This is a genomic window from Pseudomonas sp. B21_DOA, from assembly GCA_030544685.1.
Classification (GTDB): Bacteria; Pseudomonadota; Gammaproteobacteria; order Pseudomonadales; family Pseudomonadaceae; genus Aquipseudomonas; species Aquipseudomonas fluorescens_AO.
Genome location: CP086683.1, coordinates 403700 through 519042 on the forward strand (window position 1 = coordinate 403700; position 115343 = coordinate 519042).

At 60.8% G+C, this 115343-nt stretch carries 80 protein-coding genes and 18 pseudogenes (1 of these 98 cut by a window edge); 50 read left to right on the forward strand and 48 right to left on the reverse strand.

All coding sequences use genetic code 11. The features are described 5' to 3' along the window. Nucleotide 1 precedes the first annotated feature (1 nt). Nucleotides 2–1228 carry an aminotransferase class III-fold pyridoxal phosphate-dependent enzyme gene (locus LJU32_01970; protein WKV89257.1) on the reverse strand — a complete coding sequence of 409 codons (1227 nt, stop codon included), beginning with the start codon at nt 1226–1228 and terminating at the stop codon, nt 2–4. A 168-nt stretch (nt 1229–1396) separates the two neighbouring features. Between LJU32_01970 and LJU32_01975 the strand changes: the two are divergent. Next, nucleotides 1397–2310: pseudogene (locus LJU32_01975) on the forward strand (LysR family transcriptional regulator). Nucleotides 2311–2538: 228 nt separating this feature from the next. On the opposite strand, the gene LJU32_01980 reads toward LJU32_01975, so the two are convergent. The 10 genes and pseudogenes from LJU32_01980 to bioB form a co-directional block, all read right to left on the reverse strand. Next, nucleotides 2539–4317, reverse strand: a complete 1779-nt coding sequence (locus LJU32_01980) for an acyl-CoA dehydrogenase C-terminal domain-containing protein (protein ID WKV89258.1) — start codon at nt 4315–4317, stop codon at nt 2539–2541. 155 nt (nt 4318–4472) lie between these two features. Further along, nucleotides 4473–6269 carry an acyl-CoA dehydrogenase C-terminal domain-containing protein gene (locus LJU32_01985; GenBank protein WKV89259.1) on the reverse strand — a complete coding sequence of 599 codons (1797 nt, stop codon included), beginning with the start codon at nt 6267–6269 and terminating at the stop codon, nt 4473–4475. A 90-nt stretch (nt 6270–6359) separates the two neighbouring features. Next, complete coding sequence (locus tag LJU32_01990; protein WKV89260.1) at nt 6360–7649, reverse strand: GGDEF domain-containing protein; 1290 nt, start codon at nt 7647–7649, stop codon at nt 6360–6362. A gap of 190 nt (nt 7650–7839) precedes the next feature. Beyond that, nucleotides 7840–9644, reverse strand: a pseudogene (locus tag LJU32_01995) (phenylacyl-CoA dehydrogenase). A 275-nt stretch (nt 9645–9919) separates the two neighbouring features. After that, a complete protein-coding gene (locus tag LJU32_02000) occupies nt 9920–10216 on the reverse strand; it encodes a pyrroloquinoline quinone biosynthesis protein PqqE (protein ID WKV91020.1) in 297 nt (98 codons plus the stop codon). 108 nt (nt 10217–10324) lie between these two features. Continuing rightward, complete coding sequence (gene bioD / locus LJU32_02005; protein ID WKV89261.1) at nt 10325–11005, reverse strand: dethiobiotin synthase; 681 nt, start codon at nt 11003–11005, stop codon at nt 10325–10327. Beyond that, a pseudogene (gene bioC / locus LJU32_02010) lies at nt 11002–11777 on the reverse strand (malonyl-ACP O-methyltransferase BioC). The gene bioD and the pseudogene bioC overlap by 4 nt, the downstream one beginning before the upstream one ends. A gap of 24 nt (nt 11778–11801) precedes the next feature. Continuing rightward, nucleotides 11802–12533, reverse strand: a complete 732-nt coding sequence (locus LJU32_02015) for an alpha/beta fold hydrolase (GenBank protein WKV89262.1) — start codon at nt 12531–12533, stop codon at nt 11802–11804. Further along, the gene (bioF, locus tag LJU32_02020) at nt 12526–13704 is read right to left on the reverse strand and encodes an 8-amino-7-oxononanoate synthase (GenBank protein WKV89263.1); all 1179 of its coding nucleotides are present in this window, start codon (nt 13702–13704) and stop codon (nt 12526–12528) included. Before bioF ends, LJU32_02015 begins: the two co-directional genes overlap by 8 nt. A gap of 157 nt (nt 13705–13861) precedes the next feature. Beyond that, nucleotides 13862–14916 (reverse strand): annotated as a pseudogene (gene bioB / locus LJU32_02025) (biotin synthase BioB). Nucleotides 14917–15007: 91 nt separating this feature from the next. Here bioB and LJU32_02030 point away from each other — a divergent pair. The 5 genes from LJU32_02030 (at nt 15008) to rarD (ending at nt 20935) form a co-directional block, all read left to right on the forward strand. After that, on the forward strand, nt 15008–15742 hold the full coding sequence (locus tag LJU32_02030) for a ComF family protein (GenBank protein ID WKV89264.1): 735 nt from the start codon (nt 15008–15010) through the stop codon (nt 15740–15742). A 185-nt stretch (nt 15743–15927) separates the two neighbouring features. After that, entirely contained in the window at nt 15928–16692 is a 765-nt protein-coding gene (locus LJU32_02035; protein WKV89265.1) for a TOBE domain-containing protein, read from the forward strand. Between the two features lie 70 nt (nt 16693–16762). Then, complete coding sequence (locus LJU32_02040) at nt 16763–18664, forward strand: PhoX family phosphatase (protein WKV89266.1); 1902 nt, start codon at nt 16763–16765, stop codon at nt 18662–18664. Between the two features lie 208 nt (nt 18665–18872). Further along, complete coding sequence (locus LJU32_02045; GenBank protein WKV89267.1) at nt 18873–19847, forward strand: serine/threonine protein kinase; 975 nt, start codon at nt 18873–18875, stop codon at nt 19845–19847. Nucleotides 19848–20047: 200 nt separating this feature from the next. Then, the gene (rarD, locus tag LJU32_02050; protein WKV89268.1) at nt 20048–20935 is read left to right on the forward strand and encodes an EamA family transporter RarD; all 888 of its coding nucleotides are present in this window, start codon (nt 20048–20050) and stop codon (nt 20933–20935) included. Nucleotides 20936–21158: 223 nt separating this feature from the next. Here rarD and LJU32_02055 read toward each other — a convergent pair whose 3' ends face one another. Next, on the reverse strand, nt 21159–21677 hold the full coding sequence (locus tag LJU32_02055; GenBank protein WKV89269.1) for a glycine cleavage system protein R: 519 nt from the start codon (nt 21675–21677) through the stop codon (nt 21159–21161). 635 nt (nt 21678–22312) lie between these two features. Between LJU32_02055 and LJU32_02060 the strand changes: the two genes are divergently transcribed. After that, a complete protein-coding gene (locus LJU32_02060) occupies nt 22313–24490 on the forward strand; it encodes a malate synthase G (GenBank protein WKV89270.1) in 2178 nt (725 codons plus the stop codon). A 220-nt stretch (nt 24491–24710) separates the two neighbouring features. On the opposite strand, the gene LJU32_02065 is transcribed toward LJU32_02060, so the two are convergent. Next, complete coding sequence (locus LJU32_02065; GenBank protein WKV89271.1) at nt 24711–25157, reverse strand: response regulator; 447 nt, start codon at nt 25155–25157, stop codon at nt 24711–24713. A gap of 248 nt (nt 25158–25405) precedes the next feature. On the opposite strand from LJU32_02065, the gene LJU32_02070 reads away from it, so the two are divergent. The 8 genes and pseudogenes from LJU32_02070 (at nt 25406) to LJU32_02105 (ending at nt 34576) form a co-directional block, all read left to right on the forward strand. Next, nucleotides 25406–27346 (forward strand): DUF294 nucleotidyltransferase-like domain-containing protein, encoded by a 1941-nt coding sequence (locus LJU32_02070; GenBank protein WKV89272.1) that lies wholly within the window; start codon nt 25406–25408, stop codon nt 27344–27346. Then, nucleotides 27343–28050 (forward strand): 3'-5' exonuclease, encoded by a 708-nt coding sequence (locus tag LJU32_02075; protein ID WKV89273.1) that lies wholly within the window; start codon nt 27343–27345, stop codon nt 28048–28050. The genes LJU32_02070 and LJU32_02075 overlap by 4 nt, the downstream gene beginning before the upstream one ends. Nucleotides 28051–28212: 162 nt before the next feature. Further along, nucleotides 28213–28731, forward strand: coding sequence for an RNA polymerase sigma factor (locus LJU32_02080; protein WKV89274.1), 519 nt, complete (start codon nt 28213–28215; stop codon nt 28729–28731). Then, the gene (locus LJU32_02085) at nt 28728–29702 is read left to right on the forward strand and encodes a FecR family protein (GenBank protein WKV89275.1); all 975 of its coding nucleotides are present in this window, start codon (nt 28728–28730) and stop codon (nt 29700–29702) included. Before LJU32_02080 ends, LJU32_02085 begins: the two co-directional genes overlap by 4 nt. A 257-nt stretch (nt 29703–29959) precedes the next feature. Beyond that, a complete protein-coding gene (locus tag LJU32_02090) occupies nt 29960–32386 on the forward strand; it encodes a TonB-dependent siderophore receptor (protein WKV89276.1) in 2427 nt (808 codons plus the stop codon). A gap of 74 nt (nt 32387–32460) precedes the next feature. Next, on the forward strand, nt 32461–33591 hold the full coding sequence (locus tag LJU32_02095) for a PepSY domain-containing protein (GenBank protein ID WKV89277.1): 1131 nt from the start codon (nt 32461–32463) through the stop codon (nt 33589–33591). After that, nucleotides 33588–33767, forward strand: a complete 180-nt coding sequence (locus LJU32_02100) for a hypothetical protein (protein ID WKV89278.1) — start codon at nt 33588–33590, stop codon at nt 33765–33767. Before LJU32_02095 ends, LJU32_02100 begins: the two co-directional genes overlap by 4 nt. 180 nt (nt 33768–33947) lie before the next feature. Then, nucleotides 33948–34576 (forward strand): annotated as a pseudogene (locus tag LJU32_02105) (glutathione S-transferase). A 208-nt stretch (nt 34577–34784) separates the two neighbouring features. Here LJU32_02105 and creD read toward each other — a convergent pair. From creD to LJU32_02125, 4 genes are all read right to left on the reverse strand, one after another. Next, on the reverse strand, nt 34785–36152 hold the full coding sequence (gene creD / locus LJU32_02110) for a cell envelope integrity protein CreD (GenBank protein WKV89279.1): 1368 nt from the start codon (nt 36150–36152) through the stop codon (nt 34785–34787). 132 nt (nt 36153–36284) lie between these two features. Continuing rightward, complete coding sequence (gene creC, locus LJU32_02115; protein ID WKV89280.1) at nt 36285–37703, reverse strand: two-component system sensor histidine kinase CreC; 1419 nt, start codon at nt 37701–37703, stop codon at nt 36285–36287. Next, nucleotides 37703–38383: a two-component system response regulator CreB gene (gene creB / locus LJU32_02120; protein ID WKV89281.1), complete on the reverse strand. Its 681-nt coding sequence runs from the start codon at nt 38381–38383 to the stop codon at nt 37703–37705. The genes creC and creB overlap by 1 nt, the downstream gene beginning before the upstream one ends. Before the next feature lie 69 nt (nt 38384–38452). Then, the gene (locus LJU32_02125; GenBank protein WKV89282.1) at nt 38453–38959 is read right to left on the reverse strand and encodes an ATP-dependent zinc protease; all 507 of its coding nucleotides are present in this window, start codon (nt 38957–38959) and stop codon (nt 38453–38455) included. A gap of 284 nt (nt 38960–39243) precedes the next feature. Between LJU32_02125 and LJU32_02130 the strand changes: the two are divergent. Further along, nucleotides 39244–40130, forward strand: a pseudogene (locus LJU32_02130) (acyltransferase). Nucleotide 40131: 1 nt separating this feature from the next. Here the strand turns inward: LJU32_02130 and LJU32_02135 are convergent. Continuing rightward, nucleotides 40132–40695 carry a DUF2780 domain-containing protein gene (locus tag LJU32_02135; protein ID WKV89283.1) on the reverse strand — a complete coding sequence of 188 codons (564 nt, stop codon included), beginning with the start codon at nt 40693–40695 and terminating at the stop codon, nt 40132–40134. Between the two features lie 279 nt (nt 40696–40974). On the opposite strand from LJU32_02135, the gene LJU32_02140 reads away from it, so the two are divergent. Beyond that, nucleotides 40975–41286 (forward strand): hypothetical protein, encoded by a 312-nt coding sequence (locus tag LJU32_02140; GenBank protein WKV89284.1) that lies wholly within the window; start codon nt 40975–40977, stop codon nt 41284–41286. 61 nt (nt 41287–41347) lie between these two features. Here LJU32_02140 and fdhA read toward each other — a convergent pair whose 3' ends face one another. The 8 genes and pseudogenes from fdhA to LJU32_02180 form a co-directional block, all read right to left on the reverse strand. Beyond that, entirely contained in the window at nt 41348–42547 is a 1200-nt protein-coding gene (gene fdhA / locus LJU32_02145) for a formaldehyde dehydrogenase, glutathione-independent (protein WKV89285.1), read from the reverse strand. A 119-nt stretch (nt 42548–42666) separates the two neighbouring features. After that, nucleotides 42667–43524 carry a formyltetrahydrofolate deformylase gene (gene purU / locus LJU32_02150; GenBank protein ID WKV89286.1) on the reverse strand — a complete coding sequence of 286 codons (858 nt, stop codon included), beginning with the start codon at nt 43522–43524 and terminating at the stop codon, nt 42667–42669. Nucleotides 43525–43757: 233 nt separating this feature from the next. Beyond that, nucleotides 43758–44390, reverse strand: coding sequence for a sarcosine oxidase subunit gamma family protein (locus tag LJU32_02155; GenBank protein ID WKV89287.1), 633 nt, complete (start codon nt 44388–44390; stop codon nt 43758–43760). A 142-nt stretch (nt 44391–44532) separates the two neighbouring features. Continuing rightward, nucleotides 44533–47550, reverse strand: coding sequence for a sarcosine oxidase subunit alpha (locus LJU32_02160; protein WKV89288.1), 3018 nt, complete (start codon nt 47548–47550; stop codon nt 44533–44535). Beyond that, nucleotides 47547–47876 carry a sarcosine oxidase subunit delta gene (locus tag LJU32_02165; protein ID WKV89289.1) on the reverse strand — a complete coding sequence of 110 codons (330 nt, stop codon included), beginning with the start codon at nt 47874–47876 and terminating at the stop codon, nt 47547–47549. Before LJU32_02165 ends, LJU32_02160 begins: the two co-directional genes overlap by 4 nt. Before the next feature lie 14 nt (nt 47877–47890). Then, a pseudogene (locus tag LJU32_02170) lies at nt 47891–49140 on the reverse strand (sarcosine oxidase subunit beta family protein). 22 nt (nt 49141–49162) lie between these two features. Continuing rightward, on the reverse strand, nt 49163–50416 hold the full coding sequence (locus LJU32_02175) for a serine hydroxymethyltransferase (GenBank protein ID WKV89290.1): 1254 nt from the start codon (nt 50414–50416) through the stop codon (nt 49163–49165). Nucleotides 50417–50700: 284 nt separating this feature from the next. Continuing rightward, nucleotides 50701–51411, reverse strand: coding sequence for a conjugal transfer protein TraX (locus tag LJU32_02180; protein ID WKV89291.1), 711 nt, complete (start codon nt 51409–51411; stop codon nt 50701–50703). Between the two features lie 126 nt (nt 51412–51537). On the opposite strand from LJU32_02180, the gene LJU32_02185 reads away from it, so the two are divergent. The 4 genes and pseudogenes from LJU32_02185 to LJU32_02200 all read left to right on the forward strand — a co-directional run bounded on the left by LJU32_02185 (nt 51538) and on the right by LJU32_02200 (nt 54684). Further along, complete coding sequence (locus LJU32_02185; protein ID WKV89292.1) at nt 51538–52578, forward strand: low specificity L-threonine aldolase; 1041 nt, start codon at nt 51538–51540, stop codon at nt 52576–52578. 158 nt (nt 52579–52736) lie between these two features. Continuing rightward, a pseudogene (locus tag LJU32_02190) lies at nt 52737–53222 on the forward strand (Hcp family type VI secretion system effector). Beyond that, nucleotides 53219–53800, forward strand: coding sequence for a hypothetical protein (locus LJU32_02195; protein ID WKV89293.1), 582 nt, complete (start codon nt 53219–53221; stop codon nt 53798–53800). The pseudogene LJU32_02190 and the gene LJU32_02195 overlap by 4 nt, the downstream one beginning before the upstream one ends. 14 nt (nt 53801–53814) lie before the next feature. Next, entirely contained in the window at nt 53815–54684 is an 870-nt protein-coding gene (locus LJU32_02200; protein ID WKV89294.1) for a hypothetical protein, read from the forward strand. 618 nt (nt 54685–55302) lie between these two features. On the opposite strand, the gene gbcB is transcribed toward LJU32_02200, so the two are convergent. Next, nucleotides 55303–56415, reverse strand: coding sequence for a glycine-betaine demethylase subunit GbcB (gbcB, locus tag LJU32_02205; protein WKV89295.1), 1113 nt, complete (start codon nt 56413–56415; stop codon nt 55303–55305). Between the two features lie 297 nt (nt 56416–56712). Between gbcB and gbcA the strand changes: the two are divergent. After that, nucleotides 56713–58007 (forward strand): annotated as a pseudogene (gene gbcA, locus LJU32_02210) (glycine-betaine demethylase subunit GbcA). An 874-nt stretch (nt 58008–58881) separates the two neighbouring features. Here the strand turns inward: gbcA and LJU32_02215 are convergent. From LJU32_02215 to LJU32_02240, 6 genes and pseudogenes are all read right to left on the reverse strand, one after another. Further along, nucleotides 58882–59651 (reverse strand): annotated as a pseudogene (locus LJU32_02215) (electron transfer flavoprotein subunit beta). Between the two features lie 9 nt (nt 59652–59660). Beyond that, entirely contained in the window at nt 59661–60881 is a 1221-nt protein-coding gene (locus LJU32_02220; GenBank protein WKV89296.1) for an electron transfer flavoprotein subunit alpha/FixB family protein, read from the reverse strand. Continuing rightward, nucleotides 60881–62830, reverse strand: coding sequence for a dimethylglycine demethylation protein DgcB (dgcB, locus tag LJU32_02225; GenBank protein ID WKV89297.1), 1950 nt, complete (start codon nt 62828–62830; stop codon nt 60881–60883). Before dgcB ends, LJU32_02220 begins: the two co-directional genes overlap by 1 nt. Before the next feature lie 162 nt (nt 62831–62992). After that, nucleotides 62993–65052, reverse strand: a pseudogene (dgcA, locus tag LJU32_02230) (dimethylglycine demethylation protein DgcA). A 15-nt stretch (nt 65053–65067) separates the two neighbouring features. Further along, a complete protein-coding gene (locus LJU32_02235) occupies nt 65068–65598 on the reverse strand; it encodes a 4-vinyl reductase (GenBank protein WKV89298.1) in 531 nt (176 codons plus the stop codon). Between the two features lie 77 nt (nt 65599–65675). Next, on the reverse strand, nt 65676–66653 hold the full coding sequence (locus tag LJU32_02240; protein ID WKV89299.1) for a dipeptidase: 978 nt from the start codon (nt 66651–66653) through the stop codon (nt 65676–65678). Between the two features lie 231 nt (nt 66654–66884). On the opposite strand from LJU32_02240, the gene LJU32_02245 reads away from it, so the two are divergent. Further along, nucleotides 66885–67286: a DUF1311 domain-containing protein gene (locus LJU32_02245; GenBank protein WKV89300.1), complete on the forward strand. Its 402-nt coding sequence runs from the start codon at nt 66885–66887 to the stop codon at nt 67284–67286. 19 nt (nt 67287–67305) lie between these two features. Continuing rightward, nucleotides 67306–67524, forward strand: a pseudogene (locus LJU32_02250) (helix-turn-helix transcriptional regulator). A 62-nt stretch (nt 67525–67586) separates the two neighbouring features. On the opposite strand, the gene LJU32_02255 reads toward LJU32_02250, so the two are convergent. Next, nucleotides 67587–68597: a tyrosinase family protein gene (locus LJU32_02255; GenBank protein ID WKV89301.1), complete on the reverse strand. Its 1011-nt coding sequence runs from the start codon at nt 68595–68597 to the stop codon at nt 67587–67589. A gap of 185 nt (nt 68598–68782) precedes the next feature. On the opposite strand from LJU32_02255, the pseudogene LJU32_02260 reads away from it, so the two are divergent. Further along, a pseudogene (locus LJU32_02260) lies at nt 68783–69197 on the forward strand (DUF3010 family protein). 143 nt (nt 69198–69340) lie between these two features. Here LJU32_02260 and LJU32_02265 read toward each other — a convergent pair. Next, nucleotides 69341–70285, reverse strand: a complete 945-nt coding sequence (locus LJU32_02265) for a GlxA family transcriptional regulator (protein WKV89302.1) — start codon at nt 70283–70285, stop codon at nt 69341–69343. 191 nt (nt 70286–70476) lie between these two features. Between LJU32_02265 and LJU32_02270 the strand changes: the two genes are divergently transcribed. The 6 genes from LJU32_02270 to LJU32_02295 all read left to right on the forward strand — a co-directional run bounded on the left by LJU32_02270 (nt 70477) and on the right by LJU32_02295 (nt 75983). Continuing rightward, nucleotides 70477–71421: a choline ABC transporter substrate-binding protein gene (locus tag LJU32_02270; GenBank protein ID WKV89303.1), complete on the forward strand. Its 945-nt coding sequence runs from the start codon at nt 70477–70479 to the stop codon at nt 71419–71421. Between the two features lie 119 nt (nt 71422–71540). Next, nucleotides 71541–72413, forward strand: coding sequence for a 3-keto-5-aminohexanoate cleavage protein (locus LJU32_02275; protein ID WKV89304.1), 873 nt, complete (start codon nt 71541–71543; stop codon nt 72411–72413). Nucleotides 72414–72637: 224 nt separating this feature from the next. Continuing rightward, a complete protein-coding gene (locus tag LJU32_02280) occupies nt 72638–73603 on the forward strand; it encodes an L-carnitine dehydrogenase (GenBank protein WKV89305.1) in 966 nt (321 codons plus the stop codon). A 134-nt stretch (nt 73604–73737) separates the two neighbouring features. Continuing rightward, nucleotides 73738–74214, forward strand: coding sequence for a thioesterase family protein (locus tag LJU32_02285; GenBank protein ID WKV89306.1), 477 nt, complete (start codon nt 73738–73740; stop codon nt 74212–74214). A gap of 24 nt (nt 74215–74238) precedes the next feature. Continuing rightward, entirely contained in the window at nt 74239–75402 is a 1164-nt protein-coding gene (locus tag LJU32_02290) for a gamma-butyrobetaine dioxygenase (protein ID WKV89307.1), read from the forward strand. A gap of 317 nt (nt 75403–75719) precedes the next feature. Continuing rightward, a complete protein-coding gene (locus tag LJU32_02295) occupies nt 75720–75983 on the forward strand; it encodes a hypothetical protein (protein WKV89308.1) in 264 nt (87 codons plus the stop codon). A gap of 73 nt (nt 75984–76056) precedes the next feature. Here LJU32_02295 and LJU32_02300 read toward each other — a convergent pair whose 3' ends face one another. Together LJU32_02300 and LJU32_02305 are read right to left on the reverse strand one after the other, a co-directional pair. Next, a complete protein-coding gene (locus LJU32_02300; GenBank protein WKV89309.1) occupies nt 76057–77160 on the reverse strand; it encodes a GlxA family transcriptional regulator in 1104 nt (367 codons plus the stop codon). Nucleotides 77161–77752: 592 nt separating this feature from the next. Next, nucleotides 77753–79128: pseudogene (locus tag LJU32_02305) on the reverse strand (L-serine ammonia-lyase). A 433-nt stretch (nt 79129–79561) separates the two neighbouring features. Between LJU32_02305 and LJU32_02310 the strand changes: the two are divergent. From LJU32_02310 to choV, 3 genes are all read left to right on the forward strand, one after another. Further along, nucleotides 79562–80509: a choline ABC transporter substrate-binding protein gene (locus LJU32_02310; protein WKV89310.1), complete on the forward strand. Its 948-nt coding sequence runs from the start codon at nt 79562–79564 to the stop codon at nt 80507–80509. A gap of 77 nt (nt 80510–80586) precedes the next feature. Next, nucleotides 80587–81432 (forward strand): choline ABC transporter permease subunit, encoded by an 846-nt coding sequence (gene choW / locus LJU32_02315; protein ID WKV89311.1) that lies wholly within the window; start codon nt 80587–80589, stop codon nt 81430–81432. After that, entirely contained in the window at nt 81429–82607 is a 1179-nt protein-coding gene (choV, locus tag LJU32_02320; GenBank protein WKV89312.1) for a choline ABC transporter ATP-binding protein, read from the forward strand. The genes choW and choV overlap by 4 nt, the downstream gene beginning before the upstream one ends. Nucleotides 82608–82857: 250 nt before the next feature. On the opposite strand, the gene LJU32_02325 is transcribed toward choV, so the two are convergent. After that, complete coding sequence (locus LJU32_02325) at nt 82858–84798, reverse strand: BCCT family transporter (GenBank protein WKV91021.1); 1941 nt, start codon at nt 84796–84798, stop codon at nt 82858–82860. A 486-nt stretch (nt 84799–85284) separates the two neighbouring features. Here LJU32_02325 and betI point away from each other — a divergent pair. The 9 genes and pseudogenes from betI (at nt 85285) to yccS (ending at nt 99391) form a co-directional block, all read left to right on the forward strand. Beyond that, nucleotides 85285–85877 (forward strand): annotated as a pseudogene (betI, locus tag LJU32_02330) (transcriptional regulator BetI). 88 nt (nt 85878–85965) lie between these two features. Further along, on the forward strand, nt 85966–87438 hold the full coding sequence (betB, locus tag LJU32_02335; GenBank protein ID WKV89313.1) for a betaine-aldehyde dehydrogenase: 1473 nt from the start codon (nt 85966–85968) through the stop codon (nt 87436–87438). A 148-nt stretch (nt 87439–87586) separates the two neighbouring features. Further along, complete coding sequence (gene betA / locus LJU32_02340) at nt 87587–89290, forward strand: choline dehydrogenase (GenBank protein ID WKV89314.1); 1704 nt, start codon at nt 87587–87589, stop codon at nt 89288–89290. 245 nt (nt 89291–89535) lie between these two features. Beyond that, nucleotides 89536–90983, forward strand: a pseudogene (locus tag LJU32_02345) (TldD/PmbA family protein). A 10-nt stretch (nt 90984–90993) separates the two neighbouring features. Continuing rightward, the gene (locus tag LJU32_02350; protein ID WKV89315.1) at nt 90994–92331 is read left to right on the forward strand and encodes a TldD/PmbA family protein; all 1338 of its coding nucleotides are present in this window, start codon (nt 90994–90996) and stop codon (nt 92329–92331) included. Between the two features lie 186 nt (nt 92332–92517). After that, the gene (gene mdtD / locus LJU32_02355) at nt 92518–93945 is read left to right on the forward strand and encodes a multidrug transporter subunit MdtD (protein ID WKV89316.1); all 1428 of its coding nucleotides are present in this window, start codon (nt 92518–92520) and stop codon (nt 93943–93945) included. Nucleotides 93946–94233: 288 nt separating this feature from the next. After that, nucleotides 94234–95619, forward strand: coding sequence for an ATP-dependent RNA helicase DbpA (gene dbpA, locus LJU32_02360; protein WKV89317.1), 1386 nt, complete (start codon nt 94234–94236; stop codon nt 95617–95619). A 156-nt stretch (nt 95620–95775) separates the two neighbouring features. Next, nucleotides 95776–96954, forward strand: a complete 1179-nt coding sequence (locus tag LJU32_02365) for an NAD(P)/FAD-dependent oxidoreductase (GenBank protein WKV89318.1) — start codon at nt 95776–95778, stop codon at nt 96952–96954. A 262-nt stretch (nt 96955–97216) separates the two neighbouring features. Further along, nucleotides 97217–99391 carry a YccS family putative transporter gene (gene yccS / locus LJU32_02370; protein ID WKV89319.1) on the forward strand — a complete coding sequence of 725 codons (2175 nt, stop codon included), beginning with the start codon at nt 97217–97219 and terminating at the stop codon, nt 99389–99391. 78 nt (nt 99392–99469) lie between these two features. On the opposite strand, the gene LJU32_02375 is transcribed toward yccS, so the two are convergent. After that, entirely contained in the window at nt 99470–100207 is a 738-nt protein-coding gene (locus LJU32_02375) for a transporter substrate-binding domain-containing protein (protein WKV89320.1), read from the reverse strand. Nucleotides 100208–100462: 255 nt separating this feature from the next. On the opposite strand from LJU32_02375, the gene LJU32_02380 reads away from it, so the two are divergent. Beyond that, complete coding sequence (locus LJU32_02380) at nt 100463–100915, forward strand: GNAT family N-acetyltransferase (GenBank protein ID WKV89321.1); 453 nt, start codon at nt 100463–100465, stop codon at nt 100913–100915. A gap of 123 nt (nt 100916–101038) precedes the next feature. Here LJU32_02380 and LJU32_02385 read toward each other — a convergent pair whose 3' ends face one another. From LJU32_02385 to LJU32_02395, 3 genes and pseudogenes are all read right to left on the reverse strand, one after another. Beyond that, nucleotides 101039–101335, reverse strand: a complete 297-nt coding sequence (locus LJU32_02385; GenBank protein ID WKV91022.1) for a winged helix-turn-helix domain-containing protein — start codon at nt 101333–101335, stop codon at nt 101039–101041. Between the two features lie 17 nt (nt 101336–101352). After that, a complete protein-coding gene (locus tag LJU32_02390) occupies nt 101353–101847 on the reverse strand; it encodes a M48 family metallopeptidase (GenBank protein ID WKV89322.1) in 495 nt (164 codons plus the stop codon). A gap of 44 nt (nt 101848–101891) precedes the next feature. Beyond that, nucleotides 101892–104014 (reverse strand): annotated as a pseudogene (locus LJU32_02395) (EAL domain-containing protein). Between LJU32_02395 and LJU32_02400 the strand changes: the two are divergent. The 4 genes from LJU32_02400 to LJU32_02415 all read left to right on the forward strand — a co-directional run bounded on the left by LJU32_02400 (nt 103901) and on the right by LJU32_02415 (nt 106609). After that, nucleotides 103901–104230 carry a hypothetical protein gene (locus LJU32_02400; protein ID WKV91227.1) on the forward strand — a complete coding sequence of 110 codons (330 nt, stop codon included), beginning with the start codon at nt 103901–103903 and terminating at the stop codon, nt 104228–104230. The pseudogene LJU32_02395 and the gene LJU32_02400 overlap by 114 nt on opposite strands. A gap of 96 nt (nt 104231–104326) precedes the next feature. After that, a complete protein-coding gene (locus LJU32_02405) occupies nt 104327–104995 on the forward strand; it encodes a polysaccharide lyase family 7 protein (protein ID WKV89323.1) in 669 nt (222 codons plus the stop codon). Between the two features lie 166 nt (nt 104996–105161). Further along, nucleotides 105162–105413 (forward strand): helix-turn-helix domain-containing protein, encoded by a 252-nt coding sequence (locus tag LJU32_02410; protein ID WKV89324.1) that lies wholly within the window; start codon nt 105162–105164, stop codon nt 105411–105413. Continuing rightward, nucleotides 105410–106609 carry a type II toxin-antitoxin system HipA family toxin gene (locus tag LJU32_02415; protein ID WKV89325.1) on the forward strand — a complete coding sequence of 400 codons (1200 nt, stop codon included), beginning with the start codon at nt 105410–105412 and terminating at the stop codon, nt 106607–106609. Before LJU32_02410 ends, LJU32_02415 begins: the two co-directional genes overlap by 4 nt. A 77-nt stretch (nt 106610–106686) precedes the next feature. Here LJU32_02415 and fba read toward each other — a convergent pair. The 6 genes and pseudogenes from fba to tkt form a co-directional block, all read right to left on the reverse strand. Next, a pseudogene (fba, locus tag LJU32_02420) lies at nt 106687–107750 on the reverse strand (fructose-bisphosphate aldolase class II). A 262-nt stretch (nt 107751–108012) separates the two neighbouring features. Further along, nucleotides 108013–108345 (reverse strand): MliC family protein, encoded by a 333-nt coding sequence (locus LJU32_02425; protein WKV89326.1) that lies wholly within the window; start codon nt 108343–108345, stop codon nt 108013–108015. A gap of 57 nt (nt 108346–108402) precedes the next feature. Continuing rightward, nucleotides 108403–108624, reverse strand: coding sequence for a hypothetical protein (locus LJU32_02430; GenBank protein ID WKV89327.1), 222 nt, complete (start codon nt 108622–108624; stop codon nt 108403–108405). Between the two features lie 34 nt (nt 108625–108658). After that, complete coding sequence (locus LJU32_02435) at nt 108659–109822, reverse strand: phosphoglycerate kinase (protein ID WKV89328.1); 1164 nt, start codon at nt 109820–109822, stop codon at nt 108659–108661. Then, complete coding sequence (gene epd / locus LJU32_02440) at nt 109819–110886, reverse strand: erythrose-4-phosphate dehydrogenase (protein WKV89329.1); 1068 nt, start codon at nt 110884–110886, stop codon at nt 109819–109821. The genes LJU32_02435 and epd overlap by 4 nt, the downstream gene beginning before the upstream one ends. 150 nt (nt 110887–111036) lie before the next feature. Beyond that, nucleotides 111037–113034: a transketolase gene (gene tkt, locus LJU32_02445; GenBank protein ID WKV89330.1), complete on the reverse strand. Its 1998-nt coding sequence runs from the start codon at nt 113032–113034 to the stop codon at nt 111037–111039. 259 nt (nt 113035–113293) lie between these two features. On the opposite strand from tkt, the gene LJU32_02450 reads away from it, so the two are divergent. Both LJU32_02450 and metK read left to right on the forward strand, forming a co-directional pair. Further along, on the forward strand, nt 113294–114289 hold the full coding sequence (locus tag LJU32_02450; protein WKV89331.1) for a metalloregulator ArsR/SmtB family transcription factor: 996 nt from the start codon (nt 113294–113296) through the stop codon (nt 114287–114289). An 18-nt stretch (nt 114290–114307) separates the two neighbouring features. After that, a protein-coding gene (gene metK, locus LJU32_02455; protein WKV89332.1) for a methionine adenosyltransferase crosses the window boundary here: on the forward strand, nt 114308–115343 show its 5' portion. The gene runs 155 nt beyond the window's last position; the window shows 1036 of its 1191 coding nt (coding positions 1–1036); the start codon lies at nt 114308–114310; its stop codon lies beyond the right edge, outside the window.

Here is a 115343-nt window from a genome sequence, read left to right on the forward strand (position 1 = left end):
CTCAGACGGCAATGCCCTTGCGGCATTGCAATTGGGCGGTGCGCACTCGCGAGAAGGCGCGGCCCAGGCGCAGGAGCATTTCGTCGATGTTGGCTTTGCTGACAGTGAGGGCCGGGGTGAAGCGCAGGCAGTCAGGCTGCGCAGCGTTCAATATCAGGCCTTCGTGAAGTGCGGCGTGAACGACGGCGTCGGCGCATTCGGCGGACAGCGTCAGCCCATAAAACAGGCCTTGGCCGCGCAACTCGCCGTGCCCGTAGCGGTGCGCCAGTCGCGCCAGGCCTTCGCGCAGGTGCTGGCCGCTGTCGTTGACCTGCTGAAAGAAGCTGCGGTCATGGATGCTGTCGAGCACTACCAGACCGGCCGCCGTGATCAAGGCGTTGCCGTGATGGGTGCCGCTCAGCTCGCCGATGGCGAAACAGCAGGCCTTGCCTCGCGCCAGTAAGGCCGCCAGCGGCAAGCCGCCGCCGAGGCCTTTGCCGAGCACGACGATATCGGCGCGAATGCCGTAGGACTGTTCGGCGAGCAAGGTGCCGCAGCGGCCGATGCCGGTTTGCACTTCGTCGAGAATCAGCAGAATGCCCAGGTCACGACACAGTCGCTCGACCCCTTTGAGGTAATGCTCGGTCGCCGGAATGACCCCGGCATCGCTCTGGATCGGCTCCAGCATGATTGCTACGGTTTGCGCGTCGACCGCCGCATGCAGCGCTGGCATGTCATTGAATGGCACTCGATCGACCGTCGCCAGACTGCGGCCATGGCAACCCTGCTGCGACACGATGATCCGCGAGGCGCCGCTGCGATGCAGTTGCCCCCATTTGCGCGCCAGTTTGATCGCCGCGTCACAAGCCTCGCTGCCACTGTTGAGCAGGTACGCCTGATCGCTGGACGTGCTGGCGCACAAACATTCGGCGAGGCTGAGCATGCCGCGATTATGCAGATTGCAGCCGGGATTGATCAGCGCTTGGGCCTGATTGGCGATGGCTTTGACCAGCGCCGTGGGGCTGTGGCCAAGGCTGTTGGCGCCGCCAGCCTGGGAAAAGTCGAGGTAGGCGCGATCGTTGCTGTCCCACAGCCAGGAACCCTGGCCCCGAACGAACACTTGATGCGGTCGCTCGACACCGGGCATCAGGCGTTGGGCATTGAGGTGATCGGTCATAGTGGATGGCCCCGCCTCGAAGGTGAGGTCATCCAGACTTGGCGTCTGGCGCCGCAAACTGAACAGATTCATGCGAAAAAACCTCGCTTGAGGTTTTTGAACTGCCTATGTAAGCACTAACGAAGCAAATGGGATGCATCACGCTTTCTGGCCCTGTAAGCCTTGTGAATGCGGTTAGACTAGGCGCGCAACCGGCTTCAAGCCATTTCGATTTCCCAGCCATTTCGATAAGCGCTACTTATGGATTTCAAGCAACTGCGTTATTTCGTCGCGGTCTACGAAGAAGGCCATGTCGGCCGTGCGGCTGAGCGCTTGTCGATCTCGCAACCGGCGCTGTCGCAACAGATCCGACAGCTGGAGCAGAACCTCGACGTCACCCTGTTCGAACGCAGCAGTAAACGCCTGCTGCCGACTCTCGCTGCGCACACGCTGTACAACCACGCGTTGCCGCTGCTCGATGGCTTGCAGCGGGCGCGCGAGGCATTGGGTAATTTCAAGGGCAGGCGTTGCGCACCCTGGCGATCGGTGTGCTGCAAACGGTGCACACCAGCCTTGTGCCGCAAATGCTCGAGCGTGTGCGCAAGGCGCAGCCACATCTGGTGGTGCAGATCTATGAACTGACCGGACTGGAAATCGAGCGGCGTCTGCTCAATGGTTCGCTGGACATCGGTATCAGCTATCTGCCACCGCGCCAACCCGGTCTGCACGGGGTGTTGCTGTATGAAGACGAACTGACGCTGGTCATCCCGGCCGACCATCCATTGCGCGAGTTCAAGAAAGTCTCGATGCGCCAGGCTGCTGAGCTGCCCATGTTGCTGCTCGGCGAAGAGTTCCAGATCCGGCAGATCTGGCAGGCACAACTGACCAGCCTCGGACGACGCCCGCAAGTGCAGGCCGAGCTGAACAATATGTTGGGGATTCTCGATAGCCTGCCGCACACCAGGCTGGCAACGGTGCTACCGGGACGTTCGCAAAAGGAATACGACGATGAAGATCTGCTGTGGAAACCGCTGAGCGAGCCACGGGTGCCGTTGCAAGTTGGCCTGGTGTGCCGCGATGTACAACGCCAGCAGGCCTCGTTGGCATTGCTGCGGACATTGCTTGAAGAGGTGATCGATCGCGAAGTGAAGCCGCCCCTCGATCCGCTCGCCTGAAACTTTTCTTCAGGCAAAAGAAAACCCCGCCGAAGCGGGGCTTTGCAGACTGTTTCCCTGACATCCATTTCACTCCGCCACCCTGGCAGAATCCTACGTGTCCGTGTTGTTTACTTTGCGCTTCCTGCGCGACGTCCATGAAATGTAGATTAGCGGTGGATCCAATGTATGCATATGGGAGAACAGCAGCACGTCACGTAAGCAAATGCTTACATGACGTCTACAGGATCAGAACTGTGCGGCATCCAGCAGGAACAGCGACTCGCTACCGGCCTTGACCGACGCGCTCAACGAGTGAATACGTGGCAGCAGACGGGCGAAATAGAAGCGTGCGGTACCCAGCTTGCTCGCATAGAAATCATCTTGCGCTTCCTTGCCCAGCGAGGCTTTGGCCATCAACGCCCACATGTAGGCGTAAGCGGTGTATCCGAACGCTTGCAAATATTCGACCGAGGCCGCGCCGATTTCGTTCGGATTGTTTTTCGCCCGGTCCAGCAGCCACGCGGTCAGCTCGTCGAGGGTGTCGACGGCATCGTTCAACGGCTTGGTGAACTCGCTCAGATCGGCACTGGCGGTGGCGGTGAAATGACGGATCTCGTCAGCGAACAATTTGTAGAACGCACCGCCACTGCCAACGATCTTGCGACCCACCAGGTCCAGCGCCTGAATCCCGTTGGTGCCCTCGTAAATCTGGGTGATGCGCACGTCACGCACCAGTTGCTCCTGGCCCCACTCGCGGATGTAACCGTGGCCGCCGAAAATCTGCTGGCCATGAACGGTGGTTTCCAGACCCAGGTCGGTCAGGAAGGCTTTCGCTACCGGCGTCAGCAACGCCACCAGATCTTCCGCACGCTTGCGGGTGGTCGCGTCTTCGCTGAACTTGGCGGTGTCCAGTTGCATCGCCACATACGTGGAGAACGCACGGCCGCCTTCGTTCGAGGCTTTCATGGTCAGCAGCATGCGTCGCACGTCCGGGTGGACGATGATCGGGTCAGCAACTTTGTCCTTGTTCTGCGCGCCGGTCGGCGAACGGCTCTGCAGACGATCGCGCGCATATTCAACAGCGTTCTGATAAGAGCGCTCGCCGGTGGCCAGGCCTTGAATACCAACACCCAGGCGCTCGTAGTTCATCATGGTGAACATCGCGGCCAGGCCTTTGTTCGGTTCGCCGACCAGATAGCCCACCGCTTCGTCGAAGTTCATCACACAGGTTGCGGAAGCCTGAATGCCCATCTTGTGTTCGATCGATCCGCAGTTGGCCGGGTTACGCGCACCGAGGCTGCCGTCGGCATTGACCATGAACTTCGGCACCAGGAACAGCGAAATGCCTTTCGGACCGGCCGGGGCGTCCGGCAGCTTGGCTAGGACCAGATGAATGATGTTTTCGGTGAGGTCGTGCTCGCCGCCGGTGATGAAGATCTTGGTGCCGCTGACCTTGTAGGAACCGTCGGCCTGAGGTTCGGCTTTGGTGCGAATAATGCCCAGGTCAGTGCCAGCATGCGGCTCGGTCAGGCACATGGAGCCGGCCCAGATGCCGGCGTACATGTTCGGCAGGTACGCAGCTTTGAGTTCTTCACTGGCGTGAGCGTTGATCGACAGGCAGGCGCCGGCGGTCAGCATCGGATACAGACCGAACGCCAGGCTAGCGGAGTTGACCATTTCCTCGACCTGCGCCGACACGGCTTTGGGCATGCCCATGCCGCCATAGGCCGGATCACCGCCGACGCCGACCCAGCCGCCTTCGGCATAAGTCTGATAGGCCTGTGGGAAGCCGGCCGGCGTGGTGACGGCACCGTCCGCCCAATGGCAACCTTCCTCGTCAGCGGCACGGCTCAGCGGCGCGATGCTTTTGCTGGTGACCTTGCCGGCCTCTTCGAGAATCGCTTCAACGGTCTCGGCGTCGACGGTCTCGGCCAGCGCCGGCAGCTCGGCCCAGAGTTTGGCGACTTCGAACACTTCATTGAGGACGAAGCGCATATCGCGCAGCGGCGCTTTGTAGTCAGCCATGGCAAACCTCGCAAGATCTAAACAGGTGGTTCGTGGAATGATGTTCGTTGAGCCGGAGTGTACCTCAACAACTTTTGCGACACATAGGGTCAACCGGTGACTGATTTGTTATTTTTAGTCACAGGAAAAAGATCGCCGCGATCTTTCGATCTGCCCTACAAAGCAAACGCCTGCGCCGGCAAATTCATCAAACAATCACTGCCCGCCTCGATCGCTGCCTGATGCGCAGCCGTACGCGGCAACAAACGCTTGAAGTAGAACTCGCACGTCGCCAGTTTGCCCTTGAGAAAATCAGCCTCACCCTCGCCCGCCTCCAGCTGTGCCTGCGCAACCAACGCCATGCGCAGCCACAGGTAGCCAAGGATGATGTAGCCGCTGTACATCAGGTAATCCACCGATGCGGCGCCGACTTCGTCGGGGTTCTTCATGGCGGCCATGCCGACCTTCATGGTCAGGTCGCCCCACTGCTGATTGAGCCCGTTGAGTTGCGCGACGAAGCTGCCCAACTGCGGATGGTCGGCGTTCGCTGCGCAGAACTTGTGGACGATTTTGGTAAAGCCCCGCAGCAGCTTGCCCTGACTGCCCAGCACTTTGCGCCCGAGCAAATCCAGCGCCTGAATGCCGTTGGTGCCCTCGTAGATCGGCGCAATCCGGCAATCGCGCACCAGTTGCTCCATGCCCCACTCACGAATGAAACCGTGGCCGCCGAACACCTGCATGCCGTGATTGGTCACTTCCAGCCCGGTGTCGGTCATGAAGGCTTTGCAGATTGGCGTGAGGAACGCCAACAGGTCTTCGGCATCCCGACGCGCCTCGGCATCGCTGCTCAGGTGCGCGGCATCGAGCATCTGTGCGGTGAAGTAGGTCAGCGCCCGATTGCCTTCGTTGAAGGCTTTCATGGTCAGCAACATGCGCCGCACATCGGGGTGAACGATGATCGGATCGGCAGGTTTTTCCGGGGCCTTCGCGCCGGTCAGCGCGCGCATCTGCAGGCGGTCGTTGGCGTACTTGATCGCACCCTGAAAACTCGCCTCGCCCAGACACAGCCCCTGCATGCCGGTGCCGAGTCGCGCGTGGTTCATCATGGTGAACATGCAGTTGAGGCCCTTGTTCGGCTCGCCGATCAGGTAACCGGTGGCGGCATCGAAGTTCAGCACGCAGGTGGCCGAAGCCTTGATGCCCATCTTGTGCTCGATCGAACCACAGGAAACGCCATTGCGCTCTCCCGCTTCGCCTGTCGCGTCGGGGAGGAACTTGGGCACGATAAACAGGGAAATGCCCTTGGTTCCGGCCGGTGCGTCCGGCAGCTTGGCCAGGACCAGATGGATGATGTTGTCGCTCAGGTCATGCTCGCCGGCAGAAATGAAGATCTTGCTGCCGGTGATCGCGTAGCTGCCGTCGGCCCGTGGCACCGCGCGGGTCTTGATGATGCCCAGATCAGTGCCGCAGTGCGCTTCGGTCAGGCACATGGTGCCGGTCCACTGACCAGCGGTGAGTTTGCTCAGGTAAGTGTCTTTCTGCTCGGCGGTACCGTGGGCGTGGATCGCCGACATCGCGCCGTGAGTCAGGCCCGGGTACATACCCCAGGACGTGTTACTGGAACCGACCATCTCGCTGATCACCAGTCCCAGCGAGCTCGGCAGCCCTTGACCACCGTAAGCCGGATCAGCCGCCAAACCGTGCCAGCCGCCCTCGACATATTGTGCGAAGGCCTGCTTGAAGCCTGTAGGCGTTGTTACCACGCCGTTGTCGAAATGGCAGCCCTCTTCATCGCCGCTGCGATTGAGCGGGGCCAGCACGTTCTCGCAGAACTTCGCGCCTTCTTCGAGGATCGCGCTGATCATGTCCGGGCTGGCGTCATGCGCGCCGAGATTGGCGTAACTGGTGTGGAAGTCGAAGACGTGATCGATCAGAAAGCGCATGTCGCGCAGGGGAGCTTTGTACTCAGGCATGGTGGCTTCTCCGTCAGCAGATTTGTTCAACCTACTGCTGGCTACCACGCGCGACAATCAATGTGCGGGCGCTGAATGCGCCGTCATCACTCAACCCGCAGCGGTATCCATGCGCACCGCGCCACGGCGGTTCTGCCCGAACGCCATGACGCAGTTACGCCCGGCGCCCTTGGCGCTATACAACGCCTGGTCGGCGGACTTGAGCACTTCTTCCGGAGTGCGCTGCTCGACGCGTTCGGCGACGCCGATGCTCACCGTCACCGACACCGCCGAAGCCCCGGAACCGCTGCGGCGCTGGCGACCTTGCTGATCATCCTGCGGGCGGTTTTCCTGGTTGCGCAACTGAATGCTGTAGGAGGCGATCGATTCGCGGATCACTTCCAGGTGCGGCATGCATTCCTCAAGGGTTTTGCCTGCAAACACCAAGGCAAATTCCTCACCGCCGTAGCGATACGCCCTACCACCACCGCTGATTTTCGACAGTTTGCTGGCGACCAGCCGCAGGACCTGATCACCGACGTCGTGGCCGTGGGTGTCGTTGAATTTCTTGAAGTGATCGACGTCGCTCATCGCCAGCACATAGTTGCGCCCCAGTCGCTGCATGCGTTCGTTGAGCGCACGTCGTCCCGGCAGGCCGGTGAGCTCGTCGCGGAAGGCCATTTGATAGGCCTCATGCGCAACCGCCGCTGCGATCATGAGCATTACCTGACTGCACATGATGTTCAGGGTGAACGGCAGAATGAAAGTCTTCGGCAACATCCAGAAGACCCCGAGCAAGCCGACCAGTTGCGCCGCGTGCAGCGGGCGCGGGTTACGCCAGTATTGCCAGGCCAGGAGCAGGAAGGCCGAGATGAACACCGGATAGGACAACTGGATCAGACTCATCCACGCGCCGTGCAGCGCCGGCCAGCGGATCTCCGACAACCACAGCAGCAGCGCCTGTGGGTAACTTTGCTCCAGCCCCAGCGCCACGCTGCCAAACGCTAGCAGCACAGCGAACCGCGCGACCATGTCCTGAAACAGATGCGTACGCTCTTGCCACGCTGCGAACAGCCCGAACAACAATGGCAGCAACAGGCAGACCAGATGGAAAACCACCGCAGCGTCTTCTCGGACTTTGCCGTTGTCGCGGTAAAAGTCGGTCTGGGTATCGAGCAGAAAATAGGCGATGTAAACCGTGAGCATCAGAAACAGTTCGCGCTGTCGTCGGTACACCGCGCAGTACGCCCCGCCGAGCAACAGAACCAGGGTCGGCAAGACATTGAACAGGGACGTGAAAAACACGCTGAGGTCTTTGACGTACGCAGCCGCCAGCCCCGCAAGCAATAACAGCAGTGATGGCAGGAAATGGCTGAAACGTACAGCGGAAGAACGCGGCAAGGGTAAGCTCCGACCCGTCATAGCAAAGAGATGGCATTGTGCCTGCAAAGTGCGGCCAAGCCCACACAATGTGATCCAGATCACACACGGTCTCTATAACGGCCGGAAGCTCGACTATCTGAGCGATCCGCCAACAAAAAAACCGCTGCCCCTAACGGGAGCAGCGGTTTTCGTCAGACTGCGTCGAAGCTTAGTAGCCCAGCGCGAAGTCTTCTTCTTTCATGTCCATCAGGTTGCCAGCGCCCGACAGCATAGTGGCCACGTGTGTGCGGGTACGCGGCAGGATGCGCTGGAAGTAGAAGCGCGCGGTCTGCAGCTTGGCGGTGTAGAACGCCTCGTCGGTGGTGCCGGCAGCCAGTTTTTCCGCAGCCAGACGTGCCATGTCCGCCCAGAAGTAGGCCAGGCAGGCATAACCGGAGTACATCAGGTAGTCCACGGAGGCCGCGCCGACTTCTTCGCGATCTTTCATGGCAGCCATACCGACCTTCATGGTCAGCTCGCCCCATTCCTTGTTCAGTGCAGCCAGCGGCGCGACGAATTCCTGGACGGCTTCGTTGCCTTCGTTGTTCTGGCAGAACTTGTGGACGATCTTGGTGAAGCCTTTCAGAGCTTCGCCTTGAGTCATCAGCACTTTACGGCCGAGCAGGTCCAGAGCCTGGATGCCGGTGGTGCCTTCGTACAGCATCGAAATGCGGCTATCGCGAACGTTCTGCTCCATGCCCCACTCGGCGATGAAGCCGTGGCCGCCGTAGATCTGCACACCGTGGTTGGCGGCTTCGAAACCGACTTCGGTCATGAACGCTTTGGCGATCGGGGTCATGAACGCCAGCAGTGCGTCGGCCTTCTTCTTAGCTTCTTCATCGACGCCGTATTTGACGATGTCGACCTGTTTGGCGGTGAAGTAGACCATCGCGCGGTTGCCTTCGGCGAACGCCTTCATGGTCAACAGCATGCGGCGCACGTCAGGGTGAACGATGATCGGGTCAGCGGCTTTGTCCGGCGCTTTCGGGCCAGTCAGCGAACGCATTTGCAGGCGATCGCGAGCGTACTTCAGACCGCCCTGGAAGCCGATTTCGGCGTGAGCCAGACCTTGCAGCGCGGTACCGAGACGGGCGGTGTTCATAAAGGTGAACATGCAGTTCAGACCTTTGTTCGCCGGGCCGATCAGGTAACCGGTGGCGCCGTCGAAGTTCATCACGCAGGTGGCGTTGCCGTGGATGCCCATCTTGTGTTCCAGCGAACCGCAGCTCACTGCGTTGCGCGCGCCAATGGTGCCATCGGCGTTTGGCAGGAACTTTGGAACGATGAACAGCGAGATGCCTTTGGTGCCAGCCGGAGCATCCGGCAGGCGGGCCAGTACGATGTGGACGATGTTGTCGGCCATGTCGTGTTCACCGGCCGAGATGAAGATCTTGGTGCCGGAAACTTTGTAGGAACCGTCGGCCTGAGGCTCGGCCTTGGTGCGCAGCATGCCCAGGTCGGTGCCGCAGTGCGGTTCGGTCAGGCACATGGTGCCGGTCCATTCGCCGGAGACCAGTTTGGTCAGATAGGCTTCCTGCTGCTCAGGGGTGCCGTGCTCGGAGATCGTGTTCATCGCGCCGTGCGACAGGCCTGGGTACATGCCCCACGACCAGTTGGCTTCGCCGACCATTTCGCTGACCGCCAGACCCAGCGACTCAGGCAGGCCCTGACCGCCATGCTCAACGTCGTGCGCCAGACTTGGCCAGCCGCCTTCGACGAATTGCTTGTACGCCTCTTTGAAGCCAGTCGGGGTTTTCACGCCGGACTCGCTCCAGGTGCAACCTTCCAGATCGCCCACGCGGTTCAGCGGCGCCAGTACCTGCTCACAAAACTTGGCGCCTTCCTCGAGGATGGCGTCAACCATGTCCGGCGTGGCGTCTGCGCACGCTGGCAGGCTCTGATAGTGCGCTTCGTAGCCGAGCAGCTCGTCACGAACGAAGCGAATATCACGCAAGGGGCCTTGTAGTCAGGCATAGCGATAAACCTCTGCTGATGTAACCGGGAATGAACGACCGTGTTGAGTTGTTGTGACGGTCAAACAGTTGTTTGAAACATACGTTTACGCCGAAATCTTGTCAAGCGTCGTTCTTTTGCCGTTCGGCATCATCTTTCCCAAATGCCGAAAACGATAAAACGCCGAGACTTCACCAAGTCACGGGACGTTGAAGGAAAGATTAGTTGAGCAAGAAGGACTTAAACGAAAAACGCCGCGACAGGGCGCGGCGTTTCGGGATCTAGAACAAACTCATTCAGGCAAACGTATCGATGATCGTCCCGAGCACTTCGTCGGACGCCTTGGCCACTTTCACACCCAGCTCTGCCTGGATCTTGCCCTGCGACAGCTCGACGATATTGCTCGCCAGATCCGATTCCTGCGCGCGATCCACGCCGCGCAGGCGATTGACCTGCACTTCGGACGACTGGCTGGTCACCGAACGTTCGATGGTGTTATTGGCGATCTGACTGGCCGCCTGATCGACCCGGTTCTGCCCGGACTGAATCGAACTCAGGCCCGCATAAAAAGCTGTGTTGCCGGAGATTTCCATAGTCACTCTCATCCCTGCAAAGGATCAATGGTCGCCATTGAAGCAGACGCGCCAGCAAAACACCCGTCAAAAACACTAATAGCACAGTGCCTGCTCATAGTGAAAAACTTAGTCGAGCAGATCCAGTTGCAGATGCTCGGCCACCGCTTCGGCGCTCAACGCTTTGAGTTTCGGCACCCGGCCCAGGCACGGCGCCGGTATGCGTTCGGCGAGCGTCGCTAAGTTTTCCTCCAGCCGAGAGGTTTTCGGATCGATGATATTCGCCACCCAACCCGCCAACTGCAGACCGTCGCGAGCAATCGCCTCGGCGGTCAGCAACGCATGACTGATGCACCCCAGCCTCACGCCCACCACCAGAATCACCGGCAGCTTCAGCGCAATCGCCAGGTCCGAGAGATTGTCCTGATCGGCCAACGGCACCCGCCAGCCGCCCGCGCCTTCGATCAGGGTGAAATCGGCGTTCATCGCCAGAATCCCGCGCATCGGCGCCAGCAGCGATTGCACCGTCAGCGCCACACCTGCTTCGCGCGCCGCCAGATGGGGAGCGATCGCTGGCTCGAACGCCACCGGATTGACCTGTTGATAAGTCAGCGGCAATGAACACTCGGCCAACAGTGCCAACGCATCGGAGTTACGCAAGCCTTTGGGCGTGACGTCGCAACCGGATGCCACCGGTTTGCCCGCCGCCGTGCTCAAGCCTGCCGAGCGCGCTGCATGGAGCAATCCGGCTGCGACGGTGGTCTTGCCGACATCGGTGTCGGTACCGGTGATGAAATAGGCTGCGCTCATAGAGGTTTCTCCAACACGGCGTACACCACCTGATACGTTGCCGGCAGCCCCGACGTCTGACGGAAGCGCTCATACGCGTCGACCAGCCCGAGAATCCGCGCCCGCCCGGTCAAACCACCCGGCCGGCCAGGGTTCAGATTGTGTGCACCCAACGCTTTGAGCTCGTGAGTCAGGCTGCGCACATCCGGGTAATGCAACACGTGCGGCAGATTTTCCAGACTCACTGCGCGCATGCCACTTCCGCCACATAACTGTTCATAGCGGGCGAACTCGCGGAAGCGATTGACGTGCACCAGCCCGTCGACCTGCTGCCAACTCTCACGCAACTCGAACAGCGTCCCTGTACACAGACTAGCAAAGGCAAAAATCCCGCCCGGTTTAAGCACGCGAAAAGCTTCGCTGAGCACCGTTTCGAAGTCGGCGCACCACTGCACCGCCAGGCTGGAGAAAATCAAATCGAAGCTAGCGTCCTGCAACGGCAGCCTTTCGGCATCGCCGGCAATGAAATGCTCAGCGCCACCCAACGGCCGTGCGTGATTGAGCATGCCCTCGGCAATGTCCAGCGCGACACCGCTGCCCTGGGTGAAACGCGAGGCCAGCGCGCGGCTGAAATAGCCGGTGCCACAACCGAGATCGAGCCACCGCGACGGCATGAAACTCCCAGGCAAACGCTCAAGCAGCTGCGTGCCGACGTCACGCTGAAACTCGGCGACGCTGTCGTAACTGGCCGCAGCGCGAGAAAAGACGCCGCCACCTGACGCTTGTCGGGCAAGCCCCAGGCAGCACAAGGGACAGGTCAGTCATCAGCGCACTCATGTAGAAACGCCTGGATCGCGCCCGCGACTCCGTGCGGGTCCTCCAGCAGAAAAGCATGGCTGGCCTGTTCGATCAGACCAATTTCGATATCCGGCAACAGCGCGAACAATGCGCCGGCCGCTTCCGCCGGGACCAGCGCGTCCTGCCCGCCGAACAGATGAAACTGTGGGCCGCGAAACCCCTGCAGCGCCTGTCGCGTATCCAGCTGCGCGAGTAGCTCCAGACCTGCCATCAGCGCGGCCGGCGCGATGGCTGGCGCGCCACCGAGCAGCAAGCGCGACAAGCCACGCGGGTCTGGCGAACCTTGCGCACATAACAAAGCAAAACGCTTGAGCATCGTACGCGGATCGGCCTGGCAACCGGCAAGAAATGCATCAAAGGTCTCGGCAGGCATCGCATCCGGCCACTGCTCATGCGCAACAAACGCCGGATTGCTCGCCAGCGTCAGCACCCCGCAGCACGCCTCGCCGCGTCGTGCCGCCAACTCAGAGGCGAGCATGCCGCCCAGCGACCAGCCACCGAGCCAGACTTCCTGCGGAATGCGCGCATCGAGTTCGTCGAGCCAGTCTTCAAGGTCAGCGGAGTCCAGCTCCGGCAGCGGTTCAATCTCGACTTGCAGATGTTCGTCGAGGCCACGTAATGCTGCGGCCAGCGGTTCCAGCGGCGACACGCCGAGGCCCCAGCCGGGCAACAGGATCAGACGATTACGCATGGCTTGGCTCCAACGACAATCGGGCGAAACAATCCGCCAGCCCTTCCAGTAACTGTTGCACCTGCGCCTCGCTGTGGGCGGCGGTCAGCGTGACGCGCAGTCGCGCGCTGCCGGCCGGCACGGTCGGAGGGCGAATCGCAGTGACCATCAACCCGCGCTCGCGCAGCATCTGCGACAACCGCACGGCGCGCCCGGCAGCGCCGATCATGATCGGCTGGATCGGCGTGAAGCTGTCCAACAGTTCCAGCCCGATCTGCTCGGCGCCGTGGCGGAACTGGCGAATCAGCGTCTGCAAGTGTTCACGGCGCCAGTGTTCACTGCGCAGCAGTTCGAGGCTTTTCAGCGTCGCGCAGGCCAGCGCCGGCGGTTGGCTGGTGGTGTAGATGTACGGCCGGGCGAACTGGATCAAGCTTTCGATCAACTCTTCGCTGCCGGCGACAAAGGCCCCGGCGGTGCCGAAGGCTTTGCCGAGGGTGCCGACCAGCACCGGCACATCGTCCTGGCTCAGGCCGAAATGCTCGACGATGCCGCCACCGTTGGCGCCCAGCGGGCCGAAGCCGTGGGCATCGTCGACCATCAGCCACGCGCCTTTGGCCTTGGCCGCGCGGGCCAGCGCCGGCAGGTCGGCGATGTCGCCGTCCATACTGAATACGCCATCGGTCACCACCAGTGTGTTGCCAGTGGCTTTCTCCAGGCGCTTGGCCAGACTCTCGGCGTCGTTGTGCAGATAGCGATTGAAACGCGCACCGGACAACAGGCCTGCGTCCAGCAACGAAGCATGATTGAGCCGGTCTTCGAGCACCGTATCGCCCTGCCCGACCAGCGCCGTGACCACGCCGAGGTTGGCCATGTAGCCGGTGGTAAACAGCAGCGCACGCGGCCGGCCGGTCAGTTCGGCGAGGGCTTCTTCCAGCGCGTGATGCGGGCTGCTGTGGCCGATCACCAGATGCGACGCGCCACCGCCGACACCCCAACGCTCGGCACCGGTGCGCCAGGCTTCGATCACCTGCGGATGATTGGCCAGGCCCAGATAGTCGTTGTTGCAGAAAGCGAGCAGCGGTTGGCCGTCGACCACCACTTGCGGGCCTTGCGGCGATTCAAGCAGCGGACGCTGCCGGTAGAGGTTTTCGGCACGGCGGGCAGCAAGGCGTGCGGCGAGATCGAAAGACATGCAGGCCTCGATTTTCAAATGACACAGATCCCCTGTGGGAGCGGGCTTGCTCGCGAATGCGGTCTAACATTCAACGGTATGTTGACTGGCCTGACGCTTTCGCGAGCAAGCCCGCTCCCACAAGGTGTTGCATTCCTTCAGATACATTCGCGCAGGATTAAACCGCTGCGTTATAGAACTGCTCGCTGCTCTTCTGCTCCACCAGTGCCTGCTCGATCGCAGCCTGATGAACCTCATCGGAATGCTCTTCACGGGCCTCCGGCTGGATACCGAGGCGCGCAAACAGCTGCATGTCCTTGTCCGCCTGCGGGTTGGCGGTGGTGAGCAATTTGTCGCCGTAGAAAATCGAGTTGGCGCCGGCGAAAAAGCCAGGGCCTGCATCTGCTCGTTCATCGCTTCGCGACCGGCGGACAGACGTACGTGGGATTGCGGCATGAGGATGCGCGCGACGGCGAGCATGCGGATGAAGTCGAACGGGTCAATGTCTTCGGCGTTTTCCAGCGGCGTGCCGGCGACTTTCACCAGCATGTTGATCGGCACCGACTCCGGGTGCTCCGGCAGGTTGGCCAACTGGATCAGCAGATTGGCGCGATCGTCCAGCGATTCGCCCATGCCGAGAATGCCGCCGGAGCAGATTTTCATCCCCGACTCACGCACGTAGGCCAGCGTCTGCAGACGCTCGCTGTAAGTGCGGGTGGTGATGATGCTGCCGTAGAACTCCGGCGAGGTGTCGAGGTTGTGGTTGTAGTAATCGAGACCGGCCTTGGCCAGCGCTTCGGTCTGCTCCTGATCGAGACGACCGAGGGTCATGCAGGTTTCCAGGCCCAGGGCTTTCACCCCTTCAACCATCTTCAACACATACGGCATGTCCTTGGCCGACGGATGTTTCCACGCCGCGCCCATGCAGAACCGCGTCGAACCGATGGCTTTGGCGCGGGCCGCCTCTTCGAGGACTTTCTGCACTTCCATCAGCTTTTCTTTTTCCAGACCGGTGTTGTAGTGCCCGGACTGCGGGCAGTACTTGCAGTCTTCCGGGCAGGCGCCGGTCTTGATCGACAGCAGTGTCGAGACCTGCACGCGGTTGGCGTTGAAATGTGCGCGGTGCACCGTTTGCGCCTGGAACAGCAAGTCGTTGAATGGCTGTACGAAGAGTGCTTTGACTTCGGCCAGAGACCAATCGTGACGCAGGGTGGCAGTGGTGCTCGCGCTCATGGGCAATTCCTTGGTTATGCTTGGCGGGCGCCGGGGAAAATGGAATATCCACAGGCGCTACACGGATGTTCGGCATATTTAAGGAAGAGCGATGCGCTGTCAACCGCAATACCAGGGACAGGTTTACATCTGTTTAAAAAACGTACAGACCTGTTTGCTGTGCGATGAGCCCGCGGAAGCACAAATGCCAATGTGCGAGGCCTGCGAAACCGAGATGCCCTGGCTCGGCAGCCATTGTCAGAGCTGCGCTTTGCCGCTGGCGGCGGATGGCCTGACTTGCGGCGAGTGCCTGCTAGAGCCTCCGGCCTTCGAGCAGGTCGCGGTGCCCTGGGTGTATTGCTTCCCGGTGGACAGTCTGATCACGCGCTTTAAACACAACGCGAAATGGCCGTTTGGTCACCTGCTCGCCGACGTTCTCGGTCAATACCTGCAGCATCGCTTCGCCGAAGACTTGCCGCGACCCGATGTGTTGCTACCGGTGCCGTTGGCGAATAAACGCCTGCGTCGGCGCGGATTCAATCAAGCGGCGATGCTCGCGCGCTGGCTGAGTGTGTCGCTGGATTTGCCGTGTGAAGAACAGCTGCTGCGGCGAGTCATGGACACTGACGCCCAACAGGATCTCGACGCCAAGGCGCGCAAGCGCAATTTGCGCAATGCCTTTGCGCTGACGCCTGATGCAGAGCTAAGCGGCCGCCATTTCGCGCTGGTGGATGATGTTCTGACCACGGGCGCGACCGCTCAAGCGCTGGCGCGGTTGTTGATGAATGCAGGCGCGGCGCGGGTTGATGTGTACTGCCTGGCTCGTACGCCGAAGCCGGGTACCTGACGCGAATACAGATCTCACGTGGGAGCGAGCCTGCTCGCGAATGGGCCTCACATTCAACAAAGATGTTGTTGGTCAAACCGCTTTCGCGAGCAGGCTCGCTCCCACAGGGGCTCGGCGTCAGGCTTGACTCATGCGTTGCAAGTGGCCAACGTCCCTTTCATCGCCCGAGCCAGAAGCGTTCTGATATGTCCCTGCCCACCCTGCTCTCCCAGCACATCGTCCGCCGTCCGCAGCGCATTGCCCTGCTGCAACACATCGCCGAGCAGGGCTCGATCACCCGTGCGGCGAAGAGCGCGGGGCTCAGTTACAAAGCGGCGTGGGATGCGATCGATGAGCTGAACAACCTGGCGCAGAAACCTTTGGTCGAGCGCGTGGTGGGCGGCAAGGGTGGCGGCGGCGCCAGACTGTCCAGCGAGGGCGAGCGAGTGCTGCGCCTGTATCAGAAATTGCAGGCGCTGCAGGCACAGGTGCTGGAAGCGGCGGAAGACGCCAGCGATCTCGACCTGCTCGGTCGGCTGATGCTCAGGACCAGCGCGCGCAATCAACTGCATGGCACGGTGGCAGCGATTCAGGCGCAGGGACGCAACGATCTGATCCGCCTCGAACTCGCCGAGGGCATTGCTCTGGAGGCACAGATCACCCACGACAGCACCGTGCATCTGGAATTGCAGCCCGGTACCGAAGTGATGGCGCTGATCAAGGCCGGCTGGCTTGAACTGCTCGGCGCCGATCAGCCGGTCACGCCCGGACACAATGTCCTGCGCGGCACTATCGAAGCGATTCTCGATGCCGAAGACGGACCCAGCGAAGTGCGTATTTCACTGCCCAACGGCCAGACCCTTTGCGCCTTGGCCGAACCTATGCACTTGCGTCGCCAAAGCCTGGGCGTCGGCGATCCGGTGCAGGTGCAATGCGCGCCGTCCAACGTGCTGATCGGCACGCCGCTCTGATCGGCCCTTGCCACAAAAGCGTCATCGACCCGCATTAAGGTGTTGCCCATAACCAAGCAGGGAGCCTGATGTGAGCCTATTAGAAGAAAACCAATCCACTGATCTGGAAAAAATGGTCGGCCTCAGCCGTCGCGGTTTCATCAGCGCCGGTGCCTTGTGCGGCGCGGCGATGTTCCTCGGCGGCAACCTGCTGAGCCGCAGCGTCATGGCCGCCAGCGTCAGCGCCGGCAACAGCCGCCTGCTCGGTTTCGAGAGCATCCCGGCGGCGACCACCGACGCCATCACCCTGCCCAAGGGCTACAAGTCTTCGGTGCTGATCAGTTGGGGCCAGCCGCTGCACAAGAACGGCCCGGCCTTCGATCCGAGCGGTAACGGCACCGCTGCCGCACAGGAAGTGCAGTTCGGCGACAACAACGACGGCATGAGCCTGTTCGCCTTCCCGGACGACAAGAACCGCGCGCTGATGGCGATCAACAACGAATACACCAACTATCGCTATCTATATCCGCATGGCGGCATGCCGCAGTCGGCTGAGGATGTGCGCAAGGCATTGGCCTGCGAAGGCGTGTCGGTGATCGAAGTGCAGCGCAAGAACGGCCAGTGGCAATTCGTCCAGGGCTCGCGCTACAACCGTCGGATTCACGGTAACTCGCCGCTGCGCATCAGCGGTCCGGCCCGCGGCCACGACTTGATGAAAACCGCTGCCGACAAGCACGGTAAGAAAGTTCTCGGCACCTTCCAGAACTGCGCCAACGGCAAGACACCGTGGGGCACCTACCTGACCTGCGAAGAAAACTTCACCGACTGCTTCGGCAGCAGCAACGCCCAGCAGCAGTTCGATGCCGCGCAAAAGCGCTACGGCGTTGTCGCCAGCAGCAAGGACATCAACTGGCACCCGCACGACCCGCGCTTCGACATGGCCAAGAACCCCAACGAGCTCAACCGTCACGGCTGGGTGGTCGAGATCGATCCATTCGATCCGCAATCGACTCCGGTCAAACGCACCGCGCTGGGCCGCTTCAAACATGAAAACGCCGCGCTGGCCGAGACCGACGATGGTCGCGCTGTGGTGTACATGGGTGACGACGAGCGTGGCGAGTTCATTTACAAATTCGTCAGCCGCGACCGCATCAACCATCGCAATCAGAAAGCCAACCGCGACATCCTCGATCACGGCACGTTGTATGTGGCCAAATTCGATGCCGGCGACGGCAACCCTGATCACCCGAAAGGCCAGGGCCAGTGGATCGAACTGACCCACGGCAAGAACGGCATCGACGCCAGCAGCGGGTTTGCCGATCAGGCAGAAGTGCTGATCCACGCGCGCCTTGCCGCCAGCGTGGTTGGCGCAACACGCATGGACCGCCCGGAGTGGATCGTCGTCAGCCCCAAGGACGGCCAGGTTTATTGCACCCTGACCAACAACGCCAAGCGCGGTGAAGACGGGCAACCGGTGGGCGGTCCAAACCCGCGCGAGAAGAACGTCTACGGGCAGATTCTGCGCTGGCGTACCGACCGCAACGATCACGCCTCGAAGACGTTTGCCTGGGATCTGTTTGTGGTCGCCGGCAACCCGGGCGTGCATGCCGGGACGCCGAAGGGTGGGTCATCCAACATCACTCCGCAGAACATGTTCAACAGCCCCGACGGTCTGGGTTTCGACAAGGCCGGGCGCCTGTGGATTCTCACCGATGGTGACTCGAGCAACGCTGGCGACTTCGCCGGGATGGGCAACAACCAGATGCTCTGCGCCGATCCTGCGACCGGTGAGATTCGCCGTTTCATGGTCGGGCCGGTGGGTTGCGAAGTGACCGGGATCAGCTTCTCGCCGGATCAGAAAACCCTGTTTGTCGGGATTCAGCATCCGGGCGAGAACGGCGGTTCGACCTTCCCCGAGCACCTGCCCAACGGCAAGCCGCGGTCGTCGGTGATGGCGATTACTCGCGAGGATGGTGGGATCGTCGGCGCCTGATAATCCGCTTTCGCGAGCAGGCTCGCTCCCACATTTGATCGCCTGTGTGAATGAGATGATCAGCACACTGCAGATCCATTGTGGGAGGGGGCTTGCTCCCGAAGAGGCCCTTACAGGCAACCCGTTTCCAAGGCAAAACCCTCAACCGCTACAGTCTGCGCTACCATGCCGAGCCGGACGCAGCAGCCTGCTGCGCGCAGGAGTCAGCATGGCCCTCCCGTTTGAAACCCTCACCCCCGATCTCGTCCTGGATGCCGTTGAAAGCATCGGTTTCCTCAGCGACGCGCGCATTCTGGCGCTCAACAGTTACGAAAACCGCGTGTATCAGGTCGGTATCGAAGACTCCGAGCCGCTGATTGCCAAGTTCTATCGTCCGCAACGCTGGACCAACGAGGCGATCCTTGAGGAGCACCAGTTCACCTTCGAACTGGCCGACATCGACATCCCGGTGGTGGCGCCGCTGATCCACAACGGCGAAACCCTGCATGAGCACGCCGGTTTCCGCTTCACGCTTTTCCCGCGCCGTGGGGGCCGTGCGCCGGAGCCGGGCAACCTTGATCAGCTGTATCGCCTCGGCCAGTTGCTCGGGCGCATGCATGCGGTGGGCGGCACCAAGCCGTTCGAACACCGCGAAGCCCTCGCCGTGCAGAACTTCGGCCATGCTTCGCTGAACACCCTGCTTGAGGGCAATTTCATTCCCAAAAGCCTGCTGCCGGCTTACGAGTCGGTTGCCCGCGACCTGCTCAAACGCGTCGAAGATGTCTACGCTGCCACGCCGCACCAGAACATCCGCATGCACGGCGACTGCCACCCCGGCAACATGATGTGCCGCGACGAGATGTTCCACATCGTCGACCTCGACGACTGCCGCATGGGCCCGGCGGTGCAGGACATCTGGATGATGCTCGCCGGCGATCGCCAGGAGTGTCTGGGGCAGTTGTCAGAGTTGATGGACGGCTATAACGAATTCCACGATTTCGACCCGCGTGAGCTGGCGCTGATCGAACCGCTGCGCGCCCTGCGCCTGATGCATTACAGCGCCTGGCTGGCACGACGCTGGGACGACCCGGCGTTTCCGCACAGCTTTCCGTGGTTCGGCACCGAGCGTTACTGGGGCGATCAGGTGCTGGCGTTGCGTGAGCAACTGGCGGCACTGAATGAAGAGCCGCTGAAACTGTTCTGATTCAACGCTTGGCTAATGTGGGAGGGGCTTGCTCCCGAAAGCGGATTGGCATTCAACATTGATGTTGGCTGATACACCGCCTTCGGGAGCAAGCCCTCCCACATTCGGTGTTCACAATTCCATGAACATTGGTCTGCGACATTCGCAGACAAATCTCCTTACAATCCCTCCTTTGTCAGCTGCCTGAGCAAGGATTCTGCATGCAAGCCGCCAACCCGCGTCGCGGGTACATTCTGGGCCTGAGCGCCTACATCATCTGGGGCCTGTTCCCGATCTATTTCAAAGCCATCGCCGAAGTCCCGGCCGTCGAGATCATCATCCATCGGGTGCTGTGGTCGGCGCTGTTCGGTGCGTTGCTGCTGATGGTGTGGAAACACCCGGGCTGGCTGCGCGAGCTGCTCGACAATCCAAAACGCCTGGCGATTCTGGCCCTGAGCGGCACGCTGATCGCGGCCAACTGGCTGACCTACGTGTGGTCGGTGAACAACGGCCGCATGCTCGAGGCGAGTCTGGGTTACTACATCAATCCGCTGGTCAACGTGCTGTTGGGCATGGTGCTGCTCGGCGAGCGTCTGCGGCGCATGCAGTGGGTGGCGGTCGGGCTGGCTGCCATCGGCGTGGCGCAGCAGGTGTGGCAGGTGGGCAGCTTGCCGTGGGTGTCGCTGGCGCTGGCGCTGACCTTCGGTTTCTATGGCCTGATCCGCAAGCAGGCGCCGGTCAAGGCATTGCCGGGACTGGTGGTTGAAACCTGGATGCTGGTGCCGATCGCAATTGCGTGGTTGCTGTTCAATCAGACTGCGACGAGTGTGCAGCCGGCCTTCTGGACCACCTCCGAAGCCTGGTGGCTGGTGGCCGCCGGGCCGGTGACGCTGGTGCCGCTGGTGTGTTTCAACGCCGCCACCCGCCACTTGCCCTACACCACTATCGGCTTCCTGCAATACATCGCGCCGACGCTGGTGTTGCTGCAAGCCGTGCTGCTGTTTGGCGAGCATTTGTCGTCCAGCACGCTGGTCGCGTTCATGTTTATCTGGGCCGGCCTGGCGGTCTACAGCGTCGATGCGTGGATAAGTCTGCGCCGGCGCGCCTGATCAAAAAACGCACAAACCTCCACAGGCCACGGTTACCGTGGCCTGCATCGTTCCTTCCCAAGCTTATCCACAGCGTGATCCCCGCCGTTTGTGCGCAAGTCACTGAATGTTGGCGGTTTTTTGATCAACCTGCGCAAAGCCACGGCCGGCGTGGCGTGGCGATCTGTCTCTACAGGTTATCCACAGGCAGGTGCACGTTAAACCTGAATAACCCTGTCTGCGCTTAAACCTCTGTGCGTAACACCAGTTCGACCATCAGATCATCGGCCAGGGTTTCCAGGCGCGCCTGCAGAACATCGAGCGACAAGGTCAGTGGCACCGCGAGAATTGCCTCGGCGTGAAACAGCGGCTCGCTACTCATTGGCGCCGGGCGCACTTCAGTTACCAGTCGCTCCAGGTTTACGCCCTGCTCGCTCAAGAGCCGAGTGATATCGCGGACGATACCCGGTCGGTCATTGCCGACCAGTTCCATGGCGATCGGTTTCCACGTGCAGGACTGCTCCACTCCGCTTTCGGCAATCAGTACCCGAATGCCATGGGCCGACAGCGCTTGCAGGGCATCGACCAGTTCGTCGTAAGCCTCCGCCGGCACGCCCACGCGCAGAATCCCGGCGAACTGCCCGGCCATGCGTGACATGCGGCTTTCCAGCCAGTTGCCGCCGTGCTCGGCAATGCATTGGGCGATGCGCTCGACCTGCCCGGGCTTGTCCGGGGCGAAAACGGTGAGTACGAGATGGTCCATGGCGCAGCCCTCTTGTCATGACTTTGTTATCGAAGGGCAAGTATAGGCAAGCGGATTGATTCAGCCTGACCCAGTGCTGGCAGATGATGACCTGTGGCGAGGGATTTATCCCCGTCCGGCTGCGCAGCAGTCGTGAGTCCTGCCAATTGGGTCTGCCAGCCGGAGCGCAGGGGCGGCTTCGCCACCCAACGGGGATAAATCCCCTCGCCACAGATTCGCTCATCGCAAAGGTGGAGACGCCAAACTGCGCCATAGCAGCCAAACAGCATTTATGTGTACAACTTTCGATATTTAACTGGAACAATCCAATGCTTTTTGAGAACATCCCGTTCCGCGACGTGACCGCAATGCGTCATGAGGTCGCAGAACGACGTAATTAGTCTGATTTTCACAAGCGCAACTCATCATGTAGTATGCCGCAGCGCGCACTACATAACGCTGGATCGATGTCTGCCCAAGGCCCTTCGCAACCCTGAAAGCCCCGTCAGCAAGGCCTCCAAGCCGTTGATTGGTCCTAGCCCAGCCGCCAGCAATGGCATGTACTGGTCCGCAGGTTTGTGGTTTAAATGGCCGGAAGCTTCATTGTTAAATTGACGAGCTGAAAAGCGAAATAGCTGAGCAGAGTGAGGCAAGCAATGACTGAACACGTTCAAGTCGGTGGCCTGCAGGTCGCCAAAGTCCTGTTCGACTTCGTGAACAACGAAGCCATTCCCGGTACCGGCCTCACCGCCGAACAATTCTGGGAAGGTGCCGACAAGGTCATTCACGACCTGGCGCCGAAGAACAAAGCCCTACTCGCCAAACGCGATGACTTCCAGGCGCGCATCGATGCCTGGCATCAGCAGCATGCCGGCCAGGCCCACGATGCCGTGGCCTACAAAGCTTTCCTGCAAGAGATCGGTTATCTGCTGCCAGAAGCGGCTGATTTCCAGGCGACGACACAAAACGTCGACGATGAAATCGCCCGCACCGCCGGCCCGCAACTGGTCGTTCCGGTGATGAACGCGCGCTTCGCGCTCAATGCTTCGAACGCCCGCTGGGGTTCGCTGTACGACGCCCTCTACGGCACCGACGCGATCAGCGAAGAGGGCGGCGCGGAAAAAGGCAAAGGCTACAACAAGGTGCGTGGTGACAAAGTCATCGCCTTCGCCCGTGCTTTCCTCGACGAAGCCGCGCCACTGGCAGCGGGCTCCCACGTCGACTCGACCGGCTACAAGATCGCTGACGGCAAACTGGTCGTGACGCTCAAGGGCGGCAGCAACAGTGGCCTTCGCGATGACGCCCAGTTGATCGGCTTCCAGGGCGACGCCAACGCACCGATCGCGGTGCTGCTCAAGCACAACGGCCTGCACTTCGAAATCCAGATCGACGCCAGCACCCCGGTCGGCCAGACCGACGCCGCCGGCGTCAAAGACATCCTCATGGAAGCGGCGCTGACCACGATCATGGACTGCGAAGACTCCGTGGCCGCCGTCGATGCCGACGACAAAGTGGTGATCTACCGCAACTGGCTCGGCCTGATGAAGGGCGACCTGGCGGAATCCGTGTCCAAGGGCGGCCAGACCTTCACCCGCACCATGAACCCGGATCGCACCTACACCGCGCCCAATGGCGGTGAAGTGACTCTGCACGGCCGTTCGCTGTTGTTCGTGCGCAACGTCGGCCATCTGATGACCATCGATGCGATCCTCGACAGCCAAGGCAACGAAGTGCCGGAAGGCATCCTCGACGGTCTGGTCACGTGCCTGGCGGCGATGCACAACCTCAACGGCAATACGTCGCGCCGCAACACCCGCGCCGGTTCGGTCTACATCGTCAAACCGAAAATGCACGGCCCGGAAGAAGCGGCGTTCACCAACGAGCTGTTCGGGCGCATCGAAGACGTCCTGCGCCTGCCGCGCAACACCCTGAAAGTCGGGATCATGGACGAGGAGCGCCGCACCACGGTCAACCTCAAGGCCTGCATCAAGGCGGCCAGCGAGCGTGTGGTGTTCATCAACACCGGTTTCCTCGACCGCACCGGCGACGAAATCCACACATCCATGGAAGCCGGCCCGGTAGTGCGCAAGGCTGACATGAAGGCCGAGAAGTGGATCGGCGCCTACGAAAACTGGAACGTCGATATCGGTCTGAGCACCGGCCTGCAGGGTCGTGCGCAAATCGGCAAAGGCATGTGGGCGATGCCGGATCTGATGGCCGCGATGCTCGAGCAGAAAATCGCTCACCCACTGGCCGGCGCCAACACCGCGTGGGTACCGTCGCCAACCGCGGCTGCGCTGCACGCGTTGCACTACCACAAGGTTGATGTGTTTGCGCGTCAGGCTGAGCTGGCCAAACGTGCACGCGCCTCGGTGGACGACATCCTGACCATCCCGCTGGCGGTCAACCCGAGCTGGACACCAGAGCAGATCAAGAACGAACTGGACAACAACGCCCAGGGCATTCTCGGTTACGTGGTGCGCTGGATCGACCAGGGTGTCGGTTGCTCGAAAGTGCCGGACATCAATGACGTCGGCCTGATGGAAGACCGTGCGACGCTGCGTATCTCCAGCCAGCACATCGCCAACTGGCTGCGCCACGGGATCGTCACCGAGGAACAAGTGATGGAAAGCCTCAAGCGCATGGCGCCGGTGGTCGACCGCCAGAACGCCAACGACCCGCTGTATCGCCCGCTGGCACCGGACTTCGACAGCAACATTGCCTTCCAGGCGGCGGTCGAACTGGTGATCGAAGGCACCAAGCAACCGAACGGCTACACCGAGCCGGTGCTGCACCGCCGTCGTCGCGAGTTCAAGGCCAAGAATGGTCTGTGACTTGAGTTGATGGTTGGAATGAAAAAGGCCCTGATCGAGAGATCAGGGCCTTTTTTGTTTGTGAGGTGGATTGGATTGTTGTGGTTTTGATCGTTCCCACGCTCCGCGTGGGAATGCAGCCAGGACGCTCCGCGTCCCACAACTGCGGACGCGGAGCGTCCATTGATGCATTCCCACGCAGAGCGTGGGAACGATCATCTGCTGGGCGACGAAATATGTCTTAAGGTTCTATGCCCAATTCGTGTTTCACCAACTCAAGCAACTTGCCCGTATCAATCGGCTTGAGCAGAAAGTCCACCACGCTCAAATGCATCGCTTCGATCGCGTCTTTCACGTCGGCATCGCCGGAGACGATGATGATCGGCATCGCTGCCCGTACCGATTCACGCACCTGGCGAATCAGCTCGAGGCCGTCGACATTGCCCATGCGCAGGTCGGTAATCACCAGACCGATCGAAGGCTTTTCATCGAGCATTTTCAGCGCGGTTTCACCGCTGGCTGCGGTCATGCAGCGAATGCCGTCCAGCGCGAGAATCTCCGACAACAGCTCGCGGGCGTCCTTGTCGTCGTCGACGATCAGGACACGCTGCGGCGGCAGATCAGGTTCGAGCATTACTGCGCTGAGCGCTTCACGCTCGGCGTCGCTCAAAATATCGTGGTCGGACATGGCGTTCTCTAAATGTTCAAACAATCCCTGGCAAGTCGTCAGACATCGCCGGACAGCGCTTCAATGTGCACTTCGTCGGATTTTTTCCAAGTGGCTAGCGCAAGCTTTTCCGAGCTTTTGTGTAGGTTATTTCCGAAAATCGGCCAATGGTGGCTAAACCTAGACTTACGTCCAATGGGCACTCTGCCCGCCGGGGTCGACCATGGCCGCAACGATCCGACCACAACAATTCGAAAAAGACTGCGGTAATGGTTATGAGCAAAGCGGACGCCTTCACCCAGGCAGGGAAAACCGCGGTGTTGCAGAACATTCAGGGCACCCTGCAATTCCTCCAGCGCTTCCCGCCCTTCAATCAGATGGAACACGCCCACCTCGCCTATCTGGTGGAGCAATGTCAGCTGCGTTTTTTTGCCCAGGGCGAAAGCATCATCAAACCGGCCGACGGCCCGGTGGAACACTTTCACATCGTCAAACAGGGTCGTGTGGTCGGCGAACGCCAGCACATCACCAAACCCGGCACCGAGACCACCTTCGAAATCACCACCGGCGAATGCTTTCCGCTGGCGGCTCTGCTCGGGGAACGCGCCACACGCACCGAGCACCTGGCGGGCGAAGACACCTTCTGCCTGCAACTGAACAAACTGGCGTTCATCAAACTGTTCGCACTCTCCAGCGCCTTCCGCGATTTCGCCTTGCGTGGGGTGAGCAGCCTGCTCGATCAGGTCAACCAGCAAGTCCAGCAAAAAGCCGTGGAGACCCTCGGCACTCAATACTCGCTGAACACCCGTCTCGGTGAACTCGCGATGCGTCATCCGGTGACCTGCAGCGCCGAGACGCCGCTACGTGAAGCGGTGAAGCTGATGCACGAGCAACAGGTCGGCAGCATCGTCGCAGTGGATGAGCACAAGGCGCCGCTGGGGATTTTCACCCTGCGCGATTTGCGCCATGTGGTCGCCGAAGGTGTCGGTGATTTCAGCGACGCCATCGAACAGCACATGACTCGATCACCGTTTTATCTGTCGCCGGATCACAGTGCCTTCGATGCGGCGATCGCCATGACCGAGCGGCACATTGCTCACGTCTGCCTGGTCAAGGATCAGCGCTTGTGCGGCGTGGTGTCCGAGCGTGACCTGTTCTCCCTGCAACGGGTCGATCTGGTGCACCTGGCCCGGACCATCCGCAGCGCACAACGGGTCGAACAACTGGTGACCTTGCGCGGCGAGATCGGCCAACTGGTCGAGCGCATGCTCGCCCACGGCGCGTCGTCGACGCAGATCACTCACATCATCACCCTGCTCAACGATCACACGGTGTGTCGGGTGATCGAACTGACCCTCGCCGAAAAGGGCGACCCGGGCGTGCCGTTCAGCTGGCTGTGTTTCGGCAGCGAGGGTCGGCGCGAGCAGACGCTGCACACCGACCAGGACAACGGCATCCTGTTCGATGCCCGCGATGCCGCGCACGCAGCAGAGATTCGCGGCAAGCTGCTGCCGATTGCCCAGCAGATCAACCAGAGCCTGGCGCAGTGCGGTTTCACTCTGTGCAAGGGCAACATCATGGCCGGCAATCCCGAGCTGTGTCTGTCGCGGGCCGAATGGGCGCGGCGCTTCGCGGCGTTCATCCGCGAAGCCACGCCGGAGAACCTGCTGGGCTCGAGCATTTATTTCGACCTGCGCGTGGTCTGGGGCGATGAGCAAGGCTGCGAGCAATTGCGCCGGGGCATTCTCGATCAGGTCGCCGACAACCGTCTGTTCCAGCGCATGCTGGCCGAGAACGCGCTGCGCAATCGCCCTCCCGTTGGGCGCTTTCGTGAGTTCGTGCTGGCACGCAAGAACGGTGAGAAGGCCACGCTGGATCTGAAAATTCAGGGTCTGACGCCGTTCGTGGACGGCGCCCGTCTGCTGGCGCTGGCCAACGGCATTGACGCCAACAACACCCTCGAACGCTTTCGCCAACTGGTCGATAAAGAGGTCATCGAGCCGCTCGACGGCGCGGCGTATGAAGAGGCCTACCACTTCATCCAACAAACGCGGATGCAGCAGCATCAGTTGCAGACCCGGGAAAATCAGCCGTATTCCAACCGCGTCGATCCCGACAGCCTCAATCACCTCGACCGACGCATCCTGCGTGAATCCCTGCGCCAGGCGCAGCGCCTGCAAAGCAGCCTGACCTTGCGGTATCAGCTATGAGCCTGTTCTCCTGGCTGCGCCCGGCCAGCCCCGTGGTGTCGGCGGATTTGCAGCAGCGGCTGGCGAAGCTGCCGGCGCTTGCCGAGCTGAACGAATGCAGCCTGCGCGAGCAGCGCTGGGTGGTGCTGGACCTGGAAACCACCGGCCTGAATATGAGCAAGGATCGGGTCCTGTCGATCGGCGCGGTGGTGATCGAGGACGGCGCGATCGATTTCCGTCAGCAGTTCGAACGCACCTTGCAATGCCGCGAATTGAAGCTCAGCCCCAGCGTGCTGATTCATGGCTTGGGGCCGAATGCGATTGCCGCAGGCAGCGACCCGGCAGAAGCGTTGCTGGAGCTGCTGGAGTTCATCGGCGACAGCCCGGTGCTGGCGTTTCATGCGCCGTTCGATCAGCACATGCTCGGGCGCGCGCTGAAGGAACATCTGGGGCACAAGCTGCAGCATGTATTTCTGGATGTGGCGGACATTGCGCCGCTGTTATGTCCGCAGGCGCAGATTCGCGAGGCGGGGCTGGATGAGTGGATCGAGTGGTTCCGGCTTGAAGTGTTCGAACGGCATAACGCCAGTGCCGATGCGCTGGCCACGGCGGAACTCGCACTGATTCTGTTCAGCCGGGCGCGGGCGCAGCAGATTTACAGTCCGTTGAATCTGCAGCAGCGGTTGAGCCAGTGGAAGCGGCGGCAGCAGGCGCCGTCCTTCTAGATTTTCGGCACCTCCCCAGCCGCCTTCGCGAGCAGGCTCGCTCCCACAAGGCAACGCGTTGCTTCAGATCACCTGACCAGTGGCCAATTGCTAACCATTCCCACCTCTGCCAGAATCGCGAACTATTCTCGTTAGTTAACATTTCCCAATCGGTGATGTCCGGTGTCGTCAGTGCCCAACCCCCACAGTGAACTCGTCGGTGCGATGTATCGCGACCATCGCGGTTGGCTGCTGGCGTGGTTGCGGCGCAATGTGGCGTGTCCGCAACGCGCCGAGGACTTGAGCCAGGACACCTTCGTGCGCCTGCTCAACCGCGACGAACTGCTGACGCCGCGCGAACCCCGGGCGTTTCTGGTGGCGATCGCCAAGGGCCTGTTGTTCGACTACTTCCGCCGCGCGGCGCTGGAACAGGCCTACCTCACCGAACTGATGCTGATCCCCGAAGACGAGCAGCCGTCGGTGGAAGAACAGCAAATGATCCTCGACGACCTCAAAGCCATCGATCGCCTGCTCGGCAAACTGTCGACCAAGGCCCGCGCAGCCTTTCTATATAACCGCCTCGACGGCCTCAGCCACGCCGAGATCGCCGGTAAACTCGGCGTCTCGGTGCCGCGCGTGCGTCAGTATCTGGCGCAAGGTCTGCGTCAGTGCTACATCGCCCTTTACGGTGAACCGACATGACCGCGGCCAGTTCGCGCCCGGTGCCGGCGCACGTGCTGGACGCGGCGATTGCCTGGCAATTGACTCTCGATTCGAGCACCGCGCTGGAACGCGAGGAGTTCGCCAAGTGGCATGCGGCGCATGAAGAACACGCCCGCGCCTGGCGCCAGCTGGGCATGCTCGATCAGCGTTTCAGCGTCGCCAAGGGCCCGGCGCGCAATGCGTTGCTGCAATCACGCGAAGGTATTCGCCGGCGCGTGCGCAAACTCGGCAGCGGGCTGGCCAGTGTAGTGATGGTCGTCGGGCTGGGGCTGTTTGTCAGTGAGCGCTATCTGCCGCTGGATTACTGGCTTGCCGATCAGCGTACCGCCACCGGTGAACAGCGCACCCTGCGCCTGTCCGACGGCACTCTGCTCAACCTCAACACCCACAGCGCGGTCGACGTACGCTTCGATGACAAGCGCCGCTTGATCGTGCTGCAGGAAGGCGAAATCCTCATCGAGACCGGGCATGGCGATGCGCGGCCGTTTATCGTCGAAACCCGCGAAGGCAGCATGCGTGCGCTGGGCACGCGGTTTCTGGTCAAGCGCGAGGACGACGGCACGCGCCTGAGCGTGTTGCAGTCAGCGGTGGCGGCGCATGCCCAGGCGAACCCGCAAGAACAGATTCTGCGCGAAGGCCAGCAGGTGTTGCTGCGCAGTGACGGGCTGGGCTCGATTGCCGCCCTCGCCCCCGGCGCCGATGCATGGACGCGCGGCATGCTGGTGGTGGACAACGCGCGGCTCGGCGATCTGGTGCATGAGCTGGGGCGCTATCGTCGTGGCCATCTGGGTGTGGCGCCCGAGGTGGCCGACCTGCGCATTACCGGCAGTTTTCCGTTGCATGACACCGACAAGGCCCTGAGCGCATTGCTGCCGACCTTGCCGGTGCAGATCGAGCGGCATACGCCGTATTGGGTCACCGTGGCGAAGGCGGAGCCCTCCGCCCCTTGACATGATCGTTCCCACGCTCTGCGTGGGAATGCAGCCCGGGACGCTCTGCGTCCCTGCCGAAGCGGACGCAGAGCGTCCAATGAGGCATTCCCACGCGGAGCATGGGAACGATCAATGTGGGAGCGAGCCTGCTCGCGAAGGCGCCATCAGCCGCACAACCATTTCCTGCAAAAAGAATTTCCACCCAGCCCTATCACTTTTCCAATCTCGTCCGGCACACAGGCAATTGAGAAATATTTCCATTCAGGAGCCGCCGTATGTCCCGTTCGCCAGACACCTTGTTGCGCCCCAGTCTGTTGGCTTTTGCCATCGCTTTCGGCACGCCGCTGATCAGCAGTCCGTTGCTCGCCGCCGAGCTAGCGTCCAGCGTGCGCGCCTACAACCTGCCGGCGGCGCCGCTGTCGACCACCCTGAACCAGATCGCCAGTCAGGGCGGCCTCGCCCTGTCGCTCAATCCTGCGCTGGCCGCCGGCAAGACCTCGGCACCGGTCAATGGCCAATACGATGCCGCCGGTGCCCTGCGCGCGGCCTTGCGCGGTACCGGTCTGCAACTGGAACAGAGCAGCGCCGGCACCTACACCCTGGTGGCCGTGCCGGAAGGCACGCTGGCCCTGCCGGAAACTTCGGTCATCGGTGTGGAAAACTTCGAAAGCGCCTGGGGCCCGGTCGAAGGCTACACCGCGACCCGCACCGCCGCCGGCACCAAGACCGACACCGCCCTGGTCGAAGCACCGCGTTCGATCTCGGTGGCGACCCGCCAGCAAATGGACGACCGCAGCGTGCACAGCCTCGATGACGCCGTGCGCTACATGCCGGGCATCACCGCCAGCAGTTACGGCAGCGACACCCGCGCCGACTGGCTGCGCGTGCGCGGTTTCGAGCCGACCCAGTTTCTCGATGGCCTGCCGCTGCCCAAAGGCGTGTATGCCAACCCGAAACAGGAAACCTGGAACCTCGACCGCCTCGCCCTGCTGCGTGGCCCGGCCTCGTCGGTGTACGGCCAGACCCCGCCGGGCGGTTTGCTCGACATGGTCAGCCGCCGCCCGAGCGCTGAAGCCAGCAGCGAAATCCAGCTGCAATACGGCAGCGACAATCACCGCCAGATCAACTTCGCCAGCACCGGCAAGATCGATGACGCCGGGCAGTTTCTCTATGGCCTCAGCGGCGTGGTGCGCGACAGCGGCACCCAGGTCGACCACGTCGACAACAAGCGCTACAACATCGCGCCGAGCCTGACTTGGAACATCGATGACGACACCAAACTCACTCTGCTGAGCCAGTTCACCCGCGACGACACCGGCATCACCAGCCAGTTTCTGCCTATCCAGGGCACCAAAATCAAATCGCCGCTCGGTGATATTTCCCATCACAAGAATCTCGGCGATCCGGATTGGGAATACTACGACCGCACCTACTACGCGTTGGGTTATGCCTTCGAACATCGGTTGAACGATGTCTGGCAGTTCAAACAGAACCTGCGCTACACCAAGTCGGACCTGTCGTTCCAGTCGCTGACACCCGGTTCCTACCCGTTCACCACCGTGGATGCAGAGGGCAACGTCGGCCGCACCAGCACCAGCGTCGACGAAGACATCAGCCAGTTTGCCGTGGACAACAACTTCCAGGCCGACTTCGCCACGGGTGAGATTCGCCACACCTTGCTGCTGGGTCTGGATCACCAGCGCAGCAACACCAACTACACCTCGATTTTTGGCGATGGTCTGCAAACCAACGTCATCAACCCGATCTACGGCCAGCCGATCGTACGTCCAGCACGCTCCACCGCGTTTTACGACTACAACCAGAAGACCTACCAGACCGGTCTCTACGTGCAGGATCAGATGGCTCTCGACCAGTGGCGCCTGACCCTCGGCGGCCGTGAAGACTGGGTGCACACCAGCACTGAATTCTTCAACAAGGGCGATGCCACCAATACCCAGCGCGACAAGAAATTCAGCGGCAACGCGGCGCTCAGCTACGTCTTCGATAACGGCTTCGTGCCGTATCTGTCCTACGCCGAGTCGTTCCAGCCGACCACTGGCGCCGATGTCACCTCGACCGGTTCGCTCAAGCCAACCGAAGGCAAGCAGTGGGAGCTGGGTATCAAATACCAGCCGCCGGGCAGCAAGACCCTGCTGACCGCCGCCGTGTATGACCTGACCCAGAAGAACGTCGCAGTGAACACCTTCGTCAACAACGTCTCGGTGACCAGCCAGACCGGTGAAGTGAAGGTCAAAGGTCTCGAGCTGGAAGCGGTGTCGGATGTGACCGACAACCTCAAAGTCATCGCCGCCTACACCCTGGCCAAGTCCGAAGTGCAGAAAGGCGTCGACAAGGGCAACCGTCTGCAACTGATGCCCAACCAGCAGGCCTCGTTGTGGACCGACTACACCTGGCACGCCGGCGTGCTCGACGGTTTCGGTATCGGTGCCGGCGTGCGCTACACCGGCAACACCTACGGCGACAAGGCCAACACCTGGCTGGGCAAGGCCGATGCCTATACCGTGTTCGACGCCAGCGTGCATTATGATCTGGGCCGTCTGGACAACAGTTTGAAAGGTGCGTCGCTGGCGGTGAATGCGACCAACCTGTTCGACAAGGACTACATTTCCACCTGCGACAGCTTCTATTGCTACTACGGCGACCAGCGCAGTGTCGTCGCCAGCGCCACTTACAAGTGGTAAGCCAGTGAGCTGAAACAGGCCCTGTTCCCAGGCCGTCCGTACCGGGCGGCCTTGGTGTTTTTGAAGGTCATGCAATGAAAAGTAAAACCATCCGCCGCTGGTCGTTCATCCACACCTGGACCAGCCTGATCTGCACGGTGTTTCTGCTGATGCTGGCGCTGACCGGTCTGCCGCTGATTTTCAGCCACGAGATCGATCACGCGCTGGGCAACGCCCCGGAACTGCGCGAGATGCCGGCCGACACGCCGCAACTCGACCTGCAGCAACTGGTCGATGCCGCGCAAAAACACCGCCCGGGCGAAGTCATGCAGTACTTCGGTTATGACGACGAAGAGCCGAACGCCGCGTTCGCGATCATGGCCAGGACGGCCGACACCGAGCCGAATTCTTCGCACACCTTCATGCTCGATGCGCGTACTGGCGAAGCGCTGGAAACCCCTTCGGCCAACGGTGGCTTGATGCTGTTCATCCTGCGCCTGCACGTCGACATGTTCGCCGGGCTGCCGGGCAAGCTGCTGCTGGCGTTCATGGGTCTGTTGTTTGTCGTGGCGATCGTGTCCGGCACGGTGCTGTACCTGCCGTTCATGCGCCGCTTGAAATTCGGCACCGTGCGCCAGGACAAATCGACAAGACTGCGCTGGCTCGACCTGCACAATTTGATCGGCGTCGTCACTTTGACCTGGTGCCTGGTGGTGGGCGTGACCGGAGTGATCAGCGCCTGCGCCGACCTGCTCATCGCCGCCTGGCGCAACGACGCGTTGACCACGCTGATCGCGCCGTATCGCGATGCGCCGCCGTTGACCCAACTGGCCCCGGCTACGCGGCTGCTCGACATCGCCGAGGAAGTCGCACCGGGGATGAAGCCGGATTTCATCGCCTTCCCCGGCACGCGCTTTTCCAGCGAGCACCATTATTCGGTGTTCATGAAGGGCGGCACGCACCTGACCTCGCACCTGCTGACGCCGGTGTTGATCGACGCCACGTCCTTGCAGGTCACCGCCGTGGCCGAACGGCCCTGGTACATGGACGCCATGGGCATGTCGCAGCCGCTGCATTTTGGTGACTACGGCGGCATGCCGATGAAGATTCTCTGGGCGACGCTGGATGTGCTGACGATCATCGTGTTGGCCAGTGGCGTTTATCTGTGGGTGGTGCGGCGCAAGGCGGCCAAGCCTGTTCTGGAAACGGCGGAGGCCTCGGCATGAAGCCGCGTCAGTCGAGTTTCTGGAAGGTCTTCAGCACACCGATCGTAATCGCCCTGCTCAGCGCGGCGGGGCTGTTTGCGGCGTTGCTGGGGGATGGAATCTGGGATGCGTTGAGCTGGGTCGGGCTTGGCGTGCCGGCAGTTTTGGCCATGAAGGGATTGCTGCAGCGCGGGTGATTACTGTTGCCTGACATGGCGCCTTCGCGAGCAAGCTCGCTCCCACAGGGGAACGCATTTCAAATGTGGGAGCGAGCTTGCTCGCGAAGGCGTCAGTCAGCACACCATCGAATCCTCGCCAGCCAAGCGTGATGTGATTAGGCTAATCTCCTGCTCTTCGCCGACCACCGAGGTTCCTCCATGTCCGCCCCCAGCATGACCCTGTACCACAACACCCTGTCGCCCTTCGTCCGCAAGGTCATGGTGCTGCTGCACGAAACCGGTCAGCAGGATCGTGTCGCGCTGCAGGACTGTGCGCTCAGCCCGGTCAGCCCGAACCCGGCGCTGATCGCCGACAACCCGTTGAGCAAGATCCCCGCCCTGCGCCTGGCCGACGGCAATGTCATCCATGACAGCCGCGTCATCCTCGATTACCTCGACCAGCAGCACGTCGGCAATCCATTGATCCCCGCGAAGGTGCGGCGCGCTGGCGGCGCCTGACCCTGGCGTCGATGGCCGACGGGATCATGGATGCTTCAGTGATGGTGCGGTATGAAACCGTGCTGCGCCCGGTGGAAAAACACTGGGACGAATGGCTCGACGCCCAGCGCGACAAGATCCGCCGCGCCCTCGCCGTGCTCGAGAGCGAGGCAATTGCCGAGCTGACCAGCCACTTCGATGTCGCGGCGATCAGCGTGGCCTGCGCGCTGGGCTATCTGGATCTGCGCTTCCCGGACATGGACTGGCGTGCAGCCAATCCGCAACTGGCCAACTGGTATTTCGAGGTGAGTCAGCGACCGTCCATGATCGCTACGATGCCCAAGCCTTAAGCCGGCGGCGCCTGTTCCGGCCTTTTCGCGAGCAAGCCCGCTCCCACAGTTGATTTGTGTTGTTCATGCCATGGTTGCAGCAACAAAAATCCAATGTGGGAGCGGGCTTGCTCGCGAATGCACCACCTCGGTTCCGATGGCAGCGCTGCAAAAATCAGCGTCACCAAAACCTCCAGCTCCCGCTGATCTTCACGCAATCCCACCCGGCTCATTGCATCGCCTCCACGTCAAACTCCAGCGGCCTGGCCGGCTTCAAACCAATCCCGTACCAGTCCAGTTTGCGCGTCAGCACCATGAACACCCCGAGCAGACCGAACAGCATCAGCGAGCCCATCAACAGCGCGTAATCCTCGGCGCTGAGCAAGCCGTACAGCAAGCCATACAGCGCCGCCAGCCCGGCCGAGAAACTCAAGCCATGCCGCGCGCTGCGCAGGACGTGGCTGACATAGAAGCCGATCAGCAACACACAGCCACTGGCCGACAACAGATACGCCAGCGCAAAACCGATGTGTTCCGACAGCGACAGCAGCAGCAGGTAAAAGAACGCCAGCGCAACACCGACCAGGGCATATTGCACCGGGTGCACCGCCAGGCTTTTCAGCACTTCGAAGAGGAAGAAACCGGCGAAGGTCAGGACGATGAACAGCAGCGCATATTTGATCGCCCGATCGCTCTTCAGGTACTGATCCACCGGATCGATGAAGCTGACGCCGAAGCTGCGGCCGTTGAGTGCATCACAGTCGCCAGCGACGCAGCGCTCCATCGCCTCTTGCAGGTTGGTGGAGAAAAACGAGGTCTGCCAGTCGGCGCTGAAACCCTGATCGTTGATCTCGCGCTTGGCCGGCAGGAAGTTGCCGACGAAGCTGGGGTGCGGCCAGTTGGCGGCGAGGCTGACACTGCTGGTCTTGCCCACCGGCACCACCCGCAGCGAGCCGGTGCCTTGCAGGCGCAGGTCGAAACCGAAGGTCAATTGCGTGGCTTTGCTGGCGTCGAGCGCCGGCAGGGTCACGTGTACGCCCTCGCCGATCCAGGCCACTTCGCTGCCGGGCACGAAGTCCAGTTGCTGGCCGCCGAGCTCGAGTTTCAGCGCGTTTTCGATGCCGCGAATGTCGCTGATACCCACGGCGAGGTACGGCGCGTCGAATCGGTAATCGGCAAAATTTTCCTTGATGCCCAACTGTGCCGGCAGGGAAAAATGCCCGTCGATACGGTTATCGGCGTGGAACAGCCGCGCCTCGTAAATGCCGCGTTTGCGCAGTTCGGTCTGCACCTGGCCGTCGAGTTCAAAACGCTCCGGCAGAAAGTACAGACGCCCGCGCGCCTCGCTGACTTCTTCGTAGCGCTTGTTGGTTTTCTCGTTGGTCTTCCAGGTGCGCACCACCTTGCGATACGGCACCACCATCACCGGCCCGGTCAGCTGCTGGCTGTAACTGGAACTGCGCGCGATGTCTTCGAGCACACCGTCGCGCAGTAGCTGACGCTCATCGATGATGCCGTCGATCATCAGCAACGGGATCAATAACAGCATGATCAGCAAGGCAATCGCGCCGAGCTTGATGGTCAGATTCTTGTTCATGGGACTCTCCCTGTTTGGATAGGAAAAGTCTGCTGATGCGGTGTGGTGGGAATTTGTTCGAATTATGGAGATTGTGTGGAAAATGCATTCCCCTGTGGGAGCGAGCCTGCTCGCGAAGGCAGCGACTCGGTCTCAAGGCAGGCGCAATACCACCTCAACCCCGCCCTCGACATTGCCAATGCGCATCACCCCGCCATGCAACTTGACCACTTCTTCAACGAAGTTCAGCCCCAGCCCGGTGCTTTTGCGTCCGCTGTCCGGGCGCGGCAACGAGTAGAAGCGTTCGGTCAGACGCGGCAAGGCGTAATCGGGAATCGGCGTGGCCTGGTTGAACAGGCGGAACTCGACCTGCTCGCCAACACGCTCGGCACGCAAGCGCAACAAGCCCTGCGCCGGAGTGAAATCCAGCGCGTTTTCCAGCAGATTGCCCAACGCCTGGCGCAGCAGAAACGGCTCGCCAATCAACAGCAGATCCTCGCCGATCGCTTGCTCGACGCGCAGTTGTTTGCCCTCGATCCGCGCGGCTTGCGCCTTGAGCAGTTCTGCGACCAACAGCACCAGCGGCACGGCCACGCGCTCTTCCAGCCCTTGGCGCTGTTCGACTTGCGCCAGGTTGAGCAGGCGCTCGATCAACTGCTGCATCCGCGCGCTCTCGCTGTCGATGTTGCTGACAAAGCGCAAACGCTGGACGGCCGGCATATCACTTTGCAGCAATTCCGCTGCGCCTCGAATGGCCGCCAGCGGACTTTTCAATTCATGGGTCAGGGTGTGCACGTAGCGCTCGACGTAGGCCTTGCCTTCGAGCTGCGTGCGCATCTGCTCGACCGCTGTGGCCAGTTGCTCCAGTTCGCCGCCGCGATAGTGCGGCACTTCCACGCGCCGGCCTTCGCTCACCGCCTGGGCATAACCGGTCAATCGGTGCAGCGCGCGGCTGAGCCACCATGAGAGCAAGGCGCCGAAGAGCAGGCCGAGGCCGATCAGTCCGGCGCCGTAAAACAGTAAACGCCGCTCGGTGCGATCGACGTAGGGTTGCAGCGAACTGTTGGGCTTGGCCACAGTGACCACGCCGATGATCTTGCCGTTGTCGCGAATCGGCGCGCCGACGTGCATCACAGACGAGCTCGGATCGGCAGGATCACTGCGGCTGGAGCGCGCGCCGTACTCGCCGCGCAGGGTCAGGTAAACATCGTTCCAGCGCGAATAATCCTGGCCGACTGCGACGCCGCTGGAGTCGAGCACGACGATGCCCTTGGCGTCGGTGACATAGATGCGGTGGTTGACCTGGTTTTTCGGCAAGCCCCAGATGGTCGCTTGCGGCTGACGCTCGCCATACGCACGGAGCAATTGCGGCCAGCGGTTCTCGCTGAGGGTGCCGGCCTTGAAATCGTCGCGCAGGATTTCTGCCATCAGGTTGGCGGTGTCCACCAGCGTCTCTTCGGTGGACTGACGCACGCCGGGGCGGATTTCTTCCATCACCGTGTTGAGGACGAAATAGCCGGTCAGGCCGACAAACAGCACGTACACCAGAAAAATCCGCAGCCCCAGCGACATCAGCTGTGCCCCGGGCTGTAGCTGTAACCGAGGCCGCGATGGGTCTGGATCGGCTCGGCCTCGGCGCGCACCAGGCGCAACTTGGCGCGCAGGCTTTTGATGTGGCTGTCGATGCTGCGCTCGTAACCGGCATCGGCCGCTACGCCCAGCGCATCGAGCAATTGCTCGCGGCTGAACACCCGCTCAGGTTGTTCGAGCAAGCATTGCAACAAGCGGAATTCATGGCGGGTCAGGCTCAGCGGCTGGCCGCGATAGCTGATCTGTACGCGTTCGGCATCGATGCGAAACAGCGTTGAGCCTGCTTCCAGGGTTGCGCGCGGCGCCATGCGTTTGAGGATGGCTTTGACCCGCGCTGCCACTTCACGCGGGCTGAACGGCTTGACCACGTAATCGTCGGCACCGATCTCCAGACCCACGACGCGGTCGATCTCGGCGTCGCGGGCGCTGAGAAACAGCACCGGCACTTCCGTGAAGCGCCGCAATTGCTTGCAGGTTTCGAAGCCACTGATGTCCGGCAGACCGATATCGAGAATGATCAGGTCGGCCGGGGTTTGCCGCTGATGCTCCAGCGCCGCCGCGCCGAGGTTCAGCCACGTGGTGCTGAACCCCTCGCCCTGCAAGGCAAAAATCAATGTGTCGGCAATCGCCGCTTCGTCTTCGACAATCAGGATGTGCGGCATGGCGTCCGAGCCCGTGGCAGTGAGTGCGCGAACGGTGCCCCAAGCCCGGGGTTACGTCAATCAGACCACTTAGCAGTCAGGCTTGTCGGCGGTGTAACGCCGCGCCGGATTGACCGCCGCGCCGAACTCGCGCAAGGCCTTGGCGCCGATCAGCAGCGGATAGTTGAAGTGGCTGCGGTCGGTCAGGTTGACCTCGACGGTGCGCTTGACGTTGCCCAGGCACAGTTCCAGATCGACCACCGGACGCTTGGCGACATCGCTGCTGTCGCGCTCTTCATCGTCCTCGTCGGAACGGCTTTTGATCTTGCTGATGCGCGCGACCTTGTGCTCGAAAACCTTGTTGCTGGCGTCCTTGGTGGCGAGGCGGAAACGCACCCAGTCTTCGCCATCGCGGGTGAAGGTCTCGATGTCCTTGGCCGACAGCGAGGCGGTAAGCGCGCCGGTGTCCATTTTGGCCTTGAGCACTTCGCCACCGATTTCCGGCAGCGCGATGTATTCGTAGCGACCGTACAGCGTCGGCTCGGCGGCCATGACCGGCAGCGCGACGAGGGCAAACAGAGCAAGGAGGGATTTCACGTAAGAGGCTTCCTTGGAAAAATTTAAGGGCGGCAGGCGCGGGATTTTAGACACCAGCGAAGTCATTCGTTCGCCATAGGCCGCCTTCGCGGGCAAGCCCGCTCCCACAGGGGGAACGCATTTCAAAATGTGGGAGCGGGCTTGCTCGCGAAGGGGCCAGCTCAGGCAACGCAACACTTGAGCGAAGCATACCCGGCGAAAAGTGAAACATTCGTCAGCACCGATTTGGCCTGTCGCGCGAAGCTGCTTATCATGGCTCGCCCTGCCACTTCATAGAGTTGCTTATGCGCCGCCTGCTCACCGGCTGTTTCGTCACCCTGCTGCTGTTGCTCAACACCCTGATCCTGATCGGGCCGTTGATGGTGTTTGCCCTGCTCAAACTGGTCGCACCCGGGCGCTGGCGGGATTACGCATCGGGGGCGGTGATGTGGATTGCCGAGACCTGGGCCGAGATCGACAAGCTGATCTTCCAGCTGTGCATTCCGACGCAATGGGACATTCGCGGCGGCGACGATCTGCGCCGCGACACGTCCTATCTGGTGGTCAGCAACCATCAATCGTGGGTCGATATTCCGGCGCTGATCCAGACCCTCAACCGGCGCACGCCGTTCTTCAAATTCTTTCTGAAAAAGAGCTGATCTGGGTGCCGTTCCTTGGCCTGGCGTGGTGGGCGCTGGATTACCCGTTCATGAAGCGCTACACCAAAGCCTTTCTGGCGAAGAACCCGGAACTGGCGGGCAAGGATCTGGAAATCACCAAGGCCGCCTGTGAGCTGTTCAAGCGCCAGCCGGTGACGGTGGTGAATTATCTGGAAGGCACGCGCTACACCCTGGCGAAAAGCACCCAGCAGGAATCACCGTTCAGCCACCTGCTCAAACCCAAGGCCGGCGGCGTGGCGTTCGTGCTGGCGGCGATGGGTGAACAACTCGACGCGATGCTCGATGTGACGGTGGTGTATCCGCAGGAGAAGATCCCGGGCTTCTGGGATTTGATCAGCGGCAACGTGCCGCGAGTGATCATCGACATCAGGACCCGCGAACTCGACCCGACGCTGTGGCAGGGCGATTACGAGAAAGATCCGGCGTTTCGCCTGCATGTCCAGAACTGGGTCAACCAGCTCTGGACCGAGAAGGATCAGCGCATCGCCGAGCTGCGCAGCGAGCGCCGCTGACTCAAGTGCCGGTGCCGGTGCCGGTGCCCCAGATGCTGCCCAGGCTGCTCAACAGCGAACCACCGACGCCCTGCTGACCGAGATATTGCAGCAACACCGGGGCAAACTGGCCGATCATGCCGCTGTCCATGCCCAGCGCGCTGAACGCGTTGTTCAGGTCGTTGGTGTCTTTGACATTGCCCAACGCATTCTCAAGGCCAGCGGACTTGCCGGACGAACCGAGCAACGCGCCCAGCGCCGCCAGATTGCCGCTGCCACCGGACAGCTTATCGATGCCCGGCACTTCCTTGGCCAGTTGCGAATAGTCGGTGCTGCTCAACTGATTCTTCGCCAGCCCAAGCATCGCGCTGGTACCGCCAACAGCCTGCTCCGGCGTGACGTCCAGCGCACTCAGAGCACTCAACAAACCAGCGGTCTCCGAGGTCGGCGCCGCAGCGGCCGCCTTGTCACCACCCTGCATCCCCGCTACCGCACCGGCCACGTCGTTCAAACTGAAACCGGCAAACACCGGCCCGGCGGCCAGAGTCAGGAGCGATGCCAGGGCAAAACCGCGTGAAATCTTCATTCAGACATCCTCTTGAGGAAAAGCTGCCACCGGACAACGGCGACGAAACTGCCGGTTTGACCGGGGATCTGGCGGCATGTTCCTCGCGGCGCATCCCCTTCTCTACGCACTCACCTAAATGAATTGTTCAATCGTTGAATAGCCCCTTCACTATTCGACTTCAAACTGAAAACCCGACTATTTATTTCAATTAGAACTAACCAACTGTCAGATCTGACAGTTGGCAGTCATAACGACGCAAGTGAATATCTCCACTCCGATTACGTAACGGAGTACGAAATGATGAAGTTGAAAATTGTCACTGGCGCCCTGCTTGGTCTGACCATGATGAGTACTGCCTATGCTGCAACCTGCCCAACGATATCAGTGACCCATGCGCAAGGCGCCGAAGATGTCACCTTCACTTCTGCCCGACTTAAAGATAAAGACACTGCTAATTCAGTTGTCATCTGCCGATACGAAGGTGAGGCAGACCTTGGCGTCTCGGCCGGCTACAGAAACGACACTCCAGTTCAAGCCACCGGTAGCAATTGGAACGGTGATGAGTGTGCAACCAAGGATGGTGACGCCCGCAAATGCGCCTTTAAATAACTGGTCGTGTTCAGAACAAAAAGGGCAGCCCGATCGGCTGCCCTTCTTATATGGGTAGAACTCACGCCGCACTGAACAACTTGTGCGGATCAATCACAAACTTCTTCGGCACGCCGGCATCGAACTCGCCGTAACCTTCCGGCGCCTGATCGAGGCTGATCACTTGCACGCCGACCACTTCGGCGATGTTGATGCGGTCCCACATGATCGCCTGCATCAGCTGGCGGTTGTATTTCATCACTGGAGTCTGGCCGGTGTGGAAGCTGTGGGATTTTGCCCAGCCCAGGCCGAAGCGGATGCTCAGGCTGCCCATTTTCGCGGCGGCGTCCACAGCACCCGGGTCTTCGGTGACGTACAGGCCCGGGATACCTATCTTGCCGGCTACCCGCACCACGCCCATCAGTGAGTTGAGCACCGTGGCCGGGGCTTCGGCCTTGACGCCGTCGTGGCCGTGGCCGCGGGCTTCGAAACCGACGCAGTCCACCGCACAGTCGACTTCCGGCTCGCCCAGCAGCGCGGCGATCTGTTCGTGCAGCGGGGTGTCCTTGGACAGGTCGACGACCTCAAAACCCTGGGCCTTGGCGTGGGCCAGGCGGATGGTGTTGACGTCGCCGACAATCACCACCGCCGCACCGAGCAAACGTGCGGAAGCGGCAGCGGCCAGACCGACCGGGCCGGCGCCGGCAATGTACACGGAGCTGCCCGGGCCAACGCCGGCAGTAACCGCGCCGTGGTAACCGGTCGGGAGGATGTCGGAGAGGCAGGTCAGGTCGCGGATTTTCTCCATGGCCTTGTCGCGATCCGGCAGTTTCAGCAGGTTGAAGTCGGCGTACGGCACCAGCACGTATTCGGCCTGGCCACCGGTCCAGTCACCCATGTCGACGTAACCGTATGCGCCGCCGGCACGGGCCGGGTTGACGGTCAGGCAGACGCCGGTGTGTTGCTCCTTGCAGGAACGGCAGCGCCCGCAAGCCACGTTGAACGGAACAGAGACCAGATCGCCGATCTTCAGGTTTTCGACGTCGGAGCCCTTTTCGATCACCTCGCCGGTAATTTCGTGACCCAGCACCAGACCGGTCTGCGCCGTGGTCCGGCCGCGCACCATGTGCTGGTCGGAGCCGCAGATGTTGGTGGATACCACTTTGAGAATGACCCCGTGCTCGATCTTGCGACCACGCGGGTCCTGCATTTTCGGATAGTCGATTTTCTGTACTTCGACCTTGCCAGCGCCGAGATACACCACACCACGATTGCCAGACATGCCATCACCTCTATATTTGTTGTTGGGTAGAGAGTTGATTGAGCTTCAAGCGGCAAGCTACAAGCCGCAAGAAGTGTGCTGACCGCTTGTTCTTGCGGCTTGGAGCTTGGAGCTTGAAGCTAAAGAACGACAGTTCTGTTGGCGTTCAGGAACACCCTTCTTTCGATGTGATACCCAACCGCCCGCGCCAAGGTCAGGCCTTCGATATCCCGGCCCTTGGCAATCAGGTCCTCGGGGTAATGACTGTGATCCACCGCCTCGACGCCCTGGGCGATGATCGGCCCTTCATCGAGATCGTTGTTGATGTAATGCGCCGTCGCGCCCACCAGTTTCACGCCCTTGTTGTAGGCCTGGTGATACGGCTTGGCGCCCTTGAAGCCCGGCAGCAGGGAGTGATGAATGTTGATCGCCTTGCCGTCGAGCTTGCGGCACAGCTCCGGCGACAGCACCTGCATGTAGCGGGCGAGGATCACCAGTTCGGCACCGGCCTCTTCGATCACCTGCCAGACCTGACGCTCCTGCGCCGGTTTGTCGTTGGGGTCGAGAGGGAAATGGTAGTAGGGAATCTGGTGCCAGTCGGCCAACGGCTTGAGATCCGGATGGTTGGACACCACCGCCGCGACGTCCATCGACAACTGGCCGATGCGCTGGCGATAGAGCAAGTCGTTGAGGCAGTGATCGGCCTTGGAGACCATGATCACCACTTTCGGCCGGTAGTTGGGCGCGGTCAGCTCGAAGAGCATGCCGAACGCCTGTCCGCGCTCGGCCAGCCCGGCGCGGAAGGATTGCTCGTCGAAGCCGTCGGGCTGACGGAATTCCACGCGAATGAAGAAGCGCCCCGAGAGGCGGTCATCGAACGAGTGGTGCTCGGTGACATAACAGCCCTGCTCGAACAGAAAACGCGTGACCGCGTCCACCGTGCCGAGGACGCTGGGGCAGTCGGCGGTCAGAATCCATGTGTCTGGGGCGCGGCTCATGGTGCGGTGACTCCTGTTACAACAACGGTGAGCAAAGTGAACTCTGAACCAGACTGACCTGCGCTGAACTGCTTTTGTGGTGAGGGATTTATCCCCGTTGGGTGGCGAAGCCACCCCAAAACCAATCACCGCGGTTTATCAGGTAGATCGAATTCACAGGTATTGCGACTGCTTCGCAGCCGAACGGGGATAAATCCCCTCGCCACAGAAGCAGGCACGATAGCCATTCAGTCTCAGGCCTGAACGCTAAGGCCGTACTCGGCCGAAGCATCCTGCAACCACAACCACCAGTAATCCGAGAAGCTGCGACGGATCAGCAGTTCCCAAGTGTCTTCGGCGGTATGGCGAATCATCAGCTGCGATTTGGCGAACACCGTACCCACCGCTTTACCGACCGGGAAGTTGTTCGGGTGCACGTCATAGCTGGTGGATTTCATTAGCACCTGGCGCACGTTCGGCCCGCTCAGTTCGAGGATCTGCTGGCCGCCGCTGACGTTGACGATGGCAATGTGCAGATCGCCCAGCGCTTCACGCAGTTTCTGCTCGGCGGCGAATTCTTCGCCGCTTGGCACGACCAGCAGCCACTCGTCCGGGCCCATCCATTGCAGGCTGGTTTCGCCTTTGACGATCACGCTCAGCGCGCCGGGCAATTCAATGCCAAGCGCCTTGTGCACACCGGCCGCGAACGGGGCATCGTGGCCATCGCCACGAAGGGTCAGGTGGCCGAGGAGTTTCTTTTCCCGCACGATCACGCCGGCGTTCTTGCGGCCCTTGCCGACCAGGCTGGCGAGGTCGGCATGGTGCAGCGACGACTCGGCACGGGCACCGGTGGTCGGGCGTTGCTGGTAAACATTGGCTTTGGTCATAAAGCACCTTCTGAATTCTGTTGGTTCCTGTGGTGGCTGTGCCGCCGCCTTCGCGAGCAGGCTCGCTCCCACAGGGGAACGCGATCGAATGTGGGAGCGAGCCTGCTCGCGAATAGCCGCCCGCCCACCGCTCCCGAGGTTGTCAGATGTTCTGCCGCTCACCCTTCGGATCGAAGAACACCGAAGACACGATTTCCGCCTCGATCACGCTGCCATCGGCCAGCGGTGCGAACACCCGCTCGCCCATGCGCTTGAGACCGCCCTTGACCACACCCATGGCAAACGAATAACCGAGGGAGTTGTGCGCGTAGCTCGAGGTGACGTGGCCGACCATGGTCATCGGGATCGCCTGCTTGGTGTTGAACACCAGCTGCGCACCTTCCGGCAGCCATTTGGTCGGATCGATCGGCTTGAGGCCTACCAGTTGTTTGCGCTGGTCTTTCACGCAATCTTCGCGGTTCATGCCGCGCTGGCCGATCCACGAGAACGGTTTGGTGCGACCCACACACCAGCCCATGTTCAGGTCGTCCGGGGTCATCGAGCCGTCGGTGTCCTGGCCGACGATGATGAAGCCCTTCTCGGCCCGCAGCACGTGCATGGTTTCGGTGCCGTACGGCGTCAGGTTGTACTGCTTGCCGGCCTCGACGATTTTCTCCAGCACGCCCATCGCATAATCGGCCTGCACGTTGACTTCGTACGACAGCTCACCGGTGAACGAGATACGGAACACCCGCGCCGGCACATCGCCGACCAGACCTTCTTTCCAGGTCATGAACGGGAACGCTTCGTTGCTCAGATCGATGTCGGTCACGGCGCTGAGCAGCTTGCGGCTGTTCGGCCCGGACAGGGTCATGGTCGCCCAGTGGTCGGTGACCGACGTGAAGTACACCTTCAGCTCCGGCCATTCGGTCTGGTGGTACAGCTCCAGCCACTGCAGTACGCGCGCGGCGCCGCCGGTGGTGGTGGTCATGACGAAATGGTTGTCGGCCAGACACGCGGTCACACCGTCGTCGAAGACCATGCCGTCTTCCTTGCACATCAGACCGTAGCGCGCCTTGCCCACGTCGAGCTTGGTCCAGGCGTTGGTGTACACGCGGTTGAGGAACTCGCGGGCATCCGGGCCTTGGATGTCGATCTTGCCGAGGGTCGAAGCATCGAGCAGGCCAACGCTGTCGCGCACGGCTTTGCATTCGCGCTTGACCGCCGCGTGCAGGTCTTCACCGTTTTTCGGGAAGTACCATGGACGCTTCCACTGACCGACATCTTCAAACTCGGCGCCGTTCTTCACGTGCCAGGCATGCAGCGCGGTGTAGCGCACCGGTTCGAAGATGTGCCCACAGTGCCGACCGGCCACGGCGCCGAAGGTCACCGGCGTGTAGTTCGGACGGAACATGGTGGTGCCCATCTGCGGGATGGTCACGTTCAGCGAACGGGCGGCAATGGCCAGACCGTTGACGTTGCCGAGCTTGCCCTGATCGGTGCCGAAGCCCAGCGCGGTATAGCGTTTGACGTGCTCGACCGACTCGAAACCTTCGCGGGTCGCCAGTTCGATGCCACCGGCGGTGACGTCGTTCTGGAAGTCGACGAATTGCTTTGGTGCACGCGCCGAGTTTTTCTCGTGCGGCACCTGGAACAGCGCCAGGGTCGGCTCTTCGAGTCGGCTCAGGGCTTTCGGCAACACGCCTTCGACAGTCTGGAAACCGGCTTCGGCGGCAGCGCGCACGCCACCTTCAAAACCGTCGGCCAGCGAATCGCCGAGCGCGTAGACGCCATTGATGCCACCGACGCACACACGTTTCTGCGGAGCTTCGCCCGGTACGAAACCGAGAATATCTTCGCGCCAGACTGGTTTGCCGCCGAGGTGCGAAGCCAGATGAACCACCGGGCTGTAACCGCCGGAGCTGGCGACCAGATCGCAATCGAGCCATTCGCCCGGACTGGTCACGGCGTGAGCCTTTACGTCAATCGCGGCGACGCGGGCAGCGGTCACCCGCTTGCTGCCACGCACTTCGATGACGGCGCTGCCGGTGAGGATGCGAATGCCTTTGGCACGCGCTTCTTCGACCAATGCACCGCGCGGATTGCTGCGAGCATCAGCGATGGCGACCACTTGCAGACTGGCATCGAGCCAATCCAGAGCGACGCGATAGGCGTGATCGTTGTTGGTCGACAGCACCAGTTTTTTGCCCGGCGCTACGCCATAACGACGCACGTAAGTCGACACCGCGCCAGCGAGCATGTTGCCCGGCACGTCGTTGTTGCCGTAGACCAGCGGACGCTCGTGGGCGCCGGTCGCCAGCACCACACGTTTGGCGCGGACACGGTGGATGCGCTGCCGCACCTGACCGATCGGCGCGCGGTCGCCGAGGTGATCGGTGAGGCGTTCGTGAATGGTCAGGAAATTGTGGTCGTGGTAACCGTTGACCGTGGCGCGCGGCAACAGCAGCACGTCCGGGGTGTTCTTCAATTCCGCGATGACACTGGCGACCCATTCCATCGCCGGTTTGCCGTCGAGGCTTTCGCGCGAGTCGAGCAGGCTGCCGCCGAACTCTTCCTGCTCATCGGCCAGAATCACTCGGGCACCGCTGCGCGCAGCGGCCAGGGCAGCGGCGAGACCGGCCGGGCCGGCACCGACGATCAGCACGTCGCAGTGCTGATTCATGTAGTCGTAGGTGTCCGGATCGTTCTCGGTCGGCGAACGGCCGAGGCCGGCAGCCTTGCGAATGTACTTCTCGTAAGTCATCCAGAACGATTGCGGGTACATGAAGGTTTTGTAGTAGAAACCCGGCGGCATCAGCTTGCCGCCGACCTTGCCGAGAATCCCCATCATGTCGTTGTTGACGCTCGGCCAGCCGTTGGTGCTGGTGGCGACCAGACCCTGATACAACGCCTGTTGCGTGGCGCGCACGTTGGGAATCTGCGTGGCTTCGGTGGCACCGATCTGCAGCACGGCGTTCGGCTCCTCGGAACCGGCGGCGAAGATGCCGCGAGGGCGCGAATATTTGAAGCTGCGGCCGATGATATCGACGCCGTTGGCAATCAGTGCAGCGGCCAGCGAGTCGCCTTCATAGCCTTTGTAGGTCTGGCCGTTGAAGGTGAAGCTCAGCACTTTGTTGCGGTCGATCCGTCCACCGTTGGACAGGCGATTGGTCTGGCTCATACCTTCTCTCCCAGCGCCGTCGTGGCTGTTTTCGCAGTGCCAGCCTTGTCGGTGAATTGCGGCTTCTCGCCGATCTTGTAGCTCTCGAGAATCTCGTAGGTCACGGTATCGCGAGTGACGTTGAAGTACTGGCGGCAACCGGCAACGTGGTCCCACAACTCGTGGTGCAGACCGCGCGGGTTATCGCGGAAGAACATGTAGTCACCCCACTCCTCATCGGTGCAGGCGTTCGGATCCAGCGGGCGCGGAATGTGCGCCTGGCCGGATGCATGGAATTCCTCTTCGGAGCGCAGTTCGCCGCAGTGAGGACAGAAGATGTGCAACATAGGGATTTCTCCTGTTAGTGGGCGACGGCAGCAGCGCCGTGTTCGTCGATCAGAGCGCCGTTGTGGAAACGGTCGATGGAAAACGGTGCGGCCAGCGGGTGCATTTCACCCTTGGCCAGACTCGCGGCAAACACGTTGCCCGAACCCGGTGTGGCCTTGAAGCCGCCGGTACCCCAACCGCAGTTGAAGAACATGTTCGGTACCGGCGTTTTCGAAATGATCGGGCAAGCGTCCGGCGTGGTATCGACGATGCCGCCCCACTGGCGGTTCATGCGTACCCGCGAGAGCACCGGGAACATCTCGACGATGGCCTGGATGGTGTGCTCGATCACCGGGTACGAACCACGCTGGCCGTAGCCGTTGTAGCCGTCGATACCGGCGCCGATCACCAGGTCGCCCTTGTCGGACTGGCTGATGTAACCGTGCACGGCGTTGGACATGATCACGCTGTCGATAATCGGTTTGATCGGCTCGGACACCAGCGCTTGCAGCGGGTGGGATTCGATCGGCAGGCGGAAACCGGCCAGCTTGGCCATGTGCCCGGAGTTACCGGCCGTCACCACGCCGACGCGCTTGGCGCCGATGAAACCCTTGTTGGTTTCGACGCCGATGCACACGCCGTTTTCCTTGCGGAAACCGATGACTTCGGTCTGCTGGATCAGGTCCACGCCCAAGGCATCGGCGGCACGCGCGAAGCCCCAGGCCACGGCATCGTGACGGGCGACGCCGCCGCGACGCTGCACGGTCGCGCCCATGATCGGGTAGCGGGTGTTTTTCGAGCAGTCCAGGTACGGAATCTCGTCCGCAACCTGCTTGGCGTCGAGCAATTCGCCGTCGACGCCGTTGAGGCGGTTGGCACTGACCCGACGTTCCGAATCACGGATGTCCTGCAGGGTGTGGCACAGGTTGTAGACGCCGCGCTGGGAGAACATCACGTTGTAGTTGAGATCCTGCGACAAGCCTTCCCACAATTTCATCGCGTGTTCGTAGAGGTGCGCCGACTCGTCCCACAGGTAGTTGGAACGCACGATGGTGGTGTTGCGCGCGGTGTTACCGCCGCCCAGCCAGCCTTTCTCGACCACGGCGACATTGGTGATGCCGTGCTCCTTGGCCAGATAGTAGGCCGTCGCCAGGCCGTGCCCGCCGCCGCCGACGATGACCACGTCGTAGACTTTTTCGGGGTGGGCGTACGCCACATGCGCTGCCAGTTTTCGTGGTGGCTGAGCGAGTGTTTGAACAGGCCGAAGCCGGAATAGCGTTGCATAGTCATTTACTCCAGAACCGACTCAGCGATAAACCGGGAAGTCTGCGCACAGGGCTGAGACCTGCTGGGCGACATTGGCCTCGACATCGGCGTCGCCGAGGTTGTCGAGGATGTCGCAGATCCAGCCGGCGAGGGTTTCGCACTGGCTGACCTTGAAGCCGCGCGTGGTCACCGCCGGGGTGCCGATGCGCAGGCCCGAGGTCACGAACGGCGACTGCGGGTCGTTCGGCACGGCGTTCTTGTTCACCGTGATGTGCGCGCGGCCCAGCGCGGCGTCCGCGTCCTTGCCAGTCAGGCCCTGACGGATCAGGCTGACCAGGAACAGATGGTTGTCGGTGCCGCCGGACACAACATCGTAGCCACGCTTGATGAACACGCTCGCCATCGCCTGGGCGTTGTCGATCACTTGCTGCTGATAGGCCTTGAAGCCAGGCTCCAGCGCTTCCTTGAAGCACACCGCTTTACCAGCGATGACGTGCATCAGCGGGCCGCCCTGGGCGCCGGGGAAAACGGCGGCGTTGAGCTTCTTCTCGATCTCTTCGTTGGACTTGGCTAGGATCAGCCCGCCACGCGGGCCGCGCAGGGTCTTGTGCGTGGTGGTGGTGACCACGTCGGCGTACGGCAGCGGATTCGGGTACAGGCCAGCAGCGACCAGACCGGCGACGTGGGCCATGTCGACGAACAGCAGCGCACCGACCTTGTCGGCGATCTGACGGAAACGCGGGAAGTCCAGAGTCTTCGAGTAAGCGGAGAAACCGGCAACGATCATTTTCGGTTTGCACTCGACGGCCAGACGCTCGACTTCGTCGTAGTCGATCAGCCCGGTGTCGGTGTTGATGCCGTACTGCACGGCGTTGTAGAGCTTGCCCGAAGACGACACTTTGGCGCCGTGGGTCAGGTGACCGCCGTGGGCCAGGCTCATGCCGAGAATGGTGTCGCCCGGCTGGATCAGCGCCAGATACACGGCGCTGTTGGCCGAGGAGCCGGAGTGCGGCTGGACGTTGGCATAGTCGGCACCGAACAGTTGCTTGGCGCGTTCGATGGCCAGCGCTTCGACTTTGTCCACATGTTCGCAGCCACCGTAGTAGCGCTTGCCCGGATAGCCTTCGGCGTATTTGTTGGTCAGGCCGCTGCCTTGCGCCTGCATGACGCGCTTGCTGGTGTAGTTCTCCGACGCGATCAGCTCGATGTGATCTTCCTGACGTTGCTCCTCGGCATTCATCGCCGCCAGCAGTGCATCGTCGTAACCCTGGATCTGGTCTTGCTTGCTGAACATCGCGTCTCTCCCAGCGGCATCTGTGCGCCATTCGTCTCGGTAAGGCACCGGCAATCGCAGCGGTGCCCTTTGATGCGATGGTATGACCGGCACAGACAGCTCAAATGCCTGCGGACGCCACGCAAAGGTGCGTTTACGACATGGCTGGAAAAGGCTGGTCGGACACATCATTCAAAAGCGTGGAGATCCCCAGTGGGAGCGGGCTTGCTCGCGAAGAGGCCGTGTCAGTCGACATCTATGCCGCCTGACACACCGCTTTCGCGAGCAAGCCCGCTCCCACAGGGTCAGGTGTATGCCGCGCGGACGGCGAGCAATAGAAGGAAATGCGCGGGATACACCGCATACGCCCAGCGCCGCATCGGTGGTGGCTGCAGATGTCGCCCATGTCGCAACAGGAACATTCCCAGCATTGGCGCAAGCAGACATGTCGCCAGGCCGAGAATCGCCACGCTGTTGCCGAAGCGCGCCGATTCGAGCAGCACTTGCCATTGGTTCGCCGCCAGACACACCAGCCCCGGCAACAGGCTGAAATACCAGGGTCGGCGGAACACCAGCAGCATCGCCAGCGGCAACAATACGCCGAAGAAACCGAACATCAGTCGTTCTGAAAAAACCGCCGCAACCACCAACGCGGCCAATGCGAGCAACCGCGCCACCGACGCTGGGTCCTGCCAGCCGCGCGCCACCAGCAAGCCCAGCGCCAGCGTCGGCATCACGTTGAACGTGTCAGGGTCGGTGATATAAAAGCGATAAGGGATTTCGCTGATGGCGCTGAACAGCAACAGCCAGCCCAGATAGCGCCATTCCATTTTGCGCGAACCGTCTCGTGCCAGATTCGCCGCCATCGCCAGGCAGAACCATGGAAACGCCAATCGCCCGGGCACATACAACCAATCGGCGGAGAAGCCGACATATCGCAGGTGATCGAGCAACATGCTCAGCAACGCCAGCCACTTGAGCAGATCCAGGGCACCGTCGCGTTGGCTCAGGTGCATAATCGGCCCATAAACTGGTAATTTTCCCCACCCGACATCGCATGTGCTCCCCGGAAGATCTTCGGTAAAGTGCGCATCCTCATTGACCACGAGCCTTCACAAGAGTCTCGATTACGGAAGCCGGCCATGACCGACAAGAGCCAACAATTCGCCAGCGACAACTATTCCGGGATCTGCCCTGAAGCCTGGGCTGCCATGGAACAGGCCAACCACGGCCACCAGCGCGCTTACGGCGACGATGAATGGACCGCCCGCGCGGCCGATCATTTCCGCAAACTGTTCGAAACCGACTGCGAAGTGTTCTTCGCCTTCAACGGCACCGCCGCCAACTCCCTGGCCCTGTCGTCGCTGTGCCAGAGTTACCACAGCGTGATCTGCTCGGAAACCGCCCACGTCGAAACCGACGAATGCGGCGCTCCGGAATTTTTCTCCAACGGCTCGAAGCTGCTGATCGCCGGCACTGAAAACGGCAAGATCACTCCGCTATCGATCCGCGAAGTCGCCCTCAAGCGCCAGGACATCCACTACCCGAAACCGCGGGTGGTGACCCTGACCCAGGCCACCGAAGTCGGCAGCGTCTACACCCCGGAAGAAGTCCGCGCCATCAGCGCAACCTGCAAGGAACTGGGTCTGCACCTGCACATGGACGGCGCGCGGTTCTCCAACGCCTGCGCATTCCTCGGCTGCTCGCCCGCCGACCTCACCTGGAAAGCCGGCGTTGATGTGCTGTGCTTCGGCGGCACGAAAAACGGCATGGCGGTGGGTGAAGCGATCCTGTTCTTCAACCACAAACTGGCCGAAGACTTTGATTACCGCTGCAAGCAGGCCGGGCAACTGGCGTCGAAGATGCGCTTTTTGTCGGCACCGTGGGTCGGCATTCTGGAAAACGACGCCTGGCTCAAATACGCCCGCCACGCCAACCACTGCGCGCAACTGCTGGCAGAACTGGTCAGCGACATTCCCGGCGTTGAGCTGATGTTCCCGGTGCAGGCCAACGGCGTGTTCCTGCAACTGTCCGAGCCGGCGATCGCCGCCCTGACCGCGAAGAACTGGCGCTTCTACACCTTCATCGGCAAGGGCGGCGCCCGCTTCATGTGCTCTTGGGACACCGAAGAAGAACGCGTGCGCGAACTGGCGCACGATATTCGCGAGGTCATGTCGGCCTGATTACCCTCCTAGTTGCATTCCCATGCTCAGCACGGGAATGCAACCCAGAGGCTGCGCGTCGCAGACCTGCATTTTCAGAATCGGACTACACCAAGGCCTACAGAAAGCACGAAAATCCCGCCATAGACTGCCCGCTCCCGATTCAAGGAGCGCACGCGATGGCAATTCCCGGCTACATGACGATCATGGGCAAGACCCAAGGGCTGATTTCGGCAGGCTGCTCAACGCCTGATTCGGTCGGCAACAGATATCAGGCGGCACACACCGATCAAATCATGGTGCTGTCGTACAGCCACAACCTCGCCAACCTCGACAACTCTCACCGAGCCACCCACGCGCCGGTCATTGTCACCAAAGTCGTCGACAAATCTTCACCGCTGCTGGCCCAGGCACTGGCCAACCGTGAAGAGATCGACTGCAAGATCAACTTCTACCGAACCTCCCCTCAGGGTCAGCAGGAAAAATAATTTTCTGTCTCGATCGACGGTGCGGTGCTCACCGAACTGAACCTGGATATGCCCCACGTCATTCTGCACAACGACGCGGAACCTCAGGAGCAGGTCGCCATTCGTTATCGTGGCATCAGCTGGGTGCATCACCTCGCCGGGACCAGCGGTCATGCCTCGTGGGGCGAAGAAGGTTGAGCGATCAGCGCCATGGTCTCAGCGACGTTCGACACGTTGCCGGCAAGCTGCTCGCACAGGCACAGACAGTCGGCTCACGTCATCTGGCATTCGGCAGTGCGCGCGTGCAGTTCAATCAGGAGGTCGCGCGCTTCGCCAAGGGCATTGTCGATGATGTCGCCAGCGGCCGCCTTTCAGCGGACATGGGCCTTGACGCCCTCGCACAGGAACAGCGTCATCTTCTGAACCAATCCAGAGTTCTGGTAAGCGGCACCAAAGGTGCCGTTCCTGAAGCGGTGAAAAAACGCCCGTTATCGATGCTCAGGCAGCCTGCCTCGCGCTCCGATCCAGACAGGTTGCTGCGCGCGATTCATCAGCAGAACCTCAGGGTGGCGCGCGTTAATAACAGCAGCACCGCGCGCAGCCCTCACCCCGTCAACGACTTGAAGTTCTTCCCCAGCGAGCACTGGCCGCAAGATCGTCCGGCCCCATCGGAGCCGGGTTTTTACATCGTGCCGAAAAGCATTGTCGCCGAGAAGCTTGAGGCACAACTGCTCCCTCCGCCAACCCGAATGTCATCGCCAGATTCAGAAGTTTGAATCCGACCCCGGACATGATTAAAGCCGGTTCGATGATCGTGCTGAGCGACCCTGACAATCAGCAATGCACATACGAGGAAGCATTGCTGATGCAGACCGCGCGTTTCGTCAGTGCGACGCTGGAACCGCTGACCGTGGAAGAAGCGGATTTCATGGCGCAGCACTATGGCGTGATCCAGACCGCACTCGCCTATGAATCAAAAGTGATCGGGGTCGTCACGGCCATGGCAGCCAATCATCTGTATGGCATAAAAAATGTTCTCGCAGATCTTGAGACGTTGCATGTTCATACGCTGGACGTAAAAGGCAGCCTGAACTCGAAGCAGTTCAAAAAACAACGTGCGCAGTTGCTGAAAAAACTGGACGTCAATCTCAACCAGTTCACGCGGCAAAGCATTGGTCTCCCGGATCACCCGAGCCTCAAGACCGCTCTCGGCATCGATCATCCTCACCTAGTGCACCGTTGGAGAAAGGCTGGCGGCGTCGGCCAGAACCCGGGGTATGCCACGCATATTCGGGCTATCAGCCAAGCGTCACAGTACGTCAAATATGGTGGCTGGATCGGCACAGCAGTAGGCGGTGGCGCCTCGGCCTTGAAGGTGCAGGATGTGTGCCTGCATGGGAATACCGAGGCGTGTGAAAAGGTGAAATTCACGGAAACCGGAAGCTTTATGGGTGGCATGGTTGGAGGAGCAATTAGCAGTCGCCTCTTGACTGCGCCACTAGCAGCGAAAATTTGTCTGGGAATAGGCGTTCCGACAGGAGGAGTTGGCACCTTGGTCTGCGGTGCAGTAGCGGTGGGCGTCGGATCTCTTGCAGCGGTAATAATAGGTGAAACGTTGGGCGAAGATGCTGCTGAGATAATTTATCAAGATACTCGCTGAGTCGCCTGACCAAACATTGCCCAGGACAAAACCAGCGAACACTCCAAGCAGAACTAAATAGCGTTTTTCTTTATGAAACCACGAACAAAAATATGCAAAACATGCAGCGCCAAAAATAAAAAGACACTTTCCAAATGTCATGTTTGTGGCAGCAGGTTTGAAAAACGCCTGCCGCAGCCAAGAAAATGGTTTGCCCTTACACCGAGAAGGCGTGGACTTCTGATATGCGACCTGACGACCCTATGCTTGTTTATCGTTGCTGCTCGCGCAATTTACAAACAGAGCATTCAATTACCTTACAGAATTCAGAGAAAAACCCAGTGGTACGAATTTAACGGATTGGAAATAGCAGCCCCCTTGTCAGCAATGTTTATGCTTGCGGTTTTGATGATGACTTTTTCAATCATCATTGGAGACCAAGGCAAACATTTCAATTCAAAGCCATTTGATCGCGTCTTGATTTTCAGCTTCGTCACAACTCCACTGCTTTATTTCAGCGCGTCGTTTTTTGGACACCCCGTCCGGTAGCTCTGGCGCGTAAAAGCGGTAGAACTTCACACAGATACAACATCGATAAACAACTGCCATGACTTGTCCGTCATGGCAATTAGGAAGCCTTTACTTTTCTTCATTAAAACTCAATCCGCACATCCCCTTCGGCACGCTGCAGCACGACAAGATAAACCCTTCAGCCTCGTCATCTTCGGTAATCCCGCCGTTGTGCTCCATCTCCACTTCGCCGCCCAGTTTCATCACCTTGCACGTTCCACAGATACCCATGCCGCAGGCTTTCGGGATCATCAGGCCGAGTTTGGCGGCGGCTGCGTGGACGGTTTCGCCCGGGCCGACGCGAATGCTTTTGCCGGAGGCGGTGAATTCCACCTGATGCAGATCCGCGGCGTCGATTTCCGGCGCATCGGCGGCTTGTTCGGCCTGTTCCACCGCGTCGGCGCGGGCCTCGGGTGGCGTGGCGCCGAAGGATTCTTCGTGGTAGCGCGACATGTCGTAGCCGGCCGCTTCCAGCAGGCGTTTGACCGCGGTCATGTACGGCGTCGGGCCGCAGCAGAACACTTCGCGTTCGAGGAAGTCCGGAACCATCAGTTCGAGCATCTTGTGGTTCAGGTAACCGCGATAACCGGCCCATGGCTCACCGAGGCCGTGCTTTTCGCAGATCAGGTGCAGGCTGAAGTTGTCGATCCGCGACGCCATGTGCTCAAGCTCGCGGTGGTAAATAATGTCTTTCGGCGAGCGCGCGCTGTGCACGAACGTCATGTCGACATTGGCGTTGGTGTCGTAGAACCAGCGCGCCATCGACATGCACGGCGTGATGCCGACGCCGCCGCTCAAATACAGAACCTTCGGGCTCGGGAAGTCGATCGCGTTGAACAGACCGACCGGCCCGTGCACCGCCAGCTCTTGCCCTTCATGCAGCGTGTCATGCAGCCAGTTCGACACTTTGCCGCCCGGCACGCGCTTGATCGTCACCGAAAAGCTGTACGGCACCGACGGCGAGCTGGAAATCGTGTACGAGCGCATGATCGGCTGGCCTTCGATTTCAAGCTCCAGGGTGACGAACTGCCCCGGTTTGAAGAAGAACAGGATCGGCTGGTCGGCCATAAAGCAGAAGGTGCGCACATCCCAGGTTTCCTGGATGACTTTGACGCAACGGACAATGTGTCGGCCATTGGCCCAGGTCTGGGTGGTGACCGGATTCAGGAAGCTGTTGGACATGCTGTTCTCCACGGCCGACTGTCGGCCTCTTGTCGGCGATTCTGCGTATAGCGCAGACCGTGCGTTTACCTATCCGCGACATTGACATACTTATCGCGACCAGCCCTTGAACACCGGGCCTTGCGCGTCGGGAACAGATTGCGCCATGTCGCGCATGGATAAGGTTCGCCCCAGCGCCGGCCCCACACTCGCCCCAACACAAGACGACTTCTTTACACCTTGCGTAGCAACTCGTTTTGCAGCACACCTGATCAGCCACTTTCGCCGGCCACGCAGAGGGCCATGAGGATTACATCGATGGACGTCACCGCAAAAATCAGCCTGGGCGATCCGCTGGAACCCGCACGCAAGGCCACCGCGCAAATGCTTCAGGAGCGCGAGCGCACCTTTCCCTGCCGCAACCGTTCTACAGCGATGAGCGCCTGTTCGATATCGATATGCAGGAGATCTTCCAGAAGGAATGGTTGATCGCCGGCATGACCTGTGAGATCCCGGCCAAAGGCAACTACCTGACTCTGCAGATCGGCAAGAACCCGATCATCGTCATCCGTGGCGCCGAGGGCGTGGTGCATGCGTTCCACAACGTCTGCCGCCACCGTGGCTCGCGCCTGTGCACCAGTGAAAAAGGCAAAGTCGCCAAACTCGTCTGCCACTACCACCAGTGGACTTACGAACTGGACGGTCGCCTGCTGTTCGCCGGCACCGAGATGGGCGCCGACTTCGACATGAAGCAGTACGGCCTGAAACCGGTGAACGTGAAAACCGCTGGCGGCTACATCTTCATCAGCCTGGCAGAGAACCCGCCGGCCATCGATGACTTCCTGTCGACGCTCAACCATTACATGGAACCGTACGACATGGAGAACACCAAGGTGGCGATCACCACCACCTTGATGGAAAAGGCCAACTGGAAACTGGTGCTGGAAAACAACCGTGAGTGCTACCACTGCAACGCCTCGCACCCGGAACTGTTGAAAACCCTGCTGGAGTGGGACGACGTCACAGACCCGCGCGCCGATCAGGCGTTCAAGGATCACGTTGCTGCGTCCGCCGCTGCCTGGGAAGCGGAAAAGATTCCTTACGCCCACGCCAGTTTCGGCCTGCGCAACCGCATCGTGCGCATGCCGCTGCTCAAGGGCACCGTGTCGATGACCCTCGACGGCAAACAGGGCTGCGCGAAACTGATGGGCCGGATCAAGAACCCGGACCTGGGCTCGATGCGCATCCTGCACCTGCCGCATTCGTGGAACCACTGCATGGGCGATCACATCATCGTCTTCACCGTGTGGCCGATCAGCGCTCAGGAAACCATGGTCACCACCAAGTGGCTGGTGCACAAGGATGCGGTGGAAGGTGTCGATTACGACGTCGAGCGCATGCGCCAGGTGTGGGACGCGACCAACGATCAGGACCGGCGTCTGGCGGAGGAAAACCAGCGCGGGATCAACTCCACCGCTTACCAGCCGGGGCCTTACTCGAAGACCTATGAATTCGGCGTGGTCAACTTCGTCGACTGGTACAGCGAGCGGATGTTGAACAACCTCGGGGCCGAGCCTGCGCCTTACCTCAAAGGTGTACCGGTTCAGGGCTGATCAGGAGCAAAAGATCGCAGCCTGCGGCGGCTCCTACAGGTGGAATGCATTCCCCTGTGGGAGCGAGCCTGCTCGCGAAGGCGTCCTGACCCACGCTACATCTTTCAGTTGATCAATTTCCGACCAATCACCCCCGCCCCCATACCCATCAAGCCCTCCAGCCTTCCGCAAACAAGTTATCCACATACCCGCCCACAGCAAATGGGGGTAACTGTGGATGAGTCAAAAAATATCCTGCTGATTTGCAAAGAAAAACCGTGACTTATTCTGAATCACGGTTTCTCAAAACAATTGATCATTTTTTGATCGCTCCCGTACAACGCACGGATTCAAAGGCCTATAGCGGGTAGCAAACACGTTATCCACAGAAGCGCCAACAGAGATCGGGGACAACTTTCAATCTTCTGTGGAAAACACCTACGGCTGGGGAAAACACCTTCGTCTTAACAGCTCTCGGCGCCCGGGAAGCCCATTTGATCAATAATTAATCAAACCCATGTAAGCCTTGCTCCATATGGCCTACAGCTGAGAGCGAACATCTTATCCACAGAAGCGCCAACAGAGATTGGGGGCAACTTGTCGATTTATACCGAGGGAAAAGCCCGAGAAATCCGTGAGTTACGCTGATCGTTTTTTGATCTTATGGCTGGAAGGCTTGAATGGCGTGGGGTACGAGCAAGGGCGAACACGTTATCCACAGCTTCGCCAACAGGGATTGGGGGTAAACAGTAAAGATTGGCTGTGAATGAATAACAATGTGGCAGCGAGCCTGCTCGCGAATGCGTCAGGTGAGTCGATGCATGTGTCGGCTGACAGCCCGCCTTCGCGAGCAGGCTCGCTCCCACAGTGGTTATTCCATGCCAGGAAGAAGTGACTAGCGGACAACGCCCTCTTCAATCAGCAGCTTCAGAATCGCCTCCGCCCCAGCCTGTGCGGTGACGCCTTTGAGCACCTGCCCCCGCCGCCACTGGCCTTGGCCGTCGCAGCCTTCATCCGGTCCGCCCCACTCTTGGCCTTGATCACCTTCAAGCGCTTGGGTCGTGGCTTGGCCGGTTGCAGCGTGGCGACGGCCAACAACTCGTCCTCCATCACCTCAACGTCATCGGCGGCCAATTCGCCCCGTCGCGCCGGGCCATAAGCACTCTGCCGAGGCTTCGGCGCGGCGTTATCCACAGTCGCAAGAAACGGCAGTTTCACCTTCAACCGACGCCGCTGGCCGCGCGGCAATGCTTGCAAGACCAGCGCCGATCCGTCGTTGATCGACTCGACCTGCGCCAGGCCCACCACCAGCGGCCAGCCCAGACCTTCCGCCAGCAGGAACGGCAACATCCCAGAACCCTCCCCGGTTTCCGCCTGGCTGCCGGTCAGCACCACTTGCGCCCCGGCATCGCGCAGGTACGCGGTCAGCGCCGGCAAGGCATCGGCGCCAGCGGGTTGTTCCAGCACATGCAGTTGTTCCAGGCCCATGCCCAGATAGGCACGCAGGGCCGGTTCGGCAACATCACCGGCGTGAAGCACTTGCAGGTTATCCCCAGCCAGTTGCAGGCCCAGTTCCACCGCGCGCGCATCCTGATCGGCGCGCCGTGGCCGACCCGAGGTCGGGTGAGCGCCGATGGAAACCAGACTGATAACGTTCGTGTTCATAGCGTTTCCTTAAGCCGCATCGCGTTTGGCTTCGTTGCGGTAAGCCGCGACCGCTTCGATCAACGCTTGCAGAATCTCTGCGCTTTCGCCGATTACCGACAGATCGGCACGCTTGATCATGTCGCACCCCGGATCGAGGTTGATCGCCACCACCTTGTCGCAGGCGCCAATGCCTTGCAGGTGCTGGATCGCTCCCGAGATACCCACAGCCACATAAACCCGCGCGGTGACCCAGGTGCCGGACGCGCCGACCTGGCGGTCGCGGGCCATGAAGCCGTCGTCCACCGCAACGCGCGAAGCACCCTCGGTGGCGCCGAGTGCTGCGGCGGTTTCGTGAAACAGCTGCCAGTCCTTGACCCCGTTGCCGCCAGAGAAAATGAACTCGGCTTCGGCCATCGGGATAGCAGCCGGATCCACCGCCACGGCACCAAGATCCTCGATTCGCGAAAGACTGCGCGCAACGCTTGTGGATAACTCAACCGGCAACGCTTCGTGACGAGTTTCGCTGACCGGTTCTGCGCATTCGGCAGCGGCGAGAATCAACCGCGCCACTGGACGCGCCAGGTCCTGCAATCCGGCCCCGGCGCGGCCGATGCACTCCTGATCCTTGACCTGCCAGACCCGCGTGGCCGGGCGCTCGCCCAGTGCAGCAGCAAAGCGCCGACCGAGTTCGCCGCCACCGCTGCGACTGTCCGGCAGCAACCAGTGACGCGGGTTGAACTGGTTATCCACAGCGCGCAAACCCTGCACCCGTTGTTCCGGTGCATAACCGCTGAATTCCTCACCTTCAAGCACCAGCAAGCGATCAACGCCGGCGGTTTCGAAAGCGCTTTCCTTGTGCTCGCCGAACACCACGGCGAGTACCGCACCATCGCTGCCGGCCAGTTGGTGAGCGAGGCCGAGCAGATCGCGGTCGTGGCTGCTCAAGCGGCCGCCGACCATATCCGGCACCACGCTGATGTAGAACGCCGGAGCCGGTACCTGATGCAGCGGCAACTGCACTTCAACAGCAGCCGAGCGCTTGACCGCCCCACCCTGCTGCGCGCCGCTGCGGTCAATGCGTTTGATGCCGTTGGGGCCGATAAAACCCATGCCGTGCAGATTCTTGCGGATAACGCCGTTGGGCCCCATCCAGCTGTGCTGCGCCGGTTGCATCGCCGCGTGCAGCGGATGCAGGCGGTTGCGCGCAATCCATTCGGCGCGCGGGTCGCGGCGGATAATGTCGCTCATCAGTGCGCCTCCGCAGGTTCACGTTTGGCCGGGGTGGCAGGCTTGCTTGGCGCGGCGTCCTCGAGCAACGCGTCGGCCACCAGTTCGGCGATGTCCTTGATCAGCGGACGCGGTTCGACCACACCTTCGAGCATCGCCGTGCACTGTGGACAACCCACCGCCACCAGTTCGGCGCCAGTTTCGCGGATGTCTTCCATGCGCATGTCGGGGATGCGCTGCTTGCCCGGAATGTCGGTGATCGGCGCGCCGCCACCACCGCCGCAGCAGCGCGAACGGAAGCCGGAACGTTGCATCTCTTTGACTTCGATGCCGAGGGCACGCAGCACTTCGCGCGGCGCTTCGTACTCGCCGTTGTAGCGGCCCAGATAGCACGGATCGTGATAGGTCACGCTGCTGCCTTTGTGCTGACCGAGATTGAGCGCGCCGGCCTGAATGATCTCGGCCATGTAGGTGCTGTGGTGCTGCACCAGGTAATTGCCGTCGAAGGCGCCGTATTCGTTTTTCAGCACATGGAAACTGTGCGGATCGCAGGTGACGATGCGGTTGAAGCTGTATTTGGCCAGAGTCTGGATGTTGCGCTTGGCCAGCAACTGGAACGTCGCCTCGTCGCCGAGACGCCGCGCCACATCACCACTGTCGCGCTCTTCGAGGCCGAGCACGGCGAAGTCGATGTTTGCCGCTTTCAGCACTTTGACGAACGCGCGCAGGGTGCGCTGGTTGCGCATGTCGAAGGCGCCGTCGCCGACCCAGAACAGCACGTCGGTGGATTTCTTTTCGCTGAGCAGATTGAGGTTCAGATCCGCCGCCCAGTTCATCCGCCCGCCCGGGGCAAAACCGCCGGGGTTGTCGGTGGCGATCAGGTTTTCGAGGACTTCGGCACCCTTGTTCGGGGTCGCGCCTTTTTCCAGGGTCAGGTGACGGCGCATGTCGACGATCGCATCGACGTGCTCGATCATCATCGGGCATTCCTCGACGCAGGCGCGGCAGGTGGTGCACGACCACAGGGTTTCGGCATCGACCAGACCGTTGACGATCGGTTGGTGCGGATTGCCGCCATGCTCGCCGATTGGTTTGCCCGGATACGGGCTGCCGGCGAACTTCGCGTCAGTGCCGCCGGCGAGGCCGACGACCATGTCCTGAATCAGTTTTTTCGGGTTCAGCGGCTGGCCGGCGGCGAAGGCCGGGCACGCTGCTTCGCACTTGCCGCACTGCACGCAGGCGTCGAAACCGAGCAATTGGTTCCAGGTGAAATCCTTGGGTTTTTCCACGCCCAGCGGCGCATCGGGATTGTTCAGGTCCAGCGGCTTCAAACCGGTCGAGCGCCCGCCGCCAAAGCGTTCCGGGCGACGGTGCCAGGCCAGGTGCAGCGCACCGGCAAAGGCGTGTTTCATCGGCCCGCCCCAGGTCATGCCGAAGAACAGTTCCGACACGCCCCACAGCACGCCAACACCGAGAATGGCGGCGAGCACCCAGCCGCCGAAGTTTTCCGGCAGGATCCCGGCCACCGGCAGGGTCACCAGGAAAAACGACGCGGAGAAGGCCAGCAGGCTTTTCGGCAGGCGCATCCACGGGCCTTTCGACAGACGCGCAGGCGGATTGACCCGGCGCAGATACATGAAGATCGCGCCGACAAACATCACCGCCGACATCAGCAGCAAGGCGTAGCCGAGGATGCGGTTATGCAGGCCGAAGCCGTGCACCAGAATGGCCAGCACAATCGACGCCACCGCACCGCCCGCTGTGGCGACGTGGGTATTGGCAATGTATTTGTCCCGCGCGACGACGTGGTGCAGGTCGACCATGTAGCGCTTGGGCATGGCCAGCAGACCGCCGAGCAGATCGACCTTCGCCGCCCGCCCTCGGCGCCACATGTTCATCCGCCGCAACGCACCGAGGACAGCAAGGCCCAGGGCTGCGAACAACAGGATTGGAAGAAGGGTGTTCAACATAGGTGTTGCTCCCAAAGACCGCAGGGTCTTGCAGGTCGAGTTGCCTACTCGGTCACTGTGGGAGCGAGCTTGCTCGCGAAGGCGGACTGACATTCAACATCGATGTCGACTGATCCACCGCTTTCGCGAGCAAGCTCGCTCCCACAGGGTTATGTGCAAGCCTTAAAAGTCTTTACACAGTCTGAGTGCGTCATAGATCGCGGCGTGGGTATTACGCTGCGCCACGCAGTCGCCGATGCGGAACAGCAAGTAGCCGTCGCCTGCTTCGCTCAGCGAAGGTTGCGGCTGGATCGCGAACAGCGCTTCGACATCGATCTGGCCCTTGTTGCGCGAGCCGTCCTTGAGGGCGTAGTAGATTTCCTCGTCCGGGCGCACGCCGTTTTCGACGACCACCTGATCGACCACCCGTTCCTCTTTCGCGCCGGTGTATTCGTTCTCCAGCACTGCGATCAGCTTGTCGCCCTCGCGGTAGACCTTCTCCAGCATCATGTCGCCGGTCATGATCACTTCTTTCGGGTACATGCTGCGGTAGTAGGTCGGGAACGACGTGCCGCCGATGGCCACGCCCGGTTTGATGTCGTCGGTGACGATCTCGACCTGGCTGCCCTTGTCGGCGAGGAAGTCGGCGACCGACATGCCGGTGAATTCGCAAATGGTGTCGTAGACCAGCACGTTCTTGCCCGGCGCGACTTTGCCGTCGAGCACGTCCCAGCTGCTCACCACCAGTCCTTCGGCCGCGCCCCAGTGTTCGTTCTGCTCCAGGTACGGATGACCACCAACCGCCAGCACCACGACATCCGGACGCAGGTCCATGATGGTGTCGGCATCCGCCGCCGTGCCCAGGCGCAGATCGACTTTCAACCGCGCCAGTTCCAGCTGGAACCAGCGGGTAATGCCGGCGATCTGGTCACGCTGCGGTGCTTTCGATGCGGTGGTGATCTGCCCGCCGATGAAGTCTTTTTCTCGAACAGGGTTACGTCGTGGCCACGCTCGGCGGCCACGCGCGCGGCTTCCATCCCGGCCGGGCCGGCACCTACGATCACCACTTTGCGTTTTGGCCCGGTGGATTTCTCGATGATGTGCGGCACGCCCATGTATTCACGGGAGGTTGCGGCGTTCTGGATGCACAGCACGTCCAGCCCCTGATACTGGCGGTCGATGCAATAGTTGGCGCCGACGCACTGCTTGATCTGGTCGATCTGGCCCATCTTGATCTTGGCGATCAGGTGCGGGTCGGCGATGTGCGCGCGGGTCATGCCGACCATGTCAACGTAACCGCCCTCAAGGATGCGCGTCGCCTGGTTCGGGTCCTTGATGTTCTGCGCGTGCAGCACCGGCACCTTGACCACTTCCTTGATCCCGGCAGCCAGATGCAGGAATGGCTCCGGTGGATAACTCATGTTCGGAATGACGTTGGCCAGGGTGTTGTGAGTATCGCAACCCGAGCCGACCACGCCGATGAAATCGAGCATGCCGGTGTCGTCGTAATACTTGGCGATCTGCTTCATGTCCTCGTGGGACAAGCCGTCCGGGTGGAACTCGTCACCGCACAGACGCATGCCCACGCAGAAGTCGTCACCGACCTCGGCGCGCACGGCTTTCAGGACTTCCAGGCCGAACTTCATCCGCCCTTCGAAGGTGCCGCCCCATTCATCGGTACGCTTGTTGACGCGCGGGCTCCAGAACTGGTCGATCATGTGCTGGTGCACGGCCGACAGTTCGACGCCATCGAGGCCACCAGCCTTGGCCCGGCGCGCAGCCTGGGCGTAGTTGCCGATCACTCGCCAGATCTCTTCCGGCTCGATGGTTTTGCAAGTGGCGCGGTGCACCGGTTCACGGATGCCCGAGGGCGACATCAAGGTCGGCCAGTTGAAACCGTCCCAGCGCGAGCGACGACCCATGTGGGTAATCTGGATCATGATCTTGGCGCCATGCTTGTGCATGGCGTCGGCCAGATTCTGGAAGTGCGGAATGATCCGGTCGGTGGACAGATTGACCGAACTCCACCATTCCTGCGGGCTGTCGATCGCCACGACAGACGAACCGCCGCAAATCGCCAGGCCGATGCCGCCCTTGGCCTTCTCTTCGTAATACTTGACGTAGCGGTCGGTGGTCATGCCACCGTCAGTCGCGTAGACCTCAGCGTGCGCGGTGCTGAGCACGCGGTTGCGGATGGTCAGTTTGCCGATCTGGATCGGCTGGAACATTGCTTCGAAAGCCATGGCACGGTCCTCGGCTTACAACGGCTTGACGATGAACAAGCCGTCATCGTGGCCCTCTTCGGAGCCTCCGTAGACTTGTTCGGCGACAGTGCGGATCTTGCTGCCACGGGCTTCGAGAATCTGGTCCATGGCGCCGGCGAACCAGCCGGTGAACATGTAATCGACCTTGCGCCCGACCTTGCCGTAGACATAGACGAATGCCGAGTGCTCGAGCTTGACGCTGGCGGTGCCTTTATCGAGGTCGATGTCCTGAATCTTGAACAGCCCCCAACCGCGCTGCGACAGGCGCTTCATGTAGTGCTCGAACACCGCGACGCCTTCCAGGCCGTGGCATTCGGCTTCCTTTTCACACCAGTGCCAGGCGGATTTGTAGCCGGCCTTATAGAGGATCTCGGCATAGGCTTCGGCGCCGAGCACTTCCTCGATGCCCATGTGGTTATTGACGAAAAAGTGACGCGGCACATACAGCATTGGCAGGGCGTCGGAGGTCCAGACACCGGTCTCGCTGTCGACTTCGATAGGCAATTGCGGGGCGATCTTGGCCATGGAAACTTAACTCCAGAAAATTTTGTGTGTTGCCCCCGGCGCGGATGGCCGGGGAAAGGATTCAGAAGTGCGGCGGCTTATTCGCCCCAGACATCTTTCAGAACGTTCACCCAGTTCTCTCCCATGATCTTGCGCACCACGCGCTCGGAATGGCCGCGCTTGAGCAGGGTTTCGGTGAGGTTGGGGAATTCGCCGACGGTGCGGATGCCCAGCGGGTTGATGATCTTGCCGAAGCTGGTCAGGCGGCGGGCGTAGCCCTTGTCGTGGGTCAGGTATTCGAAGAAGTCCTGGCCGTGACCCTGAGTGAAATCGGTGCCGATACCGATGGCGTCTTCGCCGACGATGTTCATGGTGTATTCGATGGCTTCGGCGTAATCGTCGATGGTCGAATCAATGCCCTTGGCGAGGAACGGCGCGAACATGGTCACGCCGACGAAACCGCCGTGGTCGGCAATGAACTTCAGCTCTGCATCGGATTTGTTGCGCGGGTGCTCTTTGAGACCCGACGGCAGGCAGTGCGAATAGCAGACCGGTTTTTTCGATTCGAGAATGACTTCTTCGGAGGTCTTGGAACCGACGTGGGACAGGTCGCACATGACGCCAACACGGTTCATTTCAGCCACAATTTCGCGACCGAAACCCGACAGGCCGCCGTCGCGTTCGTAGCAACCGGTGCCGACCAGATTCTGGGTGTTGTAGCACATCTGCACGATACCGACGCCGAGCTGCTTGAACACCTCGACATAGCCGATCTGGTCTTCGAAAGCGTGGGCATTCTGGAAGCCGAAGAGGATGCCGGTCTTGCCCTGCTCCTTGGCCCGACGGATGTCCGCGGTAGTACGCACCGGCATCACCAGGTCGCTGTTTTCGCGGATCAGTTTCTGGCTGGCAGCAATGTTGTTCACGGTCGCCTGAAAGCCTTCCCACACCGACACAGTGCAGTTGGCTGCCGTCAGACCGCCCTTGCGCATGTCTTCGAACAGCTCGCGGTTCCATTTGGCAATGATCAGACCGTCGATAACGATGCTGTCGGCGTGTAGTTCGGCTGGGCTCATCAGGCGTCCCCTTATTGGCAATTCATGCGCCGAATCGTCTGCCGGCGCTTTGGGGCCAGCATATGCCTCGGTGCCGGGGCGACCGGGTGCAAAAACGACAGGGGAATTGCCGAAAGCGTCAATCCGCGACAAAGGGTCGTCGGCCGCCCTCCTCGGCTGGCTGTTCAAGCCCGCGCGCTTACGCCAGAATCTGCCGCAGCCTGCACCTACCAACGGATTAGAGCGACCCCAATGAAATCGATCTTCCTCGCCCTGGCACTGATTGCGACCGGCGCCCACGCCGCCGAAGAATCCGAGAACAACCCTTGCGACGCGGTGGAAAACGACATCCAGACCCTGGAATGCTCCGCCTACAGCCGCAGCACCGCCGAAGACCTGCTCAAAGACAACTACGCCAGCCTCAACGAACGCATGCAGACCGCGTACGGCAAGAACCCGACGCAACTGGCCGACATCACCGCCAAACTGAAAACCGCCCAGCAGCAGTGGTTGAAGACGCGGGATGCGGATTGCGCGGTGGAAGCGTTCCCGGCCACGGCGGGGAGCAAGGCGTTCACCATGGCGCAGAATGATTGTGTCGCGCGGATGAGTGATGAACGGTCGGAGTTTTTGGAGTCGATCGGGCAGGAATAAACATACAAAGGATAAATCAATGATTCCTCATGAAGTGGTCAGCCATATGGTTGACGGCGCAACACCGATCCGCGCCTGGCGCGAACATCTCAACCTGACGCAGGAAGAAGTGGCCAAGCGCATGGGCATATCGCAACCGGCGTTTGCCCAGCAGGAAACAGTCGCCAAACCCCGCAAGGCCACCCGCGAGAAAATTGCGGCGGCCTTTGGAATCACTTCAGAGCAGCTTGAGCTCTAGTCGGTTACGGCGTGATTGCCTGCTGTAATAGCCAGGCATTCAGACCGCCACCCCTGCCCGCGTCAGTCGTGAAAAGGAGAGCGAGATTTCGCATGGTCGAGGATCAGACGTGGCCCCTCATATTCGTACCCCAAGTCAGCGATATCGCTGACGTACCGAGCAGTCTGAGCAAACGGCTCGAGCACGTCATCGTAGTTATGCCCTTTCGGACCATTGATCAGCGGCGCGTAATGCGGCGCCCAATGTTCGTTGCTCTGTAGCATCAGCGACTGCCAGTCTGCCCAGACTTTGTCGACAAAGCAGTGATGCAGAAAGAACACCGGATCATCGGGAGAGGTCATCGGCAGCATATTGCCGCCCACCCAGAGGTGGACGCGGTTATGCAGTTGCGAACCCGGAGTGGTTACCTGCGGATCACCGCGCTGGGTGATCCAGCCTTCCAGACGGTTGCGGAAGCCGCGCACAGTCGGGCCGGAATCATAAGGCGGGGTGTCGTAAAGGCTTTCACGTAACGCCATTTGCAGATCTTGCGGTGTCGGCAAAGAGTTCACGACCAGCCCGAACTGGCGCTTCAGACCAAGACCTGGCAAATCATCATCCGGATAGGAGGGAACCGGCCACTTGCCATTTTCATAAGCAAACGGCCCCGTTGCTACACGCCAGTCTTCGCGCTCTACACCATTACCCCCCATAAAATCCTCAGCCCATACCGGAGAATTGAGCGGATCGGCAGCATCTTCAGTCCAGTTCCAGTACGGAATCGTGATGGAAGGGTTAATCGCCTGAAGGTCATTTTCGAACTTCAGCAAAAATGCCCGATGCCAGGGCAGGAACGAAGGCCCCCTATGAGCGCCATTACGGTAGTTTGGATCGTTTGGTTCATGTGGCAAAACCGTGGGCTTCATGACTTGGTGATGCAGGTGCACATACTCATCGTATTGACCTGACTGTTTGAGCTGGAGGCAGGCATCGACGAAGTTGTCTTTTTCGATTGGGGTCAGCGAACGAATATTCTTGCGCAGCTTCATGTCTTCAATCCCTTGAGCGAGGTTAGGTGTGGAAAAGGTCGACATTCGTCCCAATCCTCCGACAACCAAGCTAGGCGCCAGTCGGAAGCGCGTCTACTGTCAGAAATTACAGGTCAATAACGATTTCAGACCAGCGGTACTGCTCCGCTGCGGCACCGACACGAGGTGACTTGACCGCCCGACTGCGTCAACATGACCGCCATCCAACTCGCTCATAAGGTCACTCGCCCATGAACATCTGCGGCATTGAAATCAAAGGCAGCGAAGCGATCATCGCCGTGGCGGCGCTCGACGGTTCGACGTTGAGCCACGTCCCTCTCGCCACAAAAAGATTGCTCTGGATGACGATGAAGAGGCGGCGAACGTGCGGCGGTTTGCGGCGCAGGTGGCGTCGTTTGTGCGGGAAAACTCGGTGGACCGGATTGCGATCAAGAAGCGCAGCAAAAGGGCGAGTTTGCCGGTGGGCCGACGACGTTCAAGATCGAGGGTGTGTTTCAGTTGCTGGATGGTTGCGAGGTGACGCTGCTGTCGCCGCAGACGATCAACGCGCAGGCCAAGAAGCACAACTTTGAACTGCCGGGGACGTTGAACAAATATCAGCATGAGGCTTACAAGGCTGCGTGCTCGGCGTTGGTGAAGAAATAGCCCGATTCCCGAAATCACCTTGAAACCTGTGGGAGCGGGCTTGCCCGCGATGGCGGTGTGTCCGGCAATAACAATGTTGGATGTGCTGGCCTCATCGCGGGCAAGCCCGCTCCCACAGGGTTCTAGGGTGTTGCTGAAACCATTCACGCCTGCGCGGTACGCCGGTCTTCGCGCGGGCAGCGGGCGAAACGCGCGCGGTAACTGCGGGTGAAATACGACGGTGATTCAAAACCGCAGGCAATGCTGACTTCGAGCACGCTCATGTCGGTCTGGCGCAGCAATTGCCGCGCCTTCTCAAGCCTTAACCGCAGATAGAAGTTGCTCGGCGTATCGTTCAGGTGCAGCCGGAATAACCTCTCCAGTTGCCGCCGGGTCACCTTGATCGACTCGGCCAGTTGCAGCGTGGTCAGCGGCGGTTCGCTGTGCTGCTCCATCTCGCCGATCACCTGCACCAGCTTCTTGTTATTGATCCCGTAGCGTGTGGCGACTTCCATGCGCTGGTGATCTTTGCGCGGGCGGATGCGCCCAAGCACAAACTGCTCGCTGACCTGAATCGCCAGTTGAGGACCGTGGGCCTGGGCGATCAGGTCGAGCATCAGATCAATCGAGGCCGTACCTCCCGCCGACGTGATCCGCCGCCGATCGATCTCGAACAGTTCCTGGGTCACGCTGAGCTGTGGATAAGACTCCTTGAACGCATCGATCGCTTCCCAGTGCAGGGTCAGCCGATGGCCATCGAGCAGGCCCGCTTCGGCGAGGACGAAGCTGCCGGTGTCGATGGCGCCGAGGGTTACGCCGTCCTTGTCCAGCCTGCGCAACCAGTGCTCCAGCGTCGGCGTGACGAATTTCAGCGGTTCGAAGCCGGCCACCACCAGCAAGGTCGCGCCTTTCTTCAGCGGCTCCAGCGCCGCATCGGCATTGACCGACATGCCGTTGCTTGCCAGTACCGCGCCGCCGTCAGCGCTGAGCACATGCCAGCGGTACAACTCGCCACGAAAGCGGTTGGCCACGCGCAACGGTTCGATCGCGGAAATAAAGCCGATGGCGGAGAACCCCGGCATCAGCAAAAAGTAGAAATCCTGGGACATGGGCGCACTCGGTTGGCGGGTCGCGTGGCTCGTTGATACGCCGATTATCGGCGCCGTTCAAGCGTGCAGGTCGCTACAGTGCAAATGCCCGTCGCCGCAGTGCGCTTTCACGGGTGCATAGCTGCGTAACTTGGCCTCACCGGCGCGCAGATGCCGGGAACCACAATAATCGAACTGCCGAGGAACCCGACATGAAACGACTGATCAGCAGCTGCGTTCTTGCACTCAGCGGTACCGCTTTCTTCAGCACCGGCGTGATGGCGGCCGAACCGGCCTCCTGCAAGAACGTACGCATGGGCGTGGTCAACTGGACTGACGTGATCGCCACCAGTGCCATGACCCAGGTCCTGCTCGACGGCCTCGGCTACAGCACCAAACAGACCAGCGCCTCGCAGCAGATCATCTTTGCCGGGATTCGCGATCAGCGCCTGGACCTGTTCCTCGGCTACTGGAACCCGCTGATGACCCAGACCATCACGCCATTCGTCGAGGCCAATCAGGTCAAAGTGCTCGAAGCACCGAGCCTGAAAGACGCCCGCGCCACCCTTGCCGTGCCGACCTATCTGGCTGACAAGGGCCTGAAAACCTTCGCTGACATCGCTAAATTCGAGAAGGAATTGGGCGGCAAGATCTACGGCATCGAGCCAGGCTCGGGCGCCAACACGCAGATCAAAGCGATGATCGCCAAGAACCAGTTTGGTCTGGGCAAATTCCAGCTGGTCGAATCGAGCGAGGCCGGCATGCTCGCCGCCGTCGATCGCGCCGTGCGCCGCAAGGAAGCCGTAGTGTTCTTCGGCTGGGCGCCGCACCCGATGAACGTCAATATCCAGATGACCTATCTGACTGGTAGCGAAGACGCCCTCGGCCCGAACGAAGGCATGGCCACGGTGTGGACGGTCACGTCACCGAAGTACGCTGAGCAATGCCCAAACATCGGCCGCCTGCTGGCCAACCTGACCTTCACCGCCGAATCCGAGAGCCGGATGATGCAGCCGCTGCTCGATCACAAGGATGCCTTCGAGTCGGCGAAGCAGTGGCTCAAGGATCACCCCGAAGACAAGCAGCGCTGGCTCGAAGGTGTGACCACTTTCGATGGCAAACCGGCTGCTGAACATCTGCAACTGACCAGCAAATAACCCCTCGATTGAAGAGCCCCTCACCCTGACCCTCTCCCCAAGGGAGAGGGAATTTAACGACGCTTCGCAGCTCCGCCACGGGCTGCGAACAGACCCATCACGCCTGAAGGAAACGCACCATGAACCACGACGTCATCATCACCTGCGCACTTACCGGTGCTGGCGACACGACCGCCAAGAGCCCACACGTGCCGGTCACCCCGAAACAGATTGCTGCTGCCGCGGTGGAAGCGGCCAAGGCTGGCGCCACCGTCGTGCACTGCCATGTGCGCGACCCGCAGACCGGCAAGTTCAGCCGTGACGTGGCGCTGTACCGCGAAGTGATGGAGCGCATCCGCGAGGCAGACGTCGACATCATCGTCAACCTCACCGCCGGCATGGGCGGCGACCTCGAAATCGGCGCCGGCGAGAACCCGATGGAGTTCGGCCCGAACACCGATCTGGTCGGCCCGCTGACCCGTCTCGCCCATGTTGAAGAACTGCTACCGGAAATCTGCACCCTCGATTGCGGCACGCTGAACTTCGGCGATGGCGACACCATTTACGTCTCCACCCCGGCGCAACTGCGCGCCGGCGCCAAGCGCATCACCGAACTGGGGGTGAAGGCCGAACTGGAAATTTTCGACACCGGGCATCTGTGGTTCGCCAAGCAGATGATCAAGGAAGGCTTGCTCGACAATCCGCTGTTCCAGCTGTGCCTGGGTATCCCGTGGGGCGCGCCGGCCGACACCACCACAATGAAGGCCATGGTCGACAACCTGCCCGCCGACGCGGTGTGGGCCGGCTTCGGCATTGGCCGCATGCAGATGCCGATGGCGGCGCAAGCGGTGCTGCTCGGCGGCAACGTGCGGGTCGGGCTGGAGGACAACCTTTGGCTGGACAAAGGCGTGCTCGCGACCAATGGCCAATTGGTTGAACGCGCCACGGAAATCCTCAGCCGCCTCGGTGCCCGCGTGCTCACACCGGCAGAAGGTCGCAAAAAATGGGCCTGACCCAGCGCGGCTGAACCTCACCCTTTCTCCCTGTGAACATAAATTTTGTGGTGAGGGATTTATCCCCGATGGGTGGCGAAGCCGCCCCAAAACCTGACAACCCGGGGCATCAGATAGACCGAGAGCACAGGTTTTACGACTGCTTCGGAGCCGATCGGGGATAAATCCCTCGCCACGAGAACAGAGTTTCCACAGGGATCACCGAACTCTCTCAGGAAATCACCATGCGCTTTATCACCGAAATCAAAACCTTCGCCGCTCTCGGCAGCGGTGTCATCGGCAGTGGCTGGGTTGCCCGCGCCCTCGCCCATGGCCTCGACGTGGTGGCCTGGGACCCGGCGCCCGGCGCCGAAGCGGCATTGCGCCAACGCGTGGCCAATGCCTGGGGCGCGCTGGAGAAGAACGGCCTGGCGCCTGGCGCTTCGCAGGATCGTCTGCGCTTTGTCGCGACCATCGAGGAATGCGTGCGTGACGCCGACTTCATCCAGGAAAGCGCCCCGGAGCGGCTGGAACTGAAGCTTGATCTGCACAGCAAGATCAGCGCTGCGGCCAAGCCCGATGCGCTGATCGGCTCCAGCACGTCAGGCCTTTTGCCCAGCGAGTTCTATGAGCGTTCGACGCACCCTGAACGCTGCGTGGTCGGGCATCCGTTCAACCCGGTTTATCTGTTGCCGCTGGTCGAAGTCGTCGGCGGCAGAAACACCGCGCCGGAGGCGGTGCAAGCGGCGATGCAAGTCTACGAATCCCTCGGCATGCGCCCGTTGCATGTGCGCAAGGAAGTGCCTGGATTCATCGCCGATCGCTTGCTTGAAGCGCTGTGGCGTGAGGCGTTGCACCTGGTCAACGACGGTGTGGCGACGACCGGCGAAATCGACGATGCGATTCGCTTTGGCGCCGGTCTGCGCTGGTCGTTCATGGGCACGTTCCTGACTTACACCCTGGCCGGCGGCGATGCCGGCATGCGCCACTTCATGTCGCAGTTCGGCCCGGCGTTGCAATTGCCGTGGACATATCTGCCAGCACCGGAGCTGACCGACAAGTTGATCGATGATGTGGTCGATGGCACCACCGATCAGCTCGGTCGGCACAGCATTTCCGCGCTGGAGCGCTATCGTGATGATTGTTTGCTGGCGGTGCTCGAGGCAGTGAAGACCACCAAGGAAAAGCATGGAATGAGTTTCAGCGAGTAATCCGCCACCTGATCGTTCCCACGCTCTGCGTGGGAATGCAGCCCGGAACGCTCCGCGTCCCAGACGCGTGACGCACAGAGTCACAAGAGGCGTTACCACGCAGAGCGTGGGAACGATCGCCGCCAGGAGAAATCATGCCCCACCTCACCACCTACCAGACCACCATCACCCCCGACTGGGTCGACTACAACGGCCACCTGCGCGACGCCTTCTACCTGCTGATCTTCAGCTACGCCACCGATGCGCTGATGGACCGCCTCGGCATGGACAGCAGCAACCGCGAGGCCAGCGGCCACTCGCTGTTCACCCTTGAGCTGCACCTCAATTATCTGCACGAAGTGAAGCTCAACACTGAGGTCGAAGTGCGCACGCAAATTATCGGCCACGACAGCAAGCGCCTGCACCTCTACCACAGCCTGCACAAGGTCGGCGATGAGCAAGCGCTGGCCGGCAATGAACAGATGCTTTTGCACGTCGACCTCGCCGGCCCGCGCTCGGCGCCGTTCAGCCCCGATACGTTGCATCGCCTGCAAGCCATCGTCGCCGATCAGACCGACCTGCCCGCTCCCGCTTACCTCGGCCGCGTGATTGCGCTGCCACCCGCCCGGTAAATCCCCCACTGCCAAGGAGCCGCCATGCACACCGCCGTCGCTGTTGCCGATTTTCGTACTTATCCGTTGATCAGCGCGCTGCGAGGCGTGCAGGGTCTGGCGGATCGCGTTGTCATTGAGTGGGCTGACGGTCGTATCAGCCCGTTTCACCACGTATGGCTGCGCGACAATTGCCCGTGTGATCGCTGCGTCTATAGCGTCACCCGCGAACAGGTCTTCGAGAGCGTCGATGCCGCCGAGGACTTGCAACCGCACGCCACGCGCATCGACACCGACGGCTGCCTGCGCATCGACTGGCAGGATGGTCACCTCAGCCGCTTCGACCCGGACTGGTTGCGCGCTCATGCCTATGACGACGAATCCCGCGCCGAACGCCTGGTCGGCAAACCGCAGCCCCGTTTGTGGTCCAGCGATCTGCAGTTGCCGGTGTTCGACTACACCGCACTGATGAACGACAACGCCGCGCTGCTGCAATGGTTGCTCGCCGTGCGCGACATCGGCCTGACCCAAGTGCGCGGCGCGCCCACCGAGCCGGGCTCGCTGAAACTCATCGCGCAACGGATTTCCTTCATCCGCGAAAGCAATTTTGGCGTGCTGTTCAATGTGCAATCCAAAGCCGACGCCGACAGCAACGCCTACACCGCCTTCAACCTGCCATTGCACACGGATTTGCCGACTCGCGAGCTGCAACCGGGGCTGCAATTTCTGCATTGCCTGGTGAATGAGGCCGAGGGCGGCGAGAGTATTTTCGTCGATGGTTTTGCGATCGCCGACGCCTTGCGTCAGGAGGAGCCGCAGCTGTTTGAGGCCCTGTGTGAAATACCCGTGGAATTTCGCAACAAGGACCGGCACAGCGACTATCGCTGCCTGGCGCCGATCATTGCTGTGGATGCGCCGGGCCGGGTGGCGGAGATTCGCATGGCCAACTTTCTGCGCGGGGCGTTCGATACGTCGGTGGCGCAGATGCCGTTGCTGTATCGAGCCTATCGGCGCTTCATTGCGATGACCCGCGAGCCGCGGTTTCGGCTGGTGCAGCGGCTCAACCCGGGCGAATTGTGGTGCTTTGACAACCGCCGCACGCTGCATGCGCGCAATGCCTTTGATCCAGCCACCGGGGCGCGGCATTTCCAGGGCTGCTATGTCGACCGGGATGAGCTGTTGTCGCGGATTCTGGTGTTGCAGAGGTAGATCTGTGGGAGCTGGCTTGCCAGCGATGGCGTCAGCTCGATCAACATCCCAACCCAGATTCACAGGCAAAAAAACTCCGATCAAGCCGTGACAGGATCGGAGCTGAGGAGGGTACTGTTGAGGAGCTGCCAGGCGAGGGTGACCAAACCTTCGTGAAGCGAGCTGGCGCCAGTGTGCCTAGTCGACAATCCAGTCGGTTAGCCGAAAACGACCTGTTCATAGTCGTCCCGGCCACTGCGACAAAACGCCCTTGCCGGGTCCGGTCGGGGCCACCAGAATCGAGCCAAGACCTCCGTTGCCACAGAAGGATTTGCGTGATGATGTACGCCGATTTGATCGACCAGGAAGATCTGTTGGGCCAGCTCAAGGCCTTGGGTATTCAGGTGCCGAGCGGTACCACCGCCGAGCAGGCCTGCGAGTGTGCGGTGCGTGGCCTGGATAACGTTCGCGCGTTTGAACTGCGCAAGATGGTCAAGGACATGTACACCAGCGGCGCCAGCATTCAGCCGGCGGTGCGCCAGGCGATCGATAAACAGTTGTTGCCGGCCCTTTCGGATTACCAGCAGTCCCACAGCGCCTGAGAAACCCCTTCGCGAGCAGGCTCGCGCCTACCTGATCGTTCCCACGCTCTGCGTGGGAACGATCGAACTCGGTCTACAGCCTTACGCTGGCAAATGTCGACTCATTGCGCGCCTGACTCAGCGCTGACATCGGCCCCGAGAGCGGCGACATCACGATCGCCTGCGGCAGCGGCAACATCGCTACCTGCTGGGTGGTGTTGGAGCCGACGCGCTCGTCACGCGGCGGGATGCCGAAGTACTCGCGGTAGCACTTGGAGAAGTGCGGCGTGGAGACGAAACCACACACCGACGCCACTTCGATGATCGACATCGGCGTCTGCTTGAGCAGTTGCCGGGCGCGGATCAGCCGCAGCTTCAGGTAGTAGCGTGACGGCGAGCAGTGCAGGTATTTCTGGAACAACCGCTCCAGCTGTCGACGCGACACCGCGACATACACCGCCAGTTCATCCAGATCGATCGGCTCTTCCAGATTGGCTTCCATCAGCGCGACGATTTCCTGCAACTTCGGCTGGTTGGTGCCGAGCATGTGCTTGAGCGGCACGCGCTGGTGATCCTGTTCGTTGCGGATGCGCTCGTAGACGAACATTTCCGAGATCGCTGCCGACAGTTCCCGACCGTGGTCGCGGCTGATCAGGTGCAGCATCATGTCCAGCGGCGCGGTGCCGCCAGAGCTGGTGAAGCGGTTACGGTCGAGGGTGAACAAGCGTGTGCTCATGGCCACCCGCGGGAAGGCTTCCTGCATCGCCGCCAGACATTCCCAGTGCACGCTGCAATCGAAGCCATCGAGCAGACCGGCGCAGGCCAACGCCCAACTGCCGGTGCACACCGCGCCAAGACGCTTGGACTGGCGCGCCTGGCTTTGCAGCCACGAGACGTGTTCACGGGTCACGGTGCGTTGAATGCCGATCCCGCCGCAGACAATAACGGTGTCCAGTTGCGGGGCTTTGTGCATGGAGGCGTCGGGAGTGATCTGCAGACCGTCACTGGCCCAGACCTGGCCACCATCGACGGTGAGGGTGCTCCAGCGATACAGCTCGCGACCGGACAACTGGTTGGCCATGCGCAGTGGCTCAACGGCGGACGCCAGGGAAATCAGCGTGAAATTGTCCAGCAGCAGAAAGCCGATGGATTGAGGCGCACGGTTCTGGGGTTGGGCCCCGGAGTTGAACGACGTCATCGCGGTATCTCCTCACACAAAGCGGGTGATGGCCTCAGGCGGAGGCTCTTGTTATTGCCGGCGTTCACACGAGGGAAGCAGGCGTTGTTATGACAGAGCAATTGCCGTGCCTGAAATTGGACGGCCATTCAATAACTCCTGAAAACGACCTCGCGACGCGTCTATACGAGACCTCGGAACATGCCATTTCGCATTGCCATCAGGCGCCGCCAGAGCCCTGCCGCGCAGCCTGTGAGCAGATCGGTAGCACTTGTGGGAACTGGCCTGCAGAGGATTTGCACAGAGTGTCACCGCAAGCGCGAGCGACGGACGGTCAGGTAACGACTGACGAGTCACGACTGACAGTGAGGCTTGTCTGATTGCGACGCGCCAAAAGGTGGCGTGGCTGGATCGGGATGTTCGTTTGTTGAGCAGTTTTGACTGGTCTGGCACTCCACTCTGCCAGATCAACCTGTGGCGAGGGATTTATCCCCGATCGGCTGCGCAGCAGTCGTAAATCCATTCACCAAAGTGTGTCAGGCAAAACTCGATTGCAGGATTTGGGACTGCTTCGCAGCCCAGCGGGGATAAATCCCTCGCCACGGGTTAACGGTCAGCACTCAACCGCACTGACCGCCAATCCACCGCGCGAAGTTTCCTTATATTTGTCATGCATATCGGCGCCGGTATCACGCATGGTGCGGATCACCCGGTCCAGCGAGATGAAGTGCTGACCGTCGCCACGCAGAGCCATTTGCGCCGCGTTGATGGCTTTCACTGCCGCGATTGCATTGCGCTCGATGCACGGCACCTGCACCAGGCCACCGACCGGGTCGCAGGTCAGGCCCAGGTTGTGCTCCAGGCCGATTTCCGCTGCGTTGCACAATTGTTCAGGGTGGCGCCGAGAATCTCCGCCAGCCCTGCCGCCGCCATGGCGCAGGCCGAACCGACCTCGCCCTGACAACCGACCTCCGCACCAGAGATCGAAGCGTTCTTCTTGCACAGAATGCCGACTGCCGCCGCGCCGAGGAAATAGTCAACGACATTGGCGTCGGTGACCGCTTCGCTGAACTTCATGAAATAGTGCAGCACCGCCGGGATGATCCCCGCCGCGCCGTTGGTCGGCGCGGTAACCATGCGCCCGCCGGCGGCATTCTCTTCATTGACGGCCAGGGCGAACAGGTTGACCCACTCCATCGCGCTCAGGGTCGAGCCGATGACGTTCGGTTTGTTCAGCTCTTGCAGGCTGCGGTGCAACTTCGCCGCACGACGCCGCACGTTCAAGCCGCCGGGCAGAATGCCTTCGTGCTTGAGGCCCTGCTCGACGCAATCCTGCATCGCCCGCCACAGTTTCATCAGTCCGGCACGGATCTCTTCTTCGCTGCGCCAGACCCTTTCGTTGGCCATCATCAGTTCGGCAACGCGCAGGTTGTGCGTTTTGCACAACTGCAGCAGCTCGACCGCACTGGAGAAGTCGTAAGGCAATTCGGTGCGATCCAGATCGACCACACCACTGGACGCTTGCGCCTCATCAACAACGAATCCGCCGCCGACCGAATAGTAGGTGTCACGGTGCAGCTCAGCGAACTCACCTTCGGCCACCAGCGTCATGGCGTTGGGATGGAATGGCAGGTTTTCATCGATCAGGCGCATGTCCCGCGCCCACACAAACGGCACCGACAGGCGACCATCCAATAAAAGCGTATGGGTTTCACGCAGCGCCTGAATGCGCGGGCCGATCTGCGCCGGGTCGATTGCGTCCGGCCACTCGCCCATCAGGCCCATGATCACCGCGTTGTCGCTGCCGTGACCGATGCCGGTGGCGGAAAGCGATCCGAACAACTGCACCTCGATGCGCCGCACCTGTTCCAGCTGGTGCTTGCCGCGCAGCGACTCGACGAACAATGCGGCGGCGCGCATCGGCCCGACGGTGTGGGAACTGGAAGGGCCGATGCCGATTTTGAACAGGTCGAAAACGCTGATAGCCATTGCTGCGAAGCTCCTGAGAATACCGGTCCGGGCGGCAAAAGCGCCCGCTGGCGGAGCTGCTACGCTCAAGCTGCGATCCGCCGAATGCCGGCATCATCGGGCTTTTGTCGGCGCGCTCGGCGTCTGACACCGACGCAGTCATGTCCAGCAGCGTCGTTACGTTTTCGCCCCGCAAATACGCCGTTTTTGTGCCGTTGAGCAGGTCATCGGGGGCGGAAAAAGCTGTAAGCGACGTCACCGACACTGGAAGCGACCATCCCTGTACTGGATACGACCCTCCCTGTAGGCGTCAGATTTTCACTGGTACATGATCGGGATGACTCGATTGCAAGGCGCTGCGGTAGAGCTGTCGTCAGAACGCCACCAACCGCAACCCATAAGTGCGGTGGTCCACAGTCGGAACACTGCCAAAAAAACACCAAGGAGTCCATCCATGAAAGGTTCCCCGTCGTTGTTGTTGGCCGCCCTGCTGAGTCTGCCGTTACTGGCGCAAGCCGCAGAACCGGCACAGTGCAGCCTCGTTAACTTCTCCGATGTCGGCTGGACCGACATCACCGCGACCACCGCCACCACTTCTGTTGTTCTCAACGCCCTCGGCTACAAAACCAAAACCACCATGATCTCCGTGCCCGTGACCTACAAGTCGCTGGCCGACGGCAAGAACATGGACGTGTTTCTCGGTAACTGGATGCCGACCATGGAGAACGACATCAAGCCGTATCGCGATGCCGGCACTGTCGACACCGTGCGCACCAACCTCAAGGGCGCCAAGTACACCCTCGCCGTGCCGCAAGCCCTGTACGACAAAGGCCTGCATGACTTCGCCGACATCGCCAAATTCAAGAAAGAGCTCGACGGCAAGATCTACGGCATCGAGCCGGGCAACGACGGCAACCGGCTGATCCAGAGCATGATCGACAAGGACGCCTTCGGCCTGAAGACCGCAGGCTTCAAGATCGTCGAATCTTCCGAGGCCGGCATGCTCTCGCAAGTCGACCGGGCGCAGAAGCGCGACACCGCCGTGGTCTTCCTCGGCTGGGCACCGCATCCGATGAACAAGCGCTTCAAGATTCAATACCTGACCGGCGGCGACGACTTCTTCGGCCCCGATTTCGGCGCAGCCACCGTGGCGACCAACACCCGCAAGGGTTACGCCGAAGAATGCAGCAACGTCGGTCAGCTGTTGAAAAACCTGGAGTTCACCGTCGACATGGAAAGTGAACTGATGGGCAACATCCTCGACGACAAGATGAAGCCTGACGCGGCCGCCAAGGCCTGGCTGAAAAAGAATCCACAGGTGCTCGATACCTGGCTCGCTGGCGTGACCACCATTGACGGTAAACCAGGCCTGGAGGCCGTGAAAGCCAAGCTCGCGCCTTGATTTGAAAGGCACCGCTTATGCCGGGCAGGCGTGCCTGCCCGGGCTGTTAATTTCCTTGCATGCGGACGTTCACTACCATGCTGATTGATCAGAAAATACCTTTAGGCCAGTACATCGCGGGCTTCGTCGAATGGTTGACGCAACACGGCGCCAACACTTTCGACGCAATCGCCGTGACACTGGAAACGATGATCCACGGCGTGACGTTTGCGCTGACCTGGTTCAACCCGTTGGTGCTGATTGGCCTGATTGCCATCATTGCCCATCTGATTCAACGCAAGTGGGGCCTGACCGCGTTCGTGGTCGCCTCGTTCCTGCTGATCCTCAACCTGGGGTACTGGCAGGAAACCATGGAAACCCTCGCCCAGGTGCTGTTCGCCACCCTGGTCTGCGTGTTGATCGGCGTGCCGCTGGGCATCGTCGCCGCGCACAAACCGATGTTCTACACCATGATGCGGCCGGTGCTCGATCTGATGCAGACCGTACCGACCTTCGTTTACCTCATTCCTACCCTGACCCTCTTCGGGCTGGGTGTGGTTCCGGGCCTGATCTCCACGGTGGTGTTCGCCATCGCGGCGCCGATCCGCCTGACCTACCTGGGCATCCGTGATGTCCCGCAAGAACTGATGGACGCCGGCAAGGCCTTCGGCTGCTCGCGTCGCCAATTGCTCTCAAGGATCGAACTGCCGCACGCCATGCCGAGCATCGCGGCCGGCATCACCCAGTGCATCATGCTGTCGCTCTCGATGGTGGTGATCGCGGCACTGGTCGGCGCCGACGGACTCGGCAAACCGGTGGTCAACGCACTGAACACTGCTGATATTGCGCTGGGCTTCGAAGCAGGCCTGGCAATCGTACTGCTGGCGATCATGCTCGACCGTATCTGCAAACAACCCGACGCCAAAGTAGGGGGTGACGCATGAGCATAATTCGCTTCGAAGACGTTGACGTAATCTTCTCCAAAGACCCGCGCGAGGCACTCAAGCTGCTCGATCAGGGCATGACCCGCAACGAGATCCTGAAGAAGACCGGTCAGATCGTCGGCGTGGAAAAAGCCACGCTGGACATCAACAAAGGCGAGATCTGCGTGCTGATGGGCCTCTCCGGCTCGGGCAAGTCGAGCCTGCTGCGCTGCATCAACGGCCTCAACACGGTGAGCCGCGGCAAGCTGTTCGTCGAGCATGAAAACCGTCAGATCGACATCGCGTCCTGCACGCCCGCCGAGCTGAAGATGATGCGCACCAAGCGCATTGCCATGGTTTTCCAGAAGTTCGCCTTGATGCCTTGGCTGACAGTGCGCGAGAACATCAGTTTCGGTCTGGAAATGCAGGGTCGACCGGAGAAGGAACGCAAGAAACTGGTCGACGAGAAACTCGAACTGGTCGGCCTGACCCAATGGCGCAACAAGAAGCCGGACGAACTCTCCGGCGGCATGCAGCAGCGCGTCGGCCTCGCCCGCGCGCTGGCCATGGACGCCGACATTCTGCTGATGGACGAACCGTTCTCGGCTCTCGACCCGCTGATCCGCCAAGGCCTGCAGGATGAACTGCTGGAGCTGCAACGCAAGCTGAGCAAGACCATCGTGTTCGTCAGCCACGACCTCGATGAAGCGCTCAAACTGGGTAGCCGCATCGCGATCATGAAGGACGGTCGGATCATCCAGTACAGCGTGCCGGAAGAAATCGTCCTCAACCCGGCGGACGACTATGTGCGGACCTTCGTCGCCCACACCAATCCACTCAACGTACTCTGCGGCCGCAGCCTGATGCGCACGCTGGACAAGTGCAAACGCATCAACGGCTCGGTATGCCTGGATCCTGGCGGCGACTCGTGGCTGGACCTGGCCGAAGGCAACACCATCAAAGGCGCACGCCAGAACGGCTCGGTGCTGAACCTGCAGAACTGGGCACCGGGGCAAGCAGTGGAAGGCCTGGAGCGCAAACCGACGCTGGTGGACTCGAACATCGGCATGCGTGACGCGCTGCAGATCCGATATCAGACCGGCAACAAGCTGGTGCTGCACGATAACAATCATGTGGTGGGGATTCTCGGCGACAGCGAGTTGTATCACGCGTTGTTGGGCAAGAATCTGGGGTAAACCCGCAGAAACGAAAACGCCGCGAGACTATCGCGGCGTTTTTGTTCGTACAGATATTCAACTGCAAACAGAGAACTTGTGGCGAGGGATTTATCCCCGATGGGGCGCGAAGCGGCCCCAAGTCGTCAATCGCGGTAATTGAGTAAAACCGCGTTTGACGGTTTCAGGGCTGCTTCGCAGCCCAACGGGGATAAATCCCTCGCCACAATGGTTCAGCGGTGCAGCTGACTGCACCGCTGAATCTCAAGGTTTAGCTATACACCCGGCCAAGGAGCTGCCGATGGCTTTCAAACTGATCGAGCACATCCCGGGTAATCTGCTCCGGCGTAAAGCCCATCAAGTCATAATCCTGACTGCCATTGTGCAGATACACCTCAGCGCGGTAATAACGCTGACGCGCTTCATCCGATTGCGCCGATTCGGTCGGGGTCGCCAGATAACCATCCAGGCTCACTTCGTAAACGAAAGGGTTGCCCTCTTCCATCTCGACCCGCACACCCATGCAGCGCTTGGCCTTCCCCAACAGCGTTTGCACTTCAATGCCCTGATTGCGCAATTGCGCCGCTGCATCTTCCAGCGCCGGGGTGACGTGTTTGTCCATGAAGCGCTGCACCACCGATTGGCTCGGCTGCAGATCCAGTTGCGTCAAGCGCTCGCTGAAACCACGGCGTCCGCGCTCGGCCAGTTGCGCTTGCTCCTGTTCGATCTGCACGTCTTGGCGCATCGCCTTGTGCAGGCCGAACATGAAGCAGATCAGCACCACCGAAAACGGCAGGCCGGCCAGCACGACCATGGTCTGCATGGCTTCGAAGTTGCCGGCGAACAGCAGGCCGATGGTCACCAGGGTGATCACCACCGACCAGAAGATCCGCAGCCAGTGCGGCGCGTCTTCATCGACGTTGCCGCCCTTGCAGGAAAGATTCGCCATCATCACCGCGCCGGAGTCGGCCGGGGTCAGGAACAGCACGAAGCCGACAAAGATCGACACCCCGATGACGACTTTCGACGCCGGGTAATGCTCAAGCAACTGATAGATCGCCATCGACGGCTGCTCTAGCGCTGTCTTGCCCAGCTCCACCGCGCCCTGGTTCATCACCAGATCCAGCGCCGAGTTGCCGAAGATCGACAGCCACGCCAGAGTGAAGCCCAGCGGAATCAGCAGCACGCCGGCGACCAGCTCACGCACGCTGCGGCCACGGGAAATCCGCGCGATGAACATGCCCACGAATGGCGCCCAGGAAATCCACCACGCCCAGTAGAACAGAGTCCACAGACCCAGCCAGCGATCAGACTTGGCGCTGTCGCCTTCATAGACGTACAGGTCGAAAGTCTTCAGCACCACGCCGTTGAGGTAGTCACCGATGTTCTGCACGAAGCCGTTGAGCAGGTGCAAAGTCGGGCCGAACAGCAGGACGAAAATCAGCAGACCGCTGAACAGCACGATGTTCAGGTTGGACAGACGACGGATGCCGTTTTCCACACCCGACACGGCAGCGATGGTCGCCACGGTGCTCATGACGATGATGACGATCAGCAGGTTGGTGTTGCTGTGCTCCATGCCGAACAGGTTTTCCAGCCCGGATGACACTTGCAGCGAGCCGATCCCCAGGTTGGTCACCAGACCCAGCAGGGTCACGAACATGCCGAAGCCGTCTACCGCGTGCCCGGCCGCGCCTTTGACCCAACGCTCGCCGACCAGTGGATACAGCGCCGAACGCAGCGCCAGTGGCTGGTTATGCCGATAGGCAAAATACGCCACGGCCAGACCGACCAAAGCGTAAATCGCCCAGCCGTGCAGGCCCCAGTGCAGGAAAGTCAGTTGCACCGCCTGCCGCGCCGCCAGATTGCTGGCCGACGTGCCTTCCGGCGGATTGAAGTAGTGATCCAGCGGCTCGGACGCGCCGAAGTACAACAGCGAAATGCCGATGCCCGACGAGAACAGCATCCCCGCCCAGGCGCCATAACTGAAATCCGGGGTGTCGTCCTTGCTGCCCAGTTTGAGTTTGCCGTACGAGGAAAACGCCAGACCGACCACAAACACCAGGTAGGCGGCGATCACTACCATGTAGTACCAGCCGAAGCTGCGCGACAGCCAGGCCTGGGCCATGCCCAACATTCTGCCGGCCTCTTGCGGGGCGATGATCAGAATGGCGGTCAACAACAGAATCAGCGCGGTCGAGGTGTAGAACACCCAACCGTTGACCGTCACCTTCTCGGGCGGGGTCTTTATTAGCGAGGCAGAACTCATGGCACAAATGCTCCAGGCAGTGCGAGAGAAGAACACAAGGCATCACGGAACCCGACCAATCGGTTAGTTGGCAGCCGACCGGCGGGTGATATAAAGACACTCCGAAAAAAGCCCGAACCTGCCGAAATGGCGTTGCGTATTCGCTTTCGGGGCCAGAGGCGACGGACGTTCATCCGAAACCTGGCCCCGAGCGTCTTGCCCTTTCAACACGTCCTTCGAGTCGCGAACCGCGCCATGCCCCACGCAGGTTTCGAGCCGTTTCAGGTGTCGGTTTTTATCGTCATTACGCGTAGGAATTTTCTGTAGGCAGCGACGAATTGTCGCAGATCTTATTCTTTGTTGATTGAACGTTCAATCAAAACAAAATAGACTGGCCCTCAATCCGATCGGCGTCATTCGCCCCTCGGAAGGCCTAAGGAGATGTGCAAGATGCCCAAGGTCGGTATGCAACCCATCCGCCGCCAACAATTGATCGAAGCCACTTTGCAAGCGGTCGATCAGGTCGGAATGGGGACGCCAGCATTGCGCTGATCGCCCGTTTGGCCGGTGTCTCGAATGGCATCATCAGTCATTACTTTCAGGACAAGAACGGCCTGATCGCCGCCACGATGCGGTACCTGATGACCGCCCTCAGCGAGAGCGTCACCGCGCGCCGTCAGGCGCTGGCAGATGACAGCCCACGGGCGCATCTGCAGGTGATCATCGAAGGCAACTTCGACGCCAGCCAAGTCAATGGCCCGGCAATGAAAACCTGGCTGGCCTTCTGGGCCACCAGCATGCACCAGCCGTCTTTGCACAGGTTGCAGCGGATCAACGATCACCGTCTGTATTCCAACCTGTGCTGCCAGTTCCGCCGCGTGCTGCCGCTCGAAGATGCGCGCAATGCCGCCCGAGGCCTGGCAGCTTTGATCGACGGTTTGTGGTTGCGCGGCGCGCTGTCGGGAGACGCTTTCGACACGGCGCAGGCGCAACAGATCGCTTACGAATACATGGATTTCCAATTGGCCAAGAAGGTGAGCTAGAGCACACAGAAAATGCTCGGCCCCTGAACTCCACCGCAGCGTCATCGCGGTGGTCAACGCCAACCACCAATGCACTTGCGAGGACACTATGGCCCGTTTCGAACTGCAAAAACTCTACATCGATGGCGCGTACACCGACGCCGGCAGCGACGCCACCTTCGAAGCCATCAACCCGGCGAACGGTGAAGTCCTCGCACTGGTGCAACGTGCGACCAAAGACGACGTCGAGCGCGCTGTGGTCAGCGCCGAAAAGGGCCAGAAAATCTGGGCCGCGATGACCGCCATGGAGCGTTCGCGCATCCTGCGCCGCGCCGTCGACATCCTGCGCGAGCGCAACGATGAGCTGGCCGCGCTGGAAACCCTGGACACCGGCAAATCCTTCTCCGAAACCAAGTACGTCGACATCGTCACCGGCGCTGACGTGCTGGAATACTACGCAGGCCTGGTGCCCGCCATCGAAGGCGAGCAGATCCCGCTGCGTGACACCTCGTTCGTTTACACCCGTCGCGAACCGCTGGGCGTAGTCGCCGGTATCGGCGCGTGGAACTACCCGATCCAGATCGCCCTGTGGAAATCCGCTCCAGCCCTGGCGGCCGGTAACGCGATGATCTTCAAGCCAAGCGAAGTCACCTCGCTGACCACCCTGAAACTGGCCGAGATCTACACCGAAGCCGGCGTACCGAGCGGCGTGTTCAACGTGCTGACCGGCAGCGGCCGTGAAGTCGGCACCTGGCTGACCGAGCACCCGCGCATCGAGAAAATCTCCTTCACCGGCGGCACCGACACCGGCAAGAAAGTCATGGCCAGCGCTTCGGCTTCGTCGCTGAAAGACGTGACCATGGAACTGGGCGGCAAGTCGCCGCTGATCATCTGCGACGACGCCGACCTCGATCGCGCCGCCGACACCGCGATGATGGCCAACTTCTACAGCTCCGGTCAGGTCTGCACCAACGGCACTCGCGTGTTCGTACCGGCGCACCTGAAAGTCGCTTTTGAAGCCAAGATCGTTGAGCGCGTTGCCCGCATCCGCGTTGGCAACCCGGAAGACGAAAACACCAACTTCGGCCCGCTGGTCAGCTTCCCGCACATGGAAAGCGTGTTGGCTTACATCGCCAAGGGTAAAGAAGAAGGCGCACGCGTGCTGTGCGGCGGCGGTCGACTGACGGACGGCGAATTCGCCAAAGGCGCGTTCGTTGCGCCGACCGTGTTCACCGACTGCACCGATGACATGACCATCGTGCGCGAAGAAATCTTCGGCCCGGTCATGGCGATCCTTTCCTATGAAACTGAAGAAGAAGTGATCCGCCGCGCCAACGACACCGACTTCGGCCTGGCCGCCGGTATCGTCACCAAAGACCTGAACCGCGCGCACCGCGTGATCCATCAACTGGAAGCCGGTATCTGCTGGATCAACGCCTGGGGCGAGTCCGACGCGAAAATGCCGGTCGGCGGCTACAAGCAGTCGGGCGTGGGCCGTGAGAACGGGATCAGCTCGCTGAACAACTTCACCCGCATCAAATCGGTACAGGTCGAGCTGGGCGATTACGTCTCGGTGTTCTGATCAGCTAGCTGATCAGCTGCAAGCGGCAAGTTTCAAGCTGCAAGTAAAAGCAGTTTGGGCTTGCCGGCCTCCCCGATTTCGAAGCCACAGCTCGCTGCTTTTTCTTGCAGCTTGAAGCTAGTGGCTTGTAGCTCCCGCAGGAGAATTTATGACTCAAGAATACGACTACATCATCATCGGCGCCGGTTCTGCAGGTAACACACTTGCGACCCGTCTGACTGAAGACGAAGGCGTAACCGTTCTGCTGCTCGAAGCGGGCGGCCCGGATTACCGCCTCGACTTCCGCACCCAGATGCCCGCCGCACTGGCGTTCCCGCTGCAGGGGCGTCGCTACAACTGGGCCTACGAAACCGATCCGGAGCCACACATGGACGGCCGCCGGATGGAATGCGGTCGCGGCAAGGGCCTTGGTGGTTCGTCGCTGATCAACGGCATGTGCTACATCCGTGGCAACGCCATGGACTATGACGGCTGGGCGAAACTGCCGGGCCTGGAAGACTGGTCGTACCTCGATTGCCTGCCGTACTTCCGCAAAGCCGAAACCCGTGACATCGGCCCGAACGACTACCACGGTGGCGACGGCCCGGTCAGCGTGACCACGCCGAAAGCCGGCAACAACCCGCTTTTCCACGCCATGGTTGAAGCCGGCGTCCAGGCCGGTTACCCGCGCACCGAAGACCTCAACGGTTATCAGCAGGAAGGCTTCGGCCCGATGGACCGCACCGTGACGCCGAACGGCCGTCGTGCTTCCACCGCCCGTGGCTACCTCGACATCGCCAAGAAGCGTTCGACCCTGACCATCGTCACTCACGCCCTGACCGACAAGATTCTGTTTGAAGGCAAGCGTGCGGTCGGCGTGCGTTACCTGATTGGTGACGCTGAAGAACGTGTGGAAGCCAAGGCGCGCAAGGAGGTCCTGCTGTGCTCCGGTGCCATCGCGTCGCCGCAGATTCTGCAGCGCTCCGGTGTCGGCCCGGCGAAACTGCTGGAAAGCCTCGACATCCCGGTGGTTCACGACCTGCCAGGCGTCGGTGAAAACCTGCAGGATCACCTCGAGCTGTACCTGCAATACGCCTGCACCCAACCGGTCTCGCTGTACCCGTCGCTGCTCTGGTACAACCAGCCGGCCATCGGTGCCGAGTGGCTGTTCAACGGCACCGGCATCGGCGCCAGCAACCAGTTCGAGGCCGGCGGTTTCATCCGTTCGCGTCCGGAATTCGAATGGCCGAACATCCAGTACCACTTCCTGCCAGTGGCGATTAACTACAACGGCAGCAACGGCGTGAAAGAGCACGGTTTCCAGGCGCACATGGGCTCCATGCGTTCGCCGAGCCGTGGCCGCATCCAGGTCAAATCCAAGGACCCGCGCCAGCACCCGAGCATCCTGTTCAACTACATGGCCACTGAGCAGGACTGGCAGGAATTCCGCGACGGCATCCGCCTGACCCGTGAAATCATGCAGCAGCCGGCACTGGACGCATTCCGTGGCCGGGAAATCAGCCCGGGCATCGACGTGCAAACCGATGAGCAACTGGACAAGTTCATCCGCGAGCACGCCGAAACCGCGTTCCACCCGTCCTGCTCGTGCAAGATGGGCACCGACGAGATGGCCGTGGTCGATGGCGAGGGTCGTGTGCACGGCATGCAGAACCTGCGCGTGGTTGATGCTTCGATCATGCCGATCATCACCACCGGCAACCTCAACGCGCCGACGATCATGATGGCCGAGAAAATCGCCGACAAGATCCGCGGCCGCAAGCCGCTGCCGCGCAGTAATGCTGCTTATTACGTCGCGAACGGCGCGCCGGTGAAGGGCAAGCCGATGCGGGATATCACCCCGGTTGCTCAGTAAGTCGTAGTACCTTCCCCTGATCGTTCCCACGCTCCGCGTGGGAATGCATCTCGGGACGCTCCGCGTCCCAAGGCGGACGCATAGCGTCCAGGGCGGCATTCCCACGCGGAGCGTGGGAACGATCAGCTAGCGAATACAGTAAAACCTCCTACACCCCTCTTCACTTGATCCTACCCCCACGCAGGCCTACTCTAGACCTCGCGCAATCGTTTCATCCCTCCCCGCTGTCGCCATGCCGCTACTCCATTACAAGGAGGTTCCCGAATGTTCGATTTCCACCCCAGCTCAAGCAGCGCTTCGCTGCCTTGCGCACGGGCGCTGAATTTTTTCCCTGCGGTATGTGCGTGAGTCCGGGCAGTTTCTGTCGGTGCGCAAGAACGTCGCCGAACCGCCGAGCCTGAGCCGCGATGAAGGGGCGATGCTTACCGTGCGCGTCAATGGCGTCGAAGCCTACGCGGCGACCAATGACCTCTCGCAACAAGGCCTGCAAGCCGCCCTCGAACGCGCCGAGCAACAGGCCCGCCGCCTCAAGCCGCACGCCTTGCTCGATCTGCGCGAGCAGCCGCTTTCCAGCGACCGCGCGGATTATTTTTCGCCTAACCTCGAACAGCCCTTCCCGTCCCTGAGCGAATGCTTCGATCTGCTTGGTGCGGAATCCGCCTCGGTGCCCAAGGATGAGCGCCTGGTCAATTGGCAGGTGAGCATCGGTATCACGCATGTCGAGCAGATCTACCTGAGCAGCGCCGGCGCCGAATTGCGTCAGGCTCAGCGCTTCGTTTATCCAAGCCTCGATGTCACCGCCTACGACGGCAACGACAGCCAGACCCGCAGCCTCGGTCGCGAGAACTTCGGCCAACAGGGTGGCGCCGATGTCATCAGCCGCTGCGGCCTGGTCGGTGCCGGTCCGCAAGTCGCCGATCAGGCCCTGCAACTGCTGCTCGCGCCGAACACGCCGCAAGGCCCGCGCGACCTGCTGCTGATGCCCGATCAGATGATGTTGCAGATCCACGAATCCATCGGTCACCCGCTGGAGCTCGACCGCATCCTCGGCGATGAGCGCAATTACGCCGGCACCAGTTTCGTCAAGACCAGCGATTTCGGCAGCCTGCAATACGGCTCGAACCTGCTCAACGTAACCTTCGATCCGGGCATCCCGGAAGAACTCGCCAGCTACGGCCATGACGATGACGGCACTGCGGCGAGCAAACAATTCCTGATTCGCGACGGCCTGCTGCTGCGGCCACTGGGTGGGGCGCTGTCGCAATACCGCGCCGGCCTCGATGGCGTTGCCAACAGCCGCGCCTGCGGCTGGAACCGCCCGCCGATCGACCGCATGGCCAACCTCAATATCGAGCCGGGCGATCAGACGCTGGAGCAGATGATCGGTGGTATCGAGCATGGCATTCTGATGAGCACCAACCGCTCGTGGTCGATCGACGATGCGCGCAACAAATTTCAATTCGGCTGCGAATGGGCCCAGTTGATCGAGAACGGTGAACTTAAAGGCGTGGTGAAAAATCCCAACTACCGCGCCATTTCCGCGCACTTCTGGAAGAGCCTGCGCGCCGTCGGCGATGCCAACACCGTCAAGGTGCTGGGCACGCCGAACTGCGGCAAGGGCGAACCGAACCAGGTGATTCGCGTCGGCCACGCTTCGCCGGCCTGCGTATTCAGCAACATTGATGTGTTTGGGGAGACGCCTGATGAGCATTTCGAAGCGTCAGTCCGACGCCTTCAAGGTCATGGTCAACTGGCTGCGCGACAGCGTGCGCGAGCCGGAACAGTTCACGCTCAGCTACGCCGCCGAAGCCTCGGCGTTCGTGCGCTTCAATCACGCCAAGGTGCGCCAGGCCGGGCAAGTACAGCAGGCCAACGTCGGCCTGAAACTGATCGACGACGGTCGCCACGCCGACCTGCAGATCACCTTGTCCGGGGATCAGGAAGCCGATCTGCAACGCCTCGCGGAGGGCCTGCAGCAATTGCGCGAAACCCTGCCGCTGCTGCCGCAGGATCCGTACCTGCTGCTCAATCACAACAGCTGGCAGAGCACGCACGTACAAGCGCATCCGCTGCCGGACACCGAAGATGTCGTCGGGCAAATCTGCGCTGCCGCTGAAGGTCTCGATCTGGTCGGCTTCTATGCTGCCGGCCCGATCAGCCGCGGTTTCGCCAGTTCCGCCGGCGCGTTCGGCTGGCATGAAGCCAACAGCTTCAATTTCGACTTCAGCCTGTTCCACGAAAACGGCGAAGCGGTGAAGGCCAGCTACGCCGGGCACGACTGGAGCGACGAGGGCTTCGCCCGGCGTTTCGCCCAGGCCCGCGAACAGCTGGAGTTTCTCGGTCGACCGTTACGCACTCTGGCGCCGGGTCAGTACCGCGCCTATCTGGCACCGGCGGCGCTGGAAGAAATCATGGGCATGCTCAGTTGGGGCGGTTTTTCGGCGCAATCGATCGCCAGCAAGAGCAGTCCGTTGCAGAAACTGTACGTCGGCGATCAGGCGTTCAGCCCGCTGGTGTCGCTGGATGAAAAAGTCAGCGAGTCCCTGAGCCCGGCGTTTTCCGCCGAGGGTTATCCGCGCAGCGATCTGCGTCTGATCATCGAAGGCCGGGCCGGGGATCAGTTGGTCGGTTCGCGCAGCGCCGCCGAATATGGTCTGGCGGCGAACGGTGCGGGCGGCGGCGAGATGCCCAGCGCATTGAACATGGCCGCCGGTGATCTGTCGCAAGCAGAGATTCTCAAGCGGTTGGGCACCGGGCTGTACATCAGCAACCTGTGGTACCTGAACTACTCCGATCAACCGGCGGCGCGCATGACCGGCATGACCCGCTTCGCCACTTTCTGGGTCGAGAACGGCGAGATCCAGGCGCCGGTCAGCACCATGCGTTTCGACGACAGCGCCTATAACCTGCTCGGTTCGCAGCTGGAAGCGTTGACCACCGAACGCGAATTGCTGCTGTCGGCCAGTACCTACAGCCAGCGCAATACCTCGTCATCGCTGCTGCCGGGAGCGCTGGTCAGCCGGTTGACCCTAACGCTGTAAAACAAAGCTCCCCGGCACACAGGGGATCAACTGTTGGAATAGAAACTGTGGCGAGGGATTTATCCCGATGGACTGCGCAGCAGTCCCGCTTTTTGGGGCCGCTGCGCGACCCAGCGGGGATAAATCCCTCGCCACAGGGTTTCATGTTTGAACAAAAATCTGGATTAACCACCCACACGAGGTTCCATGCCCAACCGCCCGCCTCTCGACGCCATCACCGCCCGCTGGTTGCCGTGGGTCGTTGCCATCGCGTTCTTCATGCAGTCCCTCGACGGGACCATCCTCAACACCGCGCTGCCGGCCATGGCCAGCGATCTGGCCGAAGACCCGTTGCGCATGCAGGGTGTGATCATCGCCTACATGCTCACCGTGGCCCTGCTGATCCCGGCCTCCGGCTGGATCGCCGACCGCTTCGGCACCAAGAAAATCTTCTTCGGCGCCATTCTGCTGTTCAGTTTCGGCTCGTTGCTCTGCGCGTTATCCAGCAGCCTCGGCATGCTCATCGGCGCCCGCGTCATCCAGGGCCTCGGCGGTGCGCTGATGCTGCCGGTCGGGCGACTGGTGGTGCTGCGTGCCTACCCGCGCTCGGAACTGGTGCGGATCATGGGTTTCATCACCATTCCGGGTCTGCTCGGTCCACTGATCGGCCCGACCATGGGCGGCTGGATGGTGGAATACGTGACGTGGCACTGGATCTTCCTGATCAATCTGCCGGTCGGGGTGATCGGTTGTTATGCGGTGTGGAAATTCATTCCTGACCTGCGCGGTACGGAGCGCACGCGTTTCGACAGCCTCGGTTTTCTGCTGTTCGGCGCGGCGATGATCCTCATCACCATTGCCATGGAAGGCCTCGGCGAACTCCACCTGCCGCACTTGCGGGTGATGTTGCTGCTGTTCGCCGGCATGGCCTGTCTGGCGGCGTACTGGCTGCGCGCCGGGCATATCGACAATCCGTTGTTCGCGCCGTCGCTGTTCAAGACACGTACCTTCGCCGTCGGTATTCTCGGCAACCTGTTCGCACGCTTGGGCAGCGGCGCCCTGCCGTTTCTGGTGCCGTTGTTGCTGCAAGTGGCCTTGGGTTACTCCCCCTCGCAAGCCGGGATGAGCATGTTACCGCTGGCCGCTGCGGCGATGATCGCCAAGTGGGTCGCGCGGCCGCTGATCGAACGCCTCGGCTATCGCATCGTCCTCACCGGCAACACATTGGCGCTGGGGATCATGCTGGCGAGCATGGGCCTGGTCAGCGAGCAGACGCCGTACTGGCTGCTGCTGTGCCTGCTAGCCGTGCTGGGTGCTATCAACTCGCTGCAATTCACCGCGATGAACACGGTGACGCTGATCGACCTCGACGATGCCAGCGCCAGCAGCGGCAACAGTCTGCTGTCGGTGGTCGCGCAGTTGTCGCTGAGCCTCGGCGTGGCCTGCGCCGGTGCGCTGCTTGGTGGCTTCACTGCGAAGGTCGGCAACGATGGCGTGGAAACCGTACTCGGCGCGTTCCAACTGACCTTCGTCACGGTCGGCGTGATGGCGATGCTGGCGGCGACGATCTTCTCGCAGCTGTCCAAGGAAGACGGCCGCCGGGCGAAACGGCCGCAGGAGCACATCGAACACTGATTCTGCTGAAAAACTTCTGTGGCTGCTGAAGGACTTCCGTGGCGAGGGATTTATCCCCGCTGGGTTGCGCAGCAGCCCCAAAAAGGTTGGATGCGGTCAGCCGGATGAATCGAGGTGGCAGGTATTGGGGTGCTGCGCACCCATCGGGGATAAATCCCTCGCCACAGATAAATCCCCTCGCCACAGGTAATCCCTGCCTCGGGTTCAATCGCTGTTCGTCCAGAACTGTCGAGGAAACTGGCAAGGGGCTGCTACACTGCGCGACATTTTGTTTTGCAGGCCAGTCCCGTGACCACCATCGCCACCGCTTTTAATACTCTGCCGCTGTCCGCCGCCATGCTGGCTAACCTCGAATCACTCGGTTATGCCCAGATGACGCCGATCCAGGCGCAGAGCTTGCCGGTGATCCTCAAGGGGATGGACCTTATCGCCCAGGCCAAGACCGGCAGCGGCAAGACCGCCGCATTCGGCATCGGCCTGCTCAACCCGATCAACCCGCGCTACTTCGGTTGCCAGGCGCTGGTGATCTGCCCGACCCGCGAGCTGGCCGACCAGGTGGCCAAGGAAGTCCGTCGCCTGGCCCGCGCCGAAGACAACATCAAGGTCCTGACCCTGTGCGGTGGCGTCTCGTTCGGCCCGCAGATCGCTTCGCTGGAGCACGGCGCGCACATCATCGTCGGCACCCCGGGGCGCATTCAGCAGCACCTGCGCAAGGGTTCGCTGGTGCTCGATGGCCTGAACACGCTGATCCTCGACGAAGCCGACCGCATGCTCGACATGGGTTTCTACGACGCCATCGAAGACATCATCATCAAGACCCCGGAGCGCCGGCAGACTCTGCTGTTCTCCGCGACCTACCCGGTGGGCATCAAGCAACTGGCCTCGAAATTCATGCGCGATCCGCAGACCGTCAAGGCTGAAGCCTTCCACGACGACACGCAGATCGAGCAGCGCTTCTACGAGATTTCCCCGGAAGAGCGCATGAGCGCGGTGACCAAAGTCCTGCACCACTTCCGTCCGGCGTCCTGCGTGGCGTTCTGCTTCACCAAGCAGCAGGTTCAGGAAACCGTCGATCACCTGACCGCCAAAGGCATTTCCGCCGTCGGCCTGCACGGCGATCTGGAACAGCGTGACCGCGATCAGGTGCTGGCGATGTTCGCCAACCGCAGCACCTCGGTGCTGGTCGCCACCGACGTCGCCGCCCGTGGCCTGGACATCGATGCGCTGGACATGGTGATCAACGTCGAGCTGGCGCGCGATTCGGAAATCCACATCCACCGCGTCGGCCGCACCGGTCGCGCGGGCGAGAAAGGCATCGCCATCAGCCTGGTCGCGCCGTCCGAAGCTCATCGTGCGCAAGCCATCGAACAACTGCAGAAAGCGCCGCTGAACTGGGATCAGATCGACAACCTCAAGTCCCAGGGCCTGGCACCGCTGCAACCGCCGATGACCACCCTGTGCATCGGCGCTGGCCGCAAAGACAAAGTGCGCCCGGGCGACATTCTTGGCGCACTGACCGGCGAAGCGGGCATTCCCGGTGCGCAGGTCGGCAAGATCGCGATCTTCGATTTCCAGGCCTACGTCGCTGTCGAGCGCACCGTGGCCATGCAGGCCTTGCAGCGCCTGAACGACGGCAAGATCAAGGGCCGCTCGTTGCGCGTACGCATTCTGTAAGCGATCTTCCATCCATGGGAGATCCCTGTGGGAGCGGGCTTGCCCGCGATGACGGCCTGACAGACAACATTTATGTTGAATGTGCAGACCTCATCGCGGGCAAGCCCGCTCCACAGGAGTCACAGGTGATTTTGAATTTTGTGTGAGGACACCGTTTTGCGCTCTACCGAAGTCGTGATCATTGGCGCTGGCGCCGCCGGCTTGATGTGTGCCCTGACCGCCGCCGGACGCGGGCGTCAGGTGTTGCTGCTCGACCACGCGAACAAGGCCGGCAAGAAAATCCTCATGTCCGGCGGCGGTCGCTGCAATTTCACCAACATGTACACCGAACCGAGCAATTTCCTCTCGCAGAACCCGCATTTCTGCAAATCCGCGCTGGCGCGTTACACCCAGTGGGATTTCATCGGTCTGGTCGGCAAACACGGCGTGCCGTACCACGAGAAGAAACTCGGCCAGCTGTTCTGCGATAACAAATCCAGCGACATCCTCGGCATGCTGCTCGATGAATGCGATCAGGCCGGCGTCGATCTGCGTCTGGACACCTCGATCCAGACCATTGAAAAAATCGACAGCGGTTATCTCCTCGACACCACACTTGGCCAGGTTCAGTGCCAGTCTCTGGTGATCGCCACCGGCGGCCTGTCGATCCCGACCCTGGGCGCCACCGGTTTCGGTTATCAGGTCGCCAGACAATTCGGCCATGAACTGCTGCCGACCCGCGCCGGGCTGGTGCCGTTCACCATTACCGACCAGCTCAAGGAGTTGTGCACAGAGCTGTCCGGGACCTCGGTGGATTGTCTGGTCAGCTGCAATGACCAGAGCTTTCGCGAAAACATCCTGTTCACCCATCGCGGCCTCAGTGGCCCGGCGATTCTGCAGATCTCTTCGTTCTGGGAGCCCGGTGATACGGTGGAGATCAACCTGCTGCCGGATCACGACGCGGCGAGCTGGCTGCAAGAGCAAGTCGCCGAGCGCCCGAACAGTGAACTGAAGACTTTGCTTGGCGAGATTTTCACCAAGAAAATGGCCAACCTGCTGGCGGATAACTGGTTCGTTTCCAAACCAATGAAGCAGTACACCCACGCGGAACTGGCGGAGATCGCCGAGAAGCTTGGCAGCTGGAAGGTTGTACCGGCGGGGACTGAAGGCTATCGCACGGCTGAGGTGACTCTGGGTGGCGTCGATACCCGCGAGGTGTCGTCCAAGACCATGGAGTCGCTGAAAAGCCCGGGCCTGTACTTTATTGGTGAAGTGCTCGACGTCACCGGGCATCTGGGCGGCTTCAATTTCCAATGGGCCTGGGCCTCCGGTTACGCTGCCGCGCAATACGTCTGATCCCATTCTCTCAAATTTGAAATGCAATCTCTGTGGGAGCTGGCTTGCCAGCGATGAGGCCGGTACATCCAACATCAATGTTGAATGTCAGACCGCCATCGCTGGCAAGCCAGCTCCACAGGGATATGTACGCCATTTGAGATTTAGTTCGGCACAAGACCTCAAAGGAACACTTTTTGCTGTCAGATGTGCTCGGCGCCATTGCGTCGGCGTCATTACTGGCTCAATTTAGCGGCATCGCCTCGGAAGGCCTTCGCACTTCATGTCCTCGACCTCGTTTCGTCAGTCTTTGCGGCGCCTGTGGGCGCTGGATAAATTCAGCTACAGCGTGCGGGTATTCATCGCCCTGACCGGCAGCATGGCGCTGTGCTGGTATCAGGATGAAATGGGTCTGCTGATCCCGTTGTTCCTCGGCATCATCGCCAGCGCCCTGGCCGAGACCGACGACAGTTGGCAGGGGCGTCTCAACGCTCTGGCGGTGACGCTGGTGTGTTTCAGCATCGCCGCGCTGTCGGTGGAATTGCTCTTTCCCTACCCGATCATTTTTGCCGTGGCCCTGGCGCTGGCCAGTTTCGGCCTGACCATGCTCGGCGCGCTGGGCGAGCGATACGGTGCGATCGCCTCGGCGACGCTGATTCTCTCGGTGTACACGATGATCGGCGTCGATCAGCGCGGCGGCGCGGTTACCGATTTCTGGCATGAACCGATGCTGCTGGTCGCCGGTGCAGCGTGGTATGGCCTGCTCTCGGTGCTGTGGCAGGCGCTGTTTTCCAATCAACCGGTGCAGCAGAGTCTGGCGCGGCTGTTCCGCGAACTGGGCCTGTATCTGAAGCTGAAATCCTCGCTGTTCGAGCCGATCCGGCAGATGGACGTCGAAGCCCGCCGCCTCGAACTGGCGCAACAGAACGGCCGGGTGGTCGCCGCACTCAACACCGCCAAGGAAATCATCCTGCACCGGGTCGGCAATGGTCGACCGGGCTCGAAAGTCAGCCGTTATCTGAAGCTGTATTTTCTTGCGCAGGACATCCACGAACGCGCCAGCTCTTCGCACTACCCTTACAACGCGCTGGCCGAGGCATTCTTCCACAGCGACGTGCTGTTTCGCTGCCAGCGCCTGCTGCGCCAGCAAGGCAAGGCCTGCCGGGCCTTGGCCGAGTCAATCCAGATGCGCCAGCCGTTCATCTACGACGCCAGTTTCGCCGAAGCTTTGAGCGACCTGCATGCCTCCCTCGAACACTTGCGCATCCAGAGCAACCCGGCATGGCGCGGCCTGCTGCGCTCGTTGCGCGCACTGGCGGCGAACCTCGGCACCCTCGACCGCCTGCTCAGCGATGCGAGCAACCCCGATGCTCTGGCGGACGCCACCGACAGCAGCCTGCTCGACCGCTCACCGCGCAATCTCAAGGACGTATGGATTCGCCTGCGTACGCAACTGACGCCGACTTCTCTGCTGTTCCGTCATGCCCTGCGCCTGCCGCTGGCACTCAGCATCGGCTACGGCATGGTGCACCTGATCCACCCGTCGCAAGGCTACTGGATCATCCTCACCACGCTGTTCGTCTGCCAGCCGAACTACGGAGCCACCCGGCGCAAGCTCGGCCAGCGGATCATCGGCACGGCCATTGGTCTGACGGTGGCCTGGGCGCTGTTCGATCTGTTCCCCAACCCGGTGGTGCAATCGTGCTTCGCCATTGCTGCCGGCGTGGTGTTCTTTACCAACCGCACCACCCGCTACACCCTGGCGACGGCGGCGATCACGATCATGGTGCTGTTCTGCTTCAATCAGGTCGGCGATGGCTACGGACTGTTTCTGCCACGGCTGTTCGATACCTTGCTGGGCAGTTTGATTGCGGGTCTGGCGGTGTTCCTGTTCCTGCCGGACTGGCAGGGTCGGCGTCTGAACAAAGTGCTGGCCAACACTCTGACCTGCAACAGCATCTACCTGCGCCAGATCATGCAGCAATACGCCGCTGGCAAGAGCGACGACCTCGCCTATCGCCTGGCGCGCCGCAACGCGCACAACGCCGACGCGGCACTGTCGACAACACTGGCGAACATGCTCATGGAGCCGGGGCATTTCCGTAAGGAGGCGGATGTCGGTTTCCGTTTCCTGGTGCTGTCGCACACCCTGCTCAGCTATTTGTCAGGGCTCGGCGCGCACCGCGAAACACAGTTGCCAGCGGAGGTGCGCGAGCATCTGATCGAAGGCGCCGGGGTGAAACTGGCGACCAGCATCGACGAAATCGCCCAAGGCCTTGCGAGCAAGCAGCCGATTGCAATTCAGAGTGATGAAGAAGAAGCGCTGGCCAATGAGCTGGAACAGATGCCGGATGAAATCGATGAAGGGCAGCGGTTGGTGCAGACGCAGCTGGCGCTGATTTGCCGGCAGTTGGGGCCGCTTCGGACATTGGCGGCGCATTTGATCAAAGAGGTCTAGCTGCAAGTTGCAAGCTACAAGCCGAACGCAACCCTGCTTCTAACTTGAAGCTTGCAGCTTGAAATTTGTAGCTCCCCACTACATTCCATGCCGCCGCAATAACTTCTCATAAGTCCCGTCAGCCTTCATCGCTGCAATCGCCCGGTCAAACCCGGCGACGATCTGCTCATGCTGCGGATTCTTCAGGCTGACCAGAATATGCAGGCTGTTCTCACTCAACGGCTTGGGTAAAAACTCCACCGAATTGCGCACCTTGGCCGATTCCCGCGCCAGGTAATACTTCGCTACGTACTCATCCTCAAGCGTCAGCTTGACCCGGTCCGCCGCGAGCATGCGCACGCCCATGGCGAAGTTGTGCACGGGCACTTTCTGCATCGCCGTGTCGGCATCGAACGGGGCGGAATAGGCGTACCCGCGCACCACCGCAATCGGATAGGTGTGCAGTTGCTCGAGGCTGTTGTATTCAATGGGTGCGTCTTTACGCTTGAGGAAGCGGATGCGATTGATCAGGTACTCACCGGAAAACTGGCCGATCTGCGTGCGCTCGTCGTTGTACCAGGCGTTGACCAGCACGTCGTAACGCCCTTCGCCAATCCCCAGCAATGCTCGCGCCCACGGCACTTGCTCGTAGCCGCTGGCATAACCGGCGCGAGCCAGTGCGGTGCTGACAATGTCGGTGGCCAGGCCACCATTGACCAGCGCATCGTCGGTAAACGGCGGCCAGTTATCGAACGCCAGCCGCAGCTTCTGCGCCGCAGCATCCTGGCCCAGCACCAGCAGTCCGATCAGCGCAACGGCTTGAAGCAATCGCAGCATGCTTGAACATCCTCAGCGGGCAACCGCCCGACGTGGTTTCACGTCAAAATCCAAGGCCCCTTACCGGCAAAACCCAAGCATTGAACATTAGCTCATGGGAGCCAGTGGACAGTGCTCTTCAGCAGATTACACAAAGTCGCAGCCAGCGTGAGAAAGGAATAGTGGCATTTTGACCTTTATCACAGACTGTTGCGCCATACAGACATACGGCGCTGCTGCGCTTAGTATCGGGCGACATGGTCAAGGAATCGAAAAATGACAATCGAGTGGATCTGCAAACATCATCGTGATCTGGGCAAAGAGCAGTTGTACGCCTTGTTGAAGCTGCGCTCTGATGTATTCGTGGTCGAACAGAAATGCGCCTATCCGGATCTCGACGGCCAGGATCTGGACGGCGATACCCATCACCTGATGGGCTGGGAGGATGATCAACTGATGGCTTACCTGCGCCTGCTGGATCCGGAATCCCAGGGCGGCGACGTGGTGATTGGTCGGGTGATAACCGCCCCTGCCGGTCGGGGCAAAGGGCTGGGGCACGAAATGATGGAGCAGGCTTTGAAGCAGGCCGAGAAGCACTGGCCGCAGGTGCCGATCTATCTGTCGGCGCAGGCGCATCTGCAGGGGTATTACGGCAAGTACGGGTTCGAAGTGGCGGGCGAGGAATATCTCGAGGATGGGATTCCCCACATAGGCATGCGTCGTTCTTGAGGGCCTCATCGCTGGCAAGCCAGCTCCCACAGGTTCATCGCTCGTTCACGAAAACCGTGTTCGCTGGAGATCCCTGTGGGAGCTGGCTTGCCAGCGATTGCGTCAGTTCAGGCGCCGCTGGATTCAGGGGTATTCCAGCACCGCTTTTATCTGCCGCAAATTGCGCTCGATCCAGCCGCGATCAATCGCTCCCCACTCGCGAATCCGATAGCGCCCGGCATGATTGCGCGCGCCCTCTTCCTGTTCGAACTCACAGATGATGTCCAGATCGGCCAGCGCGGCAATCGTGTCCTGCGCCGTGCGTCGAGGCATGCCGGTGACTTCGGTCAGCGCCGGCACGCTTGGCGCCAAGCCACTGTCGATCAGATAGGCCACGTACAAACGGCGGTAGAAACTGCTTTTGGTCTTGCTGACGTCCATCACACCTTCCTGATTGGTCAAGCCTGCATATCCCGCCACGTCAGGTACACACGCAGATCGAACTCGATCTGGTGATACCCCGGCAGCATGTGCTCGCACAGTTTATAGAACGCCTTGTTGTGGTCCGATTCCTTGAAGTGCGCCAGCTCGTGCACCACGATCATCTTCAGAAAGTCCGGCGCGGCGTCCTTGAACAGCGCGGCAATACGGATTTCCTTGTTGGCCTTGAGCTTGCCGCCCTGCACCCGCGAAACCGTGGTGTGCAGGCCGAGGGCGCGGTGGGTCAGGTCGAGGCGGTTGTCGAACAGCACTTTGTCGATGGCCGGCGCGTTGCGCATATACTGCTGTTTGAGATCCAGCGCGTAGCTGTACAGTGCCTTGTCGCTCTGTACGTCATGCCGTCCCGAATAGCGCTGATCGAGGTAATCACCCAGCCGCCCTTCGGCGATCAGCTGGCGCACCTGATCCTGCAAACGCTCGGGATAGGCCTGGAGGTATTTCAACACAGTCATGGACGAGCGACGCGGTTCGGAAAAGGTGCGCCAGTGTAGCGAATTCAGCCGGCCAGCGCGCTCCAGTCAAACGGTTCGGCGAAGCGCACGACGTCCTCGGCGACCAGAGGGCGCGCCACCAGGAAGCCCTGCACGTACTCACAGCCATGGGCTTGCAGCCACTGATATTGTTCGATGGTTTCTACACCTTCGGCGATCACCAGCAGACCGTATTGCTTGCACAGGTCGATGACCATGCGCACCAGCGCCGCATCGCGTGGCGAGTCCGGCAGGCGCGCGATCAAGTGGCGATCGAGCTTCAGCGTGTCCAGTTCCAGATCGCGCAGATGCGCCAGCGAGCACGGCCCTGAACCGAAATCGTCCAGCGCCACGCGCACCCCGAGATGACGCAGCAGCCGCAGTTGCTTGCGGGTTTCGTCCGGGTTTTGCATCAACGCTTCTTCGGTGACTTCGACTTCCAGTTGCCGAGGCAGCAGCGCATGGCGCTCCATGACCTGACGCAATTCAGTGACCAGATTCGGCAGGCCGAACTGGGTGTTGCTCAGGCTCACGCCGAGCACCAGATCATCAGCGAAGAGCGCTTCCCAGGCTTTACGCTGACCGGCGCCACGGTGATAGATCCAGCTGCCAAGGCGACTGATCAAGCGCGCCTCTTCCAGCAACGGCAGAAACAACCCCGGCGGCACATCGCCGACGCTCGGGTGCTGCCAGCGCAGCAACGCTTCGAACCCACGGATCTGCCCGCTGCCAATCGCTACCTGCGGCTGATAGACCAGGTTGAAATCGCGGTTTTCGATGGCCTCGCGCACGCTGTCTTCAAGCATCAGACGCGAGCGTGCGCGGCCGTTCATCTCATGATCATAGAAGCGATATTGCTGACGCCCGGCACGCTTGGCTTCGTACATGGCAATGTCCGAGGCGCGCAGCAAACCGTCGAGATTGCGCCCGCAGTCTGGATAAGTAGCAATGCCGATACTGGCGCCAAGGACGATATCCAGGCCTTCGATCTGCTGACAGACCGATACCCGTTCGATGAGCTTCTCGGCAATCTTCGCCGCTTGCTCGGGGAATTCCAGATCCAGCAGCGCGGTGAATTCATCGCCGCCCATTCGCGCGAGAATATCGAACGGCCTCAGGCACGCCTTCAGTTGTTCGGAGACCCAGCGCAACACGCGGTCGCCGGCATCATGGCCGAGGGAATCGTTGACCCGTTTGAAACCGTCGAGATCGAGGTAGAGCAACACCCAGCTGCTGTCACTGCGCTCGCCGCGCAGCAGCAGGTTTTCCACGGTCTGGTAGAACCCGCGTCGGTTGAGCAACCCGGTCAGCGGATCGGTCACCGCCTGGAACTCCAGTTGCTGGTGCAAGTGACGCACCACCGACATGTCCAGCACCGTCACCACCATTGCATGCTGCTCCGAGGGCAGCGGAGCACAAGACAAGGCCACCGGCACTTGCTGCCCCGGCGCCGTACGCAACAATGCATCATGCAGACGCAGGGTTTCACCGCGCTGGTAGCCGGCGTAGAACTCGGAATCGGCCCATAGCGGAATGTGCGGCTTCTGCAGGAAATCGAGAAACTCCTTGCCCTCAAGTTCCTTCACCGGCGCATTGAGCAGCCGTGAAATCGCCGGATTGGCAAAACGGATCACGCCGTCCTCGCTCAGCACCAGAATGCCTTCGGCGGCGTTATCCAGCACTGAAGCATTGAAGGCCCGCGCCACTTCCAGATCATGACTCAGGCGTTGCAAGGCACGGCGATTGCGCTGGTGCTCGAGCAGCGCCTGGACCTTGGGCTTGAGAATCTGCGGATCGAACGGCTTGAACAGGTAATCCACCGCGCCACTGGCATAGCCCTTGATCACGGCGTCCTGGGATTGCTCGTTGGCGGTCAGGAAAATGATCGGCGTCAGCCGCGTGCGCTGGCTGCCGCGCATCAGCCGCGCAACCTCGAAACCGTCCATGCCGGGCATCTGCACATCGAGCAGGACCAGATCGATGTCGTATTCGAGCAAAGGTTCAGCGCCTCGAAACCGGAGGCGGCGGTCATCACGTGCCAATCCTGACGCTGCAGCAACGCGCGCATGCTGATCAGGTTTTCGGGGTAATCATCGACGATCAAAAGGACCGAGCTGCCTTCACCTGGCTGGGGTTGCGCGCATTCCATGCTGCTTCTCTTATCAAGCCGTTGCCGGCAAAAACCATAGACGTACTGAGCCTTCACTCTAGTCGCGGTTCCCATAAAGCAGAAGCTGTCATGGCGCCATCATTCGACCATTGTTCCGTCGAGCCGACTAACGGTCACGCCTACAGCCCCCGAAAACCGGGAAGGATGGCATTTCGACAGGATGTTGACGCCAATCAACCGCCGGACGGGCATTAACAAAAATAGCCGCTACGCTTATAAAGGCGCCCCGAAAAGGCGCGGGCTAGAGCTTCTGGCACCCGCGTTCAGGATGAATCGAGTGGAAGAACCGACATGATCGATCTCGCAACCTGGAACCTCAGCGTTCCCGTTGGCAGCCCGCCATACACCGTCGAAACCGAAAAACTGGTGAAAGGCTTCAAGGATCAATACTTCCATTCCGATACCGGGACCTTGTTTTTCTGGTCACCGGTCACCGGTTCAAAAACCGAAAACGCTGTCTATCCGCGCACCGAACTGCGCGAAACCTACAGCAACGGCACCCTGCGCAACTGGTATTACCCGGACGCCGATAACCTGCTGCGCGCCACCCTCGCGGTAAACAAAGTGCCCAGCTCGGGCAAGATCGTCATCGGCCAGATCCATGCGTATGAAAGCCAGAAGCCGATGCTCAAACTTGAGTACCAGTACAAGGAAAAAACCGAGACCGGCAACCTGGTGATCAAAGTGCGCATGCGCCCCGATGATGACGAAAGCCGCGTCATCACCCTCGCCACTGGCATCAAGCTCGATCGCGAATTCAACTACCTCATCCATCTGAGTCCTGGTGGCGCGTTGGGCGTCAGTGCGGCGGGATATCAGTGGGATTCGCAGATCAGCGCGACGTGGCGCAACAAGCCGCTGTACTTCAAGGCCGGGGTATATGTGCAGGACAACACCGGCTACACCAGTGAAGGTGGACAGGTGACGTTTACCAAACTGGATATTGACCACGACAAGTAACCCAAACACCACAAGGAGCTGGCGAGCGCGCCCGACAGGCATTCGGTCACGTTGAACTGAAGAATAATCGTTCAGAAGAGCCCGCCTGAGGGCGGGTTTCTTGAGCCAAATGGATTAAATGTTCCGCATACGGTACATTGACACCAAAATGTTACGGTAGCGAAACATGGATTACTCTCTTTTAATTACCCGTCTCGGGATTCAATTACGTGAAAAACGTATAAATCGTGGCCTGACGCAGGCTCAACTTGCCGATCTGGCGGGACTGACACGATACAAAGTCATTGCGGTAGAGAAAGGCACCCTTTCTGTCGGCATGATCGCTTACGCGCGCGTTTTGGCTGCTTTGGACTGCGAACTCTCGGTGGTTCCAGCAACGATGCCAACCCTTGAAGAGATCGGAGATTTATTCGAATGAAAATGGCCTCTCTTCAAGTCAGTACCCCTGAAGGTAATAGCGGCAGGCTTTTCAGCGATGCCGAGGATTTCACTTTTCGTTATCACGAAGATGCATCGCCACAAATGGCGATCAGCCTCCTGATGCCTGTACGGCATAACGAGTTTCGTCGGCGGGAGTTGCACCCTGTTTTTCAAATGAACCTGCCAGAAGGCTATGTACTGGAGCAGTTGCGCAACCGCTTGGCCAAGACTGTGAACGTCGACCCAATGCTGCTACTGGCGCTTTCCGGCAGTACATCGCCCATTGGCAGGGTTCACGTACGCTCTGAAACCGTTGATGCATTGTTGCAGGCGCAAGAATTTCCGGGAGAAAAACTTGAAGAGATTCTCACGTGGGACGGTACGGAAGATATCTTCGCCAACATGCTTGATCGCTACATCCTGCGGGCAGGCATTTCAGGTGTTCAACCCAAGTTGCTGGTGCCGGAGCGACAAGAAATAGAGTTGCCGAGAGTGACATCCAAAACCTCGGATCTGATCATCAAGAGTGGAAGAGACGAATTCCCGGGCCTGGCGATCAACGAATTCCTTTGCATGTCCATGGCGAAAGACGCGGGGATTCCCGTTCCACCGTTTTACCTTTCCGATAATGCCAAGCTGTTTGTCATGCGTCGATTTGATCGCGACGACCAGCTCAATCCCATTGGGTTTGAAGACATGGCGGTGCTGATGGGGCTCTCGGCTAACGAGAAGTACAGCAAGAGTTATGCGGCAATCGCCAAGGCTGTTCGAGTGTTTTGCCCAGCGAAACACTTGCGTACGTCGCTTGATCAACTCTTCGATAGCGTCGCTCTGAGCTGCATTGTTGGGAATGGCGACGCTCATTTGAAAAACTTCGGATTGCTCTATTCCGAACCGACGCGACGCGACGCGCATCTGGCTCCGGCTTACGACATCGTCAACACCACGGCCTATATTCCAGAAGATGTTCTGGCATTGGATCTGGCGGGCAACAAGTCAATGTTCGCCTCACGACAAGGACTCCTGGAGTTCGCTCACACCTGTGAAATCGACCAACCCAAAGAGCGCATTCAGCATCTGCTTGCCTCGGTTGATACGGTGCTCGATCGCTATCCTCAGTATCGCGAACAGGCGCCCCAAGTGTTCAACGCCATTAAGCACGCGGCAGCGCCATTTTCTCTGACTTTTGGATAGCATCGTTACCACGAGAAATCCCGCCCACAAAAACCCGCCTCTCGGCGGGTTTCTTTTAATCAGCTCAACACTCAGGCTCAGTTGACCTTAGCGTTCAACTCACCCTTCAGATAACGCTGATACATCGCTTCCAGCGAGATCGGTTTGATCTTCGAAGCATTGCCAGCAGTACCGAACGCTTCGTAACGAGCGATACACACGTCACGCATTGCGGTCACGGTGGCGCCGAAGAATTTACGTGGGTCGAATTCGCTCGGGTTGGTGGCCATCAGGCGGCGCATGGCGCCGGTGGATGCCAGGCGCAGGTCGGTGTCGATGTTGACCTTGCGCACGCCGTGCTTGATGCCTTCGACGATCTCTTCAACCGGGACGCCGTAGGTTTCTTTGATGTCGCCGCCATATTGGTTGATGATCGCCAGCCACTCTTGCGGAACCGAGGACGAACCGTGCATCACCAGGTGGGTGTTCGGGATGCGTTTGTGGATTTCCTTGATGCGGTCGATCGCCAGCACGTCGCCGGTTGGTGGCTTGGTGAACTTGTAGGCGCCGTGGCTGGTGCCGATGGCAATGGCCAGGGCATCGACCTGGGTGCGTTTGACGAAGTCAGCGGCTTCTTCCGGGTCGGTCAGCATCTGGCTGTGATCCAGAACGCCTTCGGCGCCAATGCCGTCTTCTTCACCGGCCATACCGGTTTCCAGCGAACCCAGGCAGCCCAGCTCGCCTTCTACCGAAACACCGCAGGCGTGAGCCATGGCCACGGTTTGTTGGGTAACGCGGACGTTGTAGTCGTAATCGGTCGGGGTCTTGCCGTCTTCGCCCAGCGAGCCGTCCATCATTACCGAGCTGAAGCCCAGTTGAATCGAACGCTGGCAGACGTCAGGGCTGGTGCCGTGGTCCTGGTGCATGCACACCGGGATGTGCGGGAATTCTTCGATCGCGGCCAGGATCAGGTGACGCAGGAATGGCGCACCGGCGTATTTGCGGGCGCCGGCCGAAGCCTGGACGATCACCGGGAGTCAGTCTTGTCAGCGGCTTCCATGATGGCGCGCATCTGCTCAAGGTTGTTGACGTTGAAAGCTGGAACGCCGTAGCCGAACTCGGCTGCGTGGTCCAGCATCTGGCGCATGCTGATAAGTGCCATTGTGTGTGTCTCTCCCGGTTGAGGGTCGTTGATCGTGCCAGCCTGCCGGAGCGGCGGCGGCTATTCAAGTTAATGCAGATCGGGGTTTGGGCCCGGGCTGCGAATTCGGTGATACAAAATCTCAAGAACTACAGACAAACACTGTGGGAGCGGGCTTGCTCGCGAATGCGGTTAAACATTCAACATTTATGCGAGCTGGTCCACCGCCTTCGCGAGCAAGCCCGCTCCCACATTTGGATCGCTGTGAATCAAATCAATCGTTTTACTCGGTCTTGCAACCACGGCCAATCAGGTCATTGGTGGCGACCCAGTACACCAGGCCTTCGTCACCCTTGACGTGAAACGCCAGCATGCCATCGCTGTACAGCGCGCCCGAGGCGCCCGGCTCTTCTTTCAGGCGATAGACCTGATCAGCGCCGCCCAGTCGCACATCGACTTCCTTCTGGCCAGCATCGGCGTACCGCCACAGCACCTTGGCCTGACTGTCGCAGGTCCAGGTCGTCCAGTTGTCTGCCGGGGCCGACGACTGAAACAGGTTCAACTGCGCGCAACCGCCCAACAATGCCAACGCCGCAACGGCGATCAAGCCTTTCATCCGTGTTCCTCGACTGACGACGCATGCCGCCAGCCCTGAGTTAAAGAGTCAGACCCGTCAAGGACAACCATGTTCCTTGACCGGGGTTTGCGTCTCGTATTTGTCCAGGCCGTCCGGGCCCGAGCGCTTATTCAGCACCGGGTTGGTTTCGGCCTGCCAGTCGGCCTGATAACAGCCCTTCTGCGGCTCGCTCGGTGCTGGCGTCGCGTCGGCCTTCGGGGTGCTCCCGCAGGCCGCCAGCGTACCGGTCAGCAACAACAGCGCTAACGACTTGACCATGTGAACACTCCTTTGCCTGGCCAAACGGGCGGCCTCAGGCCTTGGCCCGGCTTTCCAGGACTTCAACGGCAGGCAGCACCTTGCCCTCGACGAATTCGAGGAACGCGCCACCACCGGTGGAAATGTAGGAGATCTGCTCAGCCACGCCATATTTATCGATCGCCGCCAGGGTGTCGCCACCGCCCGCGATGGAGAATGCCGAGCTTTCGGCGATGGCCTGGGCCAGCACTTTGGTGCCGTTGCCGAACTGATCGAACTCGAACACGCCGACCGGGCCGTTCCACAGAATGGTCTTCGACGACTTCAGCAGTTCGGCGAAGTTGGCTGCAGTTTGCGGACCGATGTCGAGAATCATGTCGTCCGCCGCCACGTCAGCGATCAGCTTGACGGTCGCTTCGGCGCTTTCGGCAAATTCCTTGGCAACCACAACGTCAACCGGCAATGGCACGCTGACTTTAGCGGCGATGGCGCGTGCGGTGTCGAGCAGGTCCGGTTCATACAGCGACTTGCCAACCGGATGACCGGCGGCCGCGAGGAAAGTGTTGGCGATGCCGCCGCCGACGATCAGTTGATCGCAGATCTGGCTCAGACTGTTCAACACGTCGAGTTTGGTCGAGACCTTGGAGCCAGCAACGATGGCCGCCATTGGCTTGGCCGGCGCGCCCAGGGCCTTGCCCAGTGCGTCCAGTTCAGCGGCCAGCAGCGGGCCAGCGGCAGCAACTTTGGCGAACTTGGCCACGCCGTGGGTCGAACCCTCGGCGCGGTGAGCGGTGCCGAAAGCGTCCATCACGAACACGTCGCACAGGGCCGCGTATTGCTGGGCCAGGTCGTCGGCGTTCTTTTTCTCGCCCTTGTTGAAGCGCACGTTTTCGAACAGCACGATGTCGCCAGCCTTGACCTCAACGCCACCGAGGTAATCAGCCACCAGCGGCACTTCACGGCCCAGCGCTTTGCTCAGGTAGTCGGCGACAGGTTTCAGGCTGTTCTCGGCGGAGAACTCGCCTTCAGTCGGACGGCCCAAGTGCGAGCAGACCATCACTGCCGCGCCTTTTTCCAGGGCCAGCTTGATGGTCGGCAGCGAAGCCAGGATGCGCGCGTCGCTGGTGACAACACCGTCCTTGACGGGGACGTTGAGGTCTTCGCGGATCAATACGCGCTTACCTTGCAGATCGAGGTCGGACATCTTCAACACGGTCATGGGTCGCACTTCCTACGGTTTTTTGAAGTTGCTGTTTGCAGATAGTGGTCTGCAACGTCCAGCATTCGGTTGGCAAAACCCCATTCGTTGTCGAACCAGGCCAGGATGTTCACCAGTTTGGGGCCGGAAACACGGGTCTGACTGGCATCGACGATGGCCGAATGTGGGTCATGGTTGAAATCACAGCTGGCGTGCGGCAACTCGGTGTAGGCCAGCAGGCCTTTGAGCGGGCCGCTGGTGGCGGCTTCGCGCAGGATCCGGTTGACCTCATTGGCATCAGTCGCCGTGGCGGTCTGCATCGTGATGTCGAGGCAGGACACGTTGACTGTCGGCACGCGCACGGCTTTGGCCTGAATTCGTCCGGCAAGTTCCGGCAGCAGGCGCTCGATGCCCCGCGCCAGACCAGTGGACACCGGGATCACCGACTGGAACGCCGAACGCGTGCGGCGCAGGTCTTCGTGGTGATAGGCATCGATCACCGGCTGATCGTTCATCGCCGAGTGAATCGTGGTGATCGACACATAATCCAGGCCAATCGCCTGATCGAGCAGACGCAGCAGCGGCACGCCGCAATTCGTCGTGCAGGAGGCGTTGGACACCAGCAGTTCGTCGCCGGTCAGGCATTCCTGATTGACGCCGTAGACGATGGTGGCGTCGACATCCGCTTCGCTGGCCATCGGCTGCGAGAACAGCACACGCGGCGCGCCGGCATCGAGAAATCGCTGGCCATCGGCACGGGTGTGGTAAGCGCCGGAGCATTCCAGCACCAGATCGACGTCCAGCGACGCCCAATCGATGCCTTCGGGGGTGGCACTGCGCAAGACCTTCACGCAGTCGCCATTGATATGCAGACAATCGCCTTCAACCCGCACTTCGCCGGGGAATCGCCCGTGGGTGGAGTCGAAGCGTGTCAGGTATTCGATGCTGGCCATGTCGGCCAGATCGTTGATCGCGACAATCTCAAACCCGGCCTTATCGCCGCGCTCGAACAACGCCCGCAAGACGCAACGACCAATGCGGCCATAGCCGTTGAGTGCAACTTTGTAGGGACGCGGTTGAGGCATGGGGTTCTCGATTCCGTGGTGAATCAGGCAGTGCGATGTTGCCTGAACCAACGCTTTCGCGAGCAGGCTCGCTCCCACATTGGAATGCATTTCCCTGTGGGAGCGAGCCTGCTCGCGAAGGCGTCAGCCCGGACAACATAACTGTCAGATTTAGTCTTCCAGCAGCTCTTCAGCCTGACCGAGGATGTTCTCCAGGGTAAAACCGAATTCTTCGAACAATGCCGAGGCCGGCGCCGACTCACCGTAGGTGGTCATGCCGATCACACGACCTTCCAGACCTACGTACTTGAACCAGAAATCGGCGTGCGCCGCTTCGATGGCAATACGTGCGCCGACCTGCAACGGCAGCACCGACTGCTTGTACTCCGCATCCTGAGCATCGAACGCGCTGGTGCAAGGCATCGATACCACGCGAACCTTACGGCCCTGCTCGGTCAGTTTGTCGAAGGCTTGAACCGCCAGACCGACTTCCGAACCGGTGGCGATCAGGATCAGCTCAGGCTCGCCTGCGCAGTCCTTGAGTACATAACCACCACGGCTGATGTTGGCGATCTGGCCAGCATCGCGTTCCTGGTGTTGCAGGTTCTGCCGCGAGAAAATCAGCGCCGAAGGGCCGTCCTTGCGCTCCAGTGCGTTTTTCCACGCGACTGCCGATTCAACGGCATCGGCTGGACGCCAGGTGTCGAGGTTCGGCGTGGTGCGCAGGCTGGTCAGTTGCTCGATCGGCTGGTGCGTCGGGCCGTCTTCGCCCAGGCCGATGGAGTCGTGGGTGTAGACGTGGATCACGCGCTTCTTCATCAGTGCCGACATACGCACGGCGTTGCGCGCGTATTCCATGAACATCAGGAAGGTCGCGCCGTAAGGCACCAGGCCGCCGTGCAGGGTCACGCCGTTCATGATCGCGGTCATGCCGAATTCGCGCACGCCGTAGTACATGTAGTTACCGCTGGCATCTTCAGCGCTGACGCCCTTGCAACCTTTCCACAGGGTCAGGTTGGAACCGGCGAGGTCAGCCGAACCGCCGAGCAGTTCCGGCAGCAGCGGGCCAAACGCGTTAAGGGTGTTCTGGCTGGCCTTGCGGCTGGCGATGGTTTCGCCCTTGGCCGCGACTTCGGCGATGTAGGCCGAGGCTTTTTCCGAGAAGTCGGCCGGCAGTTCACCGCTCAGACGTCGGATCAGCTCGTTGGCTTCGGTCGGGAATGCAGCGGAGTAAGCAGCGAAACGCTGATCCCACTCGGCTTCGACCGCGCGGCCAGCTTCTTTGGCGTCCCACTCGGCGTAGATGTCGGCCGGGATTTCGAACGGGCCGTAGTTCCAGTTCAGCGCCTGACGGGTCAGGGCGATTTCCGCGTCACCCAGTGGGGCGCCGTGGCAATCTTCCTTGCCCTGCTTGTTCGGCGAACCGAAACCGATGGTGGTCTTGCAGCAGATCAGCGTCGGCTGAGCGCTCTTGCGCGCGGTTTCGATGGCGGTCTTGATCTCTTCCGGATCGTGACCGTCGACATTGCGGATCACCTGCCAGTTATAGGCTTCGAAACGCTTCGGCGTGTCATCGGTGAACCAGCCTTCGACTTCGCCGTCGATGGAAATGCCGTTGTCATCGTAGAAGGCAATCAGCTTGCCCAGGCCCAGCGTGCCGGCCAAAGAGGCGACTTCGTGGGAAATGCCTTCCATCATGCAGCCATCACCGAGGAACACGTAGGTGTGGTGGTCGACGATGTCGTGGCCAGGACGGTTGAACTGCGCGCCCAGGACTTTTTCAGCCAGCGCGAAACCGACGGCGTTGGCCAGACCTTGACCCAGCGGACCGGTGGTGGTTTCAACGCCCGGGGTGTAACCGAATTCCGGGTGGCCCGGCGTGCGGCTGTGCAGTTGACGGAACTGCTTGAGGTCGTCGATCGACAGGTCGTAACCGGTCAGGTGCAGCAACGAGTAGATCAACATCGAGCCGTGGCCGTTGGACAGCACGAAGCGGTCACGGTCGGCGAACGACGGGTTGCTCGGGTTGTGCTTGAGGTAGTCGCGCCACAGCACTTCGGCAATATCTGCCATACCCATAGGGGCACCGGGATGGCCGCTGTTGGCTTTTTGCACGGCATCCATGCTGAGGGCACGAATGGCGTTGGCACGCTCACGACGGCTAGGCATCGCTGATCTCCTGGGTGTGAATAGACTGAAACGGAAAAAAGGAGGGCATTTTCCCTCACCCATGCGTCTGGGGGCAATGACAGATAGTCATCGGCAGGCGTTTTTCCAATCGATAGCGCAGGTTTCGCCTGGTGAAACCTTTCCGCTGTTCGTTTGTAGAGACTACCGTGCGTTGAGAAGTGCCATTTATCGAGCAATATCAAAACTTTTTGATATTGACCTTGCGGTGCCTTGCCCCCGTCTCTAGACTGCCAGCCCTATGAACTTACGCGTGCCTTCCATTCGCCATGACGATTGCGACGAGCTGGCGGCCCTGTGCAAGGCCGGCGGCGATCCGCTGCGGCTGAATGTCTTGCGCGCACTGGCCAACGATTCGTTTGGCGTGCTGGAGCTGGCGCAGATTTTCGGCATCGGCCAGTCGGGCATGAGCCATCACCTCAAGGTGCTGGCGCAAGCCGATCTGGTGGCGACACGCCGTGAGGGCAACGCGATTTTTTATCGTCGCGCCCTGCCCCACAGCGAATTGCTCGGCGGCAAGCTGCACGCGGCATTGCTGGAAGAAGTCGACAACCTGGATCTGCCAGACGAAGTGCAAGCGCGCATCGAGCAGGTTCACGGCCAGCGTGCCGCTGCCAGTCAGGACTTTTTCGCCCGGGTCGCGGAAAAATTCCGTGCCCAGCAGGATTTGATCGCAGGCCTGCCGCAGTACCGTGACAGTGTGCTGGCCCTGCTCGACAAACTGAACTTCGATGGTGCAGCCACGGCCATTGAAGTCGGCCCCGGCGATGGTGCTTTTCTGCCGGAACTGGCCCGTCGCTTCGGCACCGTAACCGCGCTGGACAACAGCCCGGCGATGCTCGAACTGGCGCGTCAGGTGTGTGAACGTGAACAGCTGGCTAACGTCAGCCTGCAATTGGCCGATGCATTGAACGGCACAAGCCTTCAAGCCGATTGCGTGGTGTTGAACATGGTCCTGCACCATTTCGCCGCCCCGGCCGATGCGCTCAGGCACATGGCCGACTTGCTGCAACCGGGCGGTAGCCTGCTCGTGACAGAGTTATGTAGCCACAACCAGAGTTGGGCCAGGGAGGCCTGCGGTGATCTCTGGTTGGGGTTTGAACAGGACGATCTGGCCCGTTGGGCCACCGCTGCGGGACTCGTTCCCGGGGAAAGCCTCTATGTAGGCTTACGTAATGGTTTCCAGATCCAGGTTCGCCACTTTCAGCGACCGGCTGGCGACACTCACCATCGGTAAATTCAGGAAAACATCGAGATGAGCGAATACTCCCTCTTCACCTCCGAGTCCGTGTCTGAAGGACATCCGGACAAAATCGCCGACCAGATTTCCGATGCGGTGCTGGACGCCATTATTGCCCAGGACAAACACGCTCGCGTGGCTGTGGAAACCCTGGTCAAGACCGGCGTGGCCATCGTTGCCGGTGAAGTGACCACCAGCGCCTGGGTCGACCTGGAGCAGATCGTTCGTGACGTGATTTGCGACATCGGCTACACCAGCTCCGAAGTCGGCTTCGACGGCGCCACCTGCGGCGTGATGAACATCATCGGCAAGCAGTCCCCCGACATCAATCAGGGTGTTGACCGTGCCAAGCCTGAAGATCAGGGCGCCGGCGACCAGGGCCTGATGTTCGGTTACGCCAGCAACGAAACCGACGTTTTGATGCCAGCGCCGATCACCTTCTCGCACCAGCTGGTGCAGCGTCAGGCTGAAGCACGCAAGTCGGGCCTGCTGCCTTGGCTGCGTCCGGATGCCAAGTCGCAAGTGACCTGCCGTTACGAAGGCGGCAAGGTTGTCGGCATCGACGCTGTTGTTCTGTCGACCCAGCACAACCCGGAAGTCTCGTACAAAGACCTGCGCGAAGGCGTGATGGAGCTGATCGTCAAGCACGTACTGCCTGCCGAACTGCTGAGCAAGGACACCCAGTTCCACATCAACCCGACCGGCCAGTTCATCATTGGCGGCCCGGTAGGTGACTGCGGTCTGACCGGTCGCAAGATCATCGTCGACAGCTACGGCGGCATGGCCCGTCACGGCGGCGGCGCATTCTCCGGCAAGGATCCATCGAAGGTTGACCGTTCGGCTGCCTACGCTGGCCGTTACGTGGCCAAGAACATCGTTGCGGCCGGCCTGGCCGAGCGTTGCGAGATTCAGGTGTCCTACGCAATCGGTGTGGCCCAGCCTACGTCGATCTCGCTGAACACCTTCGGCACCGGCAAGATCAGCGATGACAAGATCATCAAACTGGTGCGTGAAGTGTTCGACCTGCGTCCATACGCGATCACCACCATGC

Coding starts and splice junctions, on each gene's coding strand:
- LJU32_02165 (WKV89289.1), bottom strand. CDS start 47,876: ATGTTGCACATCTTCTGTCCTCACTGCGGCGAACTGCGCTCCGAAGAG.
- choV (WKV89312.1), top strand. CDS start 81,429: ATGAGCATAATTCGCTTCGAAGACGTTGACGTAATCTTCTCCAAAGAC.
- LJU32_02015 (WKV89262.1), bottom strand. CDS start 12,533: ATGCGTAATCGTCTGATCCTGTTGCCCGGCTGGGGCCTCGGCGTGTCG.
- LJU32_02240 (WKV89299.1), bottom strand. CDS start 66,653: ATGAGCCCAGCCGAACTACACGCCGACAGCATCGTTATCGACGGTCTG.
- LJU32_02290 (WKV89307.1), top strand. CDS start 74,239: ATGCACACCGCCGTCGCTGTTGCCGATTTTCGTACTTATCCGTTGATC.
- LJU32_02255 (WKV89301.1), bottom strand. CDS start 68,597: ATGTCGACCTTTTCCACACCTAACCTCGCTCAAGGGATTGAAGACATG.
- creB (WKV89281.1), bottom strand. CDS start 38,383: ATGCCGCACATCCTGATTGTCGAAGACGAAGCGGCGATTGCCGACACA.
- LJU32_02075 (WKV89273.1), top strand. CDS start 27,343: ATGAGCCTGTTCTCCTGGCTGCGCCCGGCCAGCCCCGTGGTGTCGGCG.
- LJU32_02060 (WKV89270.1), top strand. CDS start 22,313: ATGACTGAACACGTTCAAGTCGGTGGCCTGCAGGTCGCCAAAGTCCTG.
- tkt (WKV89330.1), bottom strand. CDS start 113,034: ATGCCTAGCCGTCGTGAGCGTGCCAACGCCATTCGTGCCCTCAGCATG.
- LJU32_02385 (WKV91022.1), bottom strand. CDS start 101,335: ATGGACGTCAGCAAGACCAAAAGCAGTTTCTACCGCCGTTTGTACGTG.
- LJU32_02270 (WKV89303.1), top strand. CDS start 70,477: ATGAAACGACTGATCAGCAGCTGCGTTCTTGCACTCAGCGGTACCGCT.
- LJU32_02000 (WKV91020.1), bottom strand. CDS start 10,216: ATGGAAATCTCCGGCAACACAGCTTTTTATGCGGGCCTGAGTTCGATT.
- LJU32_02265 (WKV89302.1), bottom strand. CDS start 70,285: ATGTCCCAGGATTTCTACTTTTTGCTGATGCCGGGGTTCTCCGCCATC.
- gbcB (WKV89295.1), bottom strand. CDS start 56,415: ATGTCCAACAGCTTCCTGAATCCGGTCACCACCCAGACCTGGGCCAAT.
- LJU32_02285 (WKV89306.1), top strand. CDS start 73,738: ATGCCCCACCTCACCACCTACCAGACCACCATCACCCCCGACTGGGTC.
- LJU32_01985 (WKV89259.1), bottom strand. CDS start 6,269: ATGCCTGAGTACAAAGCTCCCCTGCGCGACATGCGCTTTCTGATCGAT.
- LJU32_02220 (WKV89296.1), bottom strand. CDS start 60,881: ATGAGCGACATTATCCGCCGCGACCCGCGCGCCGAATGGATTGCGCGC.
- LJU32_02300 (WKV89309.1), bottom strand. CDS start 77,160: ATGACGTCGTTCAACTCCGGGGCCCAACCCCAGAACCGTGCGCCTCAA.
- LJU32_02410 (WKV89324.1), top strand. CDS start 105,162: ATGGATTACTCTCTTTTAATTACCCGTCTCGGGATTCAATTACGTGAA.
- betA (WKV89314.1), top strand. CDS start 87,587: ATGACTCAAGAATACGACTACATCATCATCGGCGCCGGTTCTGCAGGT.
- LJU32_02425 (WKV89326.1), bottom strand. CDS start 108,345: ATGAAAGGCTTGATCGCCGTTGCGGCGTTGGCATTGTTGGGCGGTTGC.
- LJU32_02065 (WKV89271.1), bottom strand. CDS start 25,157: ATGTCCGACCACGATATTTTGAGCGACGCCGAGCGTGAAGCGCTCAGC.
- LJU32_02435 (WKV89328.1), bottom strand. CDS start 109,822: ATGACCGTGTTGAAGATGTCCGACCTCGATCTGCAAGGTAAGCGCGTA.
- LJU32_01970 (WKV89257.1), bottom strand. CDS start 1,228: ATGAATCTGTTCAGTTTGCGGCGCCAGACGCCAAGTCTGGATGACCTC.
- LJU32_02280 (WKV89305.1), top strand. CDS start 72,638: ATGCGCTTTATCACCGAAATCAAAACCTTCGCCGCTCTCGGCAGCGGT.
- LJU32_02235 (WKV89298.1), bottom strand. CDS start 65,598: ATGGCCAAGATCGCCCCGCAATTGCCTATCGAAGTCGACAGCGAGACC.
- LJU32_02295 (WKV89308.1), top strand. CDS start 75,720: ATGATGTACGCCGATTTGATCGACCAGGAAGATCTGTTGGGCCAGCTC.
- betB (WKV89313.1), top strand. CDS start 85,966: ATGGCCCGTTTCGAACTGCAAAAACTCTACATCGATGGCGCGTACACC.
- LJU32_02055 (WKV89269.1), bottom strand. CDS start 21,677: ATGGACCATCTCGTACTCACCGTTTTCGCCCCGGACAAGCCCGGGCAG.
- LJU32_02375 (WKV89320.1), bottom strand. CDS start 100,207: ATGCTGCGATTGCTTCAAGCCGTTGCGCTGATCGGACTGCTGGTGCTG.
- LJU32_02160 (WKV89288.1), bottom strand. CDS start 47,550: ATGAGCCAGACCAATCGCCTGTCCAACGGTGGACGGATCGACCGCAAC.
- LJU32_02245 (WKV89300.1), top strand. CDS start 66,885: ATGAAATCGATCTTCCTCGCCCTGGCACTGATTGCGACCGGCGCCCAC.
- LJU32_02380 (WKV89321.1), top strand. CDS start 100,463: ATGACAATCGAGTGGATCTGCAAACATCATCGTGATCTGGGCAAAGAG.
- LJU32_02070 (WKV89272.1), top strand. CDS start 25,406: ATGGTTATGAGCAAAGCGGACGCCTTCACCCAGGCAGGGAAAACCGCG.
- LJU32_02390 (WKV89322.1), bottom strand. CDS start 101,847: ATGACTGTGTTGAAATACCTCCAGGCCTATCCCGAGCGTTTGCAGGAT.
- LJU32_02200 (WKV89294.1), top strand. CDS start 53,815: ATGATTAAAGCCGGTTCGATGATCGTGCTGAGCGACCCTGACAATCAG.
- epd (WKV89329.1), bottom strand. CDS start 110,886: ATGCCTCAACCGCGTCCCTACAAAGTTGCACTCAACGGCTATGGCCGC.
- LJU32_02175 (WKV89290.1), bottom strand. CDS start 50,416: ATGTTCAGCAAGCAAGACCAGATCCAGGGTTACGACGATGCACTGCTG.
- bioF (WKV89263.1), bottom strand. CDS start 13,704: ATGTCTTTCGATCTCGCCGCACGCCTTGCTGCCCGCCGTGCCGAAAAC.
- LJU32_02085 (WKV89275.1), top strand. CDS start 28,728: ATGACCGCGGCCAGTTCGCGCCCGGTGCCGGCGCACGTGCTGGACGCG.
- LJU32_02275 (WKV89304.1), top strand. CDS start 71,541: ATGAACCACGACGTCATCATCACCTGCGCACTTACCGGTGCTGGCGAC.
- LJU32_02035 (WKV89265.1), top strand. CDS start 15,928: ATGTCCCTGCCCACCCTGCTCTCCCAGCACATCGTCCGCCGTCCGCAG.
- LJU32_02155 (WKV89287.1), bottom strand. CDS start 44,390: ATGACCAAAGCCAATGTTTACCAGCAACGCCCGACCACCGGTGCCCGT.
- LJU32_02095 (WKV89277.1), top strand. CDS start 32,461: ATGAAAAGTAAAACCATCCGCCGCTGGTCGTTCATCCACACCTGGACC.
- LJU32_02090 (WKV89276.1), top strand. CDS start 29,960: ATGTCCCGTTCGCCAGACACCTTGTTGCGCCCCAGTCTGTTGGCTTTT.
- yccS (WKV89319.1), top strand. CDS start 97,217: ATGTCCTCGACCTCGTTTCGTCAGTCTTTGCGGCGCCTGTGGGCGCTG.
- LJU32_02350 (WKV89315.1), top strand. CDS start 90,994: ATGAGCATTTCGAAGCGTCAGTCCGACGCCTTCAAGGTCATGGTCAAC.
- LJU32_02310 (WKV89310.1), top strand. CDS start 79,562: ATGAAAGGTTCCCCGTCGTTGTTGTTGGCCGCCCTGCTGAGTCTGCCG.
- LJU32_02140 (WKV89284.1), top strand. CDS start 40,975: ATGATGAAGTTGAAAATTGTCACTGGCGCCCTGCTTGGTCTGACCATG.
- creC (WKV89280.1), bottom strand. CDS start 37,703: ATGTCGCTGGGGCTGCGGATTTTTCTGGTGTACGTGCTGTTTGTCGGC.
- bioD (WKV89261.1), bottom strand. CDS start 11,005: ATGAGCGCAGCCTATTTCATCACCGGTACCGACACCGATGTCGGCAAG.
- LJU32_02100 (WKV89278.1), top strand. CDS start 33,588: ATGAAGCCGCGTCAGTCGAGTTTCTGGAAGGTCTTCAGCACACCGATC.
- LJU32_02185 (WKV89292.1), top strand. CDS start 51,538: ATGACCGACAAGAGCCAACAATTCGCCAGCGACAACTATTCCGGGATC.
- LJU32_02405 (WKV89323.1), top strand. CDS start 104,327: ATGATCGATCTCGCAACCTGGAACCTCAGCGTTCCCGTTGGCAGCCCG.
- choW (WKV89311.1), top strand. CDS start 80,587: ATGCTGATTGATCAGAAAATACCTTTAGGCCAGTACATCGCGGGCTTC.
- creD (WKV89279.1), bottom strand. CDS start 36,152: ATGAACAAGAATCTGACCATCAAGCTCGGCGCGATTGCCTTGCTGATC.
- LJU32_02430 (WKV89327.1), bottom strand. CDS start 108,624: ATGGTCAAGTCGTTAGCGCTGTTGTTGCTGACCGGTACGCTGGCGGCC.
- purU (WKV89286.1), bottom strand. CDS start 43,524: ATGAGCCGCGCCCCAGACACATGGATTCTGACCGCCGACTGCCCCAGC.
- rarD (WKV89268.1), top strand. CDS start 20,048: ATGCAAGCCGCCAACCCGCGTCGCGGGTACATTCTGGGCCTGAGCGCC.
- LJU32_02450 (WKV89331.1), top strand. CDS start 113,294: ATGAACTTACGCGTGCCTTCCATTCGCCATGACGATTGCGACGAGCTG.
- dgcB (WKV89297.1), bottom strand. CDS start 62,830: ATGTTGAACACCCTTCTTCCAATCCTGTTGTTCGCAGCCCTGGGCCTT.
- mdtD (WKV89316.1), top strand. CDS start 92,518: ATGCCCAACCGCCCGCCTCTCGACGCCATCACCGCCCGCTGGTTGCCG.
- LJU32_01980 (WKV89258.1), bottom strand. CDS start 4,317: ATGGCTGACTACAAAGCGCCGCTGCGCGATATGCGCTTCGTCCTCAAT.
- LJU32_02135 (WKV89283.1), bottom strand. CDS start 40,695: ATGAAGATTTCACGCGGTTTTGCCCTGGCATCGCTCCTGACTCTGGCC.
- LJU32_02415 (WKV89325.1), top strand. CDS start 105,410: ATGAAAATGGCCTCTCTTCAAGTCAGTACCCCTGAAGGTAATAGCGGC.
- LJU32_02045 (WKV89267.1), top strand. CDS start 18,873: ATGGCCCTCCCGTTTGAAACCCTCACCCCCGATCTCGTCCTGGATGCC.
- LJU32_02030 (WKV89264.1), top strand. CDS start 15,008: ATGCGCTGTCAACCGCAATACCAGGGACAGGTTTACATCTGTTTAAAA.
- LJU32_02180 (WKV89291.1), bottom strand. CDS start 51,411: ATGCACCTGAGCCAACGCGACGGTGCCCTGGATCTGCTCAAGTGGCTG.
- fdhA (WKV89285.1), bottom strand. CDS start 42,547: ATGTCTGGCAATCGTGGTGTGGTGTATCTCGGCGCTGGCAAGGTCGAA.